Consider the following 98873-nt stretch of genomic DNA (forward strand, 5'->3'; position numbering starts at 1 on the left):
CGGCGTGGAGATGGCGGTGGGATTCGTCTGCTTTTGTTCCACCCCTCTGTGGAACGCGGGGGGGGCCCTTGTTCCCGCACGCCACCAGGGCCCCGAAGGAACTGCTACACCATCTGCCGGCCCTGATACTGCGCCGGCCTTCTCTGTCCGCAAGCCCGACCTGAATGCTGCCGGGGGTGCGGGGATCGCGGATGCGTGACCGGAGACCACCTCACTGACGGCGGCCCCTGATCACTGCGGGCCGCCCGGTCCGGTCACCAGTCCCGTCGCCGTCCTGCAACAACCCTGGCTTCGAAACTCCGTCACCGCACCGTCCTGCGAACTGCAACTGCGGGCACTGCTGCCCGGCAGTTCGTCTCTGCCGGGCCCTGCGGTCCTTCTTGGTTACGTGAGAAACCATAACCACGCCAACGCCCAATGTCTACTCTGGCCGACATAGATTTCCGTGCGTTCGCCGAGTAGATAATCGTCCTCGAACAACGGCACGGCCAGGCGCGAGGAGCGGCCGTCACCGGATTACCCGCCACAGGCCAGGGCACAAGCACCATCCGGGGGCACCACCGGGGGCATCGACGATCCAGAGACCAGGGTGAACCTCATGGACACGACGAGCGTCAACCTCACCACCGCCCGCTCCGCCGCCTCCGTCGCCGGCGCCCGCGACAGCACCCGGGACTTCCTCGACCGCCTCGTACGCCCGCTCGCAGCCGGGACTGCCGACACGGTGGTCCTGGTCGTCTCGGAACTCGTCACCAACGCCCTGCGCCACGCGCGCGGCAGCTGCACCCTGGACCTGACCGCGCACCCGGACAGCATCGAGGTCGCCGTCCACGACCCCAGCCCGCAGGCGCCGCGCATGCGCACCCCTGATCTGAACGGCAGCACCGGGGGTTTCGGCTGGCCCATGGTCAACCGCCTCGCCCGCGCCACCTCGGTCACCCGCCGGCCGTCCGGCGGCAAGACCGTACGCGCCGTCCTTCCCCGATGAAGCCCGTCGGCGCTTCCCCCACAAGGTGGCAATGCAGCGCCATGACCGGTCCGTGCAACTCCCGGCCGAGGCGGTGTCCGGTCATCGGTCATGAGCCACCGGTCAGCCCGGCCTCGCCAAGGAGCCCGGCGGACCGTGACCGACACCGCCCTGCCGACGCGGCCCCGGGCGGGGGTGGGCAAGCCGGGTTTCGGGGCGGCTCGCCCAAGCTGCCCTTGGGCTTGCCCAGCACCTACGTGGCGGTCAGCGGCCGAGGTCCCAGTCGTTCGGGAGGCCCAAGCCCTGCAGCGGGCCCCGCATCGCGCGGGCGTCCGCGCTCACCACCGGCTCCGGTGCAGGAGCAGAAGCGTGAGCAGGAGCAGAAGTGACCCCTGGCCCGGCGGCCGGCGGGGCGGGGCCGCGACGGGTCGGCAGTCGGGCGGGGCCCAACCACGGTGCCGGTCCGACAGCCCGGGAGCGCGGCGCCGTACGGCGGACCGTGCCCGCACCGCGCGGTCAGCGTACGACCTCCGGCCGGTCCGACGATCACCTTCGGCAGGGCGATGCGCCGGTCAGCAGCTTCTGGGCGGGGCGCGTGCGCAGCCCGAGCAGGATTCACCCGGATGCCGTGGCCTTTCACCCCTCTACTGGAAAAGTCCGCATACCCGTTGGGCGGGGGGCCGTCCCGGGACGTCGTGACCCCCGGGCGCGCGGCGGGCTGCAACGAGAACGAGGCACGATGCCTGGACTGCTCGCAAACGCAGTCGTGGACGGTCGACGTACGCGTCAGCTGACCCGAAGACCGACCGCCAGCGTCAGTTCAAGGACCCGGTGTGGCGATGCGAGATCCGGAAACAGCTCCCGCAGCTGCGACATCCGGTACCGGACCGTCTGGGGATGGACGAACAACGCCGCCGCCACCTCGTCCCGCCTGCCCTGGTGCAGCAGCCACGCTCGCAACGTCTCCTCCAGCCGCCGCGCCGTCGCGACAGGCAAGGCATGCAACGGTGCGAGGGCTCGGGCCCGCAGGTCTGCGAACGCGTCCACGTCGGCGCTCAGCACCAGCTCGGGCAGGTGGTCCTCGGTGTCGCGAATATCGGAGGAGAGGGAGCGCGCGCGTACGGCTCGTGCGTACGAGGCGGACGCACGAGTCCATGGCCGGGCCGGGCCGACCACGGCGGTGCGGTCGGTCAGCTGCCGCAAGAGATGTGATCGGTCGGCATCGGGGACGAGCAGCACACCGGTGGCGTCCGGCAGATCGTCGAGGACGAGGGTGCTCGGGTCGAGCGCGCGGTAGGCAGGCCGGGCCAGGGCGGCGGGCAGAAGGACCGCGGTCAGCGAAACCGGAGGCTGCCACCCGGCTCGTTGAGCAGACGCCAGCAGCACCTCCGGGCTCGCGCCGGCGAGGAGGTCGCGGGCCAGGTGCTCCAGGTGGCGCTCGTGGGCCCTTCCCCGAGCGGCCAGTTCGTCGGCGTGGCCCGCGGCGCTCGCGGCAGAGAGCTCGTCGATGTAGGCGAAGGTCAGCTCGGCGAACTTGGCGACCTCAGCGGCGGGCAGACCTACGGGTACGGCACCCGCCGCCAGGCATCGCCAGGCCACGCGGGCGCCGACGCGGTAGGCGCTGAGCAGGGCGTCCATCGAACGGCCGTCGCGCACCTCGCCGCGGCCCAGCTCGTAGGCTGCCTCACCGGCGTCGCCGCCCGTGGCCTTCCCGCTCGCAAGGTCCAGGTAGTGCCCCAGGGCGGTACGGACGGCTCGGCGGATGGTGGCGCCCATGCGGCCCGAAAGGGCGTTGGCGTAGGGAGGGACCTCGTCGATGATCGCCTGGACGACCTCGTCGGCGGTGGTCTTCAGCGCGGCCCGAAGTGCGGTGACCGTCGTCTCATCCAGGGCCAATTCACTGGCCCTCCGGATTGCATGGCTCACGGTTTTGTTCCCTACGAACAATTCAGCCGATCAGATTTGCGTCCTGCGGTCAGGACTTTACCCCCTGAGGCGCAGCAAGCTGGAGTCATGACGAGTGCAGCCCTTCGCAGCAGGGCGTGGAAACTGCTGGAGATGGTCACGACGCCGCTGCTGCCGTCGGACTACCTCGACCTGGTCAGCCCGCTGCGTGCGGGTGCTGACCTGCGTGGGCGCATCGAGGCCGTGCACCCCGAGACGAGTGACGCCGCGACTATCGTGATCAGGCCGGGACGGGGCTGGCGCGGCCACACAGCCGGTCAGTACGTGCGGATCGGGGTCGACGTCGACGGGGTGCGCCTGTGGCGTGCCTACTCCATCACCTCGCCGACAAACCGCCAGGACGGCCGCGTCACGATCACCGTGAAGGCGATCCCGGACGGCAAGGTCAGCAACCACCTGGTCCGCAAGGCGAAACCGGGCACGCTGATCCAGCTCGACCAGCCGGCCGGTGACTTCGTGCTGCCGCAGGCCAAGCCGGCCAAAGTGCTGTACCTGACGGCCGGCAGCGGCATCACGCCCGTGATGGGCATGCTGCGCGACATCGTGTTCGACGACGTCGTCATGGTCCACTGCGCGCCACAGCCGCAAGACGTGATCTTCCGCAACGAACTGCACGACTTGGTCGCGGACAAGAAGCTGCGGCTCACCGAGGTGCACACCGACACAGACGGCAGGCTCGACATCGCCCGTCTCGACGAACTCGTGCCCGACTGGGCCGAGCGCGAGACCTGGGCTTGCGGGCCCGCGGGCCTGCTCGACGCCGCCGAAGAGCACTGGGCCGGGCACGGCGTACGAGAGCGCCTGCATACCGAACGCTTCCGCCCCGGCATCGTCGTCGTCGGCGACGGCGACGGCGGCGAGGTCACGTTCAGCGCCACCGGCAAGACCGTCGACGCGGACGGCGCCACGCCGTTGCTGGACATCGGCGAGGAGGCCGGCGTGCTCATGCCCTCCGGGTGCCGCATGGGCATCTGCTTCGGCTGCATCACACCGCTCAAGGCGGGCGCCGTCCGCGACCTGCGCACCGGCGAGATCACCGAGGCCGAGCCGGGCGTCCTCATCCAGACCTGCGTGTCCGCCGCGGCGGGCCCCTGCGACATCGAACGGTAGGAGCACCTTGACCGCCATCGACCCCACCGCCCACCTGACCGCGGAGCAGATCGAGGAGCTGGGCCGCGAGCTGGACGCGATCCGCGACGAGGTGATCGCCGGCCGCGGCGAGGAGGACGCCGCCTACATCCGTAAGGTCATCTCGGCGCAGCGCAAGCTCGAGCTGGTCAGCAGGGGTGTGCTGCTGTTCTCGATCTTCCCGCCCGCGTGGCTGATCGGCACCGCCGGGCTGTCCGTAGCGAAGATCATGGACAACATGGAGATCGGCCACAACATCCTGCACGGCCAGTGGGACTGGATGCGGGATCCGAAGATCCACTCCACCACCTGGGAATGGGATCACGTCTCACCGGCCGAGCAGTGGAAGCACTCGCACAACGAGCTGCACCACACGTACACCAACGTGATCGGCAAGGACAACGATCTCGGTTACGGCATCATGCGCGTCGACGAGGACCAGAAGTGGCACCCGTTCCACCTCGGCCAGCCGCTGTGGAACTTCATCAACGCCTGCTTCTTCGAGTACGGCATCGCAGCGTACGACCTGGAGCTCGGCAAGAACCTGCACAAGCGCCGCCGCAAGAACCCGGAGTTCCGTGCTCAGGCCAGGGCCGTGGGCCGCAAGATCCGCAAGCAGGTGCTCAAGGACTACGTGATCCACCCGCTGCTGTCGGGCCCGTCGTTCCTCCCCACGCTCGCCGCCACGTTCACCGCGAACCTGGTCCGCAACATCTGGACCCACTCGGTGATCATGTGCGGGCACTTCCCAGAGGGCGTACAGGTCTTCGAGCGCCGGTCGATCAAGGACGAGACGCGCGGCCAGTGGTACCTGCGCCAGATGATGGGCTCGGCGAACATCAGCGGCAGCAGGGCCATGCACTTCATGACCGGCAACCTGTCGCACCAGATCGAGCACCACCTGTTCCCGGACCTGCCGAGCAACCGGTACGCCGAGGTCGCGGTGAAGGTGCGCGCGCTGTTCGAGAAGTACGAGCTGGAGTACGTCACCGGGCCGCTCCCCAAGCAGGTGTTCTCCGCGTGGCGCAAGGTCTTCCGGCTCTCGCTGCCGAACAAGAAGCCCAGGGTCAGTACGCCGGACCGCGAGCAGGAGCTCGTCGCGGCCTGATTCCCGGTACTGCTTCAGATCCTTCGGCCGTACCGGCGGCACCGCCGGTCCGGTCAGCCGCGGTGGAACAGGTCTGCGCCTGCCGACCGGCTTGGTAGCTGTCCATTCGGCGCGTACCGGCACAGCGCTTCCGGCGACGGCGGCAGCCGCTCCGCAGGATTTTGGTCGGCTTTGGCCCGGTCGGACCGGGCCGTCACCGCGATCAGGGAGGAGACCTGTCCTTGGTCGTTGCCGTAGGCCTCGCGGCGGCCGAGTGTCCAGGCTGAGGCACCCAGGTTCCAGGTCCGCCAGTCAGGGTGCAGCCCGACCCGATCCTGGGGTGGCACTGTGGGGCACGTGATTTTCTTCCGAGCGGGCGCCCCCTCCTCCGGCCCGCTCGGAGAGGCCGGGGGCGGAGCCCGCCGCGGCCCCGCCCCGCGGCCGTACCCCCGAACGGCCGGTCAGACCACCGGCGGCCCCGCCTCGATGCGCCGCAGCACCGGCGCCAGGCGGTCCAGGTCGGGACCGGTTTGGACCTGCCGCTCGTCCCACCAGGTGGCGCCGGCGTCGTGCAGCGGGCCGATCACGTCCTTGGCCTTCGCCGCGTCCGGGGGCGTGGCACCGCCGAGCACGAACTCGAACGCGCCTTCGGCCCCGGCCGCCGCCCGGTGCTCGCGCACGTAACCGACCAACTCCCGCACCTCCGCCGCATCCGGTACGTGCCCGTGCCGGGCCGTCTCGAAGAGCGGCACCGCGCCGTCCCAGCGCGCCGCCCGCCGCATGGGCGCCCGTCGCGGCCAGAACCCCCCGATCCACACGGGCGGTCCGGGCCGCTGCACGGTGGCGGGCAGCAAAGCCACGTCCCGGACCTCGTAGTGCCGGCCCCGGTGGGTCACCGGCTCGCCGGACCAGAAGCGCCGCAGCAGCTCCAGTCCCTCGTCCAGCCGCCCGGCCAGCACGCGCGGCTCGGCCTCGTCGCCGAAGCTGTGGTACTCGTCCTCGACCGGCCCGCCCAGACCGGCGGCGAAGACCGCCCGACCGCCGCTGAGCTGGTCCAGCGTGGCCACCTGGCGGGCCAGTTGCTGCGGACGGTACCGGGGGACCGGTGTCAGCAGGGTGCCCAGCCGGATCCGGGAGGTCGCCAGCGCGGCCGCGGTCAGCAGCATCCAGGGATCTCCGAACGGACGCCCCTGGTGCCGTCGGTGCAGGACGTGGTCCCAGACGAAGAGCCCGTCCCAGCCGGCTTCTTCGGCGGCGGACGCCACCGTCGCGACGTTGCGGGGGTCGGCGAAGTCACCGAAGTTCGGAATGTTGACGGAGAAGCGCATCCCAGCAGGATCCATAGCCGGCCGCGGAGGGGCAATCGATTTCCGCGACCCAACCCGACCCGACCCGAAGGCCGTCGGCCGGGGCGCCGCCGTGGTGCCGGACGTCGGTCAGGCTGTCCGGTCGTTCCGTCGTCCGTTCCGTCGTTCGTGTCCTGCAGTGGAAGCGATCAGGGGCAGCACACCGAGCTGTCCTTTGCCGGCGACATGAACCAGGCCGTCACCGCCCGCACCGAGGCCTCAGTAGAGGACCGGTGCGCAGGGCTCGAGGAGCAGCGCCTGCGGCCCCGCCGTCCCACACCTGCCTGCCTCACTTTCAAGCAGTCCAAGTTCGCTGTCGGGCCGGCACTGTGGGCACGCGATGGCCAACGGCATGGTCCGCAGGTCTTCCAGGACCGACTTTCGGGTGGCCGCCCGGCCGCGGCTGGTGATGTGGCAGGCCAGTGTGGACGCGGTCGGGCTTTCGGACGGCGCCGATGCCGTACTCGATCCACCAGCGTGGGGGTTCCGGCGGGGGCCGTCGGCGTGCCCGCTCTTGTCAGCGGCCCGGACGACGGTGATCTTCTCGTTCTTCTCGTCCACGCGGGCGAGGGTGAGCTCCAGCCAGCGGCGTATGACCAGGAGCTGGTCCAGCGCCGACGGAAGGGGCAGAAGGGCTCCGGCACGGCGGCTCCCGCTGACCTGCGACTTCGGTCGAGCGAAGCACAGTGGTTGTCACCAGGTCGGCGCGCTACCTGTCACCAGCAGCGTGTGAAGCACGGTGGGTGTCACCGGCTCCGACGCTCTGCTGGTCGCTGGCCCGGATAGTCAGCCTCGTGTGACTTGAGCAGTTAGTCGGCGGCGGTCGCCACGTAGAGCGCCCAGGCAGTTCGGTTCAGCGAATCGGTGGAACCGGTCCTGTCCGGGTGATGTCTGGGCAGGCATGGATGATCTTCTGTTTATCGCCCTGGTCTTCGGGCCGTTTCTGGCGCCCTGCATGGGCCTGGGCGCTGCCGTCGCGCTCGTCCGGCGGGTCTGTAAGCAGCAACCGGTTCTCGTCAGCCACCTGCCCACCGTCGCCACCTGCGCTCTGGTAGCGGTTCTAGCCGGCGCGGCGGTGTACGGCGCGTACTCGTGGGGTGTGATGTCGGGGTTCTACATCCTGGACCCGGATCAGATGTGCGCGTCGAAGGGCGTATCGGGTGATCACGTGGTGACGCGATGGACGTTGCCGGTCAGCGTTCAGTGCGTCACGTCAGACGGTGTGGGATCCGAGCTGGCCCCGGGCTGGGTGAATCCAGTGATCTTCACAGGCCTCGCGCTCCTGCTACTGGCCTTCGCCACAGGAACCCTCGCGGTAGTGCGTCGACGTCTCCCCTCGCGGTGAAACACTCACTCGCGCTACTTGCTTACGCGCACACGAGACCGCGTCTCGCCAACCATGACGCTCACCCTCCGCTCAAGCGCTCAGACACACCCGGCGTGCCCACTTCAGCGCCTCTCGTGCCACCACGCTTGCCTTGATGACAACTGTCGTGCTTCGGCTCAACACGGTTTGTCTCGTCGTAGCCCTGCTGGTCGGGCTTGCGGCATGGGGCGCGTGGTGGGTCGTATCAGGCATCGGCGACTGGCCCGCAGCCCCTGGCGGAACCGCACGGTGACCGCCCCGAGCGCCTCCCCCTCGGCCAGACCCGCACCCAACTAAGAACTGAAAAACCTAACGAAAGGCTACGCGAGCAAGGACACGACGTCCTGGACCGACATGCATGACGAGACTCAGCCGGCTGCGACTGCTCATCCACGAATCCGCCGATGACGTCCACAGCATCCGCACGGACGACCTCGACGACGGCAAGGGCCTAACCTCCGCAGACGTCGAAATCACCATCACACGGGAGCCGGAGCACGGAACGCTGGAACTCCAGGCAGACAGAAGCCTGGCCCTCTACTCACCCCACTCAGGCTTCAGTGGAGAGGACACCTTCGACTACACAGTCAAACTGCGAGGCAAGCCCGAGGAACGCAAGATCAGGTACACCGTCGAAGTCGGCCCCAGCCCCGGCGCCCGCCACCGCATGGAGCACAAAGTAAAACGGTACGGTCGGCGTCCGGACGCGACATGGGTGGCGTTGCCTGCGAGTAAAGCCTGGGCCTGGTAAGGCTCAAACCGTCCCCGCCTACTTCAGGCACATACAGACGGCTCGCCATCCCCCTGCTCACTGCGGTAGCTCAGCCGCCAGGGGCTACTGTATGGCCCGGTAGATGAGCCCGTGGCGCAAGGGACCGTCCGCAGTGCGGGCCATCCGGAACAGCCCGCGCATGACTTCGGCCTTGCCCCACCGCCTGCCTGCCTCAGCCCTCGTACCGATCAGCCACGCATCGATCTCCAGCAAGTCGTCCTGGTCGAAGCGCACCGTCGTGGATACCGCACCTGTCGTCTTGGGGGCGGGACGCCTCGCTGCGCTGATCGTCATGATCAGTACAGCGAGCGCTGGCAAGCCGGAGAAAATGTCAGCCGGCGTTTGAACCACGGCCGACGAGCTGCGTGAGCAGCTCGATGATCCGGGCCTGGGTTACGGTCGATTTTCGTCCAAGGCTTCTCCCCCCGAGTCCCTCCACCTCTTGCCCAATACCGGCGATCTCCTGGCGAGCTGCCGTCAGACCGGAGGCGATGCCGTCATAGAGGGTCTCCACCGGCGGCCGCGGCTGGGCGCTCACGCCGTCAGGTCCAGGACCCGGACCGGCCGGCCCTCCCAGCGCTTCGGCACGGTGGTGGCCACAATCGCCCCGTAGGCTCGGGGAGCGGGCGGCGCCGGGCCCGCTTCTCCTCTGCCGCCCGGACGGCAGTGATCTTCTCGTCGACGCGGACGAGGGTGAGCTTCAGCCAGCGGCGTATGGCCAGGAGCTGGTCCAGCGCCGGCGGCGGGGACAGCAGGGGTTCCCGCATGGCGGCTACGCCGCCTCGGCTGCTTCGGCCGGACGGGCTTCCCGCTTCAACTGCACGCGGCTCGCCACCCGGATGTCGGTGGGGATGCTCTTCGCTCCGGTTCGTGACCCGTTCGGCAGAGGGGCCCGAAGGCCGCCAGGTCGGATGCGGCCGCGGGGACATCGGTACAGAGGTTATAGGCGAAAACGATCACGGTCCGGGTGAAGGCGCCCATTGGGGTGCAAGTATCGCCTGTCAGGCATTCCCGTCCCACAGCCGGGCACGGGCTGCCCGAGACCGACGGCGGCGTGGGCCACACCGCACCCCGGGCTTCAAGCCCCCGCAACAGGAGGCGCTGTGACCGACGGCTTGAGCGGCCTCCTCGGGTCAGCCGCCGATCCGCTTGAAACGCTGATGGGATTGCTCAGCCCGAGGCAGCCAAGCATGGCTGAAGCGCCAGACGCCGGAGAGGCAGAAGCAGAGCGCCGAGGGTTTCGACGAGCACCAAGTGTGCCGAAGCACGGCAGTTTTCACCGACAGAGCTGTTTGCGCTGGTGTAGGAGATCGGTCGAAGCAGCCTGAATGTCACCAGTGAGGCACGCGGCTTGTCACAGGTCCTCGTTGAGGACCACCGTGACCGACCGGAAACAGCCTCTCAGTATCCCCAGCCGGCGTAGATGGTGACGTTCTCGCCGTTGTCCCTGGCGCCGACGCACACGTCACGCCAGTCGAGCAGCCAGCCGCTGGAGCGGCAGCTCTCCTGCTGGAGGCCCAGTTCGCGGATGATCTCCGGGCGGGACAGGTCGTCCCGGCTGGTGACCGTCGCGACGCGCCAGCAACCGCCGGAACCGCAGCTGGTGCCTTCGTTGACCATGCTGATGCCTGGCGGCAATGAGGGGAGGGCCTTGGACGGCGGGGCTTCCGAGCCTTCGCTGATCATCAGCGCGTACAGGAGGCCGGCCACGAGGGTGAGGGTGAACTGCATCCCCAGGAAGCCGATCGCTCCGTTGCGGCGGGCAATCCATTCCGGGGGAGGGGAGTTCTCGTGCCGGCCTTCCAGTCCCGCGCCGCAGGCGATGAGCACCGGCGCCAGGGCCGTGAACACGAGATGGGCGTCGGGTCTGGGGGCGTGGATCCAGCTCTGCTGGACACTGATCAGCAGACTGGCTCCGGCGAGTAGCGTGCCGCCGATCGCGAAGCCGACAGGGCGGGTGCGGGCGATTGTCGTCCAGACGACGGCGGGCGCGACGGCGAAGAGTATCCCCAAGACGGTCAGCATGTACGGGGGGACGTGCTGCCTCGAGCGCCCGGTTCCACACGGCCAGGGCTCACGTGTGTGAAATCCGAGCGCAGGCCCGCGGCCAGGTGCCCCACTCCGTGAAATACGACTCGGTGATGGCCTCGGCGACGATCGGATGCAGGTCCTCACCCCGTCGCCCCGGCTGCCTGGAACTCCAGGATCTGCTTGGCGTAGGTGGGCGAGATGGCCGTGGTGATGGTGCGCTCGCGGCCGTCGTCCGAGCTGCCCTTGCCGGTGAATCCGAAGTAGGGCGTGACGTCCACCATCATGCCGCTGAAGGTAGCCGCCCGTTCGCTGACCTGCGCTCTGACATGCGGTCGCCACTCGGATTCGGTCTCTTCCACCAGGACGACGGCGATCGGTCCCACTACACGGCCGCCGGGTCCGGCCGGGCGCCCAGACGCTCCAGGAGCCCGCGGGCCTTCGCCTCGGCCTCCTTGCTCGGCACGGTACCCGGCACCGAGGCGAGCTCCGCGCGGGCCTGCTCGGCACGCTCCGGTACTCGGCCAGAGTCGGCCGGCCCTCGGCGAACTCCTCGACCGGCTGCCGGATCGTCGTGCCCTGCTCGATCGCCAGCGCGGCCAGCGGGCAGGGCGCCAGCTTCAGCCGGCTTGCTGGTCTCCGTTCTGCTGCTCGGCCTGCTTGACCAGTTCGGCGGTGTCGATCCGCGGGAGCCCTTCTCCCGATTCCCAGTCGATGTCCGGGGCCTGAGCGAAGTCGGGTTCGGCGGCGGAGGCGGTCGGCACTTCGATGACACCTGCGCCGTGCGGGTACTCGCCCACGACGAATGAGTTGTTGATCCTGTAGGTCAGGGTCTTGCCGACGAGAGTCTCCTCCTCGTCCTCGCGGTAGACCTCCAGGTGGTGGACCTCCACCCACAGCACACCCGCTGCCCCCGGCGGGATGCTGATCTCCTTGGGGAGCGACTTCTGCTCGAACTGGGCGACGGTGGTCCTGCTCTCGTAGCCGAGCTCACGGGTCACGCTGACCGACAGCCCGGCATCGCCAGCCTGAAAGGAGACCCCCACACTGGCACCGACCGAGATGCTGGTGGACGCGGTGAACGCCTTGCTCTGCTCCGTGGAGAATCCAGTGGTCACGGTCTCGCCCGCCTTGACAGGGCTCGATCCGTCCGGGTTGTGCCCGTACACAGCCCTCTCGTAGCCCACCTGGCGCCGAATCGTGTAGAACGGGCTGTTCTGAATCTTCCATTCCGTGCTGCGGTCGGGGTCCTTCACCGCGGTGAAGGGCACACGCACGATGCGGTCGGTGACCAGAGCAGGCTCCACGGGCTTTTGCGTTGAGGTCATCCTCGGCGGCTCAGGCACCTCGCGCTTACGGACGTCAGCGGGTACCTCCAGCACCCACGAGGTCGGGGTCGGGTCTGCTACGCCGTAGTGGTTCACCGTGGTCGTGTACTGCCCGGGCAGGAAGAGCCGCTCCCTCGTGTCGGTCACCGAGGTTTCCGGGGCGTCCAGCCCCCACACCGCCACGTCAGCATCGGCTCCACTGCCCTGGTCGTCCCACAGCCGCGGTGTCACCTTTGCCGCACGGGCGTATGCCCGGCCGGCGTACTCCTGCTTGACACACCAAACGGCGTTCAGTGGCGGCGCGGTGTCCCAGCCCTCCCACCACACATCCCCCAATGCCACGTAGCCAGCCGGCGCGATCGGCCTCCACACCGAACCGTCCTTCACCGCGCCACTGCCCTTGTCACGCCACAGCCGCTCGTAGCGCACCGGGCTGGCCAGCGGCCCGTGCCCGTTGCCCCGGTTGCGGATCAGCGGTAGCGGTCGGCCGGTCGCCGAGTTCAGGTCGTCCGCGAAGTCACCGAAGGACTTGATCGGGACCACGTAGGTCCCCAGCGGGCGAAATCCGGCCTGCCCTGGCGGAGGCGTCGGAAGCCAGAGGTTGGCGATCTTCGTGTTCATGAGCGGTTTGGCGGAGGTCCACACAAGCGTGCGGGCCGTGGTGTAACAGATGTCGATGTCGCCAAAGGTTTCGATGCGCGACACTGTGCCCCCCTTGTCCAAGTGCGCCCGCGTTGTGCGGGTACGGAAGGGGAAGTTAGACCGGTTGCGGGGGAGAAGGATCGGAATCACAGGAATTCACACACCACAACAGTGTGTATTCGGTCATTCACGCCTAGCTATGATGGGCGTGTAACACCTGCCCCCTTTGCGAAAAGGGGCTGGCCGACGTCGCAGTGCGCGCCGATGGGGCACGCGATGACCGCCGACACGGTCCAGAGCACCTCGAGGACCGACTCCCGGGTGACCGCCCGGCCGCGGCCGGTGATCCGGCAGGCCAGTGTGGACACGGTCGGGCTTTCGGGCGGCGCCGATACCGTACTCAACCCACCAGCGCTGGGCTCCGGCGAGGCACTCCCGGAGGCTGCTGCTGCGCCGCCGTGGCAAGGGCCTCCAGCTGGGCGTTGCCCGCCCTGCGGCCGGTGCCGCGCGGCGTTCCCGGGTGGCACTGCGTTGTACTCGGCGACTTGGTTCAGGGACCCTGCTCGCCGTCGTGCGAACCGCGTGCGGGCCGGCCGCTTCGGGGCGGCCGGTCCACGGAGAGTTTTTGGCTTTGCGGTCAGAGTTTGCTGCGGGTCCAGGTCGCCTTGTAGCACTTGCCTTCTTCGTAGTACTCCCACTGGGAGTCCTGGTTCTTGCTGCCTGTCAGGAATGCCTTGGACGGCTTGATCTTGCGCTCACTTTGCAACATAGCGCTTTCGTTGTAGGCCTTGACGGTGTAGGGGATTCCCTGGCCTTCGCTGGAGAACCAGCGTTCCTTCGGTGCTCGTGCCGGATTCGTGGGTGAGACGTCCTCCGTCATCTCCCCGTCGATCTCGATCTTCTGGTTCGCGATTCGCTCGTAGTCCTCGCAGCCCTCCTGCTTCTGCATGACTTCATCGACGGTCAGGGCCACCTTGTAGGTGCCGCCTACGTTCCATACGACGGCGTCGTAGTCGTGGGTTTCGGAGAGTTTGACGGCGTCGCCCTCCAACGTCCTGAGGGTGTAGCCGATGATCGAGTACCCGTCCAGGTTGTGGACCTTGGTGAAGTACTCGCTGGGCTTCTTCCCGTCCAGGAGCATGCCGATGATCCCGGGGTCGCCTCCCTGGCTGAGGACCGTGATGATGGACTCGGAGATGATCTTCTTGTACTTGGCCCGCACCTCGGCGGACACCTCGTTGAACATGCCCTTGTAGCTGACGTTGAGGGCGGCGTTGATCTCCGTCTCGGACGCCTTGGCCGTGAACGTGTACATCAGGACCCGGCCGTAGGTCACATCGGTGACCAGCAAGGGTGCGTTCGAGGGGCCCATGTCCCCGTCGCTGACCACCTCGTCGAGGCGGGCCGTGGTGAAGGTGTCGTTGATCAGGTCGTTCGGGTCACCCTCGTATTCCATGGAGGCGATGAACGCCCGTTCGCGCAGGAAGACGACGACGGTGTTCTTGCCTTCCTTGTGCTGCGCCTCGACGTTCAGCGAGGCGGCGAACCCGCCGTAGCCGGCTGACAGTCCGAGGGAGAGAGCGACCTGGGTGCTGCTGTGCGCCTCGATCTGCTTGAACATGATGTGAGGGGATTTGTTCTCCTTTCCCTTCACGGCATCCTTGATCGCGTCCAGGACCGTACCGCCGTCAGGATTGTTGACGGTCTTGCTGTTGCCGCTGCTCAGTGCGTCGATCTTCACTTTCAGCGGCGCGCGTTCTCTGGCCTTGATGCCCGCCGGCTTCATCTCGCCCTTCTGGCGGATCTTGGCGGACTGCACGATGGACCCGGGCCAGATCGTGCCCTGGTTCAGGCTGAACGTGATCACGTCCTGGGGATTGGCGCTCATCTGCCAGTGCTGCTTGGTGCCGACGCCCTCGGCCGAGGTGATGGTCTTGGGCTCACCGAGCGGCTTCTTCTCGTCCGGCCGCTCCGGGACGAGGTCGACCCACTTCTTCCACCTCTTCTTGACCGCTTCCTTGAGGTTGGCCTTGGCCGCGGCGTCACCCACACCCACGATCATGCGCCGGGCCGGCTTGCCGTTAGCCGCGGCGATGACGGCGTAACGCTCCGGCTCGGGTTCCCCCGCCTCCGCCGGCAACACCAACGCCGAAACGTCACTCTCCCGCGCGAGGACCTCCCACTGGGGGCCGCCGTCCTCCGGCAGCCGCACCAACTGGTACTCCGCGGCGCCGTCGCTCGACCACTGAACCTGCCACCGGCCGTCGCCGTCCTGCACGAACCAGGGCGGATTCCCCGCTTCCTGTGACTGCGTCTTCGTGCTCACTGCATCAGTTCCTTTCCCGTGAAGACCACCGACCAGGGCCCGCCCTGAACCGGAACCCAGCCCGCCGTCCGCCCGCGCCGCGCCGTCGAGGAACTACGGGCTGCGGCGCCGACGCAGACGTCCAGGTTCCGAATGGCGCCGTTCATGCTTGGTGGTCGCGTTTACCGGGCCCATGCATAACGGGCCCGCACGCGCCCGGCACCCTCGCGGGCCGCACTCACTCGGCTGGGCCACCCTGTTCACCGCGGAAACGATCACCCAGACGCCCATTCGGGCAGGCGCACGAGAGGGGCGCATTCTTTCGGGCTCGACGAAGCCGGACCGCTCAGCCGACGCCTCGCCACGGGGGCTGAGCCTCTCCCCAGCTCGGGGGCCGCGGCGCCGGCGGTTCATCCAGCGCCGGCGAGAGTTCCTCCACGGCAGGGATCGCCCGCGTGCCCGACGGCCTCGACCGGGCGTCGAACGCCTCTGGGTCCTTCGACGACCAGGCGGACTTCAGTCGCAGGGTCAGCCCCCGCTCGGGCGGCACCCGCCCGTCCAGGCCGAGGCGGCCACCACTCGTCTGGGCCGGTCAGTCCCCGTCGATGGCCTTCACGGTGACCGGGGCTCCGGCCTCTACCGTGCGGCTGACGGTGCAGAGCTTGTCGTGAGAGGTCCTTACGGCGCGCGGCAGGATCGCACGGGCCCGGTCGCCGGCCTCGCCTGTGGGGGACCCGGCCCCTCACGATCCGGTTCCCTTCGGTGCCTTGGCCTCGATGAGCGAGGTGTCGCCGCCGGACTTGGAGCGGCGCCTGTTGTTCCGCATACCGTGCCGACACCTGAGCGGGCTCGTCGACGACGAGCGGTGGCATGAGGTCCGATGGGCACCAGCGTCTCCCCTTCGCCCCAAACGGCGTCCTGGCGGGCGCGAGGTGTCCGGTGGCGCGCCCTCGCCATCGCCTGGACGATGCCGGCCGCCGGTGGAGTCGATTCTGGCGCAGGCCGCCGAGTCGATTCCGGGCCCGGCCGTGCTCCGGTTCGTTACGCCAGCCACACCCCGGTGCGGGGAGCGGTCCCATCAGGGAGATGCTCGTACGTGGGACCTGCCGGGCGCCGGCCTCGCTCGCGGCTTCCATCTCCTGGGCGGCGCTCTGGACGGTCAAGGGCACAGGGAGACTCCTCGTGGGACGGGGTACGGGGGCGCCGACGCCGGCGACCCGGTCCCGATCGGTGCCGGGGTCGGTCGGCATGCCCTTTCCGTGGCCTGCTCGTTGACCATGTAGATAGCGGGCCCCACCCGGCCCGGTACCGCCACGGGCCCGCCCCTGACCCAGTCGGGTGACCGTTCGCCGGGAAACGATCAGGTCGCACGGCCATCTGGCCAGGCGTACTACCCGGGCGCACGAGAGCCCCCGACAGCCGCCCCGCCATCGCCGAGCCACCGACGCCGCAGGAGTCACGCATGAGTGAGGAAGCCCCCAGGCCCCACCCGGCAGCAGGCCTGCCGGAGGAAGAGGGCCTGCTCGCACAGGCGCGCCGCCTCCTGCCCGACGTCATCGGCCTGCGCCGGGCCCTGCACCGCGAACCGGAACTGGGCCGGCACCTGCCCCGCACGCAGGAACGGGTTCTCGAGGCCCTCGAAGGCCTCCCCCTGCACGTCACCACCGGCACGTGCCTCAGCTCGGTGACAGCCGTCATGGAGGGCGCACGTCCTGGCCCCACGATGCTGCTGCGCGCCGACATGGACGCACTGCCCCAGCACGAGGAGACCGGCCTGGACTTCGCCTCCCGCATCCCCGGTGCCATGCATGCCTGCGGTCACGATCTGCACACCGCGATGCTCGTCGGCGCCGCCCGCCTCCTCGCGGCGAGACGGGAGGAGCTCGCGGGACGGGTGGTGTTCATGTTCCAGCCCGCCGAGGAGAGCGGTGGCGGCGCCGCCGACATGATCGAGGAGGGCGTCCTGACCACCCCCGACGGGCACGGTGTGGACGCGGCCTTCGCCCTGCACGTCACCACGCGCTTCGCATCCGGCACCCTTCACCTGCGGCCGGGCCCCATGTTCGCGGCCTCCGACCTGATCCGTCTCACCGTGCGCGGCCGGGGCGGCCACGCCTCGGCGCCCCATCTGGCGCTCGACCCCGTCCCGGTGGCCTGCGAGATCGTCCAAGCCCTGCAGAGCTTCGTCACCCGGACGGTCAGCGTCTTCGACCCGGCCGTGGTCACCATCGCCCGCATCGAAGCGGGCACCACCACCAACATCATCCCGGCGACGGCAGGACTCCACGGCACCTTCCGCACCCTGACCCCCGAAACGCGCCGCCGGGTACGCGAGGGCATCGAACGGGTGGTCCGTCACATCTGCGCCGCGCACGGCGCCGAGGCCGCCATCGAGCTGGTCGAGGGCTACCCTCCGCTGCACAACGAACCGGCGTTCGCCGCCGCCGTTGGCGGGGCCGTTGCCGCACGGCTGGGAAAGGGCGTGGTCCACGACCTGGCCGAGCCGGTCATGGGTGCCGAGGACTTCGCCTACGTCCTCGAACGCGTCCCGGGCGCCATGGCCTTTCTCGGCGCCCGCCCGCCCTCCCCACCGACCCGGGACGTCCCGGACATGCACTCCGACCGAGTCGTCTTCGACGAGGCCGCCATGGCCACCGGCATCGCCGTGCACGCAGCTGTCGCCCTCCACCACACGAGCAGATCGGTGCAGTCGTCGGCCCTGTGAACCGGTGGCTGCGCTGCCGGCCGGTCTTGTAGTCCGGAAGTCGCTCTTGGGCCGGACGGTGTGCTTCTCGTGCCCGTCAAGGAGTTACATGGTTCCGGGCCTGATCCAGTACTGCTCGCCGGTCTCCTCGTCGGTGAGCTCGGCCTCGCCTTCGAGACAGACGACAGCCTCGATGTGGTTGGCGTACCACATCGAGGTCTCCGTCCCGGCGAACATCACCGTCTCGTGCAGCGAGAACCCGACCCGTTCCCGTGCCGGCACGATGCGCTTGCCGTGCAGGTGCCCGAGGCGGAGTGCACGTGCCGGTCAGTGCCCTCGAGATCATTGAAAGAACGGACGATCACAGCTCACTCACCTTTTCGTGGGGCGACGCGTACCAGCCGGCCCGCCCGGCGGCCGTCGGCCGGCCCTTGCGAATCGCCCCGGGACCATCCGCCGGGTCGGCACCCCCGAAGCCACCGAACGGATGAGCCAGGGCGGATCCGGCTCGCTCGGGGGCCGTCTCGCCGGGCGGCGTCGGCCACTGGGTCCCGCGTGCCGGCCGGAGGCCCGTCGCCGGGGTCGCACCCCGTCAGCGGACCGGTTCTGCCCGATCCTGGGTCCGGGCAGCCGCACCGGCGGGCCCTCGGCCACGGCGAAGGCGGCTGCCTCCGCCATCACTCCCATGAACGCAGGAGGACGACTTGATCACGGCGCACCACTGGATCGACAGCCTCGGCCTGGAAGCCCACGTGGAAGGCGGGTACTTCCGTCGGACCTTCCAGGCGGACCACCGCCCGCCCATCACGACGTCCGCTGGTGAGCGCTACACGCTGACCTCCATCCACTACCTGCTCACCCACTGGTCGCCGGTCGGACACTGGCACCTGAACCGGTCCGACATCCTGCACTTCCACCACCACGGCGAACCGATCACCTACCACCTGCTCCACCCCGACGGCCACTACAGCAGTGCCGTTCTCGGACAGGACACCGGCCGAGGACAGCTCCTCACCCTGGCCGTCCCCGGAGGGGTCTGGAAGGCCTCCCACCTCACCTGCGGGGACCACGCCCTGATCAGTGAAGCCGTGGCGCCCGGATTCGACTACGCCGACATGACCCTCGGCCGGAGCGACGAGCTCGTGACGCGCTTCCCCGCGCACGCCGACCTCGTCCGGCGCTACTGCCGGCCGGCCCACGGGTAGTCCGGCAGTCCACTCCAGCTTCAGTTCTGGTTGTCCTCCAGGGCGGCGATGTACCGCCTCATCAGGTGGTCGCGAACGCCGTCGGAGGCGGGAGCGAGCATGTCGGCGGTGTAGCCCTTCGCGCGGTCCAGCAGTCCGCCGGCCACCGGCATCTGGTCGCGGATGGTGCCGTCGGAGTCGATGTAGCGCAGCGTGTTGACGCGGTGGAAGGCCGGCTCGGGCGGGAGTTGCGGGATGACGTCGTTGTTGTTGAGGAAGCGGTACATGCGCCGGGTGAAGGCGCTGCGTGGGCGCGGGCAACCGTGCGGTCGCAGATGCAGGGCTGGCCGTAGGTGTAGACACCGTCCGCGGTGAGGTTGGGTTCCTCGAAGTGCAGTCGCGCGGCGGTACGCATGCGCGTCTTCCCCCGTGCTCAGCGCTCTGTGCAGATGCGCAAGGGGGGGCTCAGCGCAGGAGGGACCGCACCGCGGCCGGCTCGCTCAGGCGGGCTCGAGGTCCTTGCGGACCAGCGTGGTGAATTCGGTGGGCGACACTTCCCGCTGTACGTCCACGCTGGGGGCCGGTCCGCTGACCTGCGGGAGTTCCAGGGACTTGACCTTCGTGACGGGAAAGTCCTCGCGGGCCAGGCCGAGCGTCACGTGGGGCCAGAAGCCGTCCTCGGCGATGTCCAGACGCCGCGTGATCTCTTCGTGGACGCGTGCCAGCTCGGGACTGTGCTCGACGCCCAGGCGGACCTGCTCCCCCTCCTGGACCGTGTCCTCGTCGTAGCGGTAGGCGGGATCGTTGCGCAGGCTCCAGCTGCCGTGCCGCACCTCACCGGTCAGGCGGATGACCGGAGCCGGCCATGTCCCCTGCTCGATGAGCGACCGGACGTCGTTCAGCTTCTGCTCGTCGGCACTGGCGAGGAAGCCCAGGGTGATGTGGATGTGCTCGGACTCCTGCGGATCGACGTAGTCCTGGCAGTCCTGTTGCGGCCCGCTCAGCGCCTCCACCAGCGCGCTGGGCAGCCGCAGGCAGATGAAGGCATTCGTCGTCTGACCACTGGCCATGCCGTTCCTCCGGTAAGAGCCGGCTCCTCCGGACGAGGAGCGCAGGCTCCTGAATACCGGCAATACCGGAAGCTTCTGGCGCCGCCATGGGCGGACTCACCCGAGCGCGCAGCCGCTTCACCGCAGAAACGATCACGCCTTCGGCCACACAGCGGACGCTCGTCCCCACCTCTGGCGGATGACGGCGAAGTGGGCCCTGTTCTTCGGGGCCTCCCAGCCGAGGACGTCGCGTTCCTGGAGATGGTCCGGCCCTCGGTGGACCGGCGGGCGGTGCGCACGGTGGCGGCGGGCCGCCGCTCCCCGGGTGGTCTGCGGGTGACGCTGGCGTGGCCGTCCGGCCCGCGGGGTGCTGCTGCGGAGAGGTCGGCGGGCGGAGTGGTCCGTCACGGGATGGCGTACGCCGGGCCGGGCTCGTCGCCCTTCGGGCGCGTTCACCGGCACGGGAGTGCGAGTGCACGCGGCATCACTGCGGCACGTCCTGCGGCTGATCGGCGGTGTGCGGTGATCCCGTGCGCCGGCGGGACGGAGGGGCTGCCGGCGTTCTTTGGGGTCGTTGTGCCGCCGCCTCCGGGTGTCAGGGTTCCTTGACAGTCACAGTATGTCAGGGCAACCTGACAAGTATGGGAGCTGAGGACACCCCGGCCTCGCTGGCGGGAATGGTCACCGACAAGGATCCCGCTGTCGGCTTGCAGGCCGTCGTCGCGTTGCGTCGTCTGCTGGAGGAGCTGGAGCGGTTGCACGTCGACAACGCCCGCCGGCACGGCTGGTCGTGGCAGACCATCGCCACGCACCTGAACGTCAGCAGACAGTCGGTGCACGAAAAGCACGCGGGCAGGCGTAAAGCCATGGGCATGGAGGAGTAGCAGTGTTCGAGTTTTTCACCGATCGGGGTAAGCAGGCCGTCGCCGCTTCCCAGGACGAGGCGATCGCCCTGGGACACGACTTCATCGGCACCGAGCACCTCCTGCTCGGCCTGCTTGCCGTGGAGGGCGGGACGGCCGCCGGGGTGCTGCGCGGGCAGAACGTAGGCCTGGCGCGGGCCCGGCAGGAGACCTTGCGCGTCCTGGAGGCGGCCGGGATCGTCGCCGTGGGCGGGCAGCCCGCACGCGATGCCCTGTCGTCGATCGGCATCGATGTCGCGGAGATCCAACGCCAGGCCGATACCTCCTTCGGACCCGGCGCCTTCCAATTCCCCCGGCCGGCCTACACCCCCGAGGCCCGCAAGGCACTGGAGAACACCCTGGACGAGGCCCGGGCACTGGGCCGCGACAGGTTCGGCACCGAACACATCCTGCTCGGTCTGCTGACCGTGTCCGAAGGCAACGCCCTGGCGGTCCTGGTCGCCCTCCAGGCCGACCCCGCCACACTGCGCGAGACGGTCCTCGCCCAGGCCGCCCAGGAGGGGCCGTGAACGAAGGCCGGATCACCGCGGTGAGCCGCAACGCCTCGTACTCGTTCAGCAAGCCCAACCACGCGTCCATCACCCTGCTCGCCGGCCTCGGTGTGGAGGGCGACGTCCACGCGGGCGAGACGATCCGCCACCAGTTCCGCATGAGCTACGAACCGGACCTGCCCAACCTGCGCCAGGTCCACCTGATGCACGAAGAGCTCTTCGAGGAACTCGCGCTCAAGGGGTTCGACGTATCCGCGGGCCGGCTGGGCGAGAACATCACCACCCGCGGGGTGGACCTTCTCGGCCTGCCCACCGGGTCTCTGCTGCGGCTCGGAGCCGAAGCGGTGGTCGAGGTGACCGGACTGCGCAACCCGTGCTCGAAGATCAACGACTTCCGGACGGGTCTCCTGGGAGAGATGTTTGCCCTGGACCCGCTCACCGACGAGTTCACCTTCAAATGCGGCGTCATGGCCGTGGTCCGCCAGAGCGGAACCGTTCGTCCCGGCGACCCGGTGGAGGTGGAACTCCCGGCCCGCCCCCACCGCGCGCTGGAGCGCGTCTAGGAAGCAGCTGGTTCGTTGCATACCTGGGCGACACCTTGTCGGCTCCCACTTTGTTCCACACGTCGGTGATGGGCCGCAGCACCCCGGGCCGCGGCTCGCCCGACAGGCCGTCCAGCCGATCGCGGAGGAACCGGGACCGGCACTTGGCGGCGGTGCCACGGTTCACGCCCAGCCGAGCGGCCACCGCGAGGTTCGGTCTGCCCTCCGCGCACTCCGGCACGATCCTTGCCCAATGGCGGTCGGGGTGCAGGACCACGTGCAGGCCGTTGTGCTCACCGGCGGCGCTGCAGCGGTCTGCGTCCAGGGTGCCGTACTTCACGGTGCCGGTGATGTCGGCCTCGGGCGCGTCCAGCAGTTCCTTGCGCCGCTCCCCGAGTTCGCCGGCGCGCAGCGCCTTGCGCTGCTGGTGCACCCACCGGCCGAGCGGGAAGTCCTTGGGTGACGCCGACCTCGGTCTCGGTGTCGTACGGGACGGCGTACAGGCCGGTGATCCGGTTCTCGGCCCGCCACCGGGTCAGGGCTTGGTAGCCCTCCAGCCACACCAGGGACTCGGGCCGGTAGACCCGGGTGCGCAGGAACGCGGCGATCGTGGCCGCGTCCCGCGGGCTGGAGAAGTGGAGCAGGGCCGACTCGGCGGCGGCGGCGTCGACGCCGTCCTCCTGGTCCTCGCCCGGCTCTAGGAACACCGGCACGATGATGCGGGCGACCTTGGTGCTGCGGTCGCGGCGCAGGGCCCGAGCACCCGGCGCACGCGCCGGTTGTTGGCGTCGATGCCGTTGCTGTCAGAGGCGTCGGCGATGTACAGCTCGGCGGCGGTCTCCGGCAGCTCGTCCGCGAACACGGTGGCGTCTTCGACCTTCTGGTGGAACGTCATGAACGTACGCAGGTCGCACGCCGCGGCGTGCTCCAGGAGCGCGGTTGGCAGCAGCGCCAGGCGCGGGCCCCGCGGTGCTTCCTCGGACTCCCCGAGCACGGGGGAGGGGCCGCGGATCTCCAGGACGTCGATCTCGAACCCCGCGAGGATGCCCCGCTCGATCGCCTCGCTCAGGCCGAGCTCGGCGAGCCACGCGCCGTAGGTGCCGTCCGGGTCGTCGGCCATGCTCGCGATCTCCGTCTCCTGGCTGCCGGTGCCCTTCTGGGGGCGGGCCTCGGCGAGGATGCGCGGGGCAGCGGTGAGGCGAGGCGTAGGTGGCGAAGACGACCACGGGCCCGGTCCCGGCCCACAAGGCGAGCTGGATCGGGTTGGTGGTGGTGCGCACCCCCAGCTCGTTGAGCACCGGGTCGTTCTCCAGCGAGCACACTGCGACCATCGGGGCCGGTGGCCCATCAGGCGCCATGCCTGCGCGGTCTGCGCGAGCAGGTCCAGGGTCGGGACGGTGCAACGACGTTTCTGCTGGACAAGGTGCTGCCCGTTCTCGACGGGGGCCAGTTGCGGCCGGAGCGGTACGAGGGGACGGATGCGTCGTGCAGTGCGCCATATCCGCCATTCCCTTATATGGTGAGAAAACGGGTGTACGGGACGCGTAGGGAGCGTCCTGTGTCCGCCACCCGAGAGGCCCACCCTGCTGCCCGTTCTGTAGGAGGTGCTGTGTCCCAGACCGGTCCTGCCATCGATGAGTTGGTGGCATCCGCACTCAACGCGCCCGGGGAATTGGTGACCCGGCTTCTGGGCAGCGCGGATTTCCGTACGGCGCGGCTCGGTCAGGCGATCCGGAACTTGCAGGACGTCCCGCCGGAGCCGCAGGACGCCGATGCCTGTGACGGGACGCGTGTGATCGACCCGGTGACCCACGACCCCGCGTGGTGAGTGACCGCAGGGCAACGGCAGGCGCTGCCAGGGTGCTGGCCACCGACCTGGACGGCACCTTGCTGGGTGGGAGCCCACACGACCGGCGGCAGCTCTTCGATGTGCTGAGCGGGGACCCGGACATCACCGTCGTCTTCGCGACCGGCCGAGGCCTGGCGTCGGTCCGGGCTCTCCTGCGCGACGATCCCCTGCTGCCGCCCCCGAACTGGATCATCGCCGACGTCGGGTCCACCATCGTCGATGCCACCCGCATGGCGCATGCCCGAGCCCTGGAGGCACGGTTGCGCGCCGGATGGCCGGGCGCCGGACGGGTCCGGGCGGCGCTGGAGGCGTTCCCGCACCTGGTGTACCAGGAGCACGTACCCCAGGAAGGCCGCTGCTCCTTCTATCTTGCCCCCGATGCCCTGTCCGACGAGCTGATCCGTGCGGTGGAGGTGCTGGGATGCTCCTGGTCGTACGCTTCGGGCCGGTACTTCGACGTCCTACCGCCCAGAGCCGGCAAGGGACATGCGCTGGAGCTCCTCGCCCAGACGCTCGGGTGGCCCCGGCGGGCGATGCTGGTGGCCGGGGACTCCCTCAACGACCTTTCGCTGTTCCGCCTGGGCACGCCCGCCGTTGTGGTCGCCAACGCGGAACCCGCGCTGACCGCGCGGGTCCCTCCCAGTGAGCGCGTCCACCATTCGGAGCTTGACGGAGCGGCCGCCGTGCTGCAGGGGATCGAACGCCTGGGCCGGCCGCCGAGGCGCTCGGTGGTGGTCGGCTACCACCGCCCGCCCGTCTGCTGGCTCGACGGAGCATGGCGGCCGCCCCCCAGCCCCAACGGCATCCTGCCGACCCTCCAGGCTGCTCTGGCCGACGAGCACCTGGACGCGGTATGGGCCGCCGCCCACGTCGGCGAAGCACCCGCGCCTGCACCGCCCCGGGCTGACGGCGTCCCGACGCTCTCTCTCCTGCCGCTGCCCCCCGAGCGGTGGGCCGGCTACTTCCACCGCACCTGCAAGGAGACCCTCTGGCCGGCCCTGATGTCCCAGCCCGAGCTCATCAGGCACCGGCCCGTGCACTGGGACGACTACGAAGCCGTCAACACCGCCTTCGCCCGGCACATCGCCTCCCTCGCCGAACAGGACGCGACGGTCTGGCTCCACGACTACAACCTCTGGCTCGTACCCGCCGCTCTCAAGGCCGACCGCCCCGACCTGACCATCGGCCTGTTCCACCACACCCCCTTCCCCCGCCCCGACGTCTTCCGCCGCATCCCGGCAGCCGACCAGTTGCGCGACTCACTCGCCCGCCTGGACTGGGCCGGCTTCCACACCCCCGACTGCGCCGACAACTTCCGCCGGCTCCTCGCCGGCACCGCGGTGCCCGCCCCGGACATCGGCGTGCACCCCCTCGGCATCGACCGGCCCGCCGTCACCCACCTCGCCCGCTCCCGGGCCGGGTCCCGACCACACCACAAGAACGACGGCGTCCAGCTGGTGCTGTCGGTGGAGCGCCTCGACTACGCCAAGGCCCCCGTCCAAAAGATCCACGCACTGGACACCCTCCTCGCCGAAGAACCCACACTCCGGCAACAGGTCCGCTACCGCCTGATCTGCCCACCACCCGAGCCCGGCATCCACGCCTACGACACGACCCGCACCGCACTCGAGAACGCAATCACCCGCATCAACCAGCGTTGGGGCACAGCCGGCTGGCAGCCCGTCGAGTACATCCCCCACACCCTCGACTTCACCGAAGTCGTCGATCACTACCTCGAGGCCGACGTCTTCTGGGTGACCTCGCTTGCCGACGGCATGAACCTCACGGCCCAGGAGTACATCACCGCACACCACGCCGCCCACCGCCCGGGCGTCCTGATCCTCTCCCGCCACGCGGGAGTCGCCCAGCACCTGGGCAGCGCGGCCGTACTGACCGACCCACTGCTTCCGCACGACCTGGTGGACACCCTGCGAGCCGCGCTGGCCATGCCGGTGGACGAACGTGCTACCCACATCGCCCGTCTGGCGGCCCTGCTGGACACACCGGACCCCGCCGATTGGGCGCGTACGGTCATCACAGCCATCCGCGCCAGCGCTGCCCCGCAGACGCGCTGACGATCTGGTATCGGGGTCGTAACGCTGGTAGCGGGCCGGCCGTCCGGCCCGCAGTGGCGACAGGACCTGTCTCTGGAGACGGGGTACGTCGAAGAGCAACTGGTACCCGTCCTGCGCGCCGAGTGCGAGACGCGCCTGTCGGCTCATGGGCCGCAGGAAGTCGTCCCCGTGGACGACTGCTGCCCCGCGGGGCCCGCCGAGGCGGGCGGCGATGTCTGCCGCGAGGGTGGTCTTGCCGGCGCCCGCGCGTCCGTCGAGGGCCACCAGGCCCCCGGGAGATACACCGAGGGACGCGCGGGCCTGGAGGACCGCCGTGACCATGTGGTCCGTCACTACACGGCGGCTGGGGCACGTCGGCGGGAGCCAATCCATCCTCGAGGTCGTACCGCTCACGCGGCCGACGCGGCGACAGGCGCGCGACCAGGCAGGTTCCCGATGGGCACCACCCGGGCCGAGAAGCGACAAGCTGTACAGGCCAGACGAGCGCCGGCAGCGGCTCAAAACGCAGTCTTGCCGCTCAGTGAACTGCGCTCTACCGTCCGGCGGGTGCCTGATTCCTATGCCGACCTGTCGCGTTTCTACGACCTTGTCATGACCTCGGGCTACTACGACTACGACGCCTACGCACAGGCCCTCCTTGCCTGCATCGGTACCCGCACGGACGTGCTGGAGCTGGGGGTGGGCACCGGACTGGTCGCCGACCGGCTGCTGGCCCTGGGCCCGAAGGGCCTGCGGCTGACCGGCATCGACCACACCGACAGCATGCTGGCCCAGGCCCGCGACCGACTGGGCGAGCGCGCCCGGCTCCGACGCGAGGACGTCCTGGACCTGTCCCTTCCCTCGGCCTTCGACGCCGCGTACTCCGTCGGCGGCATCTGGTACATCGTCCAGGACGGTGAAGAGTCATGGCTGAGCAGTCACCTCATGGAGGAGGAGGACAACGAGAATGGGCTCACCAACCTCGCCGCCGCCATCCGGCCCGGTGGCTCCCTGGTGCTCTCCGTTCAGGGGCCACATCGACGTGACGACCGAAGCCTGCCCGGAGGCCTGCTCTACACGCAGCACGTCGCGGTCGACTCGCAGGGCCGGCACACCAAGGACTACTTCATCGAGGGGGAGGGGGCGGTTCTGGCTCACCAGCGCCTTCGGTTCCGGCTTTTTCCCCGCGATATGGCTGACCGGCTCCTGGAGCGGTGCGGGTTCCACCTCCAGGCGAGCGATGGCTTGCTGTGGCAGTACGTTCGGCGCTAGGCCGTCTCTTCCGGATCTTGCTCCCCCAGCTACCGCTGGGAGGTGCCCCCAGACCCGCGCCGCCCGGTACCGCACCTCACCGCGTTGTCGCGGCACCCGAGGACGTCCGGTATCGGGAGCCGCTCCGCCTTGCGATGCACGGCACCTGGGGGCACCTCCCAGCGGTACTGGGGGAGACGCGGGCCCAACCGGCAAGATCCGAAAGAGACGACCTAGGTGTGTTGTTCGGGCAGGTTGGTGACGCGGCTGGCGGGTGTGTGGCCTTGGATGCCGGTGTGGGGTCGGTGGTAGTTGTACCAGTCGATCCAGTCGGTGAACGCGGTCTGTCGTTCGGCGTCTGAGGTGTAGGGCTGCTGGTAGGCCCATTCCTCGAGCAGCGTGCGGTGGAAGCGTTCGACCTTGCCGTTGGTCTGCGGCCGCCAGGGCCGGGTCCATCGCGGGCTGATGCCCAGGTCACGGCAGGTGTCGCGCCAGGTGTTCTTGGTGTAGGCCCAGGCGTTGTCGGTCAGGACGCGTTCGACGGTGACGCCTCGTTCTGCGAACCAGGCAACGGCGCGGGTCAGGAAGGCGGCGCAGGTCGGGGCGGTCTCGTCAGGCAGGTCCTCGGTGTAGGCGAGGCGGCTGTGGTCGTCGAGGGCGGTGTGAAGGTAGGCCCAGCCGGTGCCGGTCTTGTTGCGCCGGCCTTCGGCCCGGCCAAGGGTCTTGTGGCCGCCGCCGTCGGGGATCCGGCCCAGTTTTTTGACGTCGACGTGGATCAGTTCGCCCGGCCGGGCGCGTTCGTAGCGGCGGACGGGTTCACCGGTGGCCCGGTCCAGGGCCGCGAGTGGTGGCAGGCCGTGGCGAGTGAGGATGCGGTGGGCGGTCGAGGGCGCGATTCCGGCGCGGGCGGCCAGTCGCAGGGGTCCGATCCGGTACTCGCGCCGCAGCCGCAGCACATGTTCCTCGACCTCGGCCGGAGTCCGCCGCGGCTGGTGGTGGGGGCGGCTGGTCCGGTCACTCATTCCGGCGATGCCCAGGGTCCGGTAGCGGGTGGCCCAGCGGGCCGCCGTGGTGTGGCTGACCTGGAAGCGTTCCGCTGCCCGGCGCACGGGCCACCCGTCGTCCACGACACAGCGGGCAAGCCGAAGTCGGCCGGTCTCGGTCAGCGGGGCATTACGGTGGACCACGAGGGCCTCCTCGGATCGGTGGAGATGTCGCAATCCACACCGAACCCGGAGGCCCTCACCCATTTCAAGAACCCAGCACGCGTGTCACCAACGTCCCGGGGCAACACACCTAGCCGGCCATCGCCCAGTGCACGGCGTCCGTTGTCGAACCTGCTCACCAAAGGGCCGGGGAGGGCCGGTTCCCGGACCCGGGGCCGCCTGACGACTTGGACACGGTCCTCCTGTGTCAGCGGACGCAGCTCCGCTCCGGCCGCCTGGTCCGACTCGCCGTGCGCGGGTCGCCCCGGGCGTGGGGTCCCGCGACGTCCTCGATATCACCGTGGTCCGCCCGGATCTGGTCGCCGAGGTCAGCGCGGATCGCGCCATCGACCACGGCGGCGTCTTCCGCCACCCGCTCCGTTTCAAGCGGCTCCGCCTGGACGTGGCGGCCGCAGACGTGCCGCGCTTCGGCCAGTGCCCTGCTGCCGCGGCCGGATGACCCCAGATCAGCCTTCGGTGCTCACCCCGGTTCCCAAGGGGCGGCGGCCGGGGGAGCGGGGCACCACAGGCCCATCGAGCGCTGCGCCGGAACCGGCGGCCAGCTCGGCGGCGAGGCGGGCCCGGCGGGCAGCCGCCGGCGGCGCAGGGAGAGTTGCAGGGCGCGGGCCGGTGCCCAAGGCGCGGCGTTCGATCACCGCCCAAGTGTCCGGCATCCGGAGCAGGCGCCCGCCCCGATCCCGCGCTTCAGGCTGCTGGGAGCGGCCCGGCGGCTGGGGTGGGCTGGGTGAGGCGTGAGCTGAGGCGGAAGCGCATCCCGGACCAAGTGGCCGCGCTCGCCCGCCGCCCGGACCTGGCCGCCCTCCTCGACCGGCACGTGCCGCCGTTCCCCGCTCGCCGGTCCCCACCCGGTCGCCCCGGAAAGGTGACCGGGTGTTCCTGGCGGGGGTGGCGCGGCCGGGGCGACGCGGCCCGGATGCGACGGGCCCTGGCCTCGGTGCCGCTTCCGTGTGTCGAGGAGGGCCGGCTGGTCCTGGCCTTCGATGCGGATCCTGTGTCACACCTACGGCGGGGGCAAGGACCACCACATTCCCGTTCCCGGCTGGCCCTACTCGATCGTCTGCGCGCTGGGACCCCGGCCAACTCCGGCACGCGGTCAGCGGGAGCGCGCCGGGACCAGGCCGGCCTGGTACGCGGAGATGGCTGCCTCCACGCGGTTTCGCGCGCCCAACTTACCGAGTACAGCGCTGACATGTGCCTTCACGGTGCCCTCGACCAGGTGCAGGCGGTTCGCGATCTCCGCGTTCGACAGCCCGGCTCCGAGTCCGGCCAGCACGTCGCGCTCCCGCTCGGTGAGCCGGTCCAGTGGCCGGTGGGGATGGGCCGCGCGGTGTGCGCGCAGCCCCGCGATGACGCGGCCCGCGACCCGTGGGGACAGGTACGCTCCGCCGGCCCCCACTGCTTTGACGCCGTTGAGGAGTTCTCGCGGGTCATCAGCCTTCAGCAGAAAGCCGTCGGCGCCCTCCTCCAGGGCACGGGTGACGTACTCGTCCTGACCGAACGTCGTCAGCATGATCACACCGACGCCCGTCAGCTCGCGGTGGAGCCGCGTCACCGCAGTCAGCCCATCCATGCCGGGCATCTGGATGTCCAACAGGACGACGTCCGGCCGGTGCCGGCGGGCGAGGGCGATGGCCTCCTCGCCGTCGCCCGCCTCGGCGACCACGTCGACGCGCGGGTCGCGGGCCAGGATGGCCCGCACCCCGGCCCGGACCATCGCCTCGTCGTCGGCCACCAGGACCCGGACCGGGCGGTTATCGGTTGTCGTCTCGTCCACGCGCTTGAGCCTACGGCCGGCGCACCACCGTGCGAACGGCGAGCTCCACGGATCCGCCCCAGGGCGGGCCACACCCCTGACGGAAGGCAGGAGCCTGCTGACCTTCGACCGATGGGCTCGGACGTCGGGTCCTTCTAGCGTCGCTTCCGTACGGCAACGCGGCGCAACCGCCGCCTGGGGAGAGGCCCACCGCGGGTCGCCGGTGCGTGCCCGCCGTCGATTGCCGCGTTCGGCCACTGACAGCGAAGGAACTCCGTGATCACCCTCCGAGGACTTACCAAACGCTACGGTGCCACCCACGCGGTGGACGACCTCACACTTGACATCCAAGCCGGCCGCGTGACCGGGTTCCTCGGTCCCAACGGGGCCGGGAAGTCCACCACGATGCGCATGATCCTGGGCCTGGACCACCCCACGCGCGGGCGGGCGCTGATCGCCGGCCGGCCCTACGCGGCCCTGCGCCGGCCACTGTGCGCGGTCGGGGCGATGCTGGACGCCCGGGCCGTACACCCGGCCCGTTCGGGCCGCGCGCACCTGGTCGCCCAAGCTCGGGCCAACGGCATTCCGGTACGGCGCGTGGACGAGGTCCTTGAGCTGGTGGGCCTGGCCAAGGCTGCCCGGCGCCCGGCCGGCACGTACTCGCTCGGCATGAGCGGGCGGTTGGGGGTGGCGGGTGCCCTGCTCGGAGATCCGCCCGTGCTCGTCCTGGACGAGCCGGTCAACGGCCTCGACCCGGACGGCGTGCGGTGGATTCGCCGACTGGTGCGCGACCGGGCGGCGGGGGGATGCACCGTCTTCCTCTCCAGCCACCTGATGAGCGAGATGCAGCTGACGGCCGACCACCTCGTGGTCATCGGACGGGGGCGTCTGCTGAGGGACACCTCCATGACGGATTTCCTCGCGGCCGCCTCCCCCGCCTCGGCACGCGCCTCGGTGCCCGACCCGGAGGAACGAGCCACGCTGGCCCGCCGTTTGATGGCGGCCGACGGGGTGAGCGTCGAGACGTCCGAGTCCGGCGAACTCACCGTCGAGGGCCGCAGTGCCGCCGAGATCGGCGACCTCGCCCACCACTGCGGCATCCGCCTGCACGGGCTGAGCGACGTCCGGATCTCGCTGGAGCAGGCGTACATGGACCTGACCGCGCGCAGCGTCGAGTACGCGACGGGCGGCACTGGCGCGAGCGCGATGCGCACCACCGGCACGAGGACAGCCCGCACGGCCGGCAAGGGGGAACGGCGGTGACGACGACGGCGCGCGGTGACGGTGACCGGGCGGATCTGCCCGGGGCAGGGCACGACGGCCTGGGCCACGGCACGGCCGGCGGCTTCGCGGGGGCGGTCGCCTCGGAGTGGACCAAGCTGTGGTCGGTCCGGACCCCCTACCTCTGCCTCGTCGCGGGTCTTGCGATGACCGGGGTGTTCACCTTCTACTACGCCTCGATCGCCCGTATCAACGAGCATCCGGTCCAGTCCGTCGGGAACGCGGTGGCCTCTTCCGCCGTACTCGTCCAATTCGCCGTGGTCGTGCTGGCCATGGTGACGGTGACCTCCGAATACTCGACAGGGAGCGTGCGGGCGTCACTGCTGTGGGTGCCCCGGCGCCACCTCGTCCAGGTAGCGAAGGCGCTGGTGGCGGGCGCGGTCGCGTTCGTCGCCGGCACCGCGTTCGCGGTCGTGGGTACGGCGGTTGCCTGGGGGCCGTTCGGCGGACGCGCCTCCTTCGAGGCGGGCACAGCCGTCGGGCAGGTCCTGGCCGTCGGCCTCTACCAGGCGCTCGTGGCCGTGCTGACCGTCGGGGTGGCATTCGCCACGCGCCATCCCGCCGGCGCGCTGTCGATCCTGGCAGCCCTGCTGTGGGGGCTGCCGAGCGTGCTCCTCGGGCTTGGCGGTCCGACGCTCGCAGCCGTCAACGATCTCTTGCCGCATGGAGCGGGCGACCGCTTCATGCGCGTCGGAACCGACGTCCCGCACGCGCCTGTGACGGCGGTCCTGATCGTGGTGGCGTGGGCAACTGGCGCACAGCTGGTCGGTCTGTACGTGTTGCGCCGCCGGGACGCCTGACGCGTGCCGTGTGCTCGGCGCCCGCCTCTGTGTCGAAACCGGGCCCGGACGCCTCCCGGGGCACACCCGTTCGTCGGGCGTCCGGGCCCGTCGCACAGAATCGACCGGGCGGATGAGGGTATTCATCGGAAGGACGGTTGACGCACCATGCTGCCATCGCGCATTCTCCCGGCCAGGCCCGTTCTGGGCGACGTGGCGCTGTGGGGCGTGCTTGCCGCCGCAACCGGCTACGGGTTCCGGGACGCGAGGGCGGCCTCGCCGGTCCTGGACCTCCTGCTCCCGTTGGCCGTCCTGGCGGTGGCCGTGCCGCTCTCCCGCCGTCGGCCCGGGGCCGCGGTGGTCCTCGTCAACGGGCTCTGCGCGCTGGGACTGGCCGACTCCGCGACTCCCGCCAACGCACAAGTCCTGTCGCTGGCCGCCCTGAGCTGCCTGCTGGGAGCTCGGGTCGCCACGGCACGGGGCCCGCTCCTGGTGCTCGCCGGGTGCCTCCTGCTCGACATCGCGATGTGCGCTGTGCTGCGGACTCAGGCCGTGTGGTGGTTCTACGCGCTGACCGTACTGCCCGCCGCCCTCCTGCTGCCGTGGCTGGCCGGACGACACTGGCGCGGCCGGCGGGAGCTCGTACGGGAGGGATGGCGGTTGGCCTGGAGCCTGGAGGAACGGCAACACCTGGTCGCAGAGCGGGCGCGGCTGACCGAGCGCGCGGACATCGCAGCCGACATGCACGACTCTCTCGGCCACGTCCTGAGCCTGGTCGCCCTGCGGGCCGGGGCCCTGGAGCTCTCCCCCGACCTGACCGAACGCGACCGTTCCGACCTCGCCGAACTGCGCGGGACGATCGCGGACGCCGTCGAGCAGCTGAGGGAGACGGTCGCCGTCCTGCGCGACCCGCCGGGGACCGGCACGGGCGCGAGCACCGGTCTGCCCGTCGGGGACACCGTCGAGGACCTCATCAGCCGCGCGGTCGCCTCAGGGGTGCCGGTGCGGTGGGAACGGCGCGGGCCGGTGCCCGCGCTGTCGCCCCTGGTCGAGCGCGGGATGTACCGGGTGGTGCAGGAAACCCTCACCAACGCCGTGAAGCACGCGCCGGGCGCATCAGTGCGGGTGGGGATCACGCACGAGGCCGACCGCACCAGGGTCAGCGTCGAGAACGCCGCCCCGCCGGCCGGCGAACCGGCGCACCAGACGGAGGGCCCGCAGGCCGGCACAGGAGGGCAGGGCCTGACGGGCCTCCGGGAGAGGGTCACGGTCCTGGGCGGTTCGTTGCGGACCGGCCCGCACGACGGCGGGTTCCGGGTGACCGCCGTCCTGCCTCACCAGGCTCCGGCCGTGCCCCTGACACCGGCTACGGCGTCCGGAACGCCTGCCGACGACGCTTCAGAGCGGACCAGCGAGAGCCCTGCACGCATGGCCCCTCACGCCGACAACGTCGGCAAGGGAACAGGAACAGGAACCGGCATGGAGTCCGCCAGGCGGCTCGCGGATGCCCGGCGCGCCGCTCGGGGCCGCTCGGTCGCCGCCTTCACGGCACCCGTGGCCGCAGCCGCGTTCTTTGTACCCGCCGCCGTCTACCTGGCCTGGCAACTGACGACGAGCGTGCTGCCGCCGTCCCGGTTCGACGAGCTGGAGCCCGGCCGTCCACGCGCCGAACTCGCCCGTGTGCTGCCGGCCCGCGCCTACCCCCACCCGCCCGACCACGCCCGCTCCGCGCCCCGGCCACCCGGCACCCGCTGCGAGTTCTACCGCTCCGGCCGCGACCTGCTGGATCAGGTCGACCTCTACCGGCTCTGCTGGGCCGGCGACGTACTGGTGGCCAAGGACACCGTGCCGGCCAACCGGCCCTGACCGCACCGACCACATAGACCTGCGGGGTCGGGCGACGGCGAAGGGGATGCAGTCCACGAGGGACTGCGCGGTGAGGGCGTCCTTGGCCTCACGAGGTGTCGCCTCCCACTCCTCGGACAACGGGTCGGGATTGTCGACGACTGCTTCATCAAGGCGTTCCACTTCGAACAGGTCTGACCGAAGGCGTCCAGACGAACTTCAGCGCGACGGCGCTGACGGGCACGATGGCGATCATCAGCGCACCGCAGCCGACGAGGACGGTGGGGGCGCTGGTCCTGTCGAGGATGAAGCCCCCGAGCGCCGCTCCGAGGGGGGCGGCCGTCAGGAGTACGGCGCTGCGTGCGGCCAGAATCGTGGTGAGCGACTCGGCGGGTGCGCGGCCCTGGATCAGGGTGAGGGAGAGCGCGGAGTAGGGCCCGTAGACGAATCCGGCGAAAGCGAAACCGATCAGGGAGGGGAGGGGGGTGTGCGTGACGGCGAAGAGCAGCATGCCGGTGCCGTGGCCCGCGATGATGCCGAGCATGGTTGGCCACACCGGCAGCCGGCCGGCCGCGCTCAGCGCGAGGGAACCGATGAGGGCTCCGATACCGAAGGCGGACCAGTAGGCGCCGAGCAGCCCAGGGCCGGCCTGGAGGTTGTCCGCGACGAACAGGGGCAGGGCGACTTCTACAGGTCCGTACGCGAGGTTGAACACCCAGGTCACGACGAGCAGGCCGAGGAGTTCCGGCTGGCGGAGCAGAATGCCCAGCCCTCGAGGTGCGCCGCCGGTCACCAGTTCCGGTTCCGGCGCAGGTCCCGTTGAGGAAGGCAGAGCAGTGCGGCCGGTCTGGAGGGCGAGCACGGCGAACGTGGCGGCGTCCACGCCGATGATCCATGCCGGGGATACCGCTCCCACGAGAAGTCCCGCGAGAGCAGGGCCCGCGATGGTCGCCATCCACAGGCTGGTGCTGAGCACACTGTTGGCCGTCAGACGTTGGTCATCGGAGAGCAGAGGGACGAACAGGGCGTGCTTGCCTGCCTTGCCCCAGGCGTGCAGCAGCGACGAGGTGCCCAGGAGCCCGATGTACACGGTCGGGGTGAGGAGCCCCGCCACGTGCGCGAGCGGGACCGCCCCGAGCAGTACGGCCCGTAGCGCGGAGTCGGTGACCAGGAGCCGCCGTGCAGGAAGCCGCCGCATCCGCTTTCCCAGGATCAGCGCGCCGAGCGCACCGGGAAGGACATAGGCGGCAACAGCGATGCCGGCCAGCGCGCCCTGGCCGCCGTCAGGGCCCAGCTCGAGTGCCAGCCATGCGACGGCGACGACGGTCATGCCATCGCCCAGATCGGACAGCGCGAAGAGGGGCAGCAGCCGCCGAAACGTCCGGTTGGCGAACAGCAAGCGGTAGGGGCCTCTTGCGCCAGAGCGATCAGCGCCCTGCCGCGTGCCGGAGCGGGGTGGCCGGGCGCAGTCGCATGTCTCGGGTCCGGAGTCGCTGAGACCATCGAGGGCGAGTTCTGGGACCGGTCTCGTCGCTGCGCTCCTCGCGCTCGCCCCATGGCGAGGGCCTGCCCGCCGACTGCAAGTCCTGGACCACCAGGCGAGTACGCCCTACGTCGGCAGGACAGCACCAAGTCCCGAACCCGACAACGGGGTTCAACCCGCGCGAACCGGCCCGCTATCCGGGACATCAGGACCTCGAACGCCTCCTGCCAACGGGCAGGGTCTACGCTGTGACTCGCGGCCACCGCATGATCTTCAGTCTTCACACACCGATGATCAACGGTGGCCGCGCCCGTCTTCACCGCCCCTCGGACACGACGTGCGAAGACGGGGCCGTATCCCTTCCGTGTCCCGCACGGGGCACGCAGCGTTCGCCCGCCGTCTCGTGCCAGGAGGACACATGCAACGCGGTGAAGTCTGGTGGGTCGACTTCGATGAGCGACGCCCGGTCGTGCTGCTCTCGGACGAGGAGTCATCCGGGTTTCAGGCGATGCAGGTCGTTGCGCCAGCGGGCGTCGACATCAGCGGCCTGGGCGTTGAAGTGGCCGTAGGAGCCCCGGAAGGACTGCCCTTCGAAGGCGTGCTGCGGTTCGCGTTCCCGCGTCCAGGCTTTACTCCGTGCACATGGCTGACCGCCGTGGCCCGGGACGACCTGATCGAGCGGGCGGGCGTGTTGTCCTCCGTGAAGCTCAGCGAGGTTGGAGAAGCCGTCCGTGCCGCTGGACAGAGGAGGGAATGGACCCCGATGGCGGCTGCCAGGATCAGCGAGATCAAAGATGCCCGCCGTCTCGAAGGACTTGAGTAGCGGACGCCTGTGCTGCCCAGCTCGATCTCGTCGACGACTGACCGCTGCACCCTCTCCACCGCACTCCAGCAACAAGATCACGATCTACGGCTGGAGTACTAGGTCCTGGCCCCCGCGCGCTCGTCGCCCCGGCACATCCAGCGCCGTCATCTGAACCAGCCGCAGCGCACAGCCCGGTGTAGAACGGCCTCCCCTCGTCCTCCAAGGGGAGGCCGTTCTGATGGCGGGGCCAGCTCGTGCAGCCAGCCGACCAGCCGAGCCAGGCCACGCGGAGCGGGTTCCGCTCCTCCCGGTCCGCGTGCTGGACCTCTGTCCCGCGGGGCGGCCCGGTGTTACTGCCGCCAGAGCGCTCTGGTCACCGGGCCTCGCCCGCGCACGCCTTATCGGCGCGGACTGCGCCCGACCACATCCGCGGCCGGCCAGCGTCCCGCAGCACAACCACAGAGTTCGGCATCCTGTGTGAAACGCGGAGGCTAGCGTTGACGCCCGACGCTGACACCGCCCCTTCCATGACAGCAGACGACTCGTTCGGCCGTCTCGATGACGACGACCACCCCGCCTACGCGATGGGGCGGGCCGCCGAGATGCTCGGCACTACCCAGGCCTTCCTCCGCGCCATCGGCGAAGCCCGCCTGATCACCCCGCTCCGCTCCGCCGGCGGTCGCCGCCGCTACTCCCGCTACCAGCTGCGCATCGCCGCCCGTGCCCGGGAACTCGTCGATCAGGGCCACGTCATCCTCGAGGACCAGCTCGATGAAGCCCAGCGCATCAACCTCTGCGCGCAGGTCCCGCCGGGCCCCGGCTCAAGGAGCCGTCCGCCTCATCACCGCTGACACTGCAGGGCGTCGGCACCCGCGGTGATGACTTCGGCGAGCCGGTTGGCGACAGCTGCGTTGCATCCTCCGAGCCGGACGAATCCGTGGCCGGCCACCGGTCCGTCGTTGTACAGGGACGGGAGAACCATCCCGGCGAGAGCGAGCGCCGCCTGGAGGTTGGCGACGGCGTCTTCGCCGGCCTGGTAGGCGGCGTCCTGACGCCGCTTGTACTGGATCCGCTCGACGTAGGTCATTTCGCACACGATGCTTCTGCCTTTCGTGGTAGGCGTGGCGGTTGGAGTAAGGGCCGAGCGCGTCGTGGTTTCGCTCCGCTCGGGCCATCGAGGTGCGGCCCATGCGCTGGGACGTCGCCCCCGGGCGCACCGCTCCCCTGGGCGCCGCCGGTCACTTGGCGGACAACGGGTACCGCCATGCCGAACGGCGCGACGCACGAGCGCCGCGGCAGCCGGATGCCCGGGGTGCGAGGTACGACACGGGCCACAGCCGTTGAACGAGTCCCAGCCTGGACAAACTGTCGGGCAGAGTCTCCGCACGGCCCGTGACCATCGGTTTCGATCTTCGTTTCAAAGGTGGAAGCGAACGCCCCTTTGAACGCGTGGGAAGGACCGGGTTGTCCAAGAAGTCAGCGGCTGTCACCGCCTCCGGTCTTCGCGGTCGCCGCGCACGGGACGATCGGCCTTCCGACGTCATGGTCCGGCAGCGCCGTGGCCGACGTCAGGTGGGCGCGGGAACCCCGCCGCGTACCTCCTCCAGTCAGCATCAGCACCTCATTTCGTCGGAACGGGGATTGTCGGCCGGTCAGCGTCCACCGACGGTACGAATTTGAGGGCCCGGCCCTCCGGCGGGAGCTCACCGACTCGTGCCGAGCAGACAACTGAAGAACGCCGCGGCTGCCCCCGGGCCGCCGGCACGACACGGTTGCCCGTTCCCCAGCGTGGAGCCGCAGCCCCGGCCTGCCCGAAGGACACCGCCGCCCGCGTGCGGCCGTCATGCGCCGTACCCGAATCTGTGACCGCTGGACGGAGAGCGATCAGCCCCTCTGTCTGCCACGGAGTAGCCGGGCCGGACACCCTCCGGGCTGGGCCGGGCCGCGGCCGTCCGTCCCGCCCGGAGCGCGACGGAGGGGGACCGGGTCCGGTGCCGTGGAGCGGCCTGGCGGGGCGGCCGCGTGAGTGTGATCTGGCGGACCAGCTGCTGGAAGCAGGCCAGCGTCGCGACGGCGGGAAGCGCACACGACGTCCCGGCGGCGAGCGTTCTGGGTCCCTGGGCTACACACAGGAGCGTCGCCAGCGTGGAGAACAGCAGGACGATCGACCAGGAGTGAAGGGCGCGGCGCTGGTGCAGCGCGGACCTGAGGATGGACAGGGAGGCCGCCATCCAAGGTCCGTAGATCAGCAGGGGCCACCAGCTCGCCACTTCGCTGGCCGTGTCGAGCCCTGCGCTGTGGCGCAGCGCGTCGCAGATGACCAGCCCGCTGAGGATGCTCACCACGGCCGCGATGACGGCGACCAGCGCGGCGGTGAAGAGACTGCCGGTCTGCAGCAGGGTTGCCACCGGCGTCCGCGACGCGTTCCGGCGGTGCGCACTGCCGGAACGTCTGGGCGGCTGCTCGGCAGGGGTCTGCTTCAGTCCCGCGACAAGGCCGATGGCGCTGACCGGTTCACCGGTGTCGTCGTAGCCGACGCGGGTGAAGGGCTCCGGCGGGCCGGGTGCGGCGCTCTCCTGGAGCAGGCTCGCGAGCTCCTCCACCGGATCCCACGGCCGATTCTCCTCACCGGAACCGCCGGGCGGCTCCCCCGGGTCCGGCTGGCGCCAGAACAGGGTGGTGTCCGGCGGGGCGTGGGAGCCGTGCAGGTCCGGGTATCCGTACGGCTCATACACGGGAACTGCCGCCCGAGCGCTCGCCGACGGCCTCCTCCGACGGCGGGGTGCCCCCCGACCTCCGGTCGAACTCGGCCTGGATCGTTCTCATCGCATGGAGGAAGTCCTCAAAGACCGAGGACGAGTATCGCAGGTCGATTTCCAGGCCTCCGTCCTCCAGCGTTGCGTTCCTGACCTCGCCGTCGCCGGCTGAGCCTGGGGTGAAAGTCCACTTTCCGATCCGGGTAGGCCCGGTGCGGAAACCACCTCCCCGTCCGTCTTCTTCTGGAGGTCTGCGGAAGAAGACGCGGGGCTTTGCTGTTGTCATATTCCATAAACGCTGTCGATGTTGGTCTGGGTATGCGCCATTCAGGTGATGGTGGCGGATAAGAAGCTGTTGACCCCGTCCCTTGTCGTTTTCTGCAAACGCGACAAGACTCAGCAGTGACATCCTCCCGTACCGCGAATACGCAGCTCAGCGCGACGGTGAGCGCCGGCCGACGCAGGTTCTCGCCGCACTGCTGCCGCGCGCGCCTGTCCGACGACGTCCCCCTCGGTGGCCGGATGCGTCCGCATATGTCGCCGACTCTTCATATTTTCATCGCCCTATGCGGCTTCCCGGCATCAAACGGCCTCACGCCTCGCGGGACCACGTCGATCCTCGGCGCGGTACTGAACGTCGATTGATCATCAGTAAAAAGGCTGATAGGCCAAGCTGGGCGGGTTGCTGCGCATGGCTGCAATCTCAGGGGAGAGCGCAACCCTGCATATGCCACTGCGTTATGCCGGGCAATCGAGGGGACTGATCGTGTGCGCCGCCTCGAGCATCTGCCTTCGAAAGGACCAGCTGTGGCACACCTCCTCCCCTGGATCGTGCTGATCTCCGCTACCCTGGGCGCCGGTTGCACCGCTTTGACCTCATCAGGGACCGGCCGGCTGTGGCACGTGGACACCCTGGAACTGAGGCGCCGACAACGCTTCGAGCACGTCCTGTCCTGCCATGTTGACGCCCTTCATCTGGCCCGCCGACAAGCGGCGGCACCACTGGAGAAGCCCGCCGGTGCATCCGCCCGCATGCCTGCGGAGCCGCTCCAGGTCGTCCACGAGCTGTGGGTGCCGCCCTTCCATCCGTGACTGCACGCCGCTACTGCGCTGTGGCGATGCACCGCTGACCTCGGCCGGAATGCCACGAAATACTCATTCCGGCAGATCGTGCACGCAAGCGTGGCTGATATCGCGGATCCCTAGAAAACCCCGGCAATCCGCACAACTTCGGCCATGCAAAAACCCCGGCAATCCGTACATTGCCGGATCTCCCAAACGTGCTGGCCTTGAACTGCGGTCACCCGCGTAATTCACGTTCGACGCACCTTCGTGCTAGGCGTTTGGTGAAATGGCGAGAAGTACCCAAAACAAAAGAAATATCATCCATCTATTCTTTTTTCATGCAGGGAGCAGCTCAATTCGTGAAGGTACGCGAGTACGACCTCTGTGGTGACCTACCCGACGGCGGCGGCCCATGGTCGGCCGCCCGCCGCCGCATCCGGCCGGCGGTAGCGCGGATGGCGAGCAAGGTGCGAGCGGCGCTGATGCGGGTGACACGTCGCCTCGCTGAAGCGGGCGCAGCGGAAGCGGCCACTCCACCCCTGTGGGAAGCGGGATCGATCCGTCCACTCCACGATGAATACCGGGCGGGCTTCCCCCTGCCCCTGCCCCGGCAAGCACGCGGCACGAGCGACGCCGACGGCTGTCCATGGTGCCTCGCCCTCGGAAACCCCGGCCCTCCCGACCGACCCGACCCCGAGCACTGACCTGCGCCGGTGCGGCGCCGATGACACTGCTGGCGCAACCTTGTGTGAATGGGTGGGCAGGTGGCACTGGTGGGGCGCCAGCCGGGTCCGCGCGGTCGTCCCTGCTCTCACCGTGTAGTGATGCTGATCTTGGCTGTCACTGCGTGACCAAGCTGCTGCCATGAGGTGGCTAGGTCTGTCGCCAAATGTCACGCCCACGTCAGGAGTGAGGCGAGGGTGACGGCTGCTTCGTAGGGCTGGGCGGTCTTGTCGTAGCGGGTGGCGACGCCGCGCCAGTGCTTGAGGCGGTTGAAGCACCGTTCCACGACGTTGCGGTGCTTGTAAGCCTCGCGGTCGAAGGGCCGGCGGGCGGCTTCCCCTGCTGCCTCGTCGGGCCCGGTTTCGGACCTGGTCGGCCCGCTCGGGGATCGTGTGCGGGATGCCGCGGCAACGGAGCCACCTGCGGATTGCTTTCGAGCTGTAGCCCTTGTCGCCGAGGACGTGATCAGGCCGGATGCGGGGGCGCCCGGGTCCGAGACGGGGTACCCGGATCGCTTCCATCACGGTGGTGAACCGTGTGCGGTCGTTGGTGTTGCCGCCCGTCACGACGAAGCGAGCGGTCGGCCCCGGCCATCGCAGGCCAGGTGGATCTAGATGGTCAGGCCGCCTCTGGACCGGCCGAGGGCCGGGCCGGGCCGCGGAGCCCCCTTTTCGGGCCCTGGCGGCGTGCTGGTGGGCGCGGACGATCGTGGAGCCGACCGACACCAGCCACATGGTGTCGCCCGCCGGGTCCGCCTTCGCCTGAGCGGCCCGCAGCATCCGGTCGAACGTCCCGTTCCTCGTCCACCTGCGAAAACGCGTATGCAGGGTGGCCCACGGCCCGTAATGCTCAGGCACACCCCCCAGGCCGTCCCGGACCGGAACGCGGGTCGTGCCCGGTCCGAAGGCCTGATCCTGCAGTCCGCGCCGCCCGTGACCGCCCCCTCCCGCTGAACCGCTCCCTGGCCGAAGGCAGCACTGGAGCGTGGTGAGGTTCGTCAGCACGGACGGCGAAGGCAAGCACATCCCGACCAGGGAAGGCAACAGGTACTTCGGCTGGCAGCACTTTGCTGAAGACGCCCTCCCCCGATGACGAGGGATCCGCGCAGCCCGCGGCACGCTGGGAGGACGAACCGGCTGGGCGGCGGCCCCGTGGTCAGGGGTGTACTGCCCCTGCGGCGTCATCGATACCTCGTACGCGTCGTCGTGGGCGACGGCGCCGCGCCGACCGAGTCGACGGCGTACGACATCCCCCTGCTGGACCGCGACGGGAGGAGGCCCCGCCGCCGCGCTGCCTGCCGCCCTACGACAGCTCGTACGGCACGCCCCGGGCGACCGGCCTCTCGCCACGGCCGGACCCGCGGACACACCCGGCATCCCCGTGCTGCCGGCGGAAACCGTACGACTCATCCTGGACGCCCACCCCGCGGCACCCGACCTCACGGACGCCCTCCACGCGGCCGCCACCGGCTTCGCGCCGAGCGCGGACATCGACAACCAGGACGGGCTCGTCCTGCTGGGCTTCCTCCTGCTCCACGAGGAACGCGCACGCCTGTACCTCACCGGCGGCGGCCTGCCGGACACCGTCGGCCTCGACGTCGCCCTGCGCGACCGCCACGGAACGGTGATCTCCGCCATCACGGACCTGTCCGCGGTCCTTCCCAGCCTCATCGCCAACGACCAACTGCAGTACAACCCGTCGGACGAGACGGACCCCCACTGCGTGCAGGTACTCGACCTCACCCACTGGTAGGCCGCGCCCCGGTCGGCCTCCGCGCGACATCGGCCGACCAGGTGACCGGCGCGAGAGCGAAGTGCAGACGTGGGATCACCCTCATCGACCCACCCTCCGAAAAGCATCGTCACCACCCTGAGCTCCCGTCCCACGGTCGGTGCTGCTGCCCTCCGCGACCTCCACGGACATCCAACCCTGTGACACCACTAGACAAGATCATTCGAAGACAACGCACCGTCACCCTGAAGGCTGTGCGAGGCCGCCCACGCCAAGGGCGCCCAGGACTGACTGACCGTCGAGGGCCACCGGCACGGCTCGCCCCGGTCCGTCGCCTTCAACCCCCGCACCGAGGACGCCAACGCACTGCGCGACGCCACGGGCATCCGCTTCACCGAACTGCCCCCCACACGCGACGTCGTATGGCAGAAGATGCAACACCCAAATGGCCAGTAGCCCAGGACCTGCGATCTGATTGTGCGCCACAACCTTGCAGATGAGGTTCCGAATCCCGTCCGGCCCGGCACCACCCAAGCAGCCCAAAGCCATGTTGCACGGCGACCTGGACCAGCCGGCGACCCTCAGCGACGCGGACCTGCGGGACTGACCGCAGCATCGAGCCGCCGTCACCTTCGACTGCGCCTCGACCGAACCGACGGCGAGGCCGTCATCCGGTACGCGGTGGTCCGCTCCGCGATGGACACCGCCCTCGGCACCATCCTGACCAGCGGGCGGGCCTGGCTTGCCCAAGGCTTCCGGGCTACTGGGTGTCGGCTGCGGGGAGGGGGCAGGTGAGGGGGAGGACCCGTTCGGTGAGCTGCCCGCTGAGCTGGGTGCTGGTGAGGGCGGCTGCGGTGAGCCAGTCCGCTGCGGTCAGCTGGTCGACCAGCTGCTGCAGCTCGTCGGAGTCGACCTGGACCCGGGCGGCGAGGGCGTTTAGGGCGATGCCGTGACCGCCGGGGCCGAGGGATCCCGATGCGCTGCTCTGGGTTGCCAGCGTCAGGGCGAGCAGCCGGGCGCCGGCGGTGGCTTTGGCCTTGCGGAGCTTCTTGTCCGAGACGACGCTCTGAGCCCAGCCGGAGAGCTTGGGCCGCATCTTCTTGCCGAACGTGAACGGGCCCGTCCCGTCCTCACCGGGTGCTAGGGAGGGGACGGTGACCGGGGTGGGGTTCGCCGGCCGGGAGGCGAGCAGGTCGCCGACGGTGCCGGGCAGCTGAAGCCAGCCACGGCCGGCCAGCCTCTCGACCAGGTCCTTGGGCTCGGTCAGCCCCAGCGCGGTGATGTCCTGGCCGACGAGGTTGCCGCTGCCGGTGTGCGCGGTGCGCAGGGTCAGCATCAGCACCAGCAGCCGTGCTTCCGGACCCGGCAGCGGGGAGTGGTCGGCCACGTACGCCAGCACAGAACGGGCGTGCTCCCACTGCGCCGCGACGGTCAGCAGCCGGGCTACGGCCGGCCCGTCGTCGCTGGTGATGCCACCGGTGCGCTGTTGGTGCTGGAGGCGGGCGGTGGCAGCGGCCTGCTCGGCCCGCCGGGCCTCCCATCGCAGGGCACCTTCGCAGGTGGCATCGGCCCAGGCGGTGAAGGCGCGGGCCTTGCGTTCCTGGAGTTCGGCGAGCAGCGCGAGATCCGGCTCGGTCCGCTGCTGGTAGGCACGGAAGAGATCCCCCAGTTCGACGAGTTCATCCCGAAGGGTGACGGGTCGCAGGTCGTGGGGGATGACCCGTTGCGCGATCTTCGCCTGCGGCGGGCGGTTGCGCGCAGGTGCCGAGCGGGGCGCCGGCACCTCCCGCAGACCTGCCGCCGGTGCGGAGGGGTGGCAGAACTGCGGGGTGCTCGTGGGAGCGGTTGCCGGGCGTTCGGCAGTGGCCGGGCCGGTGGCAGCCGGGGCCGCGAGGATGACCTTCGCGCCGGGCGTGGCGGCCGCGCAGCGGGAACAGCACTCCAGTACCTGCCACCAGCGCCCTTCCCGATCGGCGACCACGGCCAGGACGATCGCGCCGCCGCACCGCCAGGGCTGCGCGCGCTCATGTCGGCTGGTGGGCCGCAGGTGGGCACGGCAGTTGTCGGCCCGGCACGCGCAGTACGCGTCGGGCCGGGGAGCGGGTGCCGTCCGTAGGTGGGACGCGACGTGGGCTGCTGCGGCCGTGCGGCCGGCGGCCGCGGACGGCAGACGCTGATCGGCACAGGACGGTCGGCTGCACGAGACGCGCACCGCCGCACTGCCACGGCCGGCGGGGTCCAGACGCACGGTCCAGCGGCGCCCCAGCACCCGCTCGTCCAGCTCGCCTGTCACAGCCTCCGTCACCCCGTCCTCCTCCGCCCTGTCCTCACGGCCGACGCCCGTTCCTTCTCGCGTTCGGCGCGCGGGCCCACCGTACCGACAGGCAGCCCGGTGACTGGGGAACTCGCTGACGGCCCGCCGCAGCGGTAGGCCGGCCCACGCCTGTCGTGGACAGCTGGTTGTCCACCCCGCCGATGGGCGAGGGGAGCGGCTGCCACCGGCGGGTGCGGGGTCCAGGGAGTCCAGGAACTGCCCAAATGTCGCTCTTCGTTGTACTCGAAGGTCATCGCGGCGGCGAGCACCGCCCACCGGTCGGTGCTTCATCCGCAGCGGTCGAGCAGGATCCTCGTCGGAGGTGATCTGGATCAGGTGCTCCGGGGTGTGGTGACGGGACTTGACGACAGCCCGGTAGACCTCGCAGCCGCCCGGTAGTCACCAGCGGCCGCGGGATCGTTCGGCACCGAGCTGGACCTCGCGTCGGCACTCGCGGCAATCCGGCAAGCCGCTCACGCGCTGGCCCTCCCGCTCCGCCCAACGGAAGCCGCACAGCGACATGGACAGACCTCCCGCGGGATCAACGGAACTCCAGCAGCAGCCGCTCCAGGTCGTGCCGCCCCACCCGCAGGGTGTCGCTCCCGTCGTCGTGCTCGTCGTTGGGGGTGATCTTCACGGGAGTTCGGCCCGCAGCGCGGGAGTGAGCACGAGCCCCGTGTGGGGCGGTGCAGTCCGGACGCTCGCCGCTCGGGCCGGGTGGCCGGTCCGACTACCAGCCGGCCGAGGGCTGCTCGGGCGGCGTCACCCGCCTGCCGTAGGGGCGGCAAGACCCGCGTGAGCACTGCAGCCGCAGTTGCGTTGATCCGCGACTACCGGACCGATCAAGCACACGCCTGTTACCCCGCTGGAGCAGGTTGCTGCTACACGAGCTTGAACCTGACCGGCGCCACGGATGGTACGGAGATCGTGTCGCCCTCAGCGAGACCCTGGGGGTCCTCGTAATCGACGGGGAGCACGATCAACATCATGCGGGGCCGCGGCAGCCACCCAACGTCTTGAGGTGGATCGCAATTCCCGATGTCGATCACCCGTACCAACTGCTCGGGAATACCCACGCCGCAGCTGTCGCCCGCAGAGAGCGTCCAGGGGGCAGGATCGGTCTGGAAGAGGCTGAGCCGAGACTCGGAGGAGCCTTGCCTCCGAGGGATGGCGTACTGTCCGTTCCACCGGACTTCAGAGTCAGGATCGATCTGCTCCCATGGCCAGACGATGGACACGTGCCAGTCCGAGATCTCGACCACCCGTGTGGGAGTGAAGGCGCAGCTGACACGCAAGATGTCGCCCACCTTGATCGTCTCGTCGTTCATGATCGATCTGTCGCTCCCTTCCGTGTGAACTGCACGGTAGCGCGCGGTTGGCGTGAGCGGCTCCGGGCGGGAGCTGCGATGGGGTGAGAGACCATGGGGCCTTAGGGTCCGTCTTCAAATTGATCTTGCCCAGAGCAGGATTGATGCGAGCGTGACCGCTGTTTCGAAGGAGGTGGCGGTCTTCTCGTATCGGGTGGCGATGCCGCGGAAGCCCTTGAGTTCCTCACGCCCCGCGAAGTGGCGCAACTCCAGGCGCCCCTGACGGCCTGGCCGCGCCACCGCCGGCACCCGGGGACGGGCGCCGGCGCAGGATGAGCACGCCCTCGAAAGGCGATCCGGGCCGGGGCGCCGGTCCCGGCCGGAACCACCTGCCGCCACCGGCTGGTTGTCGGCTGCCGACGGTGGGCATCCTGGTGAGGGGCCGGACCGGTGGCGGATGCGGGGTGGGGCTGGTGGAGCAGCGGGTCGAGGTCCTCTGCGACGAGCCCGGCGCGCGGGTCATCGTCTGCTCCGGCGAGTTCGACCAAGACACCCTCGGGCCTCTGCGGTCGGCCGCCGAGGCCGCGGTGGCCGATGCGGCCGTGCGGTGGATCGCGCTCGACGTCACCGGCCTGGAGTTCGCGGACTCTACCCTCCTCAACCTGCTGCTGTGGCTGCTGCGTACGGGGCGTCTGGTCCTCATCGGTCCCACTCCGCACCGCCTGAACCGGGTGCTCGACCTGACCCAGGCCGGCGACCTCTTCCGGATCGTGGACAGCGTGGAAGAGGCGCGCCTGCTGTAGCGGCGGCGCGGGGCCCGACGGCCGCGGGGTGCTCCCGGGCACGGCGAGGCCCCCGACCCAGGGGGAGGGGGTCGGGGCCCGGCCGTGCAAGGGCACCTGCGCCGGATCAGTGGCGGAAGGCGTCCTTGGTCTTCTCCTTGGCCTGGCGTGCGTCGCCCTTGGACTGGTCGGCGCGGCCCTCGGCGACCATACGGTCGTTGCCGACGGCGCGGCCGACGGCTTCCTCGGCCTTGCCCTTGGCCTGCTCGGCGTGTGCCTTGGCCTTCTGTTCACCCGACATGGGGACCTCCTCGTAGATGTACCGGCTCGGTCGTGAACGCTCTCTTGCTCGCGTCCGGCGACCGTAAACCCCCGGTTGTGGAACGAGACCGGCCCGCGGGGCGACGTGCATGGGCCCCGGGGCTCGGGGCACAGGCCCGTGAGGACGGTTCGTCGCTCAGGAGGTGGTGGCGGTGCGCGCTACGAAGGTGTTGGACTCCTTTCCCGCCGGTCATCCGCACGGAAGCTGGTTCGCCGAGGAGTACGCGGCCCGGTGCCGGGAGCGGGGCGAGCGGGCGACCGTGGTGATGGACCTGGAGAGGGACGCCTTCCTGGTCGTGGCCCCGGACCCGGACGCGGCGCGGAACCCGGCCGCGTAAGAACGTCCCCAGGCCGCCCCGCCACGTCACCCGGCCCAGTGCACCCGCCCCAGATGGATCAGGCGGAGCTGGCGGCGGGCCGTGCCGAGGGCGGCCGTCCAGTCCTCGCCCCGCAACGAGGCGGCGAGGAACGCCGAGGCCGTCATGAACATGTGGTCCACCAGGAGCCGCGAGAGCATCATCACGTCGTCGGCGTCCCAGTCCGCGCTCAGGGGATCGGCCCCGAGCGCGGCCCCTATCTCCTCGGCGAAGGCGTCGAGTTGCCCGGCGATGGCCTCGCGTACCGCCGGTACCCCGCCGTGGCGCTCGCGCACCAGGAAACGGACGTGCGCGGGCCGGCTGCGCACCAGTTCGGCGATGAGCCCCACCGCGGCGTCACCGCGCTGCTCGGCGTCCCCGGTCGCGGCGAGGATGCCGCGCACCGTCTCGTGCAGGCTCGCCAGCGCCTCCTCGACCAGCGCGGCTCCCAGGTCGCCCACGCCCCGGAAGTGGCGGTAGAAGGCGGTGGGAGTGACCCCGGCTGCCCGGGCGATCTCTCTGAGGCCGAGACTGCCGAGGCTGCGCTCCTCCAGCTCCGACAAGGCCGCGTCGAGGAGGGCGCGCCGGGTCCGGCGGCGCTGGGTCTCGCGGACCCCGGTGTGCGGACACATGACGCGAAGTCAACCGCGTCACATCGGGCGGCGCCAGCATGAGGCAAACTGAACTGGGTAGTCAGTGTACAACTGTTACCTCAATAGGAGGACGTCTCATGCTCTTCCTCGTAGGTGCGTTGCTGGTGTTCGGGGTCGTCCTCGGCACCGTGGCTCACGTTCCCGTTCCCGTCAGCGTGGTGGCCGGCCTGGCCATCGCCCTCTGGCTCGCCGTCTTCCTCGCGCGCGAGCGCTCCTCGGACCGCCGCCTGCCAGGACTGCCGCACTCCGGACGAGGGGGCCGGCGATGAGCTCTCGAACCGAGTCCCCCGCCCGCACCGCGACCCGGGTCCGCGCCCGGGACGGCGACGCGATGGCCGTCGCGGCCTTCGTCCTGGGCCTCGTGGGCCTGCTCGTGATGAACCTGCTCCTCGGTCCGACCGCCGTCGTCCTCGGCGTACTCGCCCTTCGGCGGCACACGGCCCGGCCAAGCCGGGCCCGCCTGGGCATCGCGCTGGGCGTGGCGGACCTGGTGGTTCTCGCCTGTCTCGTCACCGCCGACGAGACGTGGTCGTGGAACGTGACCTGACGCTCCCCAGCAGCGTCGCAGGTGGGAGTAGTCGTAACCCTTGTTGCCGTGGAGCTTTCCCGGCTTGCGCCGCCGGGGTCCTCGGCGGGACCGGATCGGCGGTATGCCCTTCACTAGTGGGACGAGTGCCTGGCTGTCGTGCAGGTTCGCCGCAGAGATCCCGGCAGAGATGGGCAGACCGGTCCGTTCGGTGATCAGGTGGATCTTTGAACCGTACTTGCCCCGGTCGGCAGGTTTCGGACCCGTCAGGTCCCCCTTTTCGTCGTCCGCGTGCTCACCGAGTCGATCGCGCAGCGGGACCAGTCCAGCTCGCCCCGGGAGCCGATCTCGTCGAGGACCAGGCGGTAGAGCTTGGCGCCGTCGGCGCCCCAACTTCCAGGACCCGGTGGGCGGCACGGACGTGCATCCGCAGTTCGACCGCCGCCAGGTCGTCGCCCGGCTCCTCGCCCACGACAAGATCGAGGCACCCGCGGGGCCGACGGTGGCCTCGCTGGTGCTGGCCGGCCCAAGGGCGGTACCCACCGGTTCCGGCTCGACGACCCACCTCTGACTCTGGCCGAGGACGCCGATGGTGAGGATCAGTTGTCCGGTTGGTCCACCGACGCGGACGCCGACGCGCTGGCGGCCGAGGAGCTCGGGGCATCGGTGCGCCGGCTGACCGCGCCGGGCACGGGCCCGTTGGCGGTGCTGGGGGAGGTACGGATGATCGACCGGCTCCGTTCGGGGCCGGGCGGCCTGCGGGTGACGCTGGCGTGGCCGGCCGGCCTGCGGGGCGCCGCTGCGGAGAGGTCGGCCGGCGGCGTGGTCCGTCACGGGATGGCGTACGCCGACCCGGGGGCGGAGTGCGTGTTGCGAGCGGCACACTGCGACGGCGTCGTTCCGGTCGGCTGGTGCCGGGAGCACGGGCGGGCTGTCGAGCCGGTGATGGAGTGGCACCCCGGCGGCGGGATCCGCTGCACGGGGTTGACCCGGCGGCGTACCGGCGCTCGACCTTCGGCAAAGCCCAGTGCAGCACGAAGGAATGCAGCCATCGCCGTAGCCGCCTCGCTCTGGATTGGCCAGGCGGGCAGAGTTCACCGGTTCGGCCCATCGTCCGTGACGGGCGGGCGCCTACCGCCGTTGTGGGGGACGTCGTCCGTGCCGTACCTCCCTGCGGCAGAGTGAGTTCAAGGAGATCTTGATGTCCCGTATTGCCAAGGCCGTAGCCGTTACCGCCGCCACTGGCGCCGTCCTGGCAGGCGGGGCCGGCATGGCCGCCGCCGACGCCACGGCAGAGGGCGCTGCCATCGGCTCTCCGGGTGTCCTGTCCGGCAACGTCGTCCAGGTGCCCATCCACATCCCGGTCAACGTCTGCGGCAACACCGTCAACATCGTCGGCATCCTCAACCCCGCCTTCGGCAACACCTGCATCAACAACGGCGGCTCGGACGGGCACCACAAGGCCGACCACCACGGCAAGCACTGACAGCACCAGGTCCTCGACCAGGCGCAGCGCACAGCCTGGTGTAGAACGGTCTCCCCTCATCCTCCATGGGGAGGCCGTTCTCATGACGGGGCCAGCCAGCGTCGGCGAGTGTCACCTCACGCGAGTGCGGGCGCGTGCACTGCCCGAGCGGCAAGAGGCCCCCAACAGCGCCGGGCACCTCGCCGGGGCGGTGCCGGTCAGGGCAGGAAGTTCTTCTGCCGCTCCAGCGACGGCATCGACAGCGCCGCGTTGGAGAGGGCCTTCGCGGACGGCTTGAACGAGGCGAGGCTGGTGTCGATCCAGTTCTGGGTGAGGCTGTGGCTCTGCTCCCGGTACTCGACCGCCTGCACGAGGCACTCGAGCTTGTCGGCGTCGCGAGCGACGATCGCCTCCGGGGTCTCGCCGGCCTCGAACTCGCCGACCGCGCCTGCACTCCGGCCCGGACCGCCGGGTGCGCGTTGACGACCTGGTCCGCAGTCAATCTTCCTGATCTTCCCCGAGCTGGTCGCGGAGATCGGCGCCGACACGGCCATCGACCGCGCGGCTGTCTGCCGCAGCCGCGATGGGCGGTGTGGCCGTAACGGGGGATCTGCTGCATGCCACCCCTGGACCGGCGCGAAGTTCTCCTCGGCCTGGGGCACCCGCGCCGTCCTGGACACCACCCTCGTCCAACCGGACCTTGTCGCGGGGATCAGCGCCGACACCTCCGTCGACCGGGGCGGCGTCTACCGGCACCCGATCCGGTACGTGCGCCTGCGCCTGGACACGACCGTCGATGACGTGCCCCGGTTCGGCGGGGCCCGGCCGCAGTGCGGGATGACCGATGACGGCGCTCGGATGGTGAGGCAGCCGGGGGAGTGGAGACGACCCTGCCTCCGGGCGGTGGAACAGGGCCGTCACGCGCGGGCCGCCCCGGAAGATGGGCCGGGGGTCCACGCCAAACCGCTCAACGCCTGCGCTTGGCTCTGGGACACGGGCCGGGGCGTGGCCCCCGCCGCGGCCTTCTGGTGGCCAGAAGCCGCGCCCCTTGCCTCCGAACGTACCTGCCGCCTGAAGGCCGGCGGTCAGCCGCTCATGCCGAGTGCGTCCTCGGGGCTGCAGTAGGGGCAGGGCTCTACGCCCTCCGCGAGCATCAGGCGGGCCTCCTCACGGCCGAGGGGCTTGCAGCCGCTTTGGCATTTCCGCCCAGTCACGCTACGCCCTGAGCGTTCTACTTGGCCTTCTCCGGGCGTGGTCATCACGAAGCGCGGTCAGAGCTACCGGCAGGGCTCAGCCGCGAGCTCGCCGGTCAGCGGACTCCCCAGGCGCGCCAAGGCCTGTAGGCGTTCAGCGCAGCACCCTGCCACTTCCCCGGAATCACCCGATTGGACTAGTCATGCATGCCACGGACACCCCGCGCAGTCATCCTGGGAAGGCCCCAACGGGCTAACCCCGAGAGGAGTAAGGCATGCGCGTTCGACGACTACTCGGCCTGGCGCTCGCAACCCTGGCCTTCGCAGGAATGAGCGCCACCGGGTCCTTCGCGGCCGAGGCTGCCACACCCCAGGTTTCCTCGGCGGACTGCAAGTACGGCGGCGGAAACCCGGTGAAACACAGCAGCGGCTACTGGTACTGCCAGGGCGGCACGTACTCCGGCCAGCGGATCTACGACAGCAGCGGTTACTGACCACACACGAGCCCGGGTCATCGGCCCACTGCCGGTGACCCGAGGCGGCGCTGGTGCTGTCGGCGGCCTGCTCCTCGGTCATGAGCATGAGCCGCATCCGGATGGCGCCCGCACACTCTTGTCATCGTCCTTGACCCCAGGATCGGACCGCAGGCTTCCGAGCCCGCTGGTCCGGGCGCTTGAGAACAGGTGGCGAAGCAACCTCTGCATCCGCTCGAGCGCGCGATGGTCGCCTTCTGCAGGCATCCGACAGACATCGACACCGTACGGGCCGTCCTGCAGCGCTCCCCAGAGGTTGAGAAGATCGGCCGCGGGCTGGCCACGTGGGGTCTGGTGGTGGGCGCGGAGCGTCAAATGAACCCCTGCGGGTCGGCGACATCTCCAACAGGCCGAGCTTGCCCCGCGCATGCTGGCGTACGTCTTCCCTCCACACCGGCCACTTCGCTCGGTCCTTGCCCTCGCCCGCCGCCGCGTCAACGTCCTCTGGGCCCTCCTCCGCGACGGACGGTGCTGCGAGCTCACGCCGCCGACCGTCCACGCGGCTTGACAGACGGCATGAGGAATCGACGTCACAGGGCAGTCAGGCCTGGCGTCGCCGGCGGTGCCGGGCAGACGCTGCTGCCGACGGGCGGCGACGTCGGCGGGCTCGACAAACGCGCCAAGTGTTCGCTTCACTACGGAGCGAATAGCGAGCGGGTGGCCTGGGATCCTGTTTCCGAACCGGGACGGGTTCGTGCTGCAGCGCCCCCCACGGCTCGAACGCAGACACCCCTCCATGGCCGCCAGTTGGTGCTCATGAGGGGCGTGCCCTGCGGGTTCCCACGTACGGGTTCTCTACTAGTGGGGGACGAGGACACCTCGGCCGGATTCGAAGACCTCGTTGTGGCCGGGCTCGACCGTGGCCCCCCCGATGAGGTGGCCCGGAGAGCACTGGTTGTCGTCGAACACGAGGACGGTGACGCCGTCGAGGTCATTGTTCACCGACAGGGGCGAGTACAAGCCCGTGTAGCAGCCCTTGCCGGGGTTGTTGTACGTCTTCCCGCTGATGACCAGTGTGCCCTCGGCGGCCCAGGCCGAGCCGGACAGGCTCAGGGCCAGCGAGCCGGCCATGACCAGAGCGCCCAGCACGGTTGCGGCACGTCGCATGCGATCCTCCCTGTGAGCCGGGGGGCGGCCGGACACCACCCTCCTGAAATGCCTCTCAGTATGAGATTTACACAATGGGTAGTATTTCGGCTCGCCGGACGCGGCATCGGGCCCGTGGTGTGGGACCACCGCCGCCGAACCCGCGTGCTGGCGCCGCAGGCACGACGACTTCCCCGGCCCGGTGGCCGGCACGGGCGTGCACCCGCAGTTCGACCGCCGCGCGGTCGGTGTCTGGCTTTTGGCCCACGACAAGATCGAGATCCCCATGGGGCCCACGGTCGCCACGGTGGTGCTGGCCGGGGCCGGGGCGCCACGCACCGGTTCCGCTTCGATGACCCGTGGCTGGCTCTGGCCGACGACGCGGCCGGGGAGGACTGCTTGTCCGGCTGGTCCACCGACGACGACGCCGACGCGCTGGCCGAGCTGGCGGCCGGGGAGTCGGGGGCGTTGCTGCGCCGGCTGGCCGCGGGCACGGGGCCGTTGGCAGTGCTGGGGGAGGTGCGGGTGATCGACGGTTCCGGTCGGGGTCGGCGGGCGGCCTGCGGGTGACGCTCGCGTGGCCGGCCGGCCTGCGAGGCGCGGCCTCGGAGGGGACGGCGGGTGGGGTGGTGCCTCATGGGGTGCCGTACGCCGGCTCGGGGGAAGGGCGCGCGTGCGAGCGTTATGGCTGCGGCGGCCTGGTCCCGGTCGGCTGGTGCGCCGAGCACGGCCGGAGTGGTGAGCCGGTGATGGAGTGGCATCCCGGAGGCGGGGTCCACTGCATGGATCTGGCGGCCCGGGCGGGGGCTGCGGCGCGCTGCTGACCGGAACGCTGGCGGGTGGCTTTGCCTATGAGCGAAGTTATGGACAGCGTTGCCAGCTGTCCGGTGTGCGGTGGCAGTCTGTGTCAGCGTGCCGCGGCAACCGAGTCGTTGGTGCCGTGCCAGGTCCTGCGGTAGCCCTCGCGGAGGGGGCCGCCAACGAGGTCGAGCACCTTCGACGCTGCGCTGATCAGTGCAGCGGGGTCGCCGGACCCGCACAAGTGGTGGTGTCCTTCGAGAAGGGCGGCTCCGCGTTGTGGGTCGGCTTCCAACAGGCGGCGGGGGAACCACTTCCCGGCGCCGATCCATGCGTGATGGTGGTCGCAGAGCAAATCGGCGGCGGCGCTGAGCACGTACCCGGCCACGGCCAGACGCTCGACGGGCTCGCTCGCGTCGGCGAGGTCGTCCAGCGCATCCGTCAGACCGTAGCGCTTCGTATCGATCGTCTCTGGTTCCAACACGGGCGGACCTTCACGAAGGTCCGCTTCGGCCAGAGCGCGAGCGCGCCCGGCTTCTCCGTCGGTGTCGATCAGGACGAGACCGGAGGCGTACATGTTCTGAAGCACCGCCCGCCGTGCGGCGACGTCTGCGGCGAAGAGCTCCAGGAGACCGGTACGGGTGTGGACGAAGAGTTCTACGACGCGTCCCTCGAACCGGATCGTCTCCCGGTAGGTCACCCCGCCGTCCTCGATGAGCACCGCGATGTCCAAGTCGCTGCTGGCAGTGGCTCTTCCGGTAGCCGTGGAGCCGGCGAGGACGACGGAGAGCGCTTCGGGGAAACGGCTGCGGACGAGACGTCGCGCCTGCTCGATGGGGTCTGCATGCTGCATGAAGGGCAGGGTGCCAGGGTCCTTGACCAGAGGCGAGTCGATTCCGCGCGGCATGGTCCGAGCGACCCGATGCCAACGCGGCGGACCGTCCAGCAGCGCATAACAGAAGTTCGACGGGCACCGGGTGCTGCTGTTGACCCCGGCCAACCCCGGCGGGCGGGTGCTGCCCTCCCGAGCGTGGGGGGTAACGCGACTTCCTGGACGTGGTCTTGACCCGCCCCGAGGCGGTGGCGGAGCTCAGGGCCGACGGCCGTGGTGGCGTCTACCGCCACCCGCTGCGCTCTGCGCCTGGACGTGGGGGTGGAAGACGTGCCGCGGTTTGAGCAGGTCCGGCGGCTGCCGGCTGCGGGTCGGGAGAGGCGCCAACACCGCCATCGGCCGCGGAGTGTGGAGACACCGTCCTGCCCCTGCCCTTCACGGAGCGTGGGCGGGCTATGGCCGGGCCGGGGTGAGCCGGGTCTTCAGCTCCTCCCACGTCAGGTCCACCGGCGCGTGCGTGTCGCGGGCCGTGGCCGTGTCCTTGTAGCCGCTGGACGTGGCCACGCAGACGACGGGGCCGTCCTCGTCGGCCGGGCCGTGGGTGCGCAGGCCCGCGAGGCCGGCCGCCGCGGACACCTCGCACCACAGGCCCTGCGCCGCCAACTCGTCCTGGGCGCGGGTCATCTGGTCGTCGGTCACGGTACGGGCCTCGCCTCTCGTCTCGCGCAGGGCGACGACTGCGCGGTAACCGCTGATCTCGCAGTCGATGGCGTACGCGGCGGTCGGCCCGACCGGGACCCGCGCTGTGTCGGCGCCCGTGCGCATCGCCTGGGTGAGGGCGCCCGCGGCGGCCGGCTCGGTGGCGTACACGCGCGGGACGGCGTCGGTGACGCCGAGCCGGACCAGCTTGAGGAAGCCCTTGGCGACGCCGTACAGCAGCTCGCCGTATCCGGTAGGGAGGTGGACGGCTGCCGGGGCGCGGCCGAGCTCGAGGGCGATTTCGTACGCGATCGTCTTGTACCCCTCGGGTCCGAAGGGGTGGCCGGTGTGCGCGGTGTCGGTGATGCTGCTGACCGGCTGGTAACCGAGCTCGTCGACGATCCGCCGCATCAACGGCCGTACGGATTCGTAGGGGACGGTCAGCACGGTCGCCCCGTAGGCGCGCAGGTGGGAGGCTACGGCCGGGGGCGCGTAGGGGGAGGTGAAGACGGTGCAGGGGAGCCCCGCGCGGGCCGCGTAGGCGGCGGCCGACGCGCCGTGGTTGCCCGAGGACGACACGACGATCCCGCGCGCGCCGGACGCCACGGCGGCGCTCACCGCCACCCGGTTCAGACGATCCTTGTGACTCCAGGTTGGGTTGCGGGACTCGTCCTTGATCCAGACCCCGTCGGCGAGCCGCACCAGCGGTGTGTTTCCCTCGCCGAGCCCCGGCGCGGCGAGCGGGGGGAGAAGCGGCGCCCAGCGTTCCAGGCCATGGGCGGCGGGGCCGGTGAACAGGTCCTCCGGGACGCGGTCGTAGTCGTAGTCGATGTCCAGCGGGTACGCGACGGAGTCGGTGGACGTGCCGGGGTCGCCGGCCGTGAGCGGCGGCCACAGGGGGTGGCGTACGTCGGGGTCGCGGAGGGAACGCTGAGCGCAGGCAAGGGAGTTCACAGGATCATTTTCCTTTGGAACGCGGCAAGGACGCCAGCGCATCGGCCGGGCACCGGGCGGCCCGTTCGACAAGCGCGAGTCCGAAGGGTGTGGGCCCGGGGCGGGTCCTGGACGGTCGACGGGGACCTTCCGTGCGCTTCAGCGGGCGGCCGACTCGCAACGTGAGCGCCGGCGGAGAAACGGACCGCCTCCACGCCGGCCCCAGACGGACTGACCTGCTGCGGGCCTGACCCGCACACGACACCGGCCCCCTTCGTGACACCGCGTCGAGAAGGGGGCCGGAACCATGCCGGGCAGGCGGAGTCGACCGCGTCCTGGCGCACGCAGCACCAGACGGCGGGTGACGAGGACGGCACGGGGCAGCGGTTTTGCCGGCTACCGGTCGTGGGGCGACCGGATCCGCGCGGCGATCGCGGCGAGCCCGGCGCCCAGGGTGCCGCACCCGGCTTCGCCGCCAGGGTCGAACCCCGCTTCGGTGCCGCCGTCATGAGCCTGTCCTGCGCCGGCCTCCGGCCCTTCGAGGACGGCCTCGGCGTCGGCGACCCGGCGCCGGAAGTCGGCTTCCTCCTCGGCGTGCCGCTGCTGGTCGTCCCAGCCGAGCTCCTTCTCGGCGAGCCAGGGCCGGGCGGCTTCATCGCCGAGGCGGCGGTCCTCCTCCCACTCGATCTCCGAGCACCTGTAGGGGAAGGGCCGCGGCGGGCCGAAGAGGATCCACCGGTGTCCGGCCAGGAGCGCGGCGGTGGCCTCAGCGCCGGCGTCGCAGGCGGCGGCGAACCGGGCGAGCTGGTCGGCGGTGGGCATCTGCTGGCCGGTGAGGAGGCGGTGGAGGGTGCTGGGGGTGAGCCCGGGTCCGGCCTTCGCGGCGAGTGCGCGCAGGCGGGGGTCGGGCGCGGTGGCGCGGACACGCCTCATGGCGCGGTTGAGTCCGGCGCGGGTGGTGAAGCGGCCGGGGACGTGCGGGGCGGGCCGGCTCCGCGGCAAGTTGACCGCGCGGTCCGCGGCCTCCCACAGCTCCCCGGCCCTCCGGAGGTCCTTCTCGTCGCCGCCGGCCCCGTACGTGAAGGCGAGGACGGTGCGCAGGGTGGGGAGGCGGCCGTCGAGGGCCTGGCGCAGGGTGCAGGCGGACACCTTGTAGGCGGGGCCGCCGGCGCATGCGCGGTCGGCGAGGTACTGGAAGGTGGCCCGTTTCCCCTCGGCCCGCGCCGCCACGACCGCGGCGGCCTTCTTCCCGCGCAGCCAGCCGCGCAGGGTGGCGAGTTCGACCGGCTTGGCGGCCAGGCGGCCGGCGCCGGGAATACGAGTCACAGGCGGCCGCCGGTGAGCGCGGCGAGCAGACGAACGGCGCGGCCGGGCAGGAGCAGGAGGCCGGCGGCCGCGGTGAGAGTGGTCAGCAGGGCGGGGACGGGACGCTCGAGGACGGCGAGGACGGTCACCGCGGCGATCGCGGTGATGACGATGGCCGCCTCGGCCGCCCCGAGGCGCCCGTACCCGTCCGGCCCCGGGACGCCGACGACGGGAACGGGCGGGGCGGACGGCTCGGGCGAGGACGCGGGGAGGGGCGGGGAAGTGGACATGAGGGCGCCTCCGTGAAGGGAGTTGGGGTGCTGAGCGGTTTCGCGGGCCCGGTGCGTGAGCCGATCGTGGCAGGACACGGGCCCGGGCGCGACCCGCCGACCCGCGGCCACCGCTACCGGCGTGCCTTCTCGACCTTCCACGTCTTCACAGGTCGAGGGGTGGAATCGAGAAGACGCTGTTCCATCTCGAAATGTGGTCCACGTCTCACCAGGGCGCCCTGACCCGCGCCTGGCACACCCCTAACCCCCTGTTGCTCGACAGCAGACCGACGCGGACCTCGGCCCGCTCGCGATCGCCGCCGCCTTCGCCACCGCCCCAGACGTGGGCGTTGCCGACGGTCGGCATTCCACGATTCCGCCGGTCAGCGGAGGAGAGCGGGAAGAGGTTGCAGGGCCCCTTTGCCGGGTTGTCCGGTTCCGCTCCGGTTGCCGGCCCGCGGGCTCTACGGTGCACCGGTGAGCGACCAGACGCCGCCGGCCGGCGAGGACGAACTCCCTGCGGTCGACGAGGTCCTGGCCCAGGCGCTTACCGCGCAGGGCCCGCGGGGCGTACGGGCGCTGGACCTGTTGCGGGATGCGCGGCGGGTCCTTGCCGGTCTCGGTGGAGCGGCCGGGGGAGGTCGCGGAGTCGTGTGCCTGCGGGGCGCGGCCGACGCGCTGCTGAGCCTGCCGGGGCCCGGCCCGCAGGGTCGGGCTGAAGGCGGCCGCCACCAACCTGCTGGACGCCTGGCCGTTGCGCCCGCCCGCCCGCCCGCCCGCCCGCCCGCCCGCATGCCCGCCCGCCCGCCTGCCGCCGTACCGCCGCCCCGCCCTGCCGGCGCGGATCCGGCGGCCGGACCGTTGCGCGGGGAGCTGGCCCAGCCGGGCGGCTACCACCTGGGGCGGGCCGCCAGGATCGCCGAGCGCCTGACGGGGGTCAGGCCCGGCGCCGCCCAGGAGCAGGCCCTGGAGGTGTAGGGCGAGGTGTACGGCAAGACCTCGGGCACCCTGCACGGCGCTGCCGCCGACGCCGGCCGTGCGGCCCACGTTTACGCCGAGGTCCTCGCGGCGGCGCAGGAGTTGCTGGTGCCGCTGCCCCGCCGCGCCGCGGCGGGTTCTCGAGCTGACCTCTCTTGATGCCGACTGGGCATGCGCGGTGTCGGTGGCCGGCCGGGACCGCGATTGGATTCTGGTGGCCGAACGCCTGCTCCAGGCCGCGGTCGACGCCGAACACGAAACGGCCGACCGCATGCGGACCGCGGAGGTTGGCGCCCGCGCCGCCGCGGCCCGGCCCGTCACCGGCCGCCGTCGGGGGGATCACCGTGAACCGGGCCGGGACCGCGTGGGCTTCGAGCCAGTCCCAGCCGGCCCGCGAACCGGTGGAAGACTGCCGGCCGTGTCTGGGTTCGCGAGACATGAGCGGCTGTGCGGCACCCTCGATCTCGGCCCGCAGCCGCTGAGTCACGGGCGTGCGCTGTCGACCTGAGAGGCGGGCTGCTTCGGCGTGGCGGGTTCTTTTGCTGCCGATTCGAACGCGAGAAGAACGAGCCCGGCGCAGATCGGGATGTAGACGAAGGTGTCAGCCGACTGCCACGGCTCGCCCAGGAACGTCAGGGAAACCAGCACCAGCAGCACCGGCTCGACGTAGCTGAGCACCCCGAACAGGGAGAACGGCAGGACACGGCTGGCGGTCAGGTACAGCGCGAACCCGGCGGCACTGAGAAGCCCAAGCAGGACAAGTCCCGCGATCAGCTGTGGGCGGTGGATGACCGTGCCGAGCGACGGCTTGGCCGCCAGGACGAAGACCGAGAAGGGGAGCATCGCGCTGAGCTCGAAGAGCTGGGCCGCGGCTGAGTCCAGGGCGAAGGCGCGCCGGCTGATGAAATAGAGCGGAAGCCCCAGTGCGACGAGCAGGGTGGGCCAGCGCAGCCCGCCGGCGACGACTACGGCCGCCGTGACTCCCGCAGCGGCGCAGAGCACGGCCGCGATCCGCCAGCGGGAGAGCTTCTCGCGGTAGACCGCGACGCTGACCACCACCATGACCAGCGGCAGGATGAGATAGCCCAGCGACAGATCGAGGCCGTGCCCGCTCTGGGGCGCCCATCCGAAAAGCCACAGTTGCAGCCCCAGGAGAGCGGCGTCCACGACCAGGACGCCGGCCAGATGCGGTGTTGCGCGCAGACGGCCGACCAGCGCCGCGGCCTGGTCCCACATCCGCGCCGCGCAGAAGAAGGCAGCCAGGAAGGCGACCATCGCGATGATGCGGTATCCCAGGATCTGCTCGGGATCCAGCGGCAGAAGGTGCGGGGGGATCATGAAAATGATCCCGAAGATGACCGACGCTCCGACCGAGGACGAAATCCCGGACGCAGGGGCGGAGGGGATGCGCGCGTTCATGTGAGCGTAAGTGCTTTCCGTTGGCGGCGGGGAGCGTGAGATGCCCCTGGGACCGACCAGCGGCGACCTCCAGCGTCCCCCACCCCGCCGGTAAGGACCAGCGATGAATAATGGAGCTGATTGATTAGGATGTGTGGATGGTCTTGTCTGATCTCCGCCGCCTGAGGATGCTTCGCGAACTCGCCGAGCGGGGGACCCTCGCCGCCGTGGCCGCCGCGATCGGCTACAGCCCCTCGGCGGTCTCCCAGCAGCTGGCAGTACTGGAGCGGGAAGCCGGTGCCCGCCTGGTCGAGCCGGCCGGGCGGGGAGTCCGGCTCACCGACGCCGGAAAAGTGCTCGCCCGTCACGCCACCGTCCTGCTGAACGTCGCCGAAACCGCCGAAACCGAACTGGCGAACCTGACCCAGGAAGTCCGCGGCAGGATCCGAGCCGTGGGCCTGCAATCGGCAGCCCGCCGTCTGCTCATCCCCGCGCTGGTGGAAGTGGCACGCTCGCACCCACTCGTCGAGGTCGAGATCACCGAACTCGAACTCGAAGTGGCCCTGCCCGAGCTGCGCCTGGGAACCGTCGACCTTGTCATCAGCGACGAGTACGAAGGCCATCCCCGCCCGCGCCCCGACGGCGTGGACCATCACCTGCTCCTTCACGAAGGGACACGCCTGGTTCTGCCGGCAGGGCATCCACTCGCCTCCCGCCCCGGGCCCGTTGCTCTTTCCTCGCTGCGCCACGAGGTATGGGCTTCCTCAAGCAGCGGAACCGGACACCACGCAATGATCATCGGGACCTGCCGGGCGCACGGAGGATTCGACCCCGACCTCCGACACCGATCCAACGATGCCGACGTCCAGCTCGAACTCGTCCGCAGCGCAGGCGCGGTGACCCTGCTGCCCGACCTGACCCTGCCAGCCGCAGACCCGCGCCTGGCCATTCGCGACGTCGCCGGTACCAGCCTGACCCGACGGCTCTACGCCGTGACCCGCCAACAGTCCCAAACCTCACCAGCGCTCAACGCCTACATCGAAGCCCTGCACCAGCAGAGCTGATCCTGCCTGCGCCTGAACTCCGGTCGCCGGAGTGATCTCCGCGGGTCATACGGCTCGAACGGCTGCCACCGGCCGAGATGTCGATGCGGGTGGGGTGGACGGACTACCGGGTGAGGCGGCAGGGCGTCAGCATGACGGCTGCGAGGTTCTCGGCGAAGGCGGCGTCGGTGGTGTCCCACACGATCGCGAGTTCCTCCAGCTCGGTCGCCCGCTCGCCGGTCATCTGCCCGGCGCGGACATCCCTGCGCTGATCGGAGAGCCACCGCCAGTTGATTTCCTCTCTGATGATCAGGTCTCCCGCTTCGGCCGGTTCGCTGCCGTGCCCTCCCCCGGTGAGCTGGAGCAGTTCTTCCGCCTGGACGCGCATGCGCTCGGGCTGGCTCGTGCGAAGCGGGCCGCGGCGAACCGGTTGGGGTCGGCAGTGCAGTGGGGCTGCGTCCGGATGCTGGGCGTGTTCCCGACCGAGGACCTGTCGCTCGTGCCGGACGCGGTGGTGCGGTTCGCGGCCGAGCAGCTCGACGTCGAGCCGGACGAGTACGGCGCGTACGGGGCCCGGCGGCAGAGCCGGTACGAGCACGCGTGGGAGATCCGGGACGCCCGCGGCTACCGCGAGTTCCCGGCCGCCGAGGACGAGGTCCGCGCGTTCGTGGCGGCGCAAGTGTGGGCGTCGTTGGAGGGGCCGAGGGCGGTGTTCGACCGGGCGGTGGTGTGGCTGGTGGACAACCGGGTGCTGCTGCCGGGGATCACGACGTTGACCCCGCTGATGCGGGTCTCGGGGGCGGCCATGACCGCGGCCCTTCAGCGGGCGAAGGAGGTCCAGGGCCTGGGCGCCCACCTGGTGCCGACATCGGTGGTGCCGGCGGCCGGGCTGTCGGGGCTGGCCCGGTACGGGATGGGCTCGAAGGCCCCCACCCTGCGGGACCTGGAGGAGTCGCGGAAGACCGCGACGCTGCTGGCCACCGTGCAGCACCTGGAGACCGCGACCGTCGATGACGCCCTGGACCTCCTGGACGTGCTGATGTCGTCTCGGCTGCTGTCGCGGGCGGAGCGGGTGGGCAAGGAGGAGAAGCTCAAGTCCCTGCCGAGGCTGCCCGGGGGGGGGCGGGGCGGGTCGCGAAGGCGGTCGGGGTGCTGCTGGAGACCGCGCCGGCGACCGATACCGGGGAGCGGGTCTCGGTGGTCGACGCGTGGTCGGCGATCGAGAAGATCGTGCCCTGCGAGAAGCTCACCGAGGCCCTGGCCGTCATCGCCGAGGTCGTCCCCCGTGAGGAGGGCGACGAGGAAGCGGAGTGGCGGGCCGCGCTCGCCACCCACTACAGCACCGTGCGCGGCTTCATCCGCCTGCTGGTCGACGTCGTCGACTTCGGCGCGGTGCAGGCCGGGGCCCCGGTGGTGCAGGCGTTGAAGCAGCTGCCGCACCTGATCGGCCGCAAGAAGATCGACGCCTGCGAAGGTCTCCGACTCCCTGGTGGGCGGGTCGTGGCGGCGCCTGGTGTTCGCCGCCCCCGGCCTGGAGCCGGGCCTGGCGGACAAGGCCGCGTACTCCTTCTGCGTGCTGGAGCACCCGCACCGCTGTCTGCGCCGCCGCGACGTCTACGCCGTGCGCGGGCGATCGGTGGAGCGACCCGCGGGTGAGGCCCCTGGCCGGAGACCGCCGGGAGGAGGCCCAGTCGACCGTGCTCACCGCGCTCGGCCTGGACGCGGGAGCCGCCGGGCACGTGGCCGAACTCGCCGGCGCGCTGCACGGCGCCTACCACCAGACCGTCGCCGGGCTGCCGACGAACACCGCGTGTCGGTGGAGGGTGGGAATTCTGCGCGACGGATCACCCCGCTCCGCTCCGCTGGCGGACACCGCCGCTACTCCCGCTACCAGCTGCGCATCGCCGCCCGCGCCCGCGAACTCGTCGACCAGGGCACCCGATCGAGGCCGCTTGCCGGATCCTCATCCTTGAGGACCAGCTCGAGGAGGCGCGCCGCATCAACGCTGGATTCCGCCGCGTCGCCGAGTCGGCGAACCGGACGGCCGCGGCGTGAGCTGGGGCACGCCTGCCGGCCTCGGCCGGCCTGCGCGCACCCGGTCCACGGCAGGACTGGTACGCGTTTCCTGTGGTGACAGAACGCACGGGCGCGTCACGTCTGCGTCAGCCGTCGTGGTTCGGAAGTTCCCTTGGCCCAGGCCCAGGCCCAGGCCTTCCGCATGTCGCCCGAGGGTGGCGGCTCCGCTGGTCACCGCCCGGCGGGCGGTGACCCGGCGACGGTGGCGGACGCGCTGCTCAGCTCGTGCAGTCATGTCCCGTCCTTGCGTGGGGAAGAGCTAGCGCCTTCTGATCGCCACGGGTGGGGAAGGGCTGCCGCGTTCTCGTGATCAGTCGTCGTGCCGGGCGAAGTCGCCCGCCACGGTCAGCTGTTCGCTCCGCGTCCGGGCGGTGGCCGCGTAGCGGTCGTCCCGGGCGTCCCGGCCGCCGCGGGCGTGCTTGTACTGCCCGGCGAACATCCACTGGCCGGCCGGGACCGTACGACCCTGCTTGAGCACCCAGGTGTGGACGAGGTAACCGTCCTTCTCGGCGATCGTCAGCGTGAAGTCGGCCTCGGGCAGCGACCGCCACGCACCGGTGGAGGTGACCCCGCCGGTCTGGGCGATCCGCAACTCGACGGTCACCGCGGTCAGTTCTTCGCGCGTCTTGAGGGTGACGTTGCTCTGTGCCCAGAAGTCGTTGCTGTGCGGGTCCACGGAGCCGTCCGACCACAGCGACCCGTCCTGCTCACCGGCGGCGGGCGCGCCGGCGTCGGGCGTACGCGGCGGGGAGACGCGGGGCTCGCGGGGCTCGCGGGAGGCGCTCGGCGCCGGATCCACGGACGTCGGGGCCACCGGCGAGGGAGCCCGGCGCGTCGCGTCCGTCGACGGGGTGGGCGTGGAGGCGGAGGTGGGGGCGGGCGTCGGCGGGACCGCGACCGTCTGCTGCGGAGGCTCGTCGTTCACCAGGGAGGACACGCCGTAGCCGCTGGCGGCGAGGATCCCCGCGACCGCCGTGGAGACGCCCACCGCGCGCACCCAGCCGAACCGGGGAGGGCGGGCCGCAGGGGAGCGGGGCAGGTCCTCCTGCGTCATGCCGCGCTCGAGCCGTGCCAGGATCCGCGCGCGGTCGGGCCGGTGCGCCCCGGCCGCCTCGTGCAGCCGGGTGCGGAGCTCGTCGTGCACGTCCCGCCGCATGGTCATCGGTCCCTTCCTCCGGCATTCCCGGTACGCGCCATCGCCGCGTGCACCTTACGCGGAGCGTCGTGCGCGCCGAGCAGCCGCTGCAGCTCGGCCATCCCCTTCGACGTCTGGCTCTTCACCGTACCGATCGACACGCCCAGGGCCATCGCGGTGTCCTTCTCGGACAGGTCGAACGCATGGCGCAGCACGACACACGCCCGCTTCCGGAACGGCAGCCTGCGCAGCGCCCCTTGTACGTCGACCACCCCGGCCACGTCCGGATTCTCTGTCTTCTCCTCCCGCTGCGCCCAGAACAGCGCGATACGCCGCCGCTCGCGCACCGCTCTGCGTATCCGCGTCCGGGCCAGATTGGCGACCACGCCCCGCGCGTACGCCACCGGCTGCTTGCTCGCCCGCACCCGGTCCCAGCGGTGCCACAGCGCGAGCAGCGCATCCGCGGCCAGGTCGTCGGCGGCATCCGCCTCGCCGGTCAACAGGTGTGCGAGCCGGGCCAATTCGGCGTGGTGCCGCTCGAAGAAGGCATGGAACTCCACGGAGGCGGCGTCATCGACAACTGTGGCCACGGGCGATGTCTCCTCGCAGCGACCTCGGGGCCCCGGAACCGGCGCCTGTGCCTGTCATGTGTGCGACATGGGAATGTCTGGACGAGATCCGCAAGAGTAGCAGTAAGCAAGCGCTTGGTCAGCACGCCTGCCACCTGACGGCGCTCCCGGTCTCGAGCAGGGACGGGCAGGGGGCCCGCAGCCGTCAAGACGATCGGCTGGATCGATGCGCGCTCGTCCCGAATGAGGTTCGGTTGCTGACCTGGGCCTGCAAAAAAAGCTCCCCGTCCGCGGCAACCTTTCACGGGTCGGCGGCCACTGACAGGCGTAACCCCGTTCCTCTCCCCTGTAAGGAAGCCCCGTGACTGCTCGCTCCCACCGCCGGTCCCTCCGCTCCCGTCGTGCCGCCGTCATCTGCGCGGCCGTCGTGGCCGCATGCGTCGGCTCTGGTGTTGTCGTGATGAACGCCAACGCCGGGACCGTCGACCTGTACCACCAGACACTCACCGCGAAGGACGGCTGGGCGTCCTCCGGTACGGGGACCACCGGTGGCACGAAGGCCGACGCCGCGCACACCGTCACCGTCTCCACCCGTGCGCAGCTCGTGAAGGCACTGGGCTCGGTCTCCGACACCGCGCCCCGTATCATCAAGATCAACGGCATGATCGACGCCAACACCGATGACAGCGGAAAGAAGCTGACCTGCGCCGACTACGCCCTCGGTACCGGCTACTCGCTGTCGGCCTACCTCAAGGCCTACGACCCTGCCACCTACGGCCGCTCCAAGCTGCCCTCCGGCACCCAGGAGACGGCACGCGCCGCCGCCCAGGCCAAGCAGGGCAAGAACATTGTCTTCAAGGTCCCCGCCAACACGACGATCGTCGGCGTCCCTGGCACGAACGCGGGCCTCACCGGGGCCATGCTCCAGATTCAGAACGTGGACAACGTCATCGTCCGAAACCTGACCTTCGCCGCCACTGAGGACTGCTTCCCTCAGTGGGACCCGACCGACGGCGACGACGGCAACTGGAACTCCAACTACGACTCGGTGTCCCTGCGCGGCGCGACCCACGTGTGGGCGGACCACAACACGTTCACCGACGCGCCGCACTTCGACAGCGCCAACCCCAAGTACTTCGGCCGCGAGTACCAGATCCACGACGGCGCCCTGGACATCACCAAGGGATCCGACCTGGTGACCGTCTCGCGCAACCAGTTCACCAACCACGACAAGACGATGCTGATCGGCAGCAGCGACACCGAGAGCGTCGGCAAGCTGCGCGTCTCCATCCACCACAACGTGTGGAAGGGCATCATGCAGCGCGCCCCGTTGGCCCGCATCGGTCAGATCCACATCTACAACAACTACTACGACGTCACACCCCTCAACGGGTACACGCCGCAGTACAGCATCAACTCCCGCGCCAAGGCCCAGGTCGTCGCGGAGAACAACTACTGGAAGCTGCCGTCCGGCGCGAAGGCCGCGAAGCTCCTCAGCGGTGACGGCACCGGCTCGGTCAAGGGCTCCGGCAACCTCGTCAACGACACGGTGACCGACCTCGTCGCCGCCTACAACGCCGCCTCGTCCAAGGACCTGAAGACCACGGTCAACTGGACACCGACCCTCACGACGGGCCTGGAGCCCTCGGCGAGCAACCTTCCGACGTCGCTGGCGACCACGACGGGGGCGGGCGTGCTCAAGTAGCACCCGAGACGCGCGAGGGCCAGGAGACCACGAGCCCCCGGCCCTCGCGTACCGCGCCGCGCGGTGCGCCGCCACGGACTGTGAGGGCCCGCCGATGCGTTCCCGGACCCCTCACGGCGTCTGCCAGGCAACAGCCCACAGGCCGGTTCACGCATGCCGCATGCCGCATGGCGCATGGCGAGGTCGTCGGTGGTGCGGGGGTTCGCTCCGACGACGGTGCGCGGTAGCACCTCCCTCCTGACCAGCTGCTGGCCCGCACACGCGGAACGTGAACCGCAGGCCGCTACCCCGCCTGCTTGACGCAGGTCCGGTCCCCGCCGGCAGCTTGCCGGTGGCCAGGTACCGGTTGACCTGGTCGTCCACGCAGGCGTTCGCCCGCCGCTACGGCTTCGACCCCCGCCGCCCGGTGCAGTGGGAGGTCGAAGCCCTGGAGCCGGACGAACTCCAGAGTGTGGTCCTCGCCGCCGTCGACCCGTACATCGACCGCGACGTCCTCGCGCAGCAGATCGCCGGCGAAACAGCAGCGCCGCGCACTGACCGACTTCACGCCACCCACCCCGAAGCGCCCGCCCGCCTTCTTCCCTTCCTGAGACCGGAGGTGCTGCTGTCTCTCACACGGTCGGAATTCCCCTGGTGGGTGCGGGCGGAGCTGGCAGGCGGAGAGACCATGGCCGATCTGCACGACCTGGTAGCGGATGTGATGCCTGCCCTGGATCCGGACGAACAGGCGTTCTTCCCGGGGAGACGCTGGAAACCGTGATGGGCACGCGCCACGAACTCACGCTGCTGGGCAAGCCGGGGGCTTGCCCAGGGGGCTGGGTTACGCCATCGCGATGGCCACGGTCTCCAGCACGGCGCGCTGCTGCGAGTCCACGGGCACGTCGGCCTGGCGCAGCGAGCGGAGCGTGCTGCCGTCGGCGCACAGCCTGCACAGCCCGATCACCGGGAGCGGACCGACGCCGATGAGGGTGTGCAAGGAAGAGCTCTCTTAGACCGGCTGGCAACAGCCGGGACACAGACGGCAGGGCTCACGGCTGAGAACGGGCACGCCGGTCGCTCATTCAGCGACGTCGACGTGGAAGTTCTCCGCGGGCTGGTCGGCCTTGTCTTCCTTGGGCAGGCCCAGATCACCGCACTGGTTGGCTGGCGCGGAAAACGGCAGGGCAAGTAGATGGGACACCAGACCGCCGGCTGCGTGCCGTGCGTCGGCGACGCGGGCCGAGCCGCTGTTGACACACCGGTTGTCGTGCGCACTGTTACCGAAGCCGATGACCGACGTGGCATCCGCCGCGGTGGCGGTGAACGCCACCAGGCCGACCGCGGCCACAGCCACCGCAGTACCTCGCTTGCTCGCTGACACCAGCAGATCTCCTCACCACCGACATGCGCCGGCGAACGGGTTCGATATATGCCTTCTCAGGACAACGACGCCTGAGCCGCCACGTCACGACCGCCCAGACGGCTTCCTGAAGCGTCTGGAGGTCTCCGCAACCAGTGCCCAGTGCGCCGCAGCGCACTGCAGCAGCCGGCCGCCTGGTGCCGCTCGGCTATTGACCGGCGCCGCCACGACGCGGGGCGGTCGTAGCGCAACTGTGCCCAACCGGCTCGCTCGGGAGGCGATCATGGCGTTCCTTTCTTCGGTACGGACCCGAACTCGGGTGGGGGGAACTGCCCGGCGGTGTGGGCGGACACCGACACCCCGCGAGGGCCGGAGCTGGTCTTCCAGGGCAAGCTCGCGGACGCGATGACCCTGGCGGCCTGCGGAACGAGGCGGTCATCCGTGTCTCGGTCCGGATGGTGGAGCAGATCAGGAGGGCGTCGATGCCGCAGAAGCCGCCGGCACCCAGCTTTGACACCCTGCTCGACTCTGCCCGTGTGCAGGCTCTGCACCTGGAACTGCGTGACGTCTATGCCGTCGGTGAGGAACGCGAGGTCTACAGCACGTTCCTGAGGGACGGCAGCGTCCCCGCGGACGACTCGACGTACTGGAGCGGGTGGCTGCCGCTGGTGGAGCGGACCGTCGCCCGCGGCGTGAAGGTGGCCCGTGCCCGGATCGTGTCCGACCCGGTCACCGAGTACATCCGCTTCGAGCACGCCATCACCGACACCAACGTCCGCGCCGGCGAGGAAGTCCGCTGGCTGGGCCGCCGTCACGCCTCCACCCTCGCGCTGCCCGGCAACGACTTCTGGCACGCCGCCGGATGGGCCCACGCCGACATCCAGCCCTCATCACCCCAGACGGCCGCGCCGAAGTCATCGACTACGCCCTCGCCTGCGGCCCCCGACCTCGAACGGCGCCTGCCGTACGCGGCGCCCTGACCCACACCACCGCCCCCGAGATCGCCACCGTCATCCTGGCCGCCCCCGCAGACACACACGTCCAAGCGCAGCCTGCCGCCGACGTGGGGAGCCCGGGCGCCTCCCTGTTCTGGTGCTGGACCGGCCACCGCCCCGTCCCCTACGAGGACAGCACCGACCGCCTGGACAAGCTGGCCGTCATCGCCCAAGGCCGCACCACCCCGCTGACCGACGTACGGCCTTGGCCGTTCCCCGACTTCGAAGCCACCCTCACCGCCTGCCTGGACCCGAACCCCACCGACCGCCCCACCGCCAAGGAACTGACCGCGGCATGGTGACCCTGCGCGCCCTGACCCTAGACGACGCCCCCGCCCTCACCCGCATCTACAGTGGCGCCTCCGTCCGCTACACCACCGGCAGGCCACTTCCCCTCGACCAAGCTCAGGAGAAGATCTGCAGCACCCTTGCCCAGGCGGCGGAGATGCCGAGGGCGCAGTGGAGCTGGGGCATCCTCACCGCCGACGAGATGATCGGGCTCATCGCCCTGCGCCGCCGCTCGCCCGTCATGGGGACCATCAGCTACATCCTGCGCGAGGACACCTGGGGCAGCGGCTACGCCACCGACGCCGCCCAGCAGGTCGTCGCCTTCGCCTTCACCACCGCCGGGTTGGAACGCGTGGAAGCCATGCACCACCCCGCCAACCCGACCTCCGGCCGCGTCCTGGCCAAGGCCGGCTTCACCCGCACCGGCACCACCGTCCAACCTGCCGTCGACGGGGCCGTCGTGCCGTACGAGACGTACGTGATTCAGCACTGGACGAACTGAAGGCCCCGAAGAGGGTTGCACCGGAAGGGGTCTGGAGGGTTGTCTGGACGGTTGCACTAAGAGCTCGTAACAAGATCATGTTTGCTGATATGGACTCAACGGCGCGACTTGGGGGAGGGCTCCAGACGTAACGCCAGCGTGCGCCGGGCATTGTCATAGGCATCAGGCACACTGCGCTGCATGAACTTGGTGACCGCGCACGACTACGCCTGGATCCGCACCTCGCCGATCTTCCGCCACGCAATGGAGAGCGGATACACCCTGACACTGATACGGGGGCGGAGCCCGCACGAGGTGCTGCGCGCGATGGAGGCGGTACCGCGCGGCACCGGGCAGGGAACGGCCGGGCTGATCGAGGCGGACGACGCCCACCGCGCCGAGGTGGACTGGGACGAGTCCTACGTCGCGGGCGCCTTCAGCATTCCGGGCGAGAACGGCGATTGGACACTCGTCCTGGGCTTCGACGGTGGCTTGGGGATCGAGGGCGCGTGCGTGGAGACGCTGTCGAAGGGCGGCCGGGTTGTGGCGCACTCGAGCAACGGCGGCAAGCCCATCCACCTCTTCCACTGGTTCGAGGACGGTGGGCTCCGTACGACGTTCGAGGGCCCCTCGTCGCGCGACGGCAACACCCCCGATGAACTGGTCCCTCTGCTGCGGGATGTCGGCTTCCCCCTGACCGCTGAGGGAGAGCACGATGAGAGCGCGCCGGACGTCGACGGGAAGGCAGCGGTCCTCGCTCTGACCGAAAGACTCACCGGCATACGTGTCACCGAATCCCTCCTCCAGGACGCCACGTACGAACTTGGACTCGTCCCCGAACAGCCCGCCGAGGAGTGGACCGGCGTGGTCATCGACATCACCGATGCCCACGGGAAGCGCCTATACAGGGAATGGACCTACGAGGAGATCGCGACGGCCTCGGACCGAGCACGGACGCAGGCCAACGCGCCGGTCGTGATCACCTACAACGAGCCTCCGACCGGGGGTCGTTCGTGCCAGACGGGTGAGTAGCGAGCGAGCCCGTGGTGGGTGTCGCAGCGCACTCGCCGCCGTCGAAAAGGGACCTTGCCGCCACGGGGGAGGTGCGATCACGGTCCGGCAGCCTTCTTGAGCCGTCGCCAGCAGATCAGCCTGCAGGCCAACGAAATCAAGGTGTCGCGGAGTTCGAGGCGTCGCTCCCACCGCACGGCCAGGCGCTTGAACTGGTGCAGCAGGGCAAAGGTCTGCTCGACAACGTAACGGAGCTTGCCTAGGCCCTTGATGTTCGGGGCCCCTGCGGGAGATCATCGGCAGGATCCGGCGGCGCCGAAGTTCACGGCGCACAGCGCAGGAGTCGTACGCCTTGTCGCCCAGGATGGCGTCGGGGCGTTGGCGGGGACGGCCCAGGCGGCCGGCCAGCGGCGGGGTGCCGTCGACCAGGACGAGGTCTGCGTGACGTCATTGACGTTCGCCGCGGTCGTGATGACGTGCAGCGGGTTGCAGCGCCCGTCGCAGATTAGATGGTGCTTGCTGTCCGTCTTGCACCGGTCGACCGGTGACGGACCGGTCGCGGCTCCCCTTTTCTTCGCGCGGACGTCGGAGCCGTCCACACACGCGCGGGGCCAGTCGAGTTCGCCAGCCGCGTTCAGCTTCGCGAGCAGAGTGCGGTGCAGTTGATCGAAGGCCCCTGCCAGCGGCCCAGGCGGCGCCAACAGGTCTGTCCGGAACCGAACCCTTGCTCCAGCGAGAGGAGTTGCCACCCGATGTCCTGGTACAGGACGTACAGGATGCCCTGCAGGCACAACCGGGCCGACACCGGTTTCGGCCCCGGGGACCGCTCGGGCCAGGGCGGCAGCAGTGGCTCGATCAACACCCCACAAGTCACCGAAAGTAATTGTTCTCTGCTGTGACTGCGCATCTGATTATCTTGAAAGTCGGGCATCTCCCCAGGAGCCGTAAGAGTAGTTGTCGTAGTACTCGCCTGCCGTGAAGGAAACCTTGAGCATGAGGCGGAGGGCCCCTGCTACGTTGATGCTTACTTTCTCAGACTCGCCCACGCCCAGTTCTCGCCTGAATTCGGAGCGACCGTCCACGGACACCTGGAAGGTGATCCGGCCACCCGTTGGGGAGTCGTCTCGTACTCCGATAGTGGCATCGAACGACTTCCAGCGGCCGCCAAGGTTGTATTCCGCATAGCTACTTGGAAGCGAGTTCTTGTCGACTGAGAAAGACACACTTTGAGCAAATGTTCGACCCTGCAGGTCGGTCGATCCCCTCTCTGGAGGGTAGCCCCCTGGCATCGGTTCTAGGTCGGCCAGGTATTTCTCCTGCGACTGTAGTGACGGTGGTGGTAGCGGAGGAGCGATCTCCTCAGGCTTCGATTTCGTCGACTCGGGAAGAGGGCTCTGAGACACCGGAGGAGAAGGAGGAGGAGGTTCAGGCTGCTCATTGCATCCCTTGATCCCGAAGAAACTCAGCACGGCTAGAACGCTGGCGGCAATTGTCAAGATTGCAGCCCAACGATGTACTCCTGAGCGCTCATCAGTCACAGCACGATTGTCCGATGGCGTGGCCGGAGCGATGTTGCGACACGCTTCCGATCCGCCCCCACTCTCGGCGTCATCATCGCCTGGTACTCAACCGGGGGGAGCGGGGCGCGGCCGCGGGCCCCTCAGCGGCCGGGTGTGGCACTTCGGCCGGCTCGGCGGCGAGGCGGGCCCGGCGGCCGTCCGTGGGCGGTGCAGGGGGAGCTGCGGGGCGCGGGCCGGTGCCCAGGGCGCGACGTTCGATCACTTGCCCAGTTTCCCGGCTGGGCGCCGGGGTTCGGACCACGAGGGAGCATGGCGGGCGTCCTGTCCTGCGCCGTCGGCGTCTTCTTGCTCTCGGCACGGTGGGCGTTCGGCGGGCGGCGGTAGCGCCGGCGCGGGTGCTCGCGGCGGCTGCCCCGCGCTTCCGGGGGGCGTTCGGTGTCGGCTGCGGGCGTACGCCGGGCAGGACGTGGTTGCTCCGGCGCGCCGCCCGCGTGACCGATCTGAGGCCCGGGCGGGCTGGTAGTCCTCGTGCCGGCCGGCGGCCTAGCGGTGGATGAGGCGGAACGCGACCGGCTCTTCGCCATCGGCAGGCTGCAGCTACACCGAGGTGGAGTTCACTCTCTCCCAAGGCGGGAGCGTCAGGCCTGACTGCGATATCACCGCACCCTGCTGCTGATCACCGGCTCGTTCACCAGCGCTTCGACTTCCGGTTCGCCGCTGCGGCCAGGGCCGACTCGTCTTCCCCACCACTCTCGTCCGGCTCGGCAGCCGCCTCTGGTCCACGGTGCAGATCGATCAAGGTTGGCGGAAGCCATGAGCGCGCCAGGAGCCCCTGTTGTCGTCGGCCGCGGCGCGCCTGGGCCGCCTGAACGCCTGCGGCCTGCGCTGACTGGTCGCCGATACCGAACGCCTCGCGCGTTGCGGGACAGGAATCGGTCGCTGCCCGTGGCGGCCGGACTTCCGGCGGCCAACGCTGCGGCGTGTTCGGGATCGGTTGGCGTCGGTAGTCGCGGGTAAGCCCAAGGGGATCCTGGGCAAGCTGTGCTCGGAAGGCGGCTTTGCCACCTCCGATGGGCGCTGGGCTGGGTATGTCCGGCTGGACGTTCCGGTCGGTGCCTTGAGGGAGGGTGCGATGCGCTGCTTCGAGACGGGCCAGACGGGCCGGGTGTGGAGCGAGCACGCGCTGCGCTTCATCGCCGACGCGAGCGAGGCCCTGGTAGCCGCCTGCTCGCCGGGGGCGGAGACCCGATGGCCGGCCCTGTACGTCAAGGCCCGCGACGAGGGCGACCGGTCGGTGCGGACGGAGGCGGTCGACGCGATGGCGCGGTGTGGCAGGAGACCGAGCTGCTGCTGTGGAAGCCTCCGACAGCGTGGTTCAGCGTCAACGCCTTTTACTTCTCCGACGGCGACGGGCGACGGGCGACGGAACTGGTACGTGAACTTCGAGCATCCCACCCGCCGTACGGCGGACGGCTCCGACACCTTCGACCTCACCGTGGACTTGGTCGTCGACGCCGGCCTCACTCGCCGGGAGTGGAAGGACGAAGACGGGTACGCGCACGTGCGGCGACTCGGCATCGTCACCGACACCGGGCACCAGGCCGTGGACGCCGCCCGCGACCAGGTCCTCGCGATGCTCACCGAACGCTCCGGCCTGTTCGCGCACCCGCAGCGGTGGGGCGGCCTGGCGCTGGGAGCCGGCCTGGCCCGCACCGCGCCTGCCGTAGCCCGCTGCGGGCGAGCAGCTCGGCCCAGTCGCCGCCGGAGGGGTAGGAGCAGCCGTCGTGGGCGTCCCAGCCGGTGGGGGCCAGGAGCTTTTCGGCCGCCGGGTCGACCACCTCGGACCAGGTGGAGAAGAGGCGTACGTGAGCCCGGTCAGGCCGTGGGCGGTGAGTTGGGCGGCGGCCAGGCCGGCGGCTCGGCGCCGATGACCACGCTCGGCAGGTCGGCGGTGGTGGCAGGCGCGTTCAGTGCGGCACCTTGCCTGACCGGAGCGATGCCTACGAAGTCGCGGAAGAATCCATGCTCGACCTCCTTTACCTCAACCATGCTTGAGGGGTGAAGGTCTAGTCATGACCACTCACGATTCGACGATTCTCCTCTTCCGGAACACCATGCGCATCACCGAGGGGCACCTGGAGGGCTTCCGCGACGCTGTCGCCAGGGCAGTTGCGTTCGCGGAGCAGCACGGGCCTCAGCTGATGGTGGAGACCTTCGTGGACGAGGAGCGGATGCTCGCTCACAGCTTCCAGCTCTATCTGGACTCCGACGCGGTCCGCCTCCACTGGAAGTTGGCGGACCCCTACATCCAAGAGGTGATGAAGCACTGCCAGGTGGAGCGCTTCGAGGTGTTCGGTGCACCGGACGCTGATGTGGCAGCGGGGGTGCGTGCGGCTCTCAGCGGGCAGTGCGGGCCGACATTCAGCCCGCGCATTGCCGGCTTCGTCCGCTTCGCCACCGGGCTCCGCGCATAGCCCCCGGCTCCTCGATCACTCGGCGCCCGGGGTCCAACATTGACGCTGTTGTCGCCGGCCTCTCACACCCGAAGGCGCCGACGCGGAGCATGTGCAGGCGGCGCTGCGCGGTCCGGTGGGGGCGGAGTGGGAGGCGGACCGGCTGACGGGGGCCTTTTGGGGGTGCCGCTCCCGATTCTCCGGCCGAGGGTGACGGCCTCGGCGGTCGGCCGCCTCGTCAAGGCCGGACTCCGACGTCCACCCGGACCAGGTGGCCGCCCTCGCCCGCCGCCGGGACCTGCCCGCCCTCATCGACCGGCATGTGCCCCTCGGCCCCGACCAGGCTGCGGTGCGCCTGGGCGTGCGCCGCAGGGACTTCGACCAGGTGGTGCGCCTGGGTTGACTGTCCCCGGTCGGCTCGGTGGAGGTCGACTACGAGCGTCAGGGCGGGGTGACCACGGTCCCCCTGTACTCCGCCGAGGACGTCGCGCTCCTGGAGGTGGTCCGCCCCTCCGGCGGGCTGGGCTTCCGACGTCCGGTTGCGGTAGTAGACGACAAGCTCATAGAGACGCTTGCGCTGAATCCTGCAGAAGGGAGAGTTCGCCACCTTCCAGGTAGCGGTGCGATCGGGGCCCTTCTCCACCACCGCGGGCACGTCCAGGACCCAGGTCACCGAGTTCGGCGCGGGCCGCTCGCTCGGCCCGATGAGGAAGTTGCCCGGGGGGATGAGCAGGTGCTCGTCCCTGTCGCCGTTCGGATAGGGCGGAGCGAGGATCGCCCAGGCCGCCTTGTCGAAGTGGTGGCCGATCCGCTCCCGGCCGGTCCCGCCCTGTCGGGCGTAGGCGCGTCCGGCGTGTTCCTTCTTGACGCATACCAGGTTGTCCGGCCTCCAGAACGAGTCGCCGAGCGCGACGTACTCGGGTGGGGCCACCGGACGGAGGGCGCGGCGGATGATGCCCCTTCATACGTGAATTCGACGGGGTCGTAGTGGGCGGGAGGCCTGAGCAGATCACCGTTCGGCGAGTGGTCCCTCAGCGCAAGGATCCCGCGGGGCAGCAGCTTGCCGTCCTTGAGTTCCACCAGCACATCGCCGGTGACCTTCCACCCGGCTGGGACGTTCGGCCTGACGACGTAGTAGACGCCACCGAGCCGGTACATCTACTCCAACTCGGCGTCGAAGCTGGTGACGAAGCCGATCTCCAGATCGCCGTAGCGTTGCGTGATCACACTGACCCTCTCTGTAACGAATGCTGGGGATGTGCACGCCTGTAGGCACGGCATCGACCAGGCGCTCCGCGGCAGAACCGGCGACGAGGCTCCGTACCGATGCGCTCGCCACTGCACACCGCAGCGCAGGGCCCTCCGGATGGCGGAACTGAACGGGTGTCCCGGCGATGCGGCCGGGACACCCGCCGTTGCCCCCTGGGTGCGGGCGGTGGGGGAGAAGGGGCGGCGCCGTGAGTGATCTGGAAGCTCTGCCAGGAGGTGTCACGCTCACCGTCCGTGAACGTGACACGGTTGGGCACACGTCCCGTCGAGCGAGGTTTGATCAGTCTCACTGAAGTTTGACCGCACGGTCACGCTCCCTTGGGAAAGGGTCACGCTGCCTGAAACCCGGGTCCCTGTATGTCCGTTTCTCGGAGCCTGGAGGGGCTCTCAAGGCCGGTTTCGCGGGCAGAGCGTGCCACATAAAAGTTGATCTCCCGGGCGCCTGCGAGCACCACGGAACGTACTCGAGAAGGAGTTTCGGTCGGAGTGGTCCCGAGCCTGATGGCCCGGCGATACCGTGGTGAGACACGCCAGTTACGCGCCTTGGAGCCCTCGATGAGCGAACAGCCGGCCCCCGACACCGCAGCCCGGCAGCTGGAGCCCGCGGCCGCTGAGGCGGTGCGCGCGTACGCGGCCAAGACCCGGGCCGACGCCGACCGATTCGCTGCCATCCTCGAGGACATCGCTACCAACGGCCTGCCCGACCCCGAGCAGTGCACCCCGTGGGAGGAACTGCGCGAGGCTCACCTCACCCGCCTCGCAGCCCAGCGCCCGGCCGTCGCCTGATGGCCCCGCAGCACGGCCGGCGCCGCGCCCGGATCGCCTTCTCCGACTCCGCCGCCAAGCAGCTGGAGAACATCACCAGCGAGGCGGAGATCCACGCCCTGGACCGCGCCCTGGTCGTCATCTCCGTCGACCCCGACATCGGCGACCCAATCCCCGGCGACACCACCGGCCCCCAGCTGCGCCGGTACGCCGACGAGCTCGAAGCCGTCCGCGTCCTGTACTTCGTCACCGTGCTGCGCACCGTGGTGGTCGTGGCCTACATCGAGGTCTGATCCACGAAGGAGCTCCCGGGTGCCGTCCCTCCACCAGCTCACCGGCAACCGCCTGATCACCGCGATGCGCACCGTCGTGCGGTGTCCTGCCCAGGCGACCGCGCTCTGGCAGGGACCTCAGGCCGGGGCCGGCGCTGCGTGGCTCGTGTTCCTTTGCCTCGCCCACAACGAGCGCACGGAGCGGTGTCCAGGGCGGTATCCGGGGCGGGTTCATGCCGGAGCCGGCCATGCGGGATCCAGCAGAGCCCGCTCCAGCTGCCGTCACGTCGGCCGGGGCTGGGTCAGGGGACGGGTCTGACAAGTGGCTCCGCAACCGAGGGCCCTCCCGGCCTCCAGGGATGATCACAAGGCCGGCGGGTAGGCGCTTCGGCGAAGGGATGGTGCCGATGGAGCGGAGCGACTGGCTGCTGACCCCCGGTGAGCGGGGCAACCCGGCCACCCGCCTCGACCACCGCCGCCCCGACGGAAACGCCTGGTCGGAGGGGAACGAGGCCCGCCCGGTGGTACACGGCGCCGGGTACTTCGCGGAGCTGCTCGAACGGATCGACGCCCAGCGGGCGGGGGACCTGCTGCTGTTCACCGACTGGCGGGGCGACCCTGACGAACGCCTCGCCCCGCACGGCGGTCCCGGCCGGACCGGGTCCGACGAGGACCGCCGCGGTACCGAGATCGGAACGGTCCTCGGCCGCGCCGCCGAGCGGGGGGTGATCGTCAAGGGCCTGGTCTGGCGCTCCCACCTGGACCGGCTGCAGTTCAGTGAGAGCGAGAACAGGCACCTCGGCGAGGAGATCGAGGCCGCGGGCGGCGAGTGCCTCCTCGACATGCGGGTCCGCCCCGGCGGCTCGCACCACCAGAAGCTGGTGGTGCTGCGCCACCCCGGCCGCCCTTCACGCGACATCGCGTACATCGGCGGCATCGACCTGTGCCACAACCGCAACGACGACGCCGCGCACGGCGGCGACCCCCAGTCCCTCCCGATGTCCCAGGCCTACGGACCGCACCCGCCCTGGCACGACATACAGCTGGCCCTGCGCGGCCCGGTCGTCGGCGACGTGGAGGCCGTCTTCCGCGAGCGCTGGGAGGACCCTTCCCCGCTCTCCCGCAGCCCGCTGACCCGCCTGCGGGAGCTGTGGCACCACGAGGACACGCACGCCGACGGCCTTCCCCCGCAGCTGCCCGACCCGGCCCCCTGCGGACCGCACACCGTCCAGGTCCTGCGTACGTACCCGAACCGGCTGCTGCGCGGCTACGCGTTCGCCCCGGACGGCGAGCGGAGCATCGCCCGGGGCTACCTCAAGGCCCTGCGGCGGACCCGTTCCCTGATCTACCTGGAGGACCAGTACCTGTGGTCCCCCCGGGTGATCGACTCCTTCGCGCGGGCCCTGCGGGACAACCCCCGACTGCGGCTGATCGCCGTCATCCCGTCCGTGCCCGAACAGGACGGCCGGCTGAGCCTGCCCATGAACCTCATCGGACGCATCACCGCCCTGAACGCCCTGCGCGCGGCGGGCGGCGGGCGGGTCGCGGTCTACGGGCTGGAGAACCATGCGGGGGTACCCGTCTACGTACACGCCAAGGTGTGCGTCCTCGACGACGTCTGGGCGTCGGTCGGGTCCGACAACATCAACCTCCGCTCCTGGACTCACGATTCGGAGCTCAGCTGCGTGGTGCTCGACGACACGGAGGACGGCCGACCACCCCGCGACCCGGGCGGCCTGGGGGACGGGGCCCGACGGTTCGCCCGGGGGCTGCGTCTGGAACTCTCCCGGGAGCACCTCGACCTCGGTCCCGCGGACAGTCCGACCGCGGACGACGCGCTGTGCGACCCGGAGACCGCCTTCGAGGCCTTCGCCTCGTCGGCCACCGCTCTGGACGACTGGCACGCGGACGGGTGCCGAGGCCCCCGTCCTCCCGGCCGTCTGCGCCGCTACCGCCCGCCGGACCTCTCGTTCCCGATGCGTGTCCTGGCAACGCCCCTCCACCACGTGCTGGTCGACCCTGACGGCCGTCCCTTCCGTCTGCGCCGCCGCAATGCCTTCTAGGCCGGGCCCGGTTCACCTCCCAGCGCGTGGCAACGTTCACCGCAGGGTCCCTGCCGTTCGGTCCCTCAGTCCCTGGGGCTTTCAGTCCCTCAGCGTTTCCGCAGGTCAGAGGGGGTTCCGGGATCAGGGCAGGGACTGAAGGGACTCAGTTTTCACTCTTCCAGCCTTTACGTGCGTGCGTGTATGCGCGGGCGTGTAAGGAGTACTGGTTCATATTGGCGTCATAACCAGAAAACTCAGTCCCTTCGGTCCCTGTTCAGTATCGACGGAGCCCGCCGCTACCTCGCCGGCGAGAAGGGCCTCACCGGACCCACACCCGTACGCATCGCCACCACCGCGTACGCGGAGACCGAAGACCACACCGGGCGCTTCTTCGAGGAACGCTGCATCCTCCACGCCGACCACCGGGCCGAGCAGACCCGCCTCTACAGCCTCTACCGCACCCGGCGTCAGAATCAAGGAGCGCCCGCCGTCTCCTCCCGTGCCTTCGCATCACGGGCCCGCGAACTCGCAGGCCTCGCCTCACCCAAAGAAATGATCTTGTCCAACTCCAAGAAGTACTACCCCGGCATCGGACTGCTCGCCGAAGAGGAGAACACATGAGCTCCCTCATCTCCGACGACGAGATCCACCACGGAGTCGAACTCGTCTGGCTCGAAGACGTCAAAGAACTCGACTACGTCCGCCAGTCCCTCGACCGCCTCCCCTCCCGCCGCGGTAAACCCGCCTACCACCGCGAGGGCCGCCTCGTCGGCTACGCCCAGCTCGGACCCCAGGCCAACCCTTCCCGCAGCAGCGGCACCTTCCGACGCCGCGTCTTCTGGCTGCTCCCGCACGACCGCGACACCCTCCCCGACGGCCTCTACGCCACGCCACCGGAGCCCCGGCCGAAGCAGTCGACCCCACCACCCTCGCGGCGGGCTGCAAGGGCAGGAGGACGGAGCGTTGAGAGCGACCGGCCCAGACCACCGGCGCCTGAACCGGCCCGACGGGACTTTTCTCGTTTGGGACTTCGAAGTTTAGTCGCTTCAGTCGCTTCCTCGTCAGCGCCATACCTCTGACCTGCACAAACAAGCAGGCGACTGAAGACTGCGCCGAAGTACCCTGGGTCCCGGCGCGGGGCGGCGATCAGGGACGCAGGGCGTAGCAGCGCAGCACGTCGATGTCGGCGGCCTGTACGGAGGACCAGCCGACAGGTCACGGCCGAGTAGGCGGGCTCCGGCAGTTCGCCGAGCTCGTCGGCGGTGAAGTCCATCAGCCGCCAGGCCGGGCCTGGGCCCGGCTCGGGGAGCCCGCCTCTGCCAAGACCCGGTCACCCTCGTGACGTTGTGGGCACGCCTCAGGCCGTCCGGCCGGACGCCGCCGCGATGACCTCGTCCAGTACCTCGCGGGAGCGGACGAGGTCGCCGATCATGCGGTCGATCCGGTCCCGCTCGCCGGCCAGTTCGGCCACCAGGGCCGGCGTGGCACGCACCGAGGGGCCGCCGTCCTCGTCCCGCATGCAGGGCAGGATCTGCCCGATCCGGGTGCTGTTCAGGCCCGCCGCGTAGAGCTCCTGGATCCGGATGACCCGGTCGACGGCCCGCTCGGGGAAGTCCCGGTGGCCGCCGGGCGTCCGGTCGGACGCCAGCAGGCCCTGCTGTTCGTAGTAGCGCAGCGAACGCTCACCGACCCCGGTGCGCGCCGCCAGTTCACCGATCCGCACGGTCACCTCCTGGACACTCGCCCTTGAACCTGACACTGGTGTCAGGTTCTACGGTACCGGCATGACGCAGACACGACAGACCCCCGCCGCATCCCGCCTCTTCGAATCCGCCCGCCTCGGCGGCCTGGAGCTGCCCAGCCGCCTGGTGATGGCCCCGCTGACCCGCAACCGCGCCGGGGCCGACGGGGTGCCCGGCGACCTCATGGCCACCCACTACGCGCAGCGCGCCTCGGCCGGCCTGATCATCGCCGAGGGCACCACCCCGAACGCCGTCGGACAGACCTACCCGCACATCCCCGGCATCCACACCCCCGACCAGATCGCCGGGTGGCGCCGGGTCACCGACGCCGTGCGCACCGCCGACGGGCGGATGTTCCTCCAGCTCCAGCACGGTGGCCGGGTCGGACACCCCGACACCAGCGGGCACGTACCGCTCGCGCCGTCCGCCGTGCGCTTCCCGGAACCGCTGGAGACCCCGGGCGGGCCGCGGGAGGGCGTCACGCCCCGCGTGATGAGCGAGGAGGACATCCGCTCCACCATCGCCGACTTCGCGAGCGCCGCCCGCAACGCCATCGAGGCGGGCTTCGCCGGGGTGGAGGTCCACTCCGCCAACGGCCACCTGCTCCACCAGTTCCTCGCCGGGAACACCAACCTCCGCACCGACGCGTGGGGCGGGTCCGTCGAGAACCGGATCCGGTTCTCCGTCGAGGTGGTCCGGGCCGTCGCCGAGGCCGTCGGCCCGGAGCGGGTCGGCGTACGGATCTCCCCGGGGACGAACGTCAACGGCGTGCGGGAGGACGACACCGAGGAGCTCTACCCGGTGCTGATCGCGGCCCTGGCGGACCTGGGGCCGGTCTACCTGCACCAGGTCCACTCCGACCCGGACCAGCCCCTCTTCACGGAGATCCGCCGGGCCTGGCCCGGCACCCTGATCGCCAACCCCCGGCTCTCCCACGAGGAGCTGGCCGCCGACGCGGGCCGGCTCCAGGCCGAGCGGCTGCTGGCCGCTGGCGCCGACCTGGTCGCGCTGGGGCGGGGGTTCCTGGCCAACCCCGACCTGGTGGAGCGGCTGCGCACGGGCGCGCCGCTCAACGCGCTCCGCCCGGAGTTCCTGATGCACGTACACGGCCCCGAGGGCTACAACGACTACCCGGCGCTGGCCGATGCGGCAGCGGCGGCGGCCTAGGGGGTGGGACCAGGGGCTCAGTCGTCGTCGCCGTGCAGGCGCCGGTCGAGGTCGGTGGCCCAGTCCAGGGCCCACATGCGGAGGGAGGCCGTCTCGTCTGCGGTGAGGCCGTAGGCGGCGAACTCGTCGTCTTCGGTCCACTCCGCGCCGGCGAGGCGGTCGCGGAGGCCGGTGAGCCGGAACTCGTCGCGGCCGTGGCGTTCGCCGAGCCGTTCGAGTTCGTGGAGGGTGCGGTGCTGGGCGGCGGCGTGGACGTCGATGAGGTCGCGTGGGGCGCCTCGGTCGGCCAGGGCCCGGACCTTGGTGCCGACGACGGAGTCGAAGGCGAGGACGGGGCGGTATTGGGCCGGAGGTGTCCAGAAGTGCGCCTTGAGGACGTCGACCTCGCACCGCTCGCCGGTGTCCGGTTCGGTGCCATGAGGCGGGCGGAGAGCGGGTCCGCGCCGATGATCTCCACGCGCCAGCGCGCGCGGTCAGCCCGCGTTCCAGGCCGGCGACGATGTCGGCCATGGGGGCGGGGTTCTCGGTGGCGTCGTCCAGGCCGTGGGCCTGGACGACGTACCCGCCCGCGAGGACGAGGGGGTACGGGTAGCCGATGTCGATCACCGCGGCCAGGAGCCGACGGTGCGGACCGGTGAGGTTCACGCGATGGCGGACCCGGCCGAAGACGCCAGCTCGGGAAAGGCGTCCTCCCACGCCTGCCGGACGTGCCGGCTGACCAGGGCGCGCAGGACCGGCCACTGGGCGACGAGCAGATCGTGGTTGAGGAGCTTGACGAGGTCCTCGTGCTGTCCCTCGGCCAGGACCGTGCGGTACAGGCCCATCCGAAGGGCGGCCGGTCCAGGTCGTAGGAGCGCAGTCCGGACCAGGCGACGTGCAGGGGCAGGTCGACCACGCCGTGTGCGGGCCCCGCGAGATCCTCAAGGGCGGCGGGCAGCCTGCCCGCGTACCGGGCGTGCAGCACCACTGGCGACGTCTCCTTCGCGGAGGTTTCGGCGCGGTAGGTGATGCGTGCGCATGCGGTCCCGGGTCATGCGTAGCCTCCGGCGGCCGGTGGTGACCGTCGGACGTACGGGACCGGAGGCGGCTCGTCGGTGTGACGGCATCGAGTCGGCCGCAGAGGCCGCTGGGCCGGGGAAGGGCGGTGCCCGAGGCACTCCATGGAGCCAGCCGCCGAGGCCCCTGAGGCATCTGTCAGCGCAGGCCGAGTCGCATGAGGACGCGGGGATGACCGGCCAGCACCGAGGTGGTGTCGGCGGCGTGGGTGAAGCCCGCGCGCTCGAAGTTCTTGCGGAGCCCGGGGTACGCCATCGTCATGTCCACTCGGGCGTCCCCGTTGTCCAGGGGATATGCCTCGATCACCGGTGCGCCGTGGGAGCGGGCGAACTCGACCGCCCCGGCGATCAGGGCGTGCGAGACCCCCTGCCTGCGATGACCGGGGCGCACGCGGATGCACCACAGCGACCACACCGGCAGATCGTCGACGTGCGGGATGGTGCGGCTGCGGGCGAAGGACGTGTCCGAGCGCGGGGCCACGGCAGCCCAGCCGACCGGCTCGTCGCCGTCATAGGCGATCACCCCAGGAGGCGGCTGCTTGCGGCACAGCTGGCCGACGTACTCACCACGGGCCGGGCCACGGAGTTCGTTGTTGAGCTGGGACGGGACCCGGTAGCTCAGGCACCAGCAGACGTTGGCGCCGGGAGACTTCGGACCGATCAGGGCCCGGACGTCCTCGAACACCGACGCCGGGCGAACTTCAAAGGTCATGCCGCCACGATGTCACGACGTACAGGACGACACTGGCCGGCCCTCGGTGACCCGGGACACCCCGTCTCGGGGAAGGTTTCGGAGCTTGCCCCTGCTCCCCAACTGTTCCCCGTGCCCGAGGAAACGGGGAGCGGCATGGCGTAGGGGCAAGGGCGGCGGTCGACGGTGTTCCTTCCAAGCCCCATCTGCATACCTGTGTGAGTATCCGTCTTCCTCGTCCAGACCCCGAGGCACCCCAGTAGCCTGGCGCCGCCCGCACGGACCAGCACCTCCACCCGACCGGGAGACGCGCATGTCCACCGCAGCCATGTACCGGGGGAAGTACCGTCCCCGCCCCACCTGTCCGACCGTGGCCCGATGCGGCTGGGTCGGCCCACCAGGGCGCGGCCCCGGTGCCGAGGAGGTGGTGCTGGAGCTCGGGTCGGCGCAGGGTGCGGGCTCCGCGCTCCCGACCCAGGACGCACGGCCGGAGGGTACGGTCTACCCGGCCCGGGGCGTGGCCTGGCGCGGAGGCCCCGACGGCCTGTTCCCGCGTATCCCCCGACGTCCCGGGCCCGGCGCTGCCGTCCCCTCCCGCCGCGCGGCCGGCGCACTCGCGGACCTGCCGGTCACGGCCGGGGCGACCGTATGACCCCGGCGACTTCCGACTCCTGGGACAAGTTCGGCCTCCGCGCCGCCCCCGAAGAGTCGTGGAAGCGGTTCTGCTGGACGCAGTACGGCGACCACGGCCCGGGGCTGGAGCTCCTTCACACGGGTTCCGGCAGGCGCGTCCTGGAACTGGGCCCGGCCAAGGGCGACAACCTCGCGCTGGTGGCCCGTACCGGTGCCCGCGTGGTCGGGGACGGTGAGCCCGGCGCCCTGCTCCGGATCGACGCCGAGAACACGGCATGGCTCACGGGGATCGTCGCTGAGCACGGCTGGCCCGGCTTCGCGCTGGTGGGGGAGGCGGGCGCCGATGACGCGTGGCTGCTCGTACAGCACGCCGACCGAGACCCCGGCTTCCAGCGCGCGGCCCTGGACCTTCTCGAAGCTGCGGTCGACGCCGAGGACGCCCCGCCCAGCCACCTGGCGTACCTCACGGACCGCGTCCGCGTGAACTCTGGCCGCCCCCAGCTCAACGGAACGCAGTACACCGGCAACAACGACGCCGCCGACGGCCTCCGGCCCCACCCCGTGCAGGACCCGGAACACCTCGACGAGCGCCGCGCCGCCATGGGGCTGGAGCCGGCGGCCGCGTACGACCGGCGCCTGCGCGCGACGTACGCCCCCACCGAGAAGGAGGCCCCTGCATGACCGGCACCTGGCTGCCGCCCGAGCAATACGTGATGACCGTCGCGAACGCCACCAGCTACGCGGCGCTCTACTTCACCGACACCGCGGGCCGTCCGATCCAGCTCCGAGCCGTCGGGGGCGGTCGCGTACCTGGAGTGGTGGCCCACCCACCCTGTTCATACGACGACTGTGTCGGCAGGGCGATGCCTCTGGCTCATACGGGGCCTACCAGCCCCCGAAGCGAGGAGGAAGTCCCCCACCGCCCATGGGCCGCGATGCGTGCCGGCTCTTCCACCTCAATCTCCTGGTCGAGATGGCGCTCGATGTGCTCCATAGCCTGGTTCAGCCGCTCCAGCATGCCCGGTCTCCTTCCTCTTGACGACCACCACGCCAGGCAGCACTACCATGCCGGACCCGACATCTTGTGCCCGATCAAGCAGGGTGCGCGGGGCAGCCCGGAAGGTCGGCGGCAGGTGGTCTGCCCGACCCGGTCTCCCTTTGAAGAGCAGCAGCCGGTTGCCACTTCCCGTGGGGCCACGCCCGTCGATCGGACAGGCCAACTCAAGGGCTCAAGGCCGACTGAAGGGCTCAGTCACAGCTGTGAATGCACGCTGTAGGTGGCCCGTCCGGCCAACTACAGCGCTCAGGTCCCGGCAGGCGTGGAGGTACGCCGACTGTTGGGACGTCGACATCGACGTCACCGCGCCGACCTCGCACACGCCGTACACCGGCAATGCTCAGGGAATCGTCGAGGCCCTGCCGCAGCCTTGAGCGCCGTGCAAGACGTGAACTACACGTGGGCGTGATCCCTGGATGACGCCCACGTCGAAGGCGGTCGGCTGTGGCAGGCCCGCTCCGCTGACCGGCGATGATTGACGCGTGCGGGCTGGGCAGTGACGTCCGGCGGGTTCTTGGGGGTGGGGCAGTGATCGAGGTCGGGCAGCAGGGCGCGTTCAGCGTGAACAGTGTCGGCTTGGAGCGCCGGCCGTTCCCATTGAGCTTCAGCGTCCGCGAGGCCGAGGGGCTGTGGCGGGTGACCGCCGGTGCGGCCCAGGCGGGCGAGCTGGCCGACCTGCTCGTGGCCGTGGCGAACCACGCGGTGGCGGTGGTGTCGCTGGAGACCAACTCCTATCTGGATGAGGCCTGGCATCCTCTGCGGCCCTCGCTGATCGCGGCCGAGCTCGGCGTGCCGTGCACGATCCACCCCCTTGGATCCTGGGCGTCCGGCACGAACGGACTCGCGGAGGAGTTCCTTGTGATGGACCGCGACCTTCTGCCCCGTCTCCTCGACGGCACCTGGTCGCCGTACGAGCTGACTCTGATCGACGTGCCCGCCGACGTGACGGCGGAGCAGCTTGACGAGCTCGCCCTCGTGCTCGGCACGACCGACATCGAGGAGCCGCTCCTGAGCCGCCTGGGAGACTCCCGGATCTGGTTCTCGGGCCACGACGACTGCTACGTGTTGTTGGAGACCCGCAACCCCGCCCTGCCGACCGCGGTCCTGGCGCGGCTGCTGACCCTGCTGGCTGGCTCCGCCCTTGCCGAACTCATCGAGGAGCCCTTCTCGCGCGTTCCCGAGCCCAGACCCTGGCTCCCCGAGCAGCTGCTCGCCACCGCACCCCATTGGATCGGAGCCCTGGGCAACGTTACCGAGGATCTGGTCACCATCGGGCTGGCTGCCCTACCAGACCCGTGGCGGCTTGGCCTCTCGTTCCCGCAGCAGGCAGACCTCACCGCGATGCTCGACGTGCGCCACGGCACGTGGCGGATCACGCCTGCGGAGTGACACGAGGAGCCGCCCACGGCGAGGTGCCGGGCGCGAGTGGGGGCAGGTCACGCAGCCTGCGCACAGGCACCGGAAGGTGGGACCAGGCCGGGTTCCAGATCCTTGTGAGTACGACATGCCACCGGACTTATTGCACCGCCCTGCGGGCCACCCAAATCGCTCAGCGGGGCCAACCAGCTAGGACTTCTCCGCCGAATGCGGCCTTGCCTCGTCAGGGGTAGTCGTGGTGGACCGCGCGGGATGATCTGACGGGTGCCGAGGGGGATCGGCTACAGCCATTCCTGCCGGTCAGAACGACCGAGGCATGAGACGCCTTAGGTGACAGCTTCAAGATCAAGTATCGTCAGCCTCGATTCGCCGATAGCCGGCCGTGACCGGCCATGTGGGGGGACTTCTTCGTGCGCCTGAACATCGTCAAGTCCGTCCGCCGCGCCCTGGGCGCAGCCGTCGGCGCCGTGCTCATCTCAGTCGCTCTGCCCGCCTCCCCCGCCGCCGCAGTGGATCTGTCCAAGTGGGACCTGCTGCTCAACCTCAACAGCAGACTGTGCCTGGAAGTGAGCGGCTGGTCCACCGCCAACGGCGCCGGAGTCAACCAGTGGGACTGCCACGGCGGCGCCAACCAGCAGTGGTTCGGGGCCACCCACGGAAACGCCAGGCTCATCTACAACGCCCAAAGCGGCAAGTGCCTCGAGGTCAAGGGCTGGTCCACCGCCAACGGCGCGGCCATCGACCAGTGGGACTGCCACGGCGGCGCCAACCAGCTGTGGCAGCTGCGCGCCACGAGCGACTACACGGTGGCCCTGGTCAACGTAAACAGCGGCAAGTGCCTGGAGATCAGCGGCTGGCGCACCGACAACGGCGCCCCGGCCACCCAGTGGGACTGCCACTGGGGCAACAACCAGCGTTGGTACTAGGGTCCGTCTTCGAATTGCTCGTTCGATGGTGGATCACGTTTCCGTGATACGTCGTCATGAACTGTCTGATGCCGAGTGGGAGTTGCTGGCCCCGCTGATACCGAGTGCCGGCAGGGGCCGGCCTCGGGCGGAGGACCGCAGGGTCATCAACGGGATGGTCTACAAGATCCGGACCGGGGTTTCCTGGCGTGACCTGCCGGAACGTTACGGCCCGTGGAAGTCGGTCTACACCCGCTTCCGCCGCTACGCCATCGACGGTGTGTTCACCCGGGCCCTGCAGCAGATCCAGGCCCAGGCGGACGCCGCCGGTGACATCGACTGGCTGGTCCAGATCGACTCCACCATCGTCCGCGCCCACCAGCACGCAGCCGCCACCGGTCGAAAAGGGGGAAGCACCGGACGCACGAACCGGACGATCACGCCCTCGGCCGATCCCGAGGAGGACTGACCACCAAAATCCACCTCGCCTGCGACGGCCGCGGTCGGCCCCTGGCCCTCCTGCTGACCCCGGGACAACGCCACGACGGCATCTGCGCCCGCCCGCTCCTCGAACGCGTCCGAGTACCCCGCACCGGCCTTGGCCGGCCCCGCTGCCGACCGGATCACGTGATCGCCGACAAGGCCTACAGTTCGCGCGGCTTCCGCACCTACCTGCGCGAACGCGTATCGGACACACGATCCCGGAAAAGGATCACCGGCACGTGATCGACGCGATTGCGTGGAAGTACCGAACGGGCTCGCCCTGGGCGGATCTTCCCGAGGAGTTCGGCTCACGAAGATCCACCTGGCGGCCGACAGTCGCTGCCGCCCGTTGTGCTTCGTACTCACACCCGCGCAAGCGGGCGACGCGCCCGCCTTCGAGCAGGTCATGGCGGCACTGCGAGTGCCGCGGCGACCGGCCGGCCGAGGGTTCGCCCGGCGGTTGTGCTGGCGGACAAGGCGTATTCCTCCCGTGCCATCCGCCAGCACCTTCGCCGTCGTGGGGTCCGCACCGTGATCCCACAACCCGCCGACCAGATCGCCACCCGCAAACGCCGAGTCCAACGGGGCGGCAGGCCACCAGGGTTCGACCGCGACGCCTACATACAACGCAACACCGTCGAGCGATGCATCAACCGCCTCAAGCAGTGGCGCGGCATCGCCACCCGCCTTGACAAGACCGCCACCATCTACCAGGCCGGACTCCATATCGCAGGCATCTTCCTCTGGGCCGCACGGTGATCCAAGAGAACGCCCTAGTCCTCCTCGCCGCACCATCCGTCCACGTCGCGTACGCCCGCTGCGGCGAGTGCGGCCAGGTGGGCCGGGCAGCCGAACGCCTCCGCGTCGGGGCGCGGCGCCGGGACGGTCTCCGGGGCGTGGAGGTGTCGTAGGACCGCGCCGTCGAGCCGTTCGAGGGCGGGGTGGTCGTCGTGGGCGCAGGTGTGGGGGTGCGGGGTCTCGGCGACGGTGCGCAGCAGCGTCCGGATGTCGCGGGCCAGGGCGATGGCCGGGCCGGGATGCGTGATGCGCAGGGCCGTGGCGGCGGTCAGGACGAGTACGGTCCGCTCGCGGTCGTCCGCGGCGTGTGCGTGCCGCCGGGCGGCCCAGATGCCCTGGAGCTCGCGGGCCGACTCGTCGCCCCCGTCGAACAGCGCGGTGAAAGGCTCGATGGCGAGGGTCCCGTCGGCGCGCAGGAACTCCGTGTCGAGGTGCCCGGTCTCCCGGTGCCCGAACAACTCATCCCGGCCGTCCCGCAGTTCGCTGAGGGTTTTGCGGGCGGTGGCTGCGGTGAACCGGGGGCACAGCCAGAGTGAGAGGTCGATCCCGGCCTGTTCCAGGACGGCGCGGCCGCCGTCGTCGCCCAGGTGCACGCCGAGGGTGAGGGTGTCGTCGGCGATGGCGGGGCGGTCCGGTTCGTCGTCGAGGAAGCCCGGCAGGCCGGGGTGCCCGTCGTCGCCGTGCGCGCAGGGGTGGTCGAGGGCATCGAGGGGGACCTTCTCCAAGGTCTCGATCAGGTCGTCGAGGACCCATCGCTCGCGCACGACCCCGGACAGCGCGTACCAGGACGCCGCCGTCGCGACCAGCACGCCGCCCGCGCGGTCCTCGTCACTTGTCACGAAGCGGAGTTCCGAACCGGCGTCGGCGATCTCGTTGTAGGCGTCGAACCCGTATCCCTCCAGGACGGAGTTGAGCGCGTCGAGCGTGTCCTGGGCGTCCTCGGAGAGGCGCGCCGGCACGTCGGCGGCGGAGCCGGGCTCCAGCCGGTCCATGCCCACGCGTGCGAGCCCTGCGATGTTGCGCGGGCAGGCCCACTGCTCGCCGGTCCAGCCGATCGCGGCGAAGTCCGTGTCACCGTGCGCCAGGGGGCGGGCGACGTCCTCCAGATAGTGCGGCGGGTCGTCGAGGCCGTCCTCGTACGGGTGCTCGGCGTGTCTGCACGGGTGGTTCTTGAGCGCGCGGTCCGCCCGGTCGAGCGCATCGTGCACGGCGCCGGACACCCGCTCCGACCTGCGGTGGGCGTACGGGAGCGTCATCGCGAGGCCGAGCACCCACAGCGGGGCGCGGTCCCCTCCGGGGTCGGCGACCAGTCGCCGTACGCAGTCGAGGACGGTCTCGTCGTACTCCGGGTTCCCGTGCGCCCGGACGTCGTCCTGTACGTCCTGCCAGGCGCCGATCAGCGCCTGCAGGTCGGGGGTGGTCTCGGATGGGTCGGCGACGCCCGCGCCGTCCGTGGATTCGATCATGCCCGGTACGACGCGGGGCCCGGGGCGGAAGTTCCCGCGGGTGCACGCGTACCGGCGAGCCGGGGTCCGATGTGACGGGATGCGCGAAACGGGAGGTTCAGGAGAATTGCCGTCACTGTGCCTCTTTCACGGCATTCGAGTTTCACCGCACGAGAGGACTCGCTTCATGCCTGTTGCCGACATGCCGATGCACCTCACGCGAGGCGCCTATGAAGGACGCCTGTTACGACTTCCTCGGCGACGACCACACGTTCATCGCGGGCGAGGTCACGCCGGACGCCGCGCTCGGCGCCAGGTCGCGTCTTCAACGAGCCGGACGGCACCCCGACCGCGAGAGCGGTTTCGTTGTCCCAGGTCAGCGGGGCGCGGTGGGGGTGGGCCTGGATGTCGCCCGCGGTCATCGCGGTGCCGTCCGGCGCGGTGGCGATGACGGTGTCCGACGGGAGGGCTTCGAAGGCGCTGCCGGGCCTGGAGTAGAAGGTGAGCCACACGCCGTCGAAGTTCTGCGGGATCGGAGCACGTCGCCCGCGCGGTGTCGTCTCCGCGGCCGAGAGCCAGGCCGCGCTCGGGGCGTTCCGACGAGCCTGGAGACGGGCGACCTACAGAGCCTGCTCGACCTCCTCGCGCCAGACGTTGTCGCGCTGAGCGACGGTGGCGGCATCAAGCAGGCGATGCCGCGGCCGGTCGTGGGGGCCGAGAAGGTGGCCCGCGCGCTGGCCGCAGGCGTGGCGGTGTTCGGCCCCAAGGTGATGGTGGAGCCGACGAACGTCAACGGCCACCCGGCGCTGATCATGCGCATCGACGGGGAGATCGACACGGTCGTGGCAATGCGGATCGACGACGGCCTCGTCACCGGGCCCTACACCGTGCGCAACCCTGAGAAGCTGACGCGGATGGAACGGGAGACCACCGTGAGCCGCTGAGGTCGGGGCGCCGGCTGCCGATCTGCCGGAAGGAATCACCGGCGAGGTGAATGGGCCCTACCCTGTCGCCACAGTTCGTGTCTGGTGACGGTTCTGCGGTGCCAGGGTGGGGGACGCTGTCCGCAAGGGCCGGCCCTGGAGCCTGCCGCCGGCGCCAGTAGGCCGCAACCAGCAGGGGTGCGGTTGGATGCGGGACAGCCAGCCGTCGGCGAGATCGGAGCGCTCCCGTGCGCGCTGCGCCCTCTCCTCGAGGAGCCGGCGGAATCCCGCCAAGGCGTAGCGCTCCCCGGTGGCCGCTCTGGGCCCTGGGATCCCGACCACCGTGGCCAGGAGCTGCTGGGGCGGGGGCTGCCAGCCGGTGACCAGAACCCTCAGGCGCATGCGCTCTGCACGCCGGTGCAGGTTGAGAAGGTGGAGCAGGCCGTCGACGTCCATGGCCGCAATAGCGTGCAGGTCCACCAGGAGATCGCGCTCGTCCACGTCACGTGGTCCAGCGCGCGCTGGAGCACTTCTCCCGCATCCTCCTCGAGCTCCCTGGGTGGCGCTGATCAGAATCGAGCTGCCGTAGCGCTGGATGTCCACGTTGATCAATGTTCTGCTTCCGTCACCCGAAGGCCCTTTCCCTTTCGGATCTTGTCGCACGACGCGGGTCGGGACGATCCGGAAGAGACGGCCTAGCCGACGCCGAACGAAAGCCCTGGGCAGTGTGGCGCGTGACACAGGGAACGTTCCCGGGGGTGGACGACTCCTCGGTGTGTCGGCAACTGCCACACCGAGGGGAAACCACCGCATGGACAACGACGCATCGCGCCGCAGGACGGGAGCCGCGCTTGCCGTGCTCCTCGCCGCCGACGGGTTGGCGCACCTGTATTGGGCCACCGGGGCCACCTGGCCCGCCGGCAGCGAGCGGGACCTGTCCCTGGCGGTGTTGGGCACGGAGGTGTCCTTCGCTCCGCCCGTCGTCCTGCCTCTGGCGGCGCTCACGCTGACGGCCGGGGCGGCCGTCGTCGCGCACTCCCGCCGCCGTGGCGGCCGGGCCGCCCGGGCCGTCACCGGCGCGGTCGCCGTGGGCCTGGCCGCACGGGGTCTCGCGGGCCTGGCCTGGGCCGCCGGGGTCCTGCCCAGCCCGCCCGGTAGCCCCTTCCACATCCTCAACCTCGCCGTCTACACCCCCCTCTGCCTGGGCTTCGGCTGGGCGGCCGCACGGCTGGCGCGAGCCAGATGACCCCGGCAGACCGCGAACGCGGGGTCGCTCTCGCCCGTGCCGCCCGCGCCGGGAACACCCTTGCGCTGCACGGGCTGCTCGACCACCTCGCCCCGTACGTGACCCGGATATGCACCCCCATCGCCCTCGCGGACGGCCCGGACGCCGCCCAGGAGGCACTGCTGGCCGTGTTCACCGCCCTGCGGTCGCTGCGCGATCCCGAGGCTTTGTACGGGTGGGTGCGGGCCATCGCGGTACGCGAGGCCGTCCGCACGGCTCAGCGCGCCGCCCGTAGCCGGCCGGTGGCGGACCTGAGCGAGATCCCCGTCAAGGGCGACCCCCACCTGGCATCCGACATCGAGGACGTCCTGGCCCGCCTCTCCCCTGCCCACCGTGCGGTTCTCGTCCTGCGGGACGTGGAGGGCCTGGACGAGGAGGCGGCCGCGGCCGTCCTGGGCGTTCCGCCCGGCACCGCCAAATCCCGGCTCCACCGGGCCCGTTCCAGCTTCCGAAAGGCATGGTCCGCATGACGCCGCACATGGACGACGTCCACCGCCTCCGCATCATGGCGGCCGGCGTACAGGGCGCCAAGGTCGTGGAACGGGTTCTCCCCGCCCCCTTCGAGGAAGTCTGGCCGGTCATGGCCGGCCTGGACTTCCTTCCCGACCTCCAGCACGTCCGCCTGCTCCGCGCCGAAGGGGACCGGGTGGAACTCCTGGCCCGCAGCACGTACGGCTTCCGGGCCCGGCTGCGGGGGTTCCGCCGCCCAGGGTGGTGCTGGCTGCAGAGCCGCTTCCTCCTGGTGGGCGTGGCCGCCACTCCGCAGGGCTCCGGCACCCGCATCGCCCTGACGGGCGGTGTCCGCGTCCCGGGCCGCGCGGCGGTGCTCCCCTTCGGCACCGCCCCGGAACTCCATTCGGCCGCCGACCGCCTCGCCTCCCGCACGGTGGACATCGGTCGCTGAGGGGGGTGTGACGTGACCGTGGAGACGGTGCAGGTATTCACTGCAGGTCCGGCGCGGCCACCGGAGGTGACTGAGTGAGCACCTGCACGGGGAGGGGGTGGGGCAGGTGCTCACGGGTGACGGCCGAGGGCCGCTCAGCGCGCCGGCCGCCGTATCCAGCATAGATTCGACCGGCCCGCGGTGCCACGTGCCGCTTGTGGGTCCGGGCGAGGCGACGTCGATCCCCCGGAGGGCACGAGGGCCCTGGGCTCGCCGCGCTCGCCGGGCAGGCGGTCATCGGCGCACAGGATTTCCGCGCCGGGACAGGGCGACGTAGGCAGTCGGGCATGATGCCCGGGTGAGCATCACTTCGTGACGCCAGACGACACGTCAGCGTGTCTGGCCCTTCAGTCCGGGCCGGGACCGGCATCCGGCTGGTGATCACCCCCGATCACGTCGCCGTCGTCCGCACGCAGCCGGGTCCACGAGGCGGGCGACGTCTCGCAACCTGGCATGCCCGACGTTCGCGAGTGCAGTGGACAGGCGAGAAGGGTCGCGGATCAGCCCAGGGCGAGCCAGTGGATACCGAGCCGTTCGACTTGTGCTGCCTCCGCCTCGTCCAGCGGCTCCCGGCCGGTGGCCTTGCGCAGGAAGCGGGGACGGCTCCACCCCAGCTTGTCGGCCGCCGTGGCGTGCTCCGCGCCCAGGAGAAGCTGAGCCACGGCGTCACCTGCCGCCGGCGTGAGCCAGGCTTCGCGTCCGAGTGCGTCGGCCAGGTCGAGGCCGTGGACGGCGACTTCCACGACGCGGGTGAGGAGGAACTCCGACAGGAGCATGGCGTCGCCATGGCGTGTCCGCACGGTCCGACCGCCAGGTTGGGCCCGGCAGAGCCGGTCGACCCGCCGCCACGTCGTGGCGAAGTCCTCGGCGTAGGAGGCGCCGTGGGCCGGCCTTGCCGCACGGTCCTGGGCCAGGGCGATCCGCTTGCCGTTGGTCTGGGGTGAGAAGCGGTCGTCCGGGCGGTAGTACTCCACCGCGGAGATCTCCGCCTCTCCGGGTGACGGCGCGTCCAGCATGGCCGGAAGCCAGTCGATCACCACGCATACGTGCCCGAGGAGGTCGCGTACGGTCCAGGGAATGCAGCGTGTCAGGAGGTCCCATTCGGCCTCGGACAGTCCGGCCACTGCGCCGTTGAGGGCCGCGCATTCCAGCTGAAACGCTTCGAGCACCTGGTCGTGATCCACGCTGTGTCGCCTTCCGTCCGTTCGCCGTCCCGCGCTCACTTCGCCGTCCCACCGGACCGCACCGCGCTCGCTTCTCAGATCATCGACACGCATGCCGAAGCCGTTCCGGTTGCAAGGGCATGGGGCAGAGGCATCTTCCGGGCGCCAGAGGGTGGTTCAAGGTCAGGCGGCGGCGTTGCAACGGAAGCGATCTTCCCTGTCAAGTCAGTGTGTGCAGAGCAGGCAGAGGCATCAACGTGCCTGGATCGCTCGGGGGTCTGAAGTGCTGTTTCCTCTGACGTCTGACTCGCTCCGTTTAAGGAAACCCACTACTGGGTCCCGGGTCAGGAAAACGCTGCTCCACGTTGGCGGCGACAGGCGACAGGCGACAGGCGACAGGCGACAGGCGGTCGGCGATTGAGCGGCTCCGTTCTGATCAGGCGGCTGGCTGCAGTCGGACGCAGCATTGTCCGGGGCGGGGTGCCAGGCATGCCTCGAGTCCTGGCTCGTCGAGGCCGCTGAGGACGCCGCGCATCAGGTGGAGGTTCATGCCGCACACCGTCTGGGTGTGCTCGCGGGCCAGCACGTGGAAGGGGCAGTTGGCCAGCACGATGGCGTCGTCCTCGTGGCGCGGCTCGAAGCCGTAGCGCTCCAGCAGGTCGAAGACGTTCGTCTCGTTCTGCTCGCCCAGTTGCGTGCCGAGTTCTTCCGCCTTCCGGTGCAGCACCTTGCGCACCGGCTCGCCGGTCGCGTCGGATTCCTCCACGGCTTGGGCGAGGAGCCGTCCCGCCAGCTCGTAGCGGCGGTCCGGCAGGTTGACAGCGACCTGCTTCGTCGAGCGGCGGTAGAGCTTGGCCGGCCTGCCCGCGCCCGGCCCGGAGCGCCCGCTGCGGCGCTCGTAGACGACGTCAAGCAGTGACTCGTCGGAGGGGGTCATGTCCTCCGTACCCACAACCACCACCTCCGCCGCCCCCCGGCGGGCGCTGTTCACCGACCCCGGCTACCAGGCGTTCGTGATCCTGAGCAGCAACCGGTCATGGCCCGCAGCCGCATCAAGCGGTGCGGGCCGGGCCGGCCCCGCAGCCGGCCGCTGCGGGTGGTCGGCGACAAGAGCTTCCACGTCCCGCAGTATCCGCTCCTACCTGCGCAAACGCGGTATCGCCCGCACCATCCCGAGCGCGTCGCCGCGGGCGCGGACCTTGTGGTGGGAGCGGTTGTGGTCTTCCTTCCAGGCGGGAGTTCGGTCTGGCCGGGTACACGGCGGTACGGGACGTCCAGGCCGGTGCCCTGGTAGCCGCCGTCGGCGATGATCGTGGTGCGGCCGACGGCGTCCTTGGCGCCGGACAGCTCCCATGCCTTCCCGTCGTTCGGTTGCCGGGCAGTGGGCGGCCGGGACGGCGACGACCAGGCAGGTGTCGGCGTCGATGACGACCTGGTGATTGGTGGAGTACCGGTAGTTCTTCGACTGCTCGGCGACCTGGTGGTCGCGGGTGGGCACCAGAGTGCCGTCCACAATCAGGACGGTGTCCTTGCGGAACCGCTTGGGCTGCTGCAGGGCGAGTGCGGGTCCGAGGTGGTCGATGATGCGGTCGGCCGCCGACTTCGAGACGGTGAACAGCGGAGCGAGCTGACGCAGGGCGAGGTTGGTGCGCCAGTACGCGGCCTCCAGCAGCCCCCGGTCCTCCGATGGCAGCGACCACGGCCGGCCCTTGCGGGATCGGCCTCCTCGCGCCGCAATGCGGTGATCAGCTTGCCGAACAGGCGAGGGCTCAGCCCGGTGAACGGGGCTACCCAGGACGGCACCTGAGTCAGCCGAAGAGGGCAACGAGTCCATTCACCCAGATCGCGAGGCACACAAGGGCCACCACCAGGCAGCCGACGCCCGCCAGCACATTGCCGACCGTCCACGGCTCGGAGGGTGCCTCCCCCACGCCGGTGGGCGGTGCGGAGACGAGCCCGGAGTTCGACCGGGCCGCGGTCGTCGCCTGGCTGCTGGCCCACGGCAAGATCACCGTACCCACAGGAGCACCGTCCGCCGCCCTGGTCGTCGCCGGCGCCGGGGGCGGGACGCGCCGGCTCCGGCTGGAGGACCCCCACCTGCCGCGGCCGACGACGCCGAACACGAGTACCGCCTGTCCAGCTGGTCCACCGACGACGAGGAAGAACGGTTGGCGTTCCTCGACTTCCCCGCCGAGCACGGGATCCACCTGCGGACCACGACCCGATCGAGTCGACCTTCACCACTGTGCGCCTGCGGACCAAGGTCACCAAGGTCACCAAGGTCACCAAGGGCGCCGGGGCCGGGCCGTCGCCCTGGCCATGGTCTTCAAGCTCATCGAGTCAGCCCAGGAACGCTGGCGGGCCGTGAACGCACCACCCCATCACGTCGCCCTGGTCCGGGCCGGCGCCCGCTTCGAGCGCGGCGTCCTGGTCGAGCGATCCGAGGCCCGCGCGGCATGAACACTTCCGCCTGCCGCCGGTCAGAAAAAATCAATGGCAGGCCCGGCCCGCCCGTGGTGAAGATCGCGGCATGCCTAACTTCCTGGAGACCGACCGGCTCGTCCTGCGCGCGTTCACGGCGACCGACATCGACCAGCTGCTCGCCCTGGACAACGACCCCGAGGTCATGCGCTTCATCAACGGCGGCCGCCCCACAAGTCGGGAGTCGATCGAGACAAGGACGCTTCCGCGGCTCCTGCACGACTACCCATGCTGGAAGACCCGCGGTTACTGGGCCGCGCAGGAGAAGCCCACCGGCACCTTCCTGGGCTGGTTCGAGTTCCGGCCGTTGGAGGAGCACAGCCCCGCCGTGGTCGAACTCGGGTACCGGTTGAACCAGGCGGCATGGGGGCGTGGCTATGCCACCGAGGGGTCCCGGGCCCTGGTCCACAAGGGGTTCGCGGAACTGGGGGTCGAGCGGATCACCGCAAACACCATGGCCGTCAACACCCGCTCCCGTCGCGTCATGGAGAAATCGGGCCTGTCCTTCGTCCGGAGCTTCACCGGGGACTGGCCGGAGGTGATCAAGGGCTCCGAGCACGGTGAAGTCGAGTACGAACTCACCCGGACCGAGTGGGAGCAACCTCGATAGACACCAACGGCCCAATCCACGCCGGAGGAATTCGCCAGGGACTCCCACGACAGCATCGGGAAGGACGCTTCCGGCGCCGACGGCCGCCGCGGGGCCCTTGAGCGCGATCAGCGTCCCGGCCAGGGGCAGCGGCGGACGATGGCCGTCCACTCCTCATCCGCGGCTGCACGCCAATGACGGGCGTGGGCCGCATCATCGTGCTCACCCCGTTCAACGGCACTGGCCACGCACCTACCGGGCCCTTCACGTGTGTGCGCGGGCGTTCAGCCGTACTCTTCCTCCTCGGCCTCCATGTGCCGGATTCCTTCGTGGGTCAGGGTGACCATCGCGGGGGTGTTGCCGGGTTCCCAGTCAACGGTGATCAGGCCTTCGCCCGCCAGGTAGGTGCAGGCGGCGGCCAGGTCCTGTTCCGGTACGTGGAGGTCGCGGCGCAGCTGTGCTCCGGTGAGGCCGAGGAGGCGGTTGCCCTCGACGGCTTCGTACAGGACCCGGAGCACCTGACCGCGGTAGGTCTTGCGTTCGCGCAGTGTGGCCATGACCGCGTCCTTTCGTGTGCGGGGTGTGCCCCCTGGGCCCGGGCCTCTCAGATCTCGTCGGAATGGGCGCCCGTACCGGCGGGGGTCAAGCTGGCGGCCAGCCAGGTACGGGTGAGGCCGGCGGGTGTTGCGGTGTCCACGGTGAGGTGGAGGCGGGTGTCGCCGTCGAGGCCGGGATGGCTGCGCTGCTCCTCTCCTGCGAAGCAGCCGCGGAGGGCTTCCGCGACCGCTCGGGCGGCTTCGGGCGTGTGCGCGATGATCCGTACCTCGGCGTGCCCGAGCGCCGGCAGCGTCTGGGTCTCGATGTACTTCACGTGGACGCGTTCCCTTTCGGAGTGGCCCGGGAGCAGCGGGGGGGGGGGGGGGGGGGGGGGCCCCCCCCCCCCCCCCCCCTGGGGGGGGGGGGGGTTATTATTGCACCCTCCCCCGTCTCGGCC

General features: G+C 70.4%; 99 protein-coding genes and 22 pseudogenes. 63 read left to right on the forward strand and 58 right to left on the reverse strand.

Annotated features, from left to right (window positions below; translation table 11 throughout):
* The first annotated feature begins 598 nt into the window (after positions 1–598).
* Positions 599–988: an ATP-binding protein gene (locus ACZ4WZ_RS20065; RefSeq protein ID WP_467892112.1), complete on the forward strand. Its 390-nt coding sequence runs from the start codon at positions 599–601 to the stop codon at positions 986–988.
* Positions 989–1753: 765 nt separating this feature from the next.
* On the opposite strand, the gene ACZ4WZ_RS20070 is transcribed toward ACZ4WZ_RS20065, so the two are convergent.
* Positions 1754–2893, reverse strand: a complete 1140-nt coding sequence (locus tag ACZ4WZ_RS20070) for a PucR family transcriptional regulator (protein ID WP_467892114.1) — start codon at positions 2891–2893, stop codon at positions 1754–1756.
* Between the two features lie 87 nt (positions 2894–2980).
* Here ACZ4WZ_RS20070 and ACZ4WZ_RS20075 point away from each other — a divergent pair, with 87 nt between their 5' ends.
* Positions 2981–4042, forward strand: coding sequence for a ferredoxin reductase (locus ACZ4WZ_RS20075; protein WP_467892117.1), 1062 nt, complete (start codon positions 2981–2983; stop codon positions 4040–4042).
* Between the two features lie 7 nt (positions 4043–4049).
* Complete coding sequence (locus ACZ4WZ_RS20080; RefSeq protein ID WP_467892118.1) at positions 4050–5168, forward strand: fatty acid desaturase family protein; 1119 nt, start codon at positions 4050–4052, stop codon at positions 5166–5168.
* Between the two features lie 90 nt (positions 5169–5258).
* On the opposite strand, the pseudogene ACZ4WZ_RS20085 reads toward ACZ4WZ_RS20080, so the two are convergent.
* The 3 genes and pseudogenes from ACZ4WZ_RS20085 to ACZ4WZ_RS20095 all read right to left on the reverse strand — a co-directional run.
* Positions 5259–5449: pseudogene (locus tag ACZ4WZ_RS20085) on the reverse strand (HNH endonuclease); the annotation flags it as partial.
* Between the two features lie 159 nt (positions 5450–5608).
* The gene (locus ACZ4WZ_RS20090; protein ID WP_467892119.1) at positions 5609–6475 is read right to left on the reverse strand and encodes an LLM class flavin-dependent oxidoreductase; all 867 of its coding nucleotides are present in this window, start codon (positions 6473–6475) and stop codon (positions 5609–5611) included.
* A gap of 237 nt (positions 6476–6712) precedes the next feature.
* Positions 6713–7054 (reverse strand): hypothetical protein, encoded by a 342-nt coding sequence (locus ACZ4WZ_RS20095; protein ID WP_467892120.1) that lies wholly within the window; start codon positions 7052–7054, stop codon positions 6713–6715.
* A gap of 340 nt (positions 7055–7394) precedes the next feature.
* Between ACZ4WZ_RS20095 and ACZ4WZ_RS20100 the strand changes: the two genes are divergently transcribed.
* Both ACZ4WZ_RS20100 and ACZ4WZ_RS20105 read left to right on the forward strand, forming a co-directional pair.
* Positions 7395–7838: a hypothetical protein gene (locus ACZ4WZ_RS20100; RefSeq protein WP_467892123.1), complete on the forward strand. Its 444-nt coding sequence runs from the start codon at positions 7395–7397 to the stop codon at positions 7836–7838.
* Positions 7839–8217: 379 nt separating this feature from the next.
* Positions 8218–8610 (forward strand): Ig-like domain-containing protein, encoded by a 393-nt coding sequence (locus ACZ4WZ_RS20105; RefSeq protein WP_467892126.1) that lies wholly within the window; start codon positions 8218–8220, stop codon positions 8608–8610.
* Between the two features lie 84 nt (positions 8611–8694).
* Here the strand turns inward: ACZ4WZ_RS20105 and ACZ4WZ_RS20110 are convergent, their stop codons facing one another.
* The 7 genes and pseudogenes from ACZ4WZ_RS20110 to ACZ4WZ_RS20140 form a co-directional block, all read right to left on the reverse strand.
* Positions 8695–8925, reverse strand: a complete 231-nt coding sequence (locus ACZ4WZ_RS20110; protein ID WP_467892129.1) for a hypothetical protein — start codon at positions 8923–8925, stop codon at positions 8695–8697.
* 37 nt (positions 8926–8962) lie between these two features.
* Positions 8963–9169, reverse strand: a complete 207-nt coding sequence (locus ACZ4WZ_RS20115; protein ID WP_467892131.1) for a hypothetical protein — start codon at positions 9167–9169, stop codon at positions 8963–8965.
* An 863-nt stretch (positions 9170–10032) separates the two neighbouring features.
* A complete protein-coding gene (locus ACZ4WZ_RS20120; RefSeq protein WP_467892133.1) occupies positions 10033–10644 on the reverse strand; it encodes a hypothetical protein in 612 nt (203 codons plus the stop codon).
* A 158-nt stretch (positions 10645–10802) separates the two neighbouring features.
* On the reverse strand, positions 10803–10946 hold the full coding sequence (locus ACZ4WZ_RS20125; protein WP_467892136.1) for a hypothetical protein: 144 nt from the start codon (positions 10944–10946) through the stop codon (positions 10803–10805).
* Positions 10947–11279: 333 nt separating this feature from the next.
* Complete coding sequence (locus ACZ4WZ_RS20130) at positions 11280–12692, reverse strand: Vps62-related protein (RefSeq protein ID WP_467892138.1); 1413 nt, start codon at positions 12690–12692, stop codon at positions 11280–11282.
* Positions 12693–13266: 574 nt separating this feature from the next.
* Positions 13267–14955 carry a thiol-activated cytolysin family protein gene (locus tag ACZ4WZ_RS20135; RefSeq protein ID WP_467892140.1) on the reverse strand — a complete coding sequence of 563 codons (1689 nt, stop codon included), beginning with the start codon at positions 14953–14955 and terminating at the stop codon, positions 13267–13269.
* Between the two features lie 571 nt (positions 14956–15526).
* Positions 15527–15664 (reverse strand): annotated as a pseudogene (locus ACZ4WZ_RS20140) (OsmC family protein); the annotation flags it as partial.
* 732 nt (positions 15665–16396) lie between these two features.
* Between ACZ4WZ_RS20140 and ACZ4WZ_RS20145 the strand changes: the two are divergent.
* A complete protein-coding gene (locus tag ACZ4WZ_RS20145; protein ID WP_467892141.1) occupies positions 16397–17659 on the forward strand; it encodes a M20 metallopeptidase family protein in 1263 nt (420 codons plus the stop codon).
* Here the strand turns inward: ACZ4WZ_RS20145 and ACZ4WZ_RS20150 are convergent.
* Positions 17654–18003: pseudogene (locus ACZ4WZ_RS20150) on the reverse strand (ectoine synthase); the annotation flags it as partial. The gene ACZ4WZ_RS20145 and the pseudogene ACZ4WZ_RS20150 overlap by 6 nt on opposite strands.
* Before the next feature lie 339 nt (positions 18004–18342).
* On the opposite strand from ACZ4WZ_RS20150, the gene ACZ4WZ_RS20155 reads away from it, so the two are divergent.
* Positions 18343–18843 (forward strand): cupin domain-containing protein, encoded by a 501-nt coding sequence (locus tag ACZ4WZ_RS20155; protein WP_467892143.1) that lies wholly within the window; start codon positions 18343–18345, stop codon positions 18841–18843.
* A gap of 20 nt (positions 18844–18863) precedes the next feature.
* Here ACZ4WZ_RS20155 and ACZ4WZ_RS20160 read toward each other — a convergent pair whose 3' ends face one another.
* Positions 18864–19109, reverse strand: a complete 246-nt coding sequence (locus tag ACZ4WZ_RS20160; RefSeq protein WP_467892145.1) for a hypothetical protein — start codon at positions 19107–19109, stop codon at positions 18864–18866.
* A gap of 213 nt (positions 19110–19322) precedes the next feature.
* Positions 19323–19892 carry a 2'-5' RNA ligase family protein gene (locus tag ACZ4WZ_RS20165; protein ID WP_467892147.1) on the reverse strand — a complete coding sequence of 190 codons (570 nt, stop codon included), beginning with the start codon at positions 19890–19892 and terminating at the stop codon, positions 19323–19325.
* Positions 19893–20512: 620 nt separating this feature from the next.
* Here ACZ4WZ_RS20165 and ACZ4WZ_RS20170 point away from each other — a divergent pair.
* From ACZ4WZ_RS20170 to ACZ4WZ_RS20180, 3 genes are read left to right on the forward strand one after another with little or no spacing between them, the layout of a single operon-like run.
* A complete protein-coding gene (locus ACZ4WZ_RS20170) occupies positions 20513–20755 on the forward strand; it encodes a hypothetical protein (protein WP_467892149.1) in 243 nt (80 codons plus the stop codon).
* A gap of 2 nt (positions 20756–20757) precedes the next feature.
* On the forward strand, positions 20758–21303 hold the full coding sequence (locus tag ACZ4WZ_RS20175; protein WP_467892151.1) for a Clp protease N-terminal domain-containing protein: 546 nt from the start codon (positions 20758–20760) through the stop codon (positions 21301–21303).
* On the forward strand, positions 21300–21848 hold the full coding sequence (locus tag ACZ4WZ_RS20180) for an MOSC domain-containing protein (RefSeq protein WP_467892153.1): 549 nt from the start codon (positions 21300–21302) through the stop codon (positions 21846–21848). The genes ACZ4WZ_RS20175 and ACZ4WZ_RS20180 overlap by 4 nt, the downstream gene beginning before the upstream one ends.
* Here the strand turns inward: ACZ4WZ_RS20180 and ACZ4WZ_RS20185 are convergent.
* Positions 21766–23226: pseudogene (locus tag ACZ4WZ_RS20185) on the reverse strand (helicase associated domain-containing protein); the annotation flags it as partial. The gene ACZ4WZ_RS20180 and the pseudogene ACZ4WZ_RS20185 sit on opposite strands and share 83 nt — an antisense overlap.
* Before the next feature lie 210 nt (positions 23227–23436).
* On the opposite strand from ACZ4WZ_RS20185, the gene ACZ4WZ_RS20190 reads away from it, so the two are divergent.
* From ACZ4WZ_RS20190 to ACZ4WZ_RS20200, 3 genes are all read left to right on the forward strand, one after another.
* Positions 23437–23655: a hypothetical protein gene (locus ACZ4WZ_RS20190; RefSeq protein WP_467892155.1), complete on the forward strand. Its 219-nt coding sequence runs from the start codon at positions 23437–23439 to the stop codon at positions 23653–23655.
* A gap of 32 nt (positions 23656–23687) precedes the next feature.
* Positions 23688–25751, forward strand: a complete 2064-nt coding sequence (locus ACZ4WZ_RS20195) for an HAD-IIB family hydrolase (RefSeq protein ID WP_467892157.1) — start codon at positions 23688–23690, stop codon at positions 25749–25751.
* 546 nt (positions 25752–26297) lie between these two features.
* The gene (locus ACZ4WZ_RS20200) at positions 26298–27002 is read left to right on the forward strand and encodes a class I SAM-dependent DNA methyltransferase (RefSeq protein WP_467892161.1); all 705 of its coding nucleotides are present in this window, start codon (positions 26298–26300) and stop codon (positions 27000–27002) included.
* 212 nt (positions 27003–27214) lie between these two features.
* Here ACZ4WZ_RS20200 and ACZ4WZ_RS20205 read toward each other — a convergent pair whose 3' ends face one another.
* Entirely contained in the window at positions 27215–28168 is a 954-nt protein-coding gene (locus ACZ4WZ_RS20205; protein ID WP_467892163.1) for an IS481 family transposase, read from the reverse strand.
* A gap of 319 nt (positions 28169–28487) precedes the next feature.
* Here ACZ4WZ_RS20205 and ACZ4WZ_RS20210 point away from each other — a divergent pair, with 319 nt between their 5' ends.
* On the forward strand, positions 28488–28646 hold the full coding sequence (locus ACZ4WZ_RS20210; RefSeq protein ID WP_467892165.1) for a hypothetical protein: 159 nt from the start codon (positions 28488–28490) through the stop codon (positions 28644–28646).
* 450 nt (positions 28647–29096) lie between these two features.
* Positions 29097–29280 (forward strand): annotated as a pseudogene (locus tag ACZ4WZ_RS20215) (NF041680 family putative transposase); the annotation flags it as partial.
* Positions 29281–29300: 20 nt separating this feature from the next.
* Here ACZ4WZ_RS20215 and ACZ4WZ_RS20220 read toward each other — a convergent pair.
* Complete coding sequence (locus tag ACZ4WZ_RS20220; protein ID WP_467892167.1) at positions 29301–29981, reverse strand: response regulator; 681 nt, start codon at positions 29979–29981, stop codon at positions 29301–29303.
* A gap of 255 nt (positions 29982–30236) precedes the next feature.
* Between ACZ4WZ_RS20220 and ACZ4WZ_RS20225 the strand changes: the two genes are divergently transcribed.
* The 3 genes from ACZ4WZ_RS20225 to ACZ4WZ_RS20235 all read left to right on the forward strand — a co-directional run bounded on the left by ACZ4WZ_RS20225 (position 30237) and on the right by ACZ4WZ_RS20235 (position 33886).
* The gene (locus ACZ4WZ_RS20225; RefSeq protein WP_467892169.1) at positions 30237–31223 is read left to right on the forward strand and encodes an ABC transporter ATP-binding protein; all 987 of its coding nucleotides are present in this window, start codon (positions 30237–30239) and stop codon (positions 31221–31223) included.
* A complete protein-coding gene (locus ACZ4WZ_RS20230) occupies positions 31220–32041 on the forward strand; it encodes an ABC transporter permease (protein WP_467892171.1) in 822 nt (273 codons plus the stop codon). The genes ACZ4WZ_RS20225 and ACZ4WZ_RS20230 overlap by 4 nt, the downstream gene beginning before the upstream one ends.
* A gap of 147 nt (positions 32042–32188) precedes the next feature.
* The gene (locus tag ACZ4WZ_RS20235) at positions 32189–33886 is read left to right on the forward strand and encodes a sensor histidine kinase (RefSeq protein ID WP_467892173.1); all 1698 of its coding nucleotides are present in this window, start codon (positions 32189–32191) and stop codon (positions 33884–33886) included.
* Positions 33887–34034: 148 nt separating this feature from the next.
* Here ACZ4WZ_RS20235 and ACZ4WZ_RS20240 read toward each other — a convergent pair whose 3' ends face one another.
* Entirely contained in the window at positions 34035–35264 is a 1230-nt protein-coding gene (locus tag ACZ4WZ_RS20240; RefSeq protein ID WP_467892175.1) for an MFS transporter, read from the reverse strand.
* A 502-nt stretch (positions 35265–35766) separates the two neighbouring features.
* Between ACZ4WZ_RS20240 and ACZ4WZ_RS20245 the strand changes: the two genes are divergently transcribed.
* Positions 35767–36171, forward strand: a complete 405-nt coding sequence (locus tag ACZ4WZ_RS20245; RefSeq protein ID WP_467892177.1) for a type II toxin-antitoxin system PemK/MazF family toxin — start codon at positions 35767–35769, stop codon at positions 36169–36171.
* Positions 36172–36680: 509 nt separating this feature from the next.
* On the forward strand, positions 36681–37004 hold the full coding sequence (locus ACZ4WZ_RS20250) for a MerR family transcriptional regulator (protein WP_467892179.1): 324 nt from the start codon (positions 36681–36683) through the stop codon (positions 37002–37004).
* On the opposite strand, the gene ACZ4WZ_RS20255 is transcribed toward ACZ4WZ_RS20250, so the two are convergent.
* Positions 36995–37240, reverse strand: a complete 246-nt coding sequence (locus ACZ4WZ_RS20255; protein ID WP_467892181.1) for a hypothetical protein — start codon at positions 37238–37240, stop codon at positions 36995–36997. The genes ACZ4WZ_RS20250 and ACZ4WZ_RS20255 overlap by 10 nt on opposite strands.
* A gap of 754 nt (positions 37241–37994) precedes the next feature.
* Positions 37995–38888, reverse strand: a complete 894-nt coding sequence (locus tag ACZ4WZ_RS20260; RefSeq protein ID WP_467892183.1) for a hypothetical protein — start codon at positions 38886–38888, stop codon at positions 37995–37997.
* A gap of 828 nt (positions 38889–39716) precedes the next feature.
* On the opposite strand from ACZ4WZ_RS20260, the gene ACZ4WZ_RS20265 reads away from it, so the two are divergent.
* Entirely contained in the window at positions 39717–40001 is a 285-nt protein-coding gene (locus tag ACZ4WZ_RS20265; protein WP_467892186.1) for a hypothetical protein, read from the forward strand.
* 865 nt (positions 40002–40866) lie between these two features.
* On the opposite strand, the pseudogene ACZ4WZ_RS20270 reads toward ACZ4WZ_RS20265, so the two are convergent.
* A pseudogene (locus ACZ4WZ_RS20270) lies at positions 40867–41722 on the reverse strand (IS5 family transposase).
* 355 nt (positions 41723–42077) lie between these two features.
* On the opposite strand from ACZ4WZ_RS20270, the gene ACZ4WZ_RS20275 reads away from it, so the two are divergent.
* The gene (locus ACZ4WZ_RS20275; RefSeq protein ID WP_467892189.1) at positions 42078–42449 is read left to right on the forward strand and encodes a hypothetical protein; all 372 of its coding nucleotides are present in this window, start codon (positions 42078–42080) and stop codon (positions 42447–42449) included.
* A gap of 739 nt (positions 42450–43188) precedes the next feature.
* Here ACZ4WZ_RS20275 and ACZ4WZ_RS20280 read toward each other — a convergent pair.
* Both ACZ4WZ_RS20280 and ACZ4WZ_RS20285 read right to left on the reverse strand, forming a co-directional pair.
* Positions 43189–44733: a hypothetical protein gene (locus tag ACZ4WZ_RS20280; RefSeq protein ID WP_467892191.1), complete on the reverse strand. Its 1545-nt coding sequence runs from the start codon at positions 44731–44733 to the stop codon at positions 43189–43191.
* An 890-nt stretch (positions 44734–45623) separates the two neighbouring features.
* Positions 45624–46070 carry a hypothetical protein gene (locus ACZ4WZ_RS20285; protein WP_467892193.1) on the reverse strand — a complete coding sequence of 149 codons (447 nt, stop codon included), beginning with the start codon at positions 46068–46070 and terminating at the stop codon, positions 45624–45626.
* Positions 46071–46471: 401 nt separating this feature from the next.
* Between ACZ4WZ_RS20285 and ACZ4WZ_RS20290 the strand changes: the two genes are divergently transcribed.
* Positions 46472–46852 (forward strand): STAS domain-containing protein, encoded by a 381-nt coding sequence (locus tag ACZ4WZ_RS20290; RefSeq protein WP_467892195.1) that lies wholly within the window; start codon positions 46472–46474, stop codon positions 46850–46852.
* 106 nt (positions 46853–46958) lie between these two features.
* On the opposite strand, the gene ACZ4WZ_RS20295 is transcribed toward ACZ4WZ_RS20290, so the two are convergent.
* Positions 46959–47132 (reverse strand): CsbD family protein, encoded by a 174-nt coding sequence (locus ACZ4WZ_RS20295; protein WP_467892197.1) that lies wholly within the window; start codon positions 47130–47132, stop codon positions 46959–46961.
* A gap of 172 nt (positions 47133–47304) precedes the next feature.
* On the opposite strand from ACZ4WZ_RS20295, the gene ACZ4WZ_RS20300 reads away from it, so the two are divergent.
* Positions 47305–47490 (forward strand): hypothetical protein, encoded by a 186-nt coding sequence (locus tag ACZ4WZ_RS20300; RefSeq protein ID WP_388944296.1) that lies wholly within the window; start codon positions 47305–47307, stop codon positions 47488–47490.
* A gap of 26 nt (positions 47491–47516) precedes the next feature.
* Here the strand turns inward: ACZ4WZ_RS20300 and ACZ4WZ_RS20305 are convergent, their stop codons facing one another.
* Entirely contained in the window at positions 47517–48140 is a 624-nt protein-coding gene (locus ACZ4WZ_RS20305) for a TetR family transcriptional regulator (RefSeq protein ID WP_467892199.1), read from the reverse strand.
* Between the two features lie 98 nt (positions 48141–48238).
* Here ACZ4WZ_RS20305 and ACZ4WZ_RS20310 point away from each other — a divergent pair, with 98 nt between their 5' ends.
* The gene (locus ACZ4WZ_RS20310; protein ID WP_467892201.1) at positions 48239–48430 is read left to right on the forward strand and encodes a hypothetical protein; all 192 of its coding nucleotides are present in this window, start codon (positions 48239–48241) and stop codon (positions 48428–48430) included.
* The gene (locus tag ACZ4WZ_RS20315) at positions 48427–48708 is read left to right on the forward strand and encodes a DUF4190 domain-containing protein (protein WP_467892203.1); all 282 of its coding nucleotides are present in this window, start codon (positions 48427–48429) and stop codon (positions 48706–48708) included. The genes ACZ4WZ_RS20310 and ACZ4WZ_RS20315 overlap by 4 nt, the downstream gene beginning before the upstream one ends.
* A gap of 8 nt (positions 48709–48716) precedes the next feature.
* Here the strand turns inward: ACZ4WZ_RS20315 and ACZ4WZ_RS20320 are convergent.
* Positions 48717–49064, reverse strand: a pseudogene (locus ACZ4WZ_RS20320) (transposase); the annotation flags it as partial.
* A 29-nt stretch (positions 49065–49093) separates the two neighbouring features.
* On the opposite strand from ACZ4WZ_RS20320, the gene ACZ4WZ_RS20325 reads away from it, so the two are divergent.
* Together ACZ4WZ_RS20325 and ACZ4WZ_RS20330 are read left to right on the forward strand one after the other, a co-directional pair.
* Entirely contained in the window at positions 49094–49258 is a 165-nt protein-coding gene (locus ACZ4WZ_RS20325; RefSeq protein ID WP_467892206.1) for a hypothetical protein, read from the forward strand.
* A gap of 630 nt (positions 49259–49888) precedes the next feature.
* A complete protein-coding gene (locus ACZ4WZ_RS20330) occupies positions 49889–50173 on the forward strand; it encodes a chaplin (RefSeq protein ID WP_467892208.1) in 285 nt (94 codons plus the stop codon).
* A 197-nt stretch (positions 50174–50370) separates the two neighbouring features.
* Here ACZ4WZ_RS20330 and ACZ4WZ_RS20335 read toward each other — a convergent pair whose 3' ends face one another.
* The 3 genes and pseudogenes from ACZ4WZ_RS20335 to ACZ4WZ_RS20345 all read right to left on the reverse strand — a co-directional run bounded on the left by ACZ4WZ_RS20335 (position 50371) and on the right by ACZ4WZ_RS20345 (position 51411).
* Positions 50371–50523: a hypothetical protein gene (locus ACZ4WZ_RS20335; RefSeq protein ID WP_467892423.1), complete on the reverse strand. Its 153-nt coding sequence runs from the start codon at positions 50521–50523 to the stop codon at positions 50371–50373.
* A gap of 6 nt (positions 50524–50529) precedes the next feature.
* Positions 50530–50706 (reverse strand): annotated as a pseudogene (locus ACZ4WZ_RS20340) (hypothetical protein); the annotation flags it as partial.
* A gap of 531 nt (positions 50707–51237) precedes the next feature.
* Positions 51238–51411 (reverse strand): DUF6233 domain-containing protein, encoded by a 174-nt coding sequence (locus ACZ4WZ_RS20345; RefSeq protein ID WP_467892417.1) that lies wholly within the window; start codon positions 51409–51411, stop codon positions 51238–51240.
* Between the two features lie 209 nt (positions 51412–51620).
* Here ACZ4WZ_RS20345 and ACZ4WZ_RS20350 point away from each other — a divergent pair, with 209 nt between their 5' ends.
* Positions 51621–51839 carry a hypothetical protein gene (locus ACZ4WZ_RS20350; protein WP_362628075.1) on the forward strand — a complete coding sequence of 73 codons (219 nt, stop codon included), beginning with the start codon at positions 51621–51623 and terminating at the stop codon, positions 51837–51839.
* An 837-nt stretch (positions 51840–52676) separates the two neighbouring features.
* Here ACZ4WZ_RS20350 and ACZ4WZ_RS20355 read toward each other — a convergent pair.
* Positions 52677–52985: a hypothetical protein gene (locus ACZ4WZ_RS20355; RefSeq protein WP_467892210.1), complete on the reverse strand. Its 309-nt coding sequence runs from the start codon at positions 52983–52985 to the stop codon at positions 52677–52679.
* Positions 52986–53363: 378 nt separating this feature from the next.
* Here ACZ4WZ_RS20355 and ACZ4WZ_RS20360 point away from each other — a divergent pair, with 378 nt between their 5' ends.
* On the forward strand, positions 53364–53534 hold the full coding sequence (locus ACZ4WZ_RS20360; RefSeq protein ID WP_467892212.1) for a hypothetical protein: 171 nt from the start codon (positions 53364–53366) through the stop codon (positions 53532–53534).
* A 337-nt stretch (positions 53535–53871) separates the two neighbouring features.
* Here ACZ4WZ_RS20360 and ACZ4WZ_RS20365 read toward each other — a convergent pair whose 3' ends face one another.
* From ACZ4WZ_RS20365 to ACZ4WZ_RS20380, 4 genes are all read right to left on the reverse strand, one after another.
* Positions 53872–54615 (reverse strand): nucleotidyltransferase domain-containing protein, encoded by a 744-nt coding sequence (locus ACZ4WZ_RS20365; RefSeq protein WP_467892215.1) that lies wholly within the window; start codon positions 54613–54615, stop codon positions 53872–53874.
* A gap of 432 nt (positions 54616–55047) precedes the next feature.
* The gene (locus tag ACZ4WZ_RS20370; RefSeq protein ID WP_467892217.1) at positions 55048–56289 is read right to left on the reverse strand and encodes a threonine synthase; all 1242 of its coding nucleotides are present in this window, start codon (positions 56287–56289) and stop codon (positions 55048–55050) included.
* 333 nt (positions 56290–56622) lie between these two features.
* Positions 56623–57552 (reverse strand): helix-turn-helix domain-containing protein, encoded by a 930-nt coding sequence (locus ACZ4WZ_RS20375; protein ID WP_467892219.1) that lies wholly within the window; start codon positions 57550–57552, stop codon positions 56623–56625.
* Positions 57549–57821, reverse strand: a complete 273-nt coding sequence (locus ACZ4WZ_RS20380; RefSeq protein ID WP_467892221.1) for a hypothetical protein — start codon at positions 57819–57821, stop codon at positions 57549–57551. The genes ACZ4WZ_RS20375 and ACZ4WZ_RS20380 overlap by 4 nt, the downstream gene beginning before the upstream one ends.
* A 456-nt stretch (positions 57822–58277) precedes the next feature.
* On the opposite strand from ACZ4WZ_RS20380, the gene ACZ4WZ_RS20385 reads away from it, so the two are divergent.
* Positions 58278–58778 (forward strand): hypothetical protein, encoded by a 501-nt coding sequence (locus tag ACZ4WZ_RS20385; protein ID WP_467892223.1) that lies wholly within the window; start codon positions 58278–58280, stop codon positions 58776–58778.
* A 6-nt stretch (positions 58779–58784) separates the two neighbouring features.
* The gene (locus tag ACZ4WZ_RS20390) at positions 58785–58937 is read left to right on the forward strand and encodes a hypothetical protein (protein ID WP_467892225.1); all 153 of its coding nucleotides are present in this window, start codon (positions 58785–58787) and stop codon (positions 58935–58937) included.
* A gap of 324 nt (positions 58938–59261) precedes the next feature.
* Here ACZ4WZ_RS20390 and rarD read toward each other — a convergent pair whose 3' ends face one another.
* Positions 59262–60197, reverse strand: a complete 936-nt coding sequence (gene rarD, locus ACZ4WZ_RS20395) for an EamA family transporter RarD (protein ID WP_467892227.1) — start codon at positions 60195–60197, stop codon at positions 59262–59264.
* Positions 60198–60334: 137 nt separating this feature from the next.
* On the opposite strand from rarD, the gene ACZ4WZ_RS20400 reads away from it, so the two are divergent.
* Positions 60335–61240: a LysR family transcriptional regulator gene (locus ACZ4WZ_RS20400; protein ID WP_467892229.1), complete on the forward strand. Its 906-nt coding sequence runs from the start codon at positions 60335–60337 to the stop codon at positions 61238–61240.
* A gap of 103 nt (positions 61241–61343) precedes the next feature.
* Here the strand turns inward: ACZ4WZ_RS20400 and ACZ4WZ_RS20405 are convergent, their stop codons facing one another.
* Positions 61344–61607, reverse strand: coding sequence for a helicase associated domain-containing protein (locus tag ACZ4WZ_RS20405; RefSeq protein WP_467892231.1), 264 nt, complete (start codon positions 61605–61607; stop codon positions 61344–61346).
* Here ACZ4WZ_RS20405 and ACZ4WZ_RS20410 point away from each other — a divergent pair.
* A pseudogene (locus tag ACZ4WZ_RS20410) lies at positions 61560–61943 on the forward strand (DUF4158 domain-containing protein); the annotation flags it as partial. The gene ACZ4WZ_RS20405 and the pseudogene ACZ4WZ_RS20410 overlap by 48 nt on opposite strands.
* A 95-nt stretch (positions 61944–62038) precedes the next feature.
* Here ACZ4WZ_RS20410 and ACZ4WZ_RS20415 read toward each other — a convergent pair.
* Positions 62039–62200: a hypothetical protein gene (locus ACZ4WZ_RS20415; RefSeq protein ID WP_467892424.1), complete on the reverse strand. Its 162-nt coding sequence runs from the start codon at positions 62198–62200 to the stop codon at positions 62039–62041.
* Positions 62201–62368: 168 nt separating this feature from the next.
* On the opposite strand from ACZ4WZ_RS20415, the gene ACZ4WZ_RS20420 reads away from it, so the two are divergent.
* Positions 62369–62875 (forward strand): hypothetical protein, encoded by a 507-nt coding sequence (locus ACZ4WZ_RS20420; RefSeq protein ID WP_467892426.1) that lies wholly within the window; start codon positions 62369–62371, stop codon positions 62873–62875.
* Between the two features lie 154 nt (positions 62876–63029).
* Positions 63030–63274: pseudogene (locus ACZ4WZ_RS20425) on the forward strand (hypothetical protein).
* Between the two features lie 331 nt (positions 63275–63605).
* Here the strand turns inward: ACZ4WZ_RS20425 and ACZ4WZ_RS20430 are convergent.
* Both ACZ4WZ_RS20430 and ACZ4WZ_RS20435 read right to left on the reverse strand, forming a co-directional pair.
* A complete protein-coding gene (locus ACZ4WZ_RS20430) occupies positions 63606–64457 on the reverse strand; it encodes a hypothetical protein (protein WP_467892233.1) in 852 nt (283 codons plus the stop codon).
* Positions 64454–65020 carry a SigE family RNA polymerase sigma factor gene (locus ACZ4WZ_RS20435; protein ID WP_467892234.1) on the reverse strand — a complete coding sequence of 189 codons (567 nt, stop codon included), beginning with the start codon at positions 65018–65020 and terminating at the stop codon, positions 64454–64456. The genes ACZ4WZ_RS20430 and ACZ4WZ_RS20435 overlap by 4 nt, the downstream gene beginning before the upstream one ends.
* 340 nt (positions 65021–65360) lie before the next feature.
* Between ACZ4WZ_RS20435 and ACZ4WZ_RS20440 the strand changes: the two genes are divergently transcribed.
* Both ACZ4WZ_RS20440 and ACZ4WZ_RS20445 read left to right on the forward strand, forming a co-directional pair.
* Entirely contained in the window at positions 65361–66704 is a 1344-nt protein-coding gene (locus tag ACZ4WZ_RS20440) for a pectate lyase family protein (RefSeq protein ID WP_467892235.1), read from the forward strand.
* 346 nt (positions 66705–67050) lie between these two features.
* Positions 67051–67464: a hypothetical protein gene (locus tag ACZ4WZ_RS20445; protein ID WP_467892237.1), complete on the forward strand. Its 414-nt coding sequence runs from the start codon at positions 67051–67053 to the stop codon at positions 67462–67464.
* A 60-nt stretch (positions 67465–67524) separates the two neighbouring features.
* On the opposite strand, the gene ACZ4WZ_RS20450 is transcribed toward ACZ4WZ_RS20445, so the two are convergent.
* Positions 67525–67680, reverse strand: a complete 156-nt coding sequence (locus tag ACZ4WZ_RS20450) for a hypothetical protein (protein ID WP_467892239.1) — start codon at positions 67678–67680, stop codon at positions 67525–67527.
* 81 nt (positions 67681–67761) lie between these two features.
* Positions 67762–68064 carry a hypothetical protein gene (locus ACZ4WZ_RS20455; protein WP_467892242.1) on the reverse strand — a complete coding sequence of 101 codons (303 nt, stop codon included), beginning with the start codon at positions 68062–68064 and terminating at the stop codon, positions 67762–67764.
* 461 nt (positions 68065–68525) lie between these two features.
* On the opposite strand from ACZ4WZ_RS20455, the gene ACZ4WZ_RS20460 reads away from it, so the two are divergent.
* The 4 genes from ACZ4WZ_RS20460 (at position 68526) to ACZ4WZ_RS20475 (ending at position 70839) form a co-directional block, all read left to right on the forward strand.
* Positions 68526–69023 (forward strand): DUF6879 family protein, encoded by a 498-nt coding sequence (locus ACZ4WZ_RS20460; RefSeq protein WP_467892243.1) that lies wholly within the window; start codon positions 68526–68528, stop codon positions 69021–69023.
* An 83-nt stretch (positions 69024–69106) separates the two neighbouring features.
* Positions 69107–69340, forward strand: coding sequence for a hypothetical protein (locus tag ACZ4WZ_RS20465; protein WP_467892245.1), 234 nt, complete (start codon positions 69107–69109; stop codon positions 69338–69340).
* Positions 69334–69828, forward strand: coding sequence for a GNAT family N-acetyltransferase (locus ACZ4WZ_RS20470; protein WP_467892248.1), 495 nt, complete (start codon positions 69334–69336; stop codon positions 69826–69828). The genes ACZ4WZ_RS20465 and ACZ4WZ_RS20470 overlap by 7 nt, the downstream gene beginning before the upstream one ends.
* Before the next feature lie 180 nt (positions 69829–70008).
* Positions 70009–70839 carry a DUF6461 domain-containing protein gene (locus ACZ4WZ_RS20475; protein WP_467892250.1) on the forward strand — a complete coding sequence of 277 codons (831 nt, stop codon included), beginning with the start codon at positions 70009–70011 and terminating at the stop codon, positions 70837–70839.
* A 77-nt stretch (positions 70840–70916) separates the two neighbouring features.
* On the opposite strand, the pseudogene ACZ4WZ_RS20480 reads toward ACZ4WZ_RS20475, so the two are convergent.
* Positions 70917–71725: pseudogene (locus ACZ4WZ_RS20480) on the reverse strand (IS5 family transposase).
* Between the two features lie 4 nt (positions 71726–71729).
* Positions 71730–72356 carry an NPCBM/NEW2 domain-containing protein gene (locus ACZ4WZ_RS20485; RefSeq protein WP_467892252.1) on the reverse strand — a complete coding sequence of 209 codons (627 nt, stop codon included), beginning with the start codon at positions 72354–72356 and terminating at the stop codon, positions 71730–71732.
* A 1300-nt stretch (positions 72357–73656) separates the two neighbouring features.
* On the opposite strand from ACZ4WZ_RS20485, the pseudogene ACZ4WZ_RS20490 reads away from it, so the two are divergent.
* A pseudogene (locus ACZ4WZ_RS20490) lies at positions 73657–73926 on the forward strand (ribonuclease FAU-1 family protein); the annotation flags it as partial.
* A gap of 287 nt (positions 73927–74213) precedes the next feature.
* Here the strand turns inward: ACZ4WZ_RS20490 and ACZ4WZ_RS20495 are convergent.
* The gene (locus ACZ4WZ_RS20495; protein ID WP_467892254.1) at positions 74214–74387 is read right to left on the reverse strand and encodes a hypothetical protein; all 174 of its coding nucleotides are present in this window, start codon (positions 74385–74387) and stop codon (positions 74214–74216) included.
* 23 nt (positions 74388–74410) lie between these two features.
* On the opposite strand from ACZ4WZ_RS20495, the gene ACZ4WZ_RS20500 reads away from it, so the two are divergent.
* The gene (locus tag ACZ4WZ_RS20500; protein WP_467892256.1) at positions 74411–74812 is read left to right on the forward strand and encodes a hypothetical protein; all 402 of its coding nucleotides are present in this window, start codon (positions 74411–74413) and stop codon (positions 74810–74812) included.
* Positions 74813–75029: 217 nt separating this feature from the next.
* Here ACZ4WZ_RS20500 and ACZ4WZ_RS20505 read toward each other — a convergent pair whose 3' ends face one another.
* Positions 75030–75722: a hypothetical protein gene (locus ACZ4WZ_RS20505; RefSeq protein WP_467892258.1), complete on the reverse strand. Its 693-nt coding sequence runs from the start codon at positions 75720–75722 to the stop codon at positions 75030–75032.
* A gap of 893 nt (positions 75723–76615) precedes the next feature.
* On the opposite strand from ACZ4WZ_RS20505, the gene ACZ4WZ_RS20510 reads away from it, so the two are divergent.
* The 5 genes and pseudogenes from ACZ4WZ_RS20510 (at position 76616) to ACZ4WZ_RS20530 (ending at position 80221) form a co-directional block, all read left to right on the forward strand.
* The gene (locus ACZ4WZ_RS20510) at positions 76616–76846 is read left to right on the forward strand and encodes a hypothetical protein (protein ID WP_467892260.1); all 231 of its coding nucleotides are present in this window, start codon (positions 76616–76618) and stop codon (positions 76844–76846) included.
* Positions 76846–77118: a hypothetical protein gene (locus ACZ4WZ_RS20515; protein WP_467892261.1), complete on the forward strand. Its 273-nt coding sequence runs from the start codon at positions 76846–76848 to the stop codon at positions 77116–77118. Before ACZ4WZ_RS20510 ends, ACZ4WZ_RS20515 begins: the two co-directional genes overlap by 1 nt.
* Positions 77119–77504: 386 nt before the next feature.
* A complete protein-coding gene (locus tag ACZ4WZ_RS20520) occupies positions 77505–79160 on the forward strand; it encodes a phospholipase D family protein (RefSeq protein WP_467892264.1) in 1656 nt (551 codons plus the stop codon).
* Between the two features lie 261 nt (positions 79161–79421).
* Positions 79422–79763: pseudogene (locus tag ACZ4WZ_RS20525) on the forward strand (DNA primase); the annotation flags it as partial.
* The gene (locus ACZ4WZ_RS20530; RefSeq protein ID WP_467892266.1) at positions 79760–80221 is read left to right on the forward strand and encodes a DUF6009 family protein; all 462 of its coding nucleotides are present in this window, start codon (positions 79760–79762) and stop codon (positions 80219–80221) included. The pseudogene ACZ4WZ_RS20525 and the gene ACZ4WZ_RS20530, both read left to right, overlap by 4 nt.
* Positions 80222–80499: 278 nt before the next feature.
* On the opposite strand, the gene ACZ4WZ_RS20535 is transcribed toward ACZ4WZ_RS20530, so the two are convergent.
* Positions 80500–80865 carry a MerR family transcriptional regulator gene (locus tag ACZ4WZ_RS20535; RefSeq protein ID WP_467892267.1) on the reverse strand — a complete coding sequence of 122 codons (366 nt, stop codon included), beginning with the start codon at positions 80863–80865 and terminating at the stop codon, positions 80500–80502.
* Between the two features lie 61 nt (positions 80866–80926).
* Between ACZ4WZ_RS20535 and ACZ4WZ_RS20540 the strand changes: the two genes are divergently transcribed.
* A complete protein-coding gene (locus tag ACZ4WZ_RS20540) occupies positions 80927–82051 on the forward strand; it encodes an alkene reductase (RefSeq protein WP_467892269.1) in 1125 nt (374 codons plus the stop codon).
* Positions 82052–82068: 17 nt separating this feature from the next.
* Here the strand turns inward: ACZ4WZ_RS20540 and ACZ4WZ_RS20545 are convergent.
* The 3 genes and pseudogenes from ACZ4WZ_RS20545 to ACZ4WZ_RS20555 all read right to left on the reverse strand — a co-directional run bounded on the left by ACZ4WZ_RS20545 (position 82069) and on the right by ACZ4WZ_RS20555 (position 83818).
* Positions 82069–82696, reverse strand: a pseudogene (locus ACZ4WZ_RS20545) (nucleotidyl transferase AbiEii/AbiGii toxin family protein).
* A pseudogene (locus tag ACZ4WZ_RS20550) lies at positions 82693–83060 on the reverse strand (hypothetical protein). The pseudogenes ACZ4WZ_RS20545 and ACZ4WZ_RS20550 overlap by 4 nt, the downstream one beginning before the upstream one ends.
* Before the next feature lie 185 nt (positions 83061–83245).
* Complete coding sequence (locus ACZ4WZ_RS20555) at positions 83246–83818, reverse strand: GNAT family N-acetyltransferase (protein WP_467892271.1); 573 nt, start codon at positions 83816–83818, stop codon at positions 83246–83248.
* A 292-nt stretch (positions 83819–84110) separates the two neighbouring features.
* Between ACZ4WZ_RS20555 and ACZ4WZ_RS20560 the strand changes: the two genes are divergently transcribed.
* Both ACZ4WZ_RS20560 and ACZ4WZ_RS20565 read left to right on the forward strand, forming a co-directional pair.
* Positions 84111–84449 carry a hypothetical protein gene (locus tag ACZ4WZ_RS20560; protein ID WP_467892272.1) on the forward strand — a complete coding sequence of 113 codons (339 nt, stop codon included), beginning with the start codon at positions 84111–84113 and terminating at the stop codon, positions 84447–84449.
* A complete protein-coding gene (locus tag ACZ4WZ_RS20565; RefSeq protein ID WP_467892274.1) occupies positions 84446–85111 on the forward strand; it encodes a DUF6624 domain-containing protein in 666 nt (221 codons plus the stop codon). Before ACZ4WZ_RS20560 ends, ACZ4WZ_RS20565 begins: the two co-directional genes overlap by 4 nt.
* A 193-nt stretch (positions 85112–85304) precedes the next feature.
* Here the strand turns inward: ACZ4WZ_RS20565 and ACZ4WZ_RS20570 are convergent, their stop codons facing one another.
* Positions 85305–85448, reverse strand: coding sequence for a hypothetical protein (locus tag ACZ4WZ_RS20570; RefSeq protein WP_467892276.1), 144 nt, complete (start codon positions 85446–85448; stop codon positions 85305–85307).
* Positions 85449–86015: 567 nt separating this feature from the next.
* Here ACZ4WZ_RS20570 and ACZ4WZ_RS20575 point away from each other — a divergent pair.
* From ACZ4WZ_RS20575 to ACZ4WZ_RS20590, 4 genes and pseudogenes are all read left to right on the forward strand, one after another.
* The gene (locus ACZ4WZ_RS20575) at positions 86016–86876 is read left to right on the forward strand and encodes a hypothetical protein (protein WP_467892277.1); all 861 of its coding nucleotides are present in this window, start codon (positions 86016–86018) and stop codon (positions 86874–86876) included.
* 398 nt (positions 86877–87274) lie between these two features.
* On the forward strand, positions 87275–87790 hold the full coding sequence (locus tag ACZ4WZ_RS20580) for an RICIN domain-containing protein (RefSeq protein WP_467892280.1): 516 nt from the start codon (positions 87275–87277) through the stop codon (positions 87788–87790).
* Between the two features lie 25 nt (positions 87791–87815).
* Positions 87816–88453 (forward strand): annotated as a pseudogene (locus ACZ4WZ_RS20585) (IS5 family transposase); the annotation flags it as partial.
* Positions 88454–88538: 85 nt separating this feature from the next.
* Positions 88539–89011: pseudogene (locus tag ACZ4WZ_RS20590) on the forward strand (IS5 family transposase); the annotation flags it as partial.
* 14 nt (positions 89012–89025) lie between these two features.
* Here the strand turns inward: ACZ4WZ_RS20590 and ACZ4WZ_RS20595 are convergent.
* Entirely contained in the window at positions 89026–90516 is a 1491-nt protein-coding gene (locus ACZ4WZ_RS20595; protein WP_467892282.1) for a hypothetical protein, read from the reverse strand.
* A 194-nt stretch (positions 90517–90710) separates the two neighbouring features.
* On the reverse strand, positions 90711–91007 hold the full coding sequence (locus tag ACZ4WZ_RS20600; RefSeq protein ID WP_467892284.1) for a hypothetical protein: 297 nt from the start codon (positions 91005–91007) through the stop codon (positions 90711–90713).
* A gap of 19 nt (positions 91008–91026) precedes the next feature.
* Here ACZ4WZ_RS20600 and ACZ4WZ_RS20605 point away from each other — a divergent pair.
* The 4 genes and pseudogenes from ACZ4WZ_RS20605 to ACZ4WZ_RS20620 all read left to right on the forward strand — a co-directional run.
* Positions 91027–91439, forward strand: a pseudogene (locus tag ACZ4WZ_RS20605) (sigma-70 family RNA polymerase sigma factor family protein); the annotation flags it as partial.
* Positions 91440–92229: 790 nt separating this feature from the next.
* Positions 92230–92664, forward strand: a complete 435-nt coding sequence (locus tag ACZ4WZ_RS20610) for a DUF3995 domain-containing protein (protein WP_467892286.1) — start codon at positions 92230–92232, stop codon at positions 92662–92664.
* Positions 92661–93173, forward strand: coding sequence for an RNA polymerase sigma factor (locus ACZ4WZ_RS20615; RefSeq protein WP_467892288.1), 513 nt, complete (start codon positions 92661–92663; stop codon positions 93171–93173). Before ACZ4WZ_RS20610 ends, ACZ4WZ_RS20615 begins: the two co-directional genes overlap by 4 nt.
* Positions 93170–93607 (forward strand): hypothetical protein, encoded by a 438-nt coding sequence (locus tag ACZ4WZ_RS20620; protein ID WP_467892289.1) that lies wholly within the window; start codon positions 93170–93172, stop codon positions 93605–93607. Before ACZ4WZ_RS20615 ends, ACZ4WZ_RS20620 begins: the two co-directional genes overlap by 4 nt.
* Positions 93608–94146: 539 nt before the next feature.
* Here the strand turns inward: ACZ4WZ_RS20620 and ACZ4WZ_RS20625 are convergent.
* Together ACZ4WZ_RS20625 and ACZ4WZ_RS20630 are read right to left on the reverse strand one after the other, a co-directional pair.
* The gene (locus ACZ4WZ_RS20625) at positions 94147–94830 is read right to left on the reverse strand and encodes a maleylpyruvate isomerase N-terminal domain-containing protein (RefSeq protein ID WP_467892291.1); all 684 of its coding nucleotides are present in this window, start codon (positions 94828–94830) and stop codon (positions 94147–94149) included.
* A 415-nt stretch (positions 94831–95245) separates the two neighbouring features.
* Positions 95246–95737, reverse strand: a pseudogene (locus ACZ4WZ_RS20630) (helix-turn-helix transcriptional regulator); the annotation flags it as partial.
* Between the two features lie 99 nt (positions 95738–95836).
* On the opposite strand from ACZ4WZ_RS20630, the pseudogene ACZ4WZ_RS20635 reads away from it, so the two are divergent.
* Positions 95837–95984: pseudogene (locus ACZ4WZ_RS20635) on the forward strand (IS5 family transposase); the annotation flags it as partial.
* Positions 95985–95995: 11 nt separating this feature from the next.
* Here the strand turns inward: ACZ4WZ_RS20635 and ACZ4WZ_RS20640 are convergent.
* Together ACZ4WZ_RS20640 and ACZ4WZ_RS20645 are read right to left on the reverse strand one after the other, a co-directional pair.
* Positions 95996–96621 (reverse strand): annotated as a pseudogene (locus ACZ4WZ_RS20640) (transposase); the annotation flags it as partial.
* Entirely contained in the window at positions 96618–96830 is a 213-nt protein-coding gene (locus tag ACZ4WZ_RS20645; protein ID WP_467892293.1) for a hypothetical protein, read from the reverse strand. The gene ACZ4WZ_RS20645 and the pseudogene ACZ4WZ_RS20640, both read right to left, overlap by 4 nt.
* Before the next feature lie 129 nt (positions 96831–96959).
* On the opposite strand from ACZ4WZ_RS20645, the pseudogene ACZ4WZ_RS20650 reads away from it, so the two are divergent.
* Both ACZ4WZ_RS20650 and ACZ4WZ_RS20655 read left to right on the forward strand, forming a co-directional pair.
* Positions 96960–97269 (forward strand): annotated as a pseudogene (locus ACZ4WZ_RS20650) (IS256 family transposase); the annotation flags it as partial.
* 70 nt (positions 97270–97339) lie between these two features.
* Positions 97340–97900 (forward strand): GNAT family N-acetyltransferase, encoded by a 561-nt coding sequence (locus ACZ4WZ_RS20655; RefSeq protein WP_467892295.1) that lies wholly within the window; start codon positions 97340–97342, stop codon positions 97898–97900.
* A 263-nt stretch (positions 97901–98163) separates the two neighbouring features.
* Here ACZ4WZ_RS20655 and ACZ4WZ_RS20660 read toward each other — a convergent pair whose 3' ends face one another.
* On the reverse strand, positions 98164–98436 hold the full coding sequence (locus tag ACZ4WZ_RS20660) for a hypothetical protein (protein WP_467892297.1): 273 nt from the start codon (positions 98434–98436) through the stop codon (positions 98164–98166).
* A gap of 47 nt (positions 98437–98483) precedes the next feature.
* Positions 98484–98750: a hypothetical protein gene (locus ACZ4WZ_RS20665; protein ID WP_467892300.1), complete on the reverse strand. Its 267-nt coding sequence runs from the start codon at positions 98748–98750 to the stop codon at positions 98484–98486.
* Positions 98751–98873: the final 123 nt, after the last annotated feature.

This window comes from Streptomyces sp. NPDC029122 (assembly GCF_055569445.1).

Coding starts and splice junctions, on each gene's coding strand:
- ACZ4WZ_RS20405 (WP_467892231.1), bottom strand. CDS start 61,607: ATGCGCGTCCAGGCGGAAGAACTGCTCCAGCTCACCGGGGGAGGGCAC.
- ACZ4WZ_RS20100 (WP_467892123.1), top strand. CDS start 7,395: ATGGATGATCTTCTGTTTATCGCCCTGGTCTTCGGGCCGTTTCTGGCG.
- ACZ4WZ_RS20065 (WP_467892112.1), top strand. CDS start 599: ATGGACACGACGAGCGTCAACCTCACCACCGCCCGCTCCGCCGCCTCC.
- ACZ4WZ_RS20145 (WP_467892141.1), top strand. CDS start 16,397: ATGAGTGAGGAAGCCCCCAGGCCCCACCCGGCAGCAGGCCTGCCGGAG.
- ACZ4WZ_RS20075 (WP_467892117.1), top strand. CDS start 2,981: ATGACGAGTGCAGCCCTTCGCAGCAGGGCGTGGAAACTGCTGGAGATG.
- ACZ4WZ_RS20470 (WP_467892248.1), top strand. CDS start 69,334: ATGGTGACCCTGCGCGCCCTGACCCTAGACGACGCCCCCGCCCTCACC.
- ACZ4WZ_RS20510 (WP_467892260.1), top strand. CDS start 76,616: ATGAGCGAACAGCCGGCCCCCGACACCGCAGCCCGGCAGCTGGAGCCC.
- ACZ4WZ_RS20380 (WP_467892221.1), bottom strand. CDS start 57,821: ATGTCCACTTCCCCGCCCCTCCCCGCGTCCTCGCCCGAGCCGTCCGCC.
- ACZ4WZ_RS20160 (WP_467892145.1), bottom strand. CDS start 19,109: ATGTACCGCTTCCTCAACAACAACGACGTCATCCCGCAACTCCCGCCC.
- ACZ4WZ_RS20560 (WP_467892272.1), top strand. CDS start 84,111: ATGTCCACCGCAGCCATGTACCGGGGGAAGTACCGTCCCCGCCCCACC.
- ACZ4WZ_RS20500 (WP_467892256.1), top strand. CDS start 74,411: ATGACCACTCACGATTCGACGATTCTCCTCTTCCGGAACACCATGCGC.
- ACZ4WZ_RS20165 (WP_467892147.1), bottom strand. CDS start 19,892: ATGGCCAGTGGTCAGACGACGAATGCCTTCATCTGCCTGCGGCTGCCC.
- ACZ4WZ_RS20295 (WP_467892197.1), bottom strand. CDS start 47,132: ATGTCGGGTGAACAGAAGGCCAAGGCACACGCCGAGCAGGCCAAGGGC.
- ACZ4WZ_RS20305 (WP_467892199.1), bottom strand. CDS start 48,140: ATGTGTCCGCACACCGGGGTCCGCGAGACCCAGCGCCGCCGGACCCGG.
- ACZ4WZ_RS20400 (WP_467892229.1), top strand. CDS start 60,335: ATGGTCTTGTCTGATCTCCGCCGCCTGAGGATGCTTCGCGAACTCGCC.
- ACZ4WZ_RS20565 (WP_467892274.1), top strand. CDS start 84,446: ATGACCCCGGCGACTTCCGACTCCTGGGACAAGTTCGGCCTCCGCGCC.
- ACZ4WZ_RS20315 (WP_467892203.1), top strand. CDS start 48,427: ATGAGCTCTCGAACCGAGTCCCCCGCCCGCACCGCGACCCGGGTCCGC.
- ACZ4WZ_RS20595 (WP_467892282.1), bottom strand. CDS start 90,516: ATGATCGAATCCACGGACGGCGCGGGCGTCGCCGACCCATCCGAGACC.
- ACZ4WZ_RS20555 (WP_467892271.1), bottom strand. CDS start 83,818: ATGACCTTTGAAGTTCGCCCGGCGTCGGTGTTCGAGGACGTCCGGGCC.
- ACZ4WZ_RS20245 (WP_467892177.1), top strand. CDS start 35,767: ATGCAACGCGGTGAAGTCTGGTGGGTCGACTTCGATGAGCGACGCCCG.
- ACZ4WZ_RS20355 (WP_467892210.1), bottom strand. CDS start 52,985: ATGCGACGTGCCGCAACCGTGCTGGGCGCTCTGGTCATGGCCGGCTCG.
- ACZ4WZ_RS20530 (WP_467892266.1), top strand. CDS start 79,760: ATGAGCTCCCTCATCTCCGACGACGAGATCCACCACGGAGTCGAACTC.
- ACZ4WZ_RS20090 (WP_467892119.1), bottom strand. CDS start 6,475: ATGCGCTTCTCCGTCAACATTCCGAACTTCGGTGACTTCGCCGACCCC.
- ACZ4WZ_RS20350 (WP_362628075.1), top strand. CDS start 51,621: ATGCGCGTTCGACGACTACTCGGCCTGGCGCTCGCAACCCTGGCCTTC.
- ACZ4WZ_RS20345 (WP_467892417.1), bottom strand. CDS start 51,411: ATGACCACGCCCGGAGAAGGCCAAGTAGAACGCTCAGGGCGTAGCGTG.
- ACZ4WZ_RS20540 (WP_467892269.1), top strand. CDS start 80,927: ATGACGCAGACACGACAGACCCCCGCCGCATCCCGCCTCTTCGAATCC.
- ACZ4WZ_RS20520 (WP_467892264.1), top strand. CDS start 77,505: ATGGAGCGGAGCGACTGGCTGCTGACCCCCGGTGAGCGGGGCAACCCG.
- ACZ4WZ_RS20330 (WP_467892208.1), top strand. CDS start 49,889: ATGTCCCGTATTGCCAAGGCCGTAGCCGTTACCGCCGCCACTGGCGCC.
- ACZ4WZ_RS20365 (WP_467892215.1), bottom strand. CDS start 54,615: ATGCAGCATGCAGACCCCATCGAGCAGGCGCGACGTCTCGTCCGCAGC.
- ACZ4WZ_RS20430 (WP_467892233.1), bottom strand. CDS start 64,457: ATGACCATGCGGCGGGACGTGCACGACGAGCTCCGCACCCGGCTGCAC.
- ACZ4WZ_RS20495 (WP_467892254.1), bottom strand. CDS start 74,387: ATGGTTGAGGTAAAGGAGGTCGAGCATGGATTCTTCCGCGACTTCGTA.
- ACZ4WZ_RS20570 (WP_467892276.1), bottom strand. CDS start 85,448: ATGCTGGAGCGGCTGAACCAGGCTATGGAGCACATCGAGCGCCATCTC.
- ACZ4WZ_RS20235 (WP_467892173.1), top strand. CDS start 32,189: ATGCTGCCATCGCGCATTCTCCCGGCCAGGCCCGTTCTGGGCGACGTG.
- ACZ4WZ_RS20370 (WP_467892217.1), bottom strand. CDS start 56,289: ATGCGCTGGCGTCCTTGCCGCGTTCCAAAGGAAAATGATCCTGTGAAC.
- ACZ4WZ_RS20125 (WP_467892136.1), bottom strand. CDS start 10,946: ATGATGGTGGACGTCACGCCCTACTTCGGATTCACCGGCAAGGGCAGC.
- ACZ4WZ_RS20285 (WP_467892193.1), bottom strand. CDS start 46,070: ATGAACGACGAGACGATCAAGGTGGGCGACATCTTGCGTGTCAGCTGC.
- ACZ4WZ_RS20655 (WP_467892295.1), top strand. CDS start 97,340: ATGCCTAACTTCCTGGAGACCGACCGGCTCGTCCTGCGCGCGTTCACG.
- ACZ4WZ_RS20615 (WP_467892288.1), top strand. CDS start 92,661: ATGACCCCGGCAGACCGCGAACGCGGGGTCGCTCTCGCCCGTGCCGCC.
- ACZ4WZ_RS20460 (WP_467892243.1), top strand. CDS start 68,526: ATGCCGCAGAAGCCGCCGGCACCCAGCTTTGACACCCTGCTCGACTCT.
- ACZ4WZ_RS20255 (WP_467892181.1), bottom strand. CDS start 37,240: ATGACCTACGTCGAGCGGATCCAGTACAAGCGGCGTCAGGACGCCGCC.
- ACZ4WZ_RS20105 (WP_467892126.1), top strand. CDS start 8,218: ATGACGAGACTCAGCCGGCTGCGACTGCTCATCCACGAATCCGCCGAT.
- ACZ4WZ_RS20170 (WP_467892149.1), top strand. CDS start 20,513: ATGGGAGCTGAGGACACCCCGGCCTCGCTGGCGGGAATGGTCACCGAC.
- rarD (WP_467892227.1), bottom strand. CDS start 60,197: ATGAACGCGCGCATCCCCTCCGCCCCTGCGTCCGGGATTTCGTCCTCG.
- ACZ4WZ_RS20620 (WP_467892289.1), top strand. CDS start 93,170: ATGACGCCGCACATGGACGACGTCCACCGCCTCCGCATCATGGCGGCC.
- ACZ4WZ_RS20110 (WP_467892129.1), bottom strand. CDS start 8,925: ATGACGATCAGCGCAGCGAGGCGTCCCGCCCCCAAGACGACAGGTGCG.
- ACZ4WZ_RS20475 (WP_467892250.1), top strand. CDS start 70,009: ATGAACTTGGTGACCGCGCACGACTACGCCTGGATCCGCACCTCGCCG.
- ACZ4WZ_RS20250 (WP_467892179.1), top strand. CDS start 36,681: ATGACAGCAGACGACTCGTTCGGCCGTCTCGATGACGACGACCACCCC.
- ACZ4WZ_RS20660 (WP_467892297.1), bottom strand. CDS start 98,436: ATGGCCACACTGCGCGAACGCAAGACCTACCGCGGTCAGGTGCTCCGG.
- ACZ4WZ_RS20310 (WP_467892201.1), top strand. CDS start 48,239: ATGCTCTTCCTCGTAGGTGCGTTGCTGGTGTTCGGGGTCGTCCTCGGC.
- ACZ4WZ_RS20610 (WP_467892286.1), top strand. CDS start 92,230: ATGGACAACGACGCATCGCGCCGCAGGACGGGAGCCGCGCTTGCCGTG.
- ACZ4WZ_RS20515 (WP_467892261.1), top strand. CDS start 76,846: ATGGCCCCGCAGCACGGCCGGCGCCGCGCCCGGATCGCCTTCTCCGAC.